At 64.4% G+C, this 112,532-nt stretch carries 111 protein-coding genes and 1 tRNA gene (1 of these 112 cut by a window edge); 63 read left to right on the top strand and 49 right to left on the bottom strand.

The window, feature by feature from the left end; genetic code table 11:
* The 3 genes from BM190_RS20080 to pncA form a co-directional block, all read right to left on the bottom strand.
* Positions 1-1,070: the 5' portion of an NAD(+) synthase gene (locus BM190_RS20080; protein ID WP_092258077.1), read on the bottom strand. Its footprint begins 964 nt before the window's first position; the window shows 1,070 of its 2,034 coding nt (coding positions 1-1,070); the start codon lies at positions 1,068-1,070; its stop codon lies beyond the left edge, outside the window.
* Positions 1,071-1,242: 172 nt separating this feature from the next.
* Complete coding sequence (locus BM190_RS20075; RefSeq protein ID WP_092258619.1) at positions 1,243-2,358, bottom strand: alpha/beta fold hydrolase; 1,116 nt, start codon at positions 2,356-2,358, stop codon at positions 1,243-1,245.
* Positions 2,359-2,374: 16 nt separating this feature from the next.
* Complete coding sequence (pncA, locus tag BM190_RS20070) at positions 2,375-3,013, bottom strand: bifunctional nicotinamidase/pyrazinamidase (protein ID WP_092258074.1); 639 nt, start codon at positions 3,011-3,013, stop codon at positions 2,375-2,377.
* Between the two features lie 247 nt (positions 3,014-3,260).
* Here pncA and glk point away from each other — a divergent pair, with 247 nt between their 5' ends.
* From glk to BM190_RS40535, 3 genes are all read left to right on the top strand, one after another.
* Positions 3,261-4,262 (top strand): glucokinase, encoded by a 1,002-nt coding sequence (gene glk / locus BM190_RS20065; RefSeq protein ID WP_092258615.1) that lies wholly within the window; start codon positions 3,261-3,263, stop codon positions 4,260-4,262.
* A gap of 152 nt (positions 4,263-4,414) precedes the next feature.
* Positions 4,415-4,618 carry a hypothetical protein gene (locus BM190_RS20060; protein WP_018318012.1) on the top strand — a complete coding sequence of 68 codons (204 nt, stop codon included), beginning with the start codon at positions 4,415-4,417 and terminating at the stop codon, positions 4,616-4,618.
* Positions 4,619-4,761: 143 nt separating this feature from the next.
* Positions 4,762-4,917 carry a hypothetical protein gene (locus tag BM190_RS40535; protein ID WP_018318011.1) on the top strand — a complete coding sequence of 52 codons (156 nt, stop codon included), beginning with the start codon at positions 4,762-4,764 and terminating at the stop codon, positions 4,915-4,917.
* 134 nt (positions 4,918-5,051) lie between these two features.
* On the opposite strand, the gene BM190_RS20055 is transcribed toward BM190_RS40535, so the two are convergent.
* A complete protein-coding gene (locus BM190_RS20055) occupies positions 5,052-5,429 on the bottom strand; it encodes a response regulator (RefSeq protein WP_018318010.1) in 378 nt (125 codons plus the stop codon).
* A 111-nt stretch (positions 5,430-5,540) separates the two neighbouring features.
* A complete protein-coding gene (locus BM190_RS20050; RefSeq protein WP_092258070.1) occupies positions 5,541-6,338 on the bottom strand; it encodes a Spy/CpxP family protein refolding chaperone in 798 nt (265 codons plus the stop codon).
* A 468-nt stretch (positions 6,339-6,806) separates the two neighbouring features.
* Here BM190_RS20050 and BM190_RS20045 point away from each other — a divergent pair, with 468 nt between their 5' ends.
* From BM190_RS20045 to BM190_RS40530, 6 genes are all read left to right on the top strand, one after another.
* Positions 6,807-8,147, top strand: a complete 1,341-nt coding sequence (locus BM190_RS20045; RefSeq protein ID WP_018318008.1) for an ABC transporter substrate-binding protein — start codon at positions 6,807-6,809, stop codon at positions 8,145-8,147.
* A gap of 147 nt (positions 8,148-8,294) precedes the next feature.
* Positions 8,295-9,233: a carbohydrate ABC transporter permease gene (locus BM190_RS20040; RefSeq protein ID WP_018318007.1), complete on the top strand. Its 939-nt coding sequence runs from the start codon at positions 8,295-8,297 to the stop codon at positions 9,231-9,233.
* Complete coding sequence (locus tag BM190_RS20035) at positions 9,233-10,144, top strand: carbohydrate ABC transporter permease (RefSeq protein WP_018318006.1); 912 nt, start codon at positions 9,233-9,235, stop codon at positions 10,142-10,144. The genes BM190_RS20040 and BM190_RS20035 overlap by 1 nt, the downstream gene beginning before the upstream one ends.
* A 6-nt stretch (positions 10,145-10,150) precedes the next feature.
* A complete protein-coding gene (locus tag BM190_RS20030) occupies positions 10,151-11,251 on the top strand; it encodes an ABC transporter ATP-binding protein (protein ID WP_018318005.1) in 1,101 nt (366 codons plus the stop codon).
* Between the two features lie 34 nt (positions 11,252-11,285).
* Positions 11,286-12,275 (top strand): hydroxyacid dehydrogenase, encoded by a 990-nt coding sequence (locus BM190_RS20025; protein WP_092258067.1) that lies wholly within the window; start codon positions 11,286-11,288, stop codon positions 12,273-12,275.
* 259 nt (positions 12,276-12,534) lie between these two features.
* A complete protein-coding gene (locus BM190_RS40530; protein ID WP_177237172.1) occupies positions 12,535-13,062 on the top strand; it encodes a hypothetical protein in 528 nt (175 codons plus the stop codon).
* A 64-nt stretch (positions 13,063-13,126) separates the two neighbouring features.
* On the opposite strand, the gene BM190_RS20015 is transcribed toward BM190_RS40530, so the two are convergent.
* Positions 13,127-13,624 (bottom strand): DUF1993 domain-containing protein, encoded by a 498-nt coding sequence (locus tag BM190_RS20015; protein ID WP_177237202.1) that lies wholly within the window; start codon positions 13,622-13,624, stop codon positions 13,127-13,129.
* 126 nt (positions 13,625-13,750) lie between these two features.
* Here BM190_RS20015 and BM190_RS20010 point away from each other — a divergent pair, with 126 nt between their 5' ends.
* The 6 genes from BM190_RS20010 to BM190_RS19985 all read left to right on the top strand — a co-directional run bounded on the left by BM190_RS20010 (position 13,751) and on the right by BM190_RS19985 (position 22,349).
* The gene (locus BM190_RS20010; protein ID WP_092258061.1) at positions 13,751-14,530 is read left to right on the top strand and encodes a transporter substrate-binding domain-containing protein; all 780 of its coding nucleotides are present in this window, start codon (positions 13,751-13,753) and stop codon (positions 14,528-14,530) included.
* 361 nt (positions 14,531-14,891) lie between these two features.
* Entirely contained in the window at positions 14,892-15,737 is an 846-nt protein-coding gene (locus tag BM190_RS20005; RefSeq protein WP_177237171.1) for a DUF2147 domain-containing protein, read from the top strand.
* 458 nt (positions 15,738-16,195) lie between these two features.
* A complete protein-coding gene (locus BM190_RS20000; protein ID WP_177237170.1) occupies positions 16,196-18,988 on the top strand; it encodes a PAS domain-containing protein in 2,793 nt (930 codons plus the stop codon).
* Entirely contained in the window at positions 18,985-20,562 is a 1,578-nt protein-coding gene (locus BM190_RS19995; protein WP_092258052.1) for a CHAT domain-containing protein, read from the top strand. Before BM190_RS20000 ends, BM190_RS19995 begins: the two co-directional genes overlap by 4 nt.
* Before the next feature lie 34 nt (positions 20,563-20,596).
* Positions 20,597-21,835 (top strand): hypothetical protein, encoded by a 1,239-nt coding sequence (locus BM190_RS19990; protein WP_143109062.1) that lies wholly within the window; start codon positions 20,597-20,599, stop codon positions 21,833-21,835.
* Positions 21,836-21,992: 157 nt separating this feature from the next.
* Positions 21,993-22,349 carry a hypothetical protein gene (locus BM190_RS19985; protein WP_092258046.1) on the top strand — a complete coding sequence of 119 codons (357 nt, stop codon included), beginning with the start codon at positions 21,993-21,995 and terminating at the stop codon, positions 22,347-22,349.
* 143 nt (positions 22,350-22,492) lie between these two features.
* On the opposite strand, the gene BM190_RS19980 is transcribed toward BM190_RS19985, so the two are convergent.
* Together BM190_RS19980 and BM190_RS19975 are read right to left on the bottom strand one after the other, a co-directional pair.
* Positions 22,493-22,897 carry a (R)-mandelonitrile lyase gene (locus tag BM190_RS19980; RefSeq protein WP_018317994.1) on the bottom strand — a complete coding sequence of 135 codons (405 nt, stop codon included), beginning with the start codon at positions 22,895-22,897 and terminating at the stop codon, positions 22,493-22,495.
* A 15-nt stretch (positions 22,898-22,912) separates the two neighbouring features.
* Entirely contained in the window at positions 22,913-23,611 is a 699-nt protein-coding gene (locus BM190_RS19975; RefSeq protein WP_018317993.1) for a ribonuclease activity regulator RraA, read from the bottom strand.
* Positions 23,612-23,869: 258 nt separating this feature from the next.
* On the opposite strand from BM190_RS19975, the gene pxpB reads away from it, so the two are divergent.
* The 3 genes from pxpB to BM190_RS19960 are packed head-to-tail and all read left to right on the top strand — an operon-like array spanning position 23,870 to position 26,439.
* Positions 23,870-24,601 carry a 5-oxoprolinase subunit PxpB gene (pxpB, locus tag BM190_RS19970; protein ID WP_092258043.1) on the top strand — a complete coding sequence of 244 codons (732 nt, stop codon included), beginning with the start codon at positions 23,870-23,872 and terminating at the stop codon, positions 24,599-24,601.
* The gene (locus BM190_RS19965; RefSeq protein WP_092258039.1) at positions 24,598-25,635 is read left to right on the top strand and encodes a 5-oxoprolinase subunit C family protein; all 1,038 of its coding nucleotides are present in this window, start codon (positions 24,598-24,600) and stop codon (positions 25,633-25,635) included. Before pxpB ends, BM190_RS19965 begins: the two co-directional genes overlap by 4 nt.
* 33 nt (positions 25,636-25,668) lie before the next feature.
* Positions 25,669-26,439 (top strand): LamB/YcsF family protein, encoded by a 771-nt coding sequence (locus tag BM190_RS19960; RefSeq protein ID WP_018317990.1) that lies wholly within the window; start codon positions 25,669-25,671, stop codon positions 26,437-26,439.
* 127 nt (positions 26,440-26,566) lie between these two features.
* Here the strand turns inward: BM190_RS19960 and BM190_RS19955 are convergent, their stop codons facing one another.
* From BM190_RS19955 to BM190_RS19935, 5 genes are all read right to left on the bottom strand, one after another.
* Complete coding sequence (locus tag BM190_RS19955) at positions 26,567-26,719, bottom strand: hypothetical protein (protein ID WP_165637618.1); 153 nt, start codon at positions 26,717-26,719, stop codon at positions 26,567-26,569.
* A 205-nt stretch (positions 26,720-26,924) separates the two neighbouring features.
* The gene (locus BM190_RS19950) at positions 26,925-28,538 is read right to left on the bottom strand and encodes a sulfite reductase subunit alpha (RefSeq protein ID WP_092258037.1); all 1,614 of its coding nucleotides are present in this window, start codon (positions 28,536-28,538) and stop codon (positions 26,925-26,927) included.
* A complete protein-coding gene (locus BM190_RS19945) occupies positions 28,535-30,322 on the bottom strand; it encodes a NirA family protein (RefSeq protein ID WP_177237169.1) in 1,788 nt (595 codons plus the stop codon). The genes BM190_RS19950 and BM190_RS19945 overlap by 4 nt, the downstream gene beginning before the upstream one ends.
* Before the next feature lie 337 nt (positions 30,323-30,659).
* Positions 30,660-31,823, bottom strand: coding sequence for a CmpA/NrtA family ABC transporter substrate-binding protein (locus BM190_RS19940; RefSeq protein ID WP_092258031.1), 1,164 nt, complete (start codon positions 31,821-31,823; stop codon positions 30,660-30,662).
* Entirely contained in the window at positions 31,820-32,410 is a 591-nt protein-coding gene (locus BM190_RS19935; protein ID WP_008564898.1) for an ANTAR domain-containing response regulator, read from the bottom strand. Before BM190_RS19935 ends, BM190_RS19940 begins: the two co-directional genes overlap by 4 nt.
* A gap of 111 nt (positions 32,411-32,521) precedes the next feature.
* On the opposite strand from BM190_RS19935, the gene rimO reads away from it, so the two are divergent.
* Positions 32,522-33,847, top strand: a complete 1,326-nt coding sequence (gene rimO, locus BM190_RS19930) for a 30S ribosomal protein S12 methylthiotransferase RimO (RefSeq protein WP_092258027.1) — start codon at positions 32,522-32,524, stop codon at positions 33,845-33,847.
* A 171-nt stretch (positions 33,848-34,018) separates the two neighbouring features.
* On the opposite strand, the gene BM190_RS19925 is transcribed toward rimO, so the two are convergent.
* The 3 genes from BM190_RS19925 to BM190_RS19915 all read right to left on the bottom strand — a co-directional run bounded on the left by BM190_RS19925 (position 34,019) and on the right by BM190_RS19915 (position 35,928).
* Positions 34,019-34,438 (bottom strand): carboxymuconolactone decarboxylase family protein, encoded by a 420-nt coding sequence (locus tag BM190_RS19925; RefSeq protein WP_092258024.1) that lies wholly within the window; start codon positions 34,436-34,438, stop codon positions 34,019-34,021.
* Positions 34,371-34,802, bottom strand: a complete 432-nt coding sequence (locus BM190_RS19920) for a MerR family transcriptional regulator (protein WP_091963536.1) — start codon at positions 34,800-34,802, stop codon at positions 34,371-34,373. Before BM190_RS19920 ends, BM190_RS19925 begins: the two co-directional genes overlap by 68 nt.
* 178 nt (positions 34,803-34,980) lie before the next feature.
* The gene (locus tag BM190_RS19915; protein WP_092258021.1) at positions 34,981-35,928 is read right to left on the bottom strand and encodes a hypothetical protein; all 948 of its coding nucleotides are present in this window, start codon (positions 35,926-35,928) and stop codon (positions 34,981-34,983) included.
* A 125-nt stretch (positions 35,929-36,053) separates the two neighbouring features.
* Here BM190_RS19915 and BM190_RS19910 point away from each other — a divergent pair, with 125 nt between their 5' ends.
* The 3 genes from BM190_RS19910 to BM190_RS19900 all read left to right on the top strand — a co-directional run bounded on the left by BM190_RS19910 (position 36,054) and on the right by BM190_RS19900 (position 39,409).
* Positions 36,054-37,211, top strand: coding sequence for a tetratricopeptide repeat protein (locus tag BM190_RS19910; protein ID WP_092258018.1), 1,158 nt, complete (start codon positions 36,054-36,056; stop codon positions 37,209-37,211).
* Positions 37,212-37,307: 96 nt separating this feature from the next.
* Positions 37,308-37,949 (top strand): hypothetical protein, encoded by a 642-nt coding sequence (locus BM190_RS19905; RefSeq protein ID WP_092258015.1) that lies wholly within the window; start codon positions 37,308-37,310, stop codon positions 37,947-37,949.
* A 269-nt stretch (positions 37,950-38,218) separates the two neighbouring features.
* Entirely contained in the window at positions 38,219-39,409 is a 1,191-nt protein-coding gene (locus tag BM190_RS19900; RefSeq protein WP_092258012.1) for an acetylornithine transaminase, read from the top strand.
* A gap of 166 nt (positions 39,410-39,575) precedes the next feature.
* On the opposite strand, the gene BM190_RS19895 is transcribed toward BM190_RS19900, so the two are convergent.
* The 3 genes from BM190_RS19895 to pcsA all read right to left on the bottom strand — a co-directional run bounded on the left by BM190_RS19895 (position 39,576) and on the right by pcsA (position 42,123).
* Positions 39,576-40,550, bottom strand: a complete 975-nt coding sequence (locus BM190_RS19895) for a quinone oxidoreductase family protein (protein WP_018317978.1) — start codon at positions 40,548-40,550, stop codon at positions 39,576-39,578.
* Between the two features lie 74 nt (positions 40,551-40,624).
* Positions 40,625-41,359 (bottom strand): TerC family protein, encoded by a 735-nt coding sequence (locus tag BM190_RS19890; protein ID WP_092258009.1) that lies wholly within the window; start codon positions 41,357-41,359, stop codon positions 40,625-40,627.
* On the bottom strand, positions 41,356-42,123 hold the full coding sequence (gene pcsA / locus BM190_RS19885) for a phosphatidylcholine synthase (RefSeq protein ID WP_092258006.1): 768 nt from the start codon (positions 42,121-42,123) through the stop codon (positions 41,356-41,358). The genes BM190_RS19890 and pcsA overlap by 4 nt, the downstream gene beginning before the upstream one ends.
* An 86-nt stretch (positions 42,124-42,209) precedes the next feature.
* On the opposite strand from pcsA, the gene BM190_RS19880 reads away from it, so the two are divergent.
* Positions 42,210-43,394 carry a UbiH/UbiF family hydroxylase gene (locus tag BM190_RS19880; protein ID WP_092258003.1) on the top strand — a complete coding sequence of 395 codons (1,185 nt, stop codon included), beginning with the start codon at positions 42,210-42,212 and terminating at the stop codon, positions 43,392-43,394.
* A 236-nt stretch (positions 43,395-43,630) separates the two neighbouring features.
* Here the strand turns inward: BM190_RS19880 and BM190_RS19870 are convergent, their stop codons facing one another.
* Positions 43,631-44,584: an AEC family transporter gene (locus BM190_RS19870; protein ID WP_018317974.1), complete on the bottom strand. Its 954-nt coding sequence runs from the start codon at positions 44,582-44,584 to the stop codon at positions 43,631-43,633.
* Between the two features lie 106 nt (positions 44,585-44,690).
* Here BM190_RS19870 and hspQ point away from each other — a divergent pair, with 106 nt between their 5' ends.
* Entirely contained in the window at positions 44,691-45,023 is a 333-nt protein-coding gene (hspQ, locus tag BM190_RS19865; RefSeq protein WP_018317973.1) for a heat shock protein HspQ, read from the top strand.
* Between the two features lie 74 nt (positions 45,024-45,097).
* Here the strand turns inward: hspQ and BM190_RS19860 are convergent, their stop codons facing one another.
* Positions 45,098-45,916, bottom strand: coding sequence for an invasion associated locus B family protein (locus BM190_RS19860; RefSeq protein ID WP_018317972.1), 819 nt, complete (start codon positions 45,914-45,916; stop codon positions 45,098-45,100).
* 261 nt (positions 45,917-46,177) lie between these two features.
* Here BM190_RS19860 and BM190_RS19855 point away from each other — a divergent pair, with 261 nt between their 5' ends.
* The 3 genes from BM190_RS19855 (at position 46,178) to BM190_RS19845 (ending at position 50,838) form a co-directional block, all read left to right on the top strand.
* The gene (locus BM190_RS19855; protein ID WP_177237201.1) at positions 46,178-48,022 is read left to right on the top strand and encodes an extracellular solute-binding protein; all 1,845 of its coding nucleotides are present in this window, start codon (positions 46,178-46,180) and stop codon (positions 48,020-48,022) included.
* Positions 48,023-48,026: 4 nt separating this feature from the next.
* Positions 48,027-49,529, top strand: a complete 1,503-nt coding sequence (locus tag BM190_RS19850; protein WP_092258001.1) for a class I adenylate-forming enzyme family protein — start codon at positions 48,027-48,029, stop codon at positions 49,527-49,529.
* A gap of 85 nt (positions 49,530-49,614) precedes the next feature.
* The gene (locus tag BM190_RS19845) at positions 49,615-50,838 is read left to right on the top strand and encodes a hypothetical protein (protein WP_092257998.1); all 1,224 of its coding nucleotides are present in this window, start codon (positions 49,615-49,617) and stop codon (positions 50,836-50,838) included.
* Between the two features lie 115 nt (positions 50,839-50,953).
* On the opposite strand, the gene mfd is transcribed toward BM190_RS19845, so the two are convergent.
* Together mfd and BM190_RS19835 are read right to left on the bottom strand one after the other, a co-directional pair.
* Complete coding sequence (gene mfd / locus BM190_RS19840) at positions 50,954-54,472, bottom strand: transcription-repair coupling factor (RefSeq protein ID WP_092257995.1); 3,519 nt, start codon at positions 54,470-54,472, stop codon at positions 50,954-50,956.
* Positions 54,469-54,759, bottom strand: coding sequence for an FAD assembly factor SdhE (locus BM190_RS19835; RefSeq protein ID WP_092257992.1), 291 nt, complete (start codon positions 54,757-54,759; stop codon positions 54,469-54,471). Before BM190_RS19835 ends, mfd begins: the two co-directional genes overlap by 4 nt.
* 185 nt (positions 54,760-54,944) lie before the next feature.
* Here BM190_RS19835 and recG point away from each other — a divergent pair, with 185 nt between their 5' ends.
* Positions 54,945-57,053: an ATP-dependent DNA helicase RecG gene (gene recG, locus BM190_RS19830; RefSeq protein WP_092257989.1), complete on the top strand. Its 2,109-nt coding sequence runs from the start codon at positions 54,945-54,947 to the stop codon at positions 57,051-57,053.
* A gap of 110 nt (positions 57,054-57,163) precedes the next feature.
* Here the strand turns inward: recG and BM190_RS19825 are convergent, their stop codons facing one another.
* From BM190_RS19825 to glmS, 3 genes are all read right to left on the bottom strand, one after another.
* Positions 57,164-58,021, bottom strand: a complete 858-nt coding sequence (locus BM190_RS19825) for an NAD(P)-dependent oxidoreductase (RefSeq protein WP_092258606.1) — start codon at positions 58,019-58,021, stop codon at positions 57,164-57,166.
* A gap of 105 nt (positions 58,022-58,126) precedes the next feature.
* A complete protein-coding gene (locus BM190_RS19820; protein ID WP_018317964.1) occupies positions 58,127-58,897 on the bottom strand; it encodes a DUF502 domain-containing protein in 771 nt (256 codons plus the stop codon).
* Positions 58,898-58,981: 84 nt separating this feature from the next.
* Positions 58,982-60,808: a glutamine--fructose-6-phosphate transaminase (isomerizing) gene (glmS, locus tag BM190_RS19815; RefSeq protein WP_092257986.1), complete on the bottom strand. Its 1,827-nt coding sequence runs from the start codon at positions 60,806-60,808 to the stop codon at positions 58,982-58,984.
* A gap of 221 nt (positions 60,809-61,029) precedes the next feature.
* Between glmS and BM190_RS19810 the strand changes: the two genes are divergently transcribed.
* Positions 61,030-61,248: a hypothetical protein gene (locus BM190_RS19810; protein ID WP_092257983.1), complete on the top strand. Its 219-nt coding sequence runs from the start codon at positions 61,030-61,032 to the stop codon at positions 61,246-61,248.
* A 145-nt stretch (positions 61,249-61,393) separates the two neighbouring features.
* On the opposite strand, the gene glmU is transcribed toward BM190_RS19810, so the two are convergent.
* On the bottom strand, positions 61,394-62,749 hold the full coding sequence (gene glmU / locus BM190_RS19805) for a bifunctional UDP-N-acetylglucosamine diphosphorylase/glucosamine-1-phosphate N-acetyltransferase GlmU (RefSeq protein WP_092257980.1): 1,356 nt from the start codon (positions 62,747-62,749) through the stop codon (positions 61,394-61,396).
* A 174-nt stretch (positions 62,750-62,923) separates the two neighbouring features.
* On the opposite strand from glmU, the gene BM190_RS19800 reads away from it, so the two are divergent.
* The 5 genes from BM190_RS19800 to BM190_RS19785 all read left to right on the top strand — a co-directional run bounded on the left by BM190_RS19800 (position 62,924) and on the right by BM190_RS19785 (position 66,115).
* Complete coding sequence (locus tag BM190_RS19800; protein WP_092257976.1) at positions 62,924-64,309, top strand: hypothetical protein; 1,386 nt, start codon at positions 62,924-62,926, stop codon at positions 64,307-64,309.
* Between the two features lie 175 nt (positions 64,310-64,484).
* On the top strand, positions 64,485-64,742 hold the full coding sequence (locus tag BM190_RS19795; RefSeq protein WP_018317959.1) for a hypothetical protein: 258 nt from the start codon (positions 64,485-64,487) through the stop codon (positions 64,740-64,742).
* A gap of 230 nt (positions 64,743-64,972) precedes the next feature.
* Positions 64,973-65,413 (top strand): MgtC/SapB family protein, encoded by a 441-nt coding sequence (locus BM190_RS19790; RefSeq protein ID WP_018317958.1) that lies wholly within the window; start codon positions 64,973-64,975, stop codon positions 65,411-65,413.
* A gap of 74 nt (positions 65,414-65,487) precedes the next feature.
* The gene (locus BM190_RS40525; protein WP_018317957.1) at positions 65,488-65,643 is read left to right on the top strand and encodes a hypothetical protein; all 156 of its coding nucleotides are present in this window, start codon (positions 65,488-65,490) and stop codon (positions 65,641-65,643) included.
* A gap of 91 nt (positions 65,644-65,734) precedes the next feature.
* The gene (locus BM190_RS19785) at positions 65,735-66,115 is read left to right on the top strand and encodes a hypothetical protein (protein WP_018317956.1); all 381 of its coding nucleotides are present in this window, start codon (positions 65,735-65,737) and stop codon (positions 66,113-66,115) included.
* Here the strand turns inward: BM190_RS19785 and BM190_RS19780 are convergent.
* Positions 66,075-67,634 (bottom strand): glycoside hydrolase family 17 protein, encoded by a 1,560-nt coding sequence (locus tag BM190_RS19780; RefSeq protein ID WP_092257973.1) that lies wholly within the window; start codon positions 67,632-67,634, stop codon positions 66,075-66,077. The two genes, BM190_RS19785 and BM190_RS19780, sit on opposite strands and share 41 nt — an antisense overlap.
* 368 nt (positions 67,635-68,002) lie before the next feature.
* Between BM190_RS19780 and BM190_RS19775 the strand changes: the two genes are divergently transcribed.
* The 4 genes from BM190_RS19775 (at position 68,003) to BM190_RS39665 (ending at position 72,119) form a co-directional block, all read left to right on the top strand.
* Positions 68,003-68,593 (top strand): hypothetical protein, encoded by a 591-nt coding sequence (locus BM190_RS19775; RefSeq protein WP_018317955.1) that lies wholly within the window; start codon positions 68,003-68,005, stop codon positions 68,591-68,593.
* Positions 68,594-68,827: 234 nt separating this feature from the next.
* A complete protein-coding gene (locus BM190_RS19770; protein WP_092257970.1) occupies positions 68,828-71,494 on the top strand; it encodes a glycosyltransferase in 2,667 nt (888 codons plus the stop codon).
* A gap of 316 nt (positions 71,495-71,810) precedes the next feature.
* Positions 71,811-71,886, top strand: a tRNA-Lys gene (locus BM190_RS19765).
* Positions 71,887-71,903: 17 nt separating this feature from the next.
* A complete protein-coding gene (locus tag BM190_RS39665; RefSeq protein ID WP_143109061.1) occupies positions 71,904-72,119 on the top strand; it encodes a hypothetical protein in 216 nt (71 codons plus the stop codon).
* A gap of 21 nt (positions 72,120-72,140) precedes the next feature.
* Here BM190_RS39665 and BM190_RS41765 read toward each other — a convergent pair whose 3' ends face one another.
* A complete protein-coding gene (locus BM190_RS41765; protein ID WP_177237168.1) occupies positions 72,141-72,458 on the bottom strand; it encodes a hypothetical protein in 318 nt (105 codons plus the stop codon).
* A 1,437-nt stretch (positions 72,459-73,895) separates the two neighbouring features.
* Positions 73,896-74,135, bottom strand: coding sequence for a hypothetical protein (locus BM190_RS39660; RefSeq protein ID WP_143109060.1), 240 nt, complete (start codon positions 74,133-74,135; stop codon positions 73,896-73,898).
* 381 nt (positions 74,136-74,516) lie between these two features.
* On the opposite strand from BM190_RS39660, the gene BM190_RS19750 reads away from it, so the two are divergent.
* Complete coding sequence (locus tag BM190_RS19750) at positions 74,517-74,711, top strand: hypothetical protein (RefSeq protein WP_018317951.1); 195 nt, start codon at positions 74,517-74,519, stop codon at positions 74,709-74,711.
* 156 nt (positions 74,712-74,867) lie between these two features.
* A complete protein-coding gene (locus BM190_RS40515; protein WP_018317950.1) occupies positions 74,868-75,038 on the top strand; it encodes a hypothetical protein in 171 nt (56 codons plus the stop codon).
* Positions 75,039-75,090: 52 nt separating this feature from the next.
* Here BM190_RS40515 and BM190_RS19745 read toward each other — a convergent pair whose 3' ends face one another.
* Positions 75,091-75,303, bottom strand: a complete 213-nt coding sequence (locus BM190_RS19745) for a hypothetical protein (RefSeq protein ID WP_092257967.1) — start codon at positions 75,301-75,303, stop codon at positions 75,091-75,093.
* Between the two features lie 211 nt (positions 75,304-75,514).
* Here BM190_RS19745 and BM190_RS19740 point away from each other — a divergent pair, with 211 nt between their 5' ends.
* Entirely contained in the window at positions 75,515-75,757 is a 243-nt protein-coding gene (locus BM190_RS19740; RefSeq protein WP_026201940.1) for a hypothetical protein, read from the top strand.
* A 60-nt stretch (positions 75,758-75,817) separates the two neighbouring features.
* Here the strand turns inward: BM190_RS19740 and BM190_RS19735 are convergent, their stop codons facing one another.
* A complete protein-coding gene (locus tag BM190_RS19735) occupies positions 75,818-76,486 on the bottom strand; it encodes a hypothetical protein (RefSeq protein WP_177237167.1) in 669 nt (222 codons plus the stop codon).
* A 1,208-nt stretch (positions 76,487-77,694) separates the two neighbouring features.
* The gene (locus BM190_RS19725; RefSeq protein WP_092257958.1) at positions 77,695-81,024 is read right to left on the bottom strand and encodes a DEAD/DEAH box helicase; all 3,330 of its coding nucleotides are present in this window, start codon (positions 81,022-81,024) and stop codon (positions 77,695-77,697) included.
* A gap of 562 nt (positions 81,025-81,586) precedes the next feature.
* Here BM190_RS19725 and BM190_RS19720 point away from each other — a divergent pair.
* Together BM190_RS19720 and BM190_RS19715 are read left to right on the top strand one after the other, a co-directional pair.
* Positions 81,587-81,826 (top strand): hypothetical protein, encoded by a 240-nt coding sequence (locus BM190_RS19720; protein ID WP_018317945.1) that lies wholly within the window; start codon positions 81,587-81,589, stop codon positions 81,824-81,826.
* Between the two features lie 165 nt (positions 81,827-81,991).
* Positions 81,992-82,276 (top strand): hypothetical protein, encoded by a 285-nt coding sequence (locus BM190_RS19715; protein ID WP_092257955.1) that lies wholly within the window; start codon positions 81,992-81,994, stop codon positions 82,274-82,276.
* 6 nt (positions 82,277-82,282) lie between these two features.
* Here the strand turns inward: BM190_RS19715 and BM190_RS19710 are convergent, their stop codons facing one another.
* Both BM190_RS19710 and BM190_RS19705 read right to left on the bottom strand, forming a co-directional pair.
* Positions 82,283-82,675 carry an NUDIX hydrolase gene (locus tag BM190_RS19710; protein WP_018317944.1) on the bottom strand — a complete coding sequence of 131 codons (393 nt, stop codon included), beginning with the start codon at positions 82,673-82,675 and terminating at the stop codon, positions 82,283-82,285.
* 143 nt (positions 82,676-82,818) lie between these two features.
* A complete protein-coding gene (locus BM190_RS19705; protein ID WP_502687005.1) occupies positions 82,819-83,898 on the bottom strand; it encodes an AI-2E family transporter in 1,080 nt (359 codons plus the stop codon).
* 150 nt (positions 83,899-84,048) lie between these two features.
* On the opposite strand from BM190_RS19705, the gene BM190_RS39655 reads away from it, so the two are divergent.
* The 3 genes from BM190_RS39655 (at position 84,049) to BM190_RS19695 (ending at position 85,061) form a co-directional block, all read left to right on the top strand.
* Positions 84,049-84,261, top strand: coding sequence for a hypothetical protein (locus BM190_RS39655; protein WP_026201938.1), 213 nt, complete (start codon positions 84,049-84,051; stop codon positions 84,259-84,261).
* Positions 84,262-84,393: 132 nt separating this feature from the next.
* On the top strand, positions 84,394-84,621 hold the full coding sequence (locus BM190_RS19700; RefSeq protein WP_018317941.1) for a hypothetical protein: 228 nt from the start codon (positions 84,394-84,396) through the stop codon (positions 84,619-84,621).
* Between the two features lie 137 nt (positions 84,622-84,758).
* Positions 84,759-85,061 (top strand): hypothetical protein, encoded by a 303-nt coding sequence (locus BM190_RS19695; RefSeq protein ID WP_018317940.1) that lies wholly within the window; start codon positions 84,759-84,761, stop codon positions 85,059-85,061.
* Between the two features lie 25 nt (positions 85,062-85,086).
* Here the strand turns inward: BM190_RS19695 and BM190_RS19690 are convergent, their stop codons facing one another.
* The 3 genes from BM190_RS19690 to BM190_RS19680 form a co-directional block, all read right to left on the bottom strand.
* Complete coding sequence (locus BM190_RS19690; protein WP_018317939.1) at positions 85,087-85,521, bottom strand: hypothetical protein; 435 nt, start codon at positions 85,519-85,521, stop codon at positions 85,087-85,089.
* A gap of 162 nt (positions 85,522-85,683) precedes the next feature.
* Positions 85,684-85,902, bottom strand: a complete 219-nt coding sequence (locus BM190_RS19685) for a hypothetical protein (RefSeq protein WP_026201937.1) — start codon at positions 85,900-85,902, stop codon at positions 85,684-85,686.
* A 386-nt stretch (positions 85,903-86,288) separates the two neighbouring features.
* Positions 86,289-86,573, bottom strand: coding sequence for a hypothetical protein (locus BM190_RS19680; RefSeq protein ID WP_092258603.1), 285 nt, complete (start codon positions 86,571-86,573; stop codon positions 86,289-86,291).
* Between the two features lie 186 nt (positions 86,574-86,759).
* On the opposite strand from BM190_RS19680, the gene BM190_RS19675 reads away from it, so the two are divergent.
* The 3 genes from BM190_RS19675 to BM190_RS19665 all read left to right on the top strand — a co-directional run bounded on the left by BM190_RS19675 (position 86,760) and on the right by BM190_RS19665 (position 88,360).
* Positions 86,760-87,347, top strand: coding sequence for a formyltransferase family protein (locus tag BM190_RS19675; RefSeq protein ID WP_018317936.1), 588 nt, complete (start codon positions 86,760-86,762; stop codon positions 87,345-87,347).
* A 172-nt stretch (positions 87,348-87,519) separates the two neighbouring features.
* Positions 87,520-87,870 carry a hypothetical protein gene (locus BM190_RS19670; RefSeq protein WP_026201935.1) on the top strand — a complete coding sequence of 117 codons (351 nt, stop codon included), beginning with the start codon at positions 87,520-87,522 and terminating at the stop codon, positions 87,868-87,870.
* A complete protein-coding gene (locus BM190_RS19665; RefSeq protein WP_177237166.1) occupies positions 87,815-88,360 on the top strand; it encodes a hypothetical protein in 546 nt (181 codons plus the stop codon). Before BM190_RS19670 ends, BM190_RS19665 begins: the two co-directional genes overlap by 56 nt.
* A 53-nt stretch (positions 88,361-88,413) precedes the next feature.
* Here the strand turns inward: BM190_RS19665 and BM190_RS19660 are convergent, their stop codons facing one another.
* Positions 88,414-88,812, bottom strand: a complete 399-nt coding sequence (locus BM190_RS19660; protein WP_092257946.1) for a RidA family protein — start codon at positions 88,810-88,812, stop codon at positions 88,414-88,416.
* A 152-nt stretch (positions 88,813-88,964) separates the two neighbouring features.
* Here BM190_RS19660 and BM190_RS19655 point away from each other — a divergent pair, with 152 nt between their 5' ends.
* Both BM190_RS19655 and BM190_RS19650 read left to right on the top strand, forming a co-directional pair.
* Positions 88,965-89,840, top strand: a complete 876-nt coding sequence (locus BM190_RS19655; protein ID WP_092257943.1) for a DMT family transporter — start codon at positions 88,965-88,967, stop codon at positions 89,838-89,840.
* A 201-nt stretch (positions 89,841-90,041) separates the two neighbouring features.
* The gene (locus BM190_RS19650) at positions 90,042-91,475 is read left to right on the top strand and encodes a caspase family protein (RefSeq protein WP_018317931.1); all 1,434 of its coding nucleotides are present in this window, start codon (positions 90,042-90,044) and stop codon (positions 91,473-91,475) included.
* Between the two features lie 94 nt (positions 91,476-91,569).
* Here the strand turns inward: BM190_RS19650 and BM190_RS19645 are convergent, their stop codons facing one another.
* Positions 91,570-91,812 carry a BrnA antitoxin family protein gene (locus BM190_RS19645; protein WP_092257940.1) on the bottom strand — a complete coding sequence of 81 codons (243 nt, stop codon included), beginning with the start codon at positions 91,810-91,812 and terminating at the stop codon, positions 91,570-91,572.
* Between the two features lie 3 nt (positions 91,813-91,815).
* The gene (gene cysK / locus BM190_RS19640; RefSeq protein WP_018317929.1) at positions 91,816-92,793 is read right to left on the bottom strand and encodes a cysteine synthase A; all 978 of its coding nucleotides are present in this window, start codon (positions 92,791-92,793) and stop codon (positions 91,816-91,818) included.
* 221 nt (positions 92,794-93,014) lie between these two features.
* On the opposite strand from cysK, the gene BM190_RS19635 reads away from it, so the two are divergent.
* Positions 93,015-93,233, top strand: coding sequence for a hypothetical protein (locus tag BM190_RS19635; RefSeq protein WP_018317928.1), 219 nt, complete (start codon positions 93,015-93,017; stop codon positions 93,231-93,233).
* A 10-nt stretch (positions 93,234-93,243) separates the two neighbouring features.
* Here the strand turns inward: BM190_RS19635 and tgt are convergent, their stop codons facing one another.
* Positions 93,244-94,389: a tRNA guanosine(34) transglycosylase Tgt gene (tgt, locus tag BM190_RS19630; RefSeq protein WP_092257937.1), complete on the bottom strand. Its 1,146-nt coding sequence runs from the start codon at positions 94,387-94,389 to the stop codon at positions 93,244-93,246.
* 191 nt (positions 94,390-94,580) lie between these two features.
* On the opposite strand from tgt, the gene BM190_RS19625 reads away from it, so the two are divergent.
* The 4 genes from BM190_RS19625 to BM190_RS19610 all read left to right on the top strand — a co-directional run bounded on the left by BM190_RS19625 (position 94,581) and on the right by BM190_RS19610 (position 98,806).
* A complete protein-coding gene (locus tag BM190_RS19625) occupies positions 94,581-95,789 on the top strand; it encodes a patatin-like phospholipase family protein (RefSeq protein WP_092257934.1) in 1,209 nt (402 codons plus the stop codon).
* Positions 95,790-95,925: 136 nt separating this feature from the next.
* Entirely contained in the window at positions 95,926-96,672 is a 747-nt protein-coding gene (locus BM190_RS19620; RefSeq protein ID WP_177237165.1) for a TetR/AcrR family transcriptional regulator, read from the top strand.
* A gap of 251 nt (positions 96,673-96,923) precedes the next feature.
* Positions 96,924-97,526 carry a PepSY domain-containing protein gene (locus BM190_RS19615; protein WP_177237199.1) on the top strand — a complete coding sequence of 201 codons (603 nt, stop codon included), beginning with the start codon at positions 96,924-96,926 and terminating at the stop codon, positions 97,524-97,526.
* Between the two features lie 242 nt (positions 97,527-97,768).
* Positions 97,769-98,806 (top strand): aspartate-semialdehyde dehydrogenase, encoded by a 1,038-nt coding sequence (locus BM190_RS19610; protein ID WP_092257926.1) that lies wholly within the window; start codon positions 97,769-97,771, stop codon positions 98,804-98,806.
* Between the two features lie 124 nt (positions 98,807-98,930).
* Here BM190_RS19610 and queA read toward each other — a convergent pair whose 3' ends face one another.
* The 5 genes from queA to coaD form a co-directional block, all read right to left on the bottom strand.
* Entirely contained in the window at positions 98,931-100,004 is a 1,074-nt protein-coding gene (queA, locus tag BM190_RS19605) for a tRNA preQ1(34) S-adenosylmethionine ribosyltransferase-isomerase QueA (protein WP_092257923.1), read from the bottom strand.
* Between the two features lie 166 nt (positions 100,005-100,170).
* Positions 100,171-100,635: a peptidylprolyl isomerase gene (locus BM190_RS19600; protein WP_018317921.1), complete on the bottom strand. Its 465-nt coding sequence runs from the start codon at positions 100,633-100,635 to the stop codon at positions 100,171-100,173.
* A complete protein-coding gene (locus BM190_RS19595; RefSeq protein ID WP_092257920.1) occupies positions 100,632-101,054 on the bottom strand; it encodes a UCP034077 family protein in 423 nt (140 codons plus the stop codon). Before BM190_RS19595 ends, BM190_RS19600 begins: the two co-directional genes overlap by 4 nt.
* 9 nt (positions 101,055-101,063) lie before the next feature.
* Entirely contained in the window at positions 101,064-101,627 is a 564-nt protein-coding gene (locus BM190_RS19590; protein ID WP_092257917.1) for a peptidylprolyl isomerase, read from the bottom strand.
* 35 nt (positions 101,628-101,662) lie between these two features.
* Positions 101,663-102,160 (bottom strand): pantetheine-phosphate adenylyltransferase, encoded by a 498-nt coding sequence (gene coaD, locus BM190_RS19585; protein ID WP_018317918.1) that lies wholly within the window; start codon positions 102,158-102,160, stop codon positions 101,663-101,665.
* Between the two features lie 261 nt (positions 102,161-102,421).
* On the opposite strand from coaD, the gene BM190_RS19580 reads away from it, so the two are divergent.
* The 4 genes from BM190_RS19580 (at position 102,422) to BM190_RS19570 (ending at position 105,782) form a co-directional block, all read left to right on the top strand.
* Complete coding sequence (locus tag BM190_RS19580) at positions 102,422-102,679, top strand: hypothetical protein (RefSeq protein WP_092257914.1); 258 nt, start codon at positions 102,422-102,424, stop codon at positions 102,677-102,679.
* 174 nt (positions 102,680-102,853) lie between these two features.
* The gene (locus tag BM190_RS19575; protein WP_092257911.1) at positions 102,854-104,707 is read left to right on the top strand and encodes a potassium transporter Kup; all 1,854 of its coding nucleotides are present in this window, start codon (positions 102,854-102,856) and stop codon (positions 104,705-104,707) included.
* Between the two features lie 110 nt (positions 104,708-104,817).
* On the top strand, positions 104,818-105,132 hold the full coding sequence (locus tag BM190_RS41150) for a hypothetical protein (RefSeq protein WP_244550680.1): 315 nt from the start codon (positions 104,818-104,820) through the stop codon (positions 105,130-105,132).
* 11 nt (positions 105,133-105,143) lie between these two features.
* Complete coding sequence (locus tag BM190_RS19570) at positions 105,144-105,782, top strand: phosphotransferase family protein (RefSeq protein ID WP_244550679.1); 639 nt, start codon at positions 105,144-105,146, stop codon at positions 105,780-105,782.
* A 9-nt stretch (positions 105,783-105,791) separates the two neighbouring features.
* On the opposite strand, the gene gyrA is transcribed toward BM190_RS19570, so the two are convergent.
* Together gyrA and BM190_RS19560 are read right to left on the bottom strand one after the other, a co-directional pair.
* The gene (gene gyrA, locus BM190_RS19565; RefSeq protein ID WP_092257908.1) at positions 105,792-108,530 is read right to left on the bottom strand and encodes a DNA gyrase subunit A; all 2,739 of its coding nucleotides are present in this window, start codon (positions 108,528-108,530) and stop codon (positions 105,792-105,794) included.
* 354 nt (positions 108,531-108,884) lie between these two features.
* Positions 108,885-109,382 carry a single-stranded DNA-binding protein gene (locus BM190_RS19560; protein WP_018317913.1) on the bottom strand — a complete coding sequence of 166 codons (498 nt, stop codon included), beginning with the start codon at positions 109,380-109,382 and terminating at the stop codon, positions 108,885-108,887.
* A 447-nt stretch (positions 109,383-109,829) separates the two neighbouring features.
* Here BM190_RS19560 and BM190_RS19555 point away from each other — a divergent pair, with 447 nt between their 5' ends.
* The 3 genes from BM190_RS19555 to BM190_RS19545 all read left to right on the top strand — a co-directional run bounded on the left by BM190_RS19555 (position 109,830) and on the right by BM190_RS19545 (position 112,458).
* On the top strand, positions 109,830-110,579 hold the full coding sequence (locus BM190_RS19555) for an outer membrane protein (protein ID WP_018317912.1): 750 nt from the start codon (positions 109,830-109,832) through the stop codon (positions 110,577-110,579).
* 235 nt (positions 110,580-110,814) lie between these two features.
* Positions 110,815-111,489 (top strand): outer membrane protein, encoded by a 675-nt coding sequence (locus BM190_RS19550; RefSeq protein WP_018317911.1) that lies wholly within the window; start codon positions 110,815-110,817, stop codon positions 111,487-111,489.
* A 222-nt stretch (positions 111,490-111,711) separates the two neighbouring features.
* The gene (locus BM190_RS19545; protein WP_092258599.1) at positions 111,712-112,458 is read left to right on the top strand and encodes an outer membrane protein; all 747 of its coding nucleotides are present in this window, start codon (positions 111,712-111,714) and stop codon (positions 112,456-112,458) included.
* Positions 112,459-112,532: the final 74 nt, after the last annotated feature.

The raw sequence follows: 112,532 nt of genomic DNA, 5'->3' as shown, positions 1-112,532 counted from the left end.
CCGGTGGCGCGCATGCGCTGCACGAGGCCGGCGACCTGGATGTTGTAGGCCTCGTAGCAATCCTGCTCGAGCAGGCTTTCGTCGCTCGGCACGAACGGAAAGCGCTCGACCTTGCGCAGGAAGCCGATATCGGCGGCCGGCGGCTTCAGCGCGAATGTCACCTTGCGGAAAAACGCCTCGCGCTGGCGGCGGTTGTCGTCGAACGTCCCCATCGAGGCACGTTCCTGCCTGAGCAGATCGAGATCGACGTCAGCCAGCGTGATCTGGCCGCCCTGGCGGAACCGCTCGCCCTCGGCCAGCAGCACGCCGTTCTCATAGATCGAGGTCTGGCCGTCCCAGGAAAGATCAGTGGTGGATTCCCCTGCCCCGGCAGCCGAATAGACGTACGCCGCGAGGCAGCGCGCCGACGTCGATTGGCACAACAACGCGCGCGAGCGCGCCCGGCCGATCGTGATCGGGCTCCCCGAGAGATTGATCAGCACGCTCGCGCCGGCAAGTGCGAGCTCCGAGGCCGGCGTCACCGGGATCCACATGTCCTCGCAGATCTCGACGCCGATTGTGAGGCCCGGAACGTCCTCGGCCGCAAACAAGAGGTCGACGCCGAACGGCGCATGCAGCCCGCCGAACGCGATCGTCTCCCCGGCGATGCCGGCGCCGGAGGCGAAATGCCGGCCTTCGTAGAATTCGCGGTAGGTCGGCAGGTAGGTCTTCGGCACCACGCCGAGGATGTTGCCGCGGTGAATGACGACGGCACAATTGTAGATGCGATGACCAAAGCGTAGCGGCGCCCCGACGATCAGCACCGTCATCAGTCCCGCGGAGGCCTCGACGAGGCCTACGAGGCCGCGCGCGACCGCATCGAGCAGCGGATCCTGCTTGACGAGGTCTTCGATCGCATAGCCGGACAGGCACAGCTCGGGAAACACCGCGACCGCCACCGACTGCTCATGGCAGGCATTGGCCGCCGCCAGCACGGCCTTGGCGTTGGCCGAGGGATCGGCGACATGGGACGTGGTGACACAGGCCGCCACGCGCGCAAATCCGTGGGCGTAGATCGAGTGGAAAGTCATCGAGCGCAGTACCCTTAATCTCTTCGCTGCCGCAGCCGTCGGCTCCAGTCCCTATGTAGCCCATCGACCCGGTCCCGTGCAGGCCATCCGCCGTCATGCATAACGGATTTGCGCCGCGGTCTGCCCGGCGCCGTCTGCCAAGCGCCATGGTCTGCCCGATACCTTGGCGAGCTCAGGCGCTGCGGGCCAGCACACCGGATAGATCGTCGCGCAGCCAGGCGGCGATCCGCGGCCAGGCATGCGCGTGGGTGCGCGCGCCCATGAACAGGCCGAGGTGATTGCTCGGCTCGGAAGCCGCCGCAATGAAGGCCGGCGCCGTGCCGAGGAGACCCGCAGTGGCGAGCGCCTGCGCAGCCGGCACGACCTCGTCGTCGAGCCCGGCCAGCAGGAAGACCGGCGCCTTGACGTCCCTCGGATCGACCGTGCGACCAAGAGCGACGAAACTGCCGCTAGCGATCTGGTTCTCCCGGAAAATCCGGTTGACGATCTCCAGGTAATATTTGCCCGGCAGATCGAGCGTCTCGGCGTTCCAGCGGTCGAACCGCGCGAGCAGCGCCGCGCCCTCCGCGTCCGACAGGTCTCTCTGCAACGCCGTTACGATATCATCGCGGTTCGGCGCCTTGGACCAGAAGCGCAGCATCTCCTCGCCGCGGACATTGCCGCCGCCGCGTACGACGAGCTGGTCGTAGACCATCTCGGGCGCGTTGCGGGTGAGCCGGCACAACGAGGACTCGATCGACAGATCCACGGGAGCGCCGACCAGCACCAGCCGCCGCACCTTGGCCGGAAAGCGCGACGCATAAAGCAGCGACAGCCAGCCGCCCTGGCACAAGCCGACCAGATCGACCGGCGCGCCGATCTCGTCGATGGCGACGTTGAGATCGCCGAGATAACTGTCGATCGAGAGATAGCGCATGTCCGGCGTCGCCGACCGCCAATCGGTGAGATAGACCCGGTCGATGCCGCCGGCTTGCAGCGACTGCACTACACTGTGGCCGGGGGCGAAATCGGCGATCAGGGCCCGATGCAGCGCATAGGGCGCGCAGACCAGCGCCAGCTGGCCGGACCGCGTCTGCGAGCAATCGCGCAGGCGCATGGTCGCGAGCTCGAGCGCGACGGTGCTCGGCGTCGTCCAGGGCAGAGTGCTGTCGCCCTGCTCCGCCGGACCGCGCTCCAGCCACCAGAAGCAGCTGTCCATCGCAAGGCGCGCCGCTGCAAACGGCCACAGCAGCGGGTCGTCTGGGGCAGCCCCCTGTGCGCCGCTCTGTTTGCCGGTCCGCTTCACCATGGCCATCTCACGATCGTCACAGGAACGCCTCGAGGCTCACGATGGAGATGCCGAGGTCGCGAAAACTCCGATGGGCCGCAGCGACCGAGCCGTCGAGATCGATGCCACGGCAGGCGTCCTCGATGACGGCGACCTCGAATCCTGCCTTGCGGGCATCCTCCGCCGAGAAGCGGACGCAGAAATCGAGCGCGAGGCCGACGACGAACACGGTCTTCAGCTCGCGTTCGCGCAAATATCCAAGCAGGCCCGTCGGCGTCCGCTTGTCGTTCTCGAACAGCGCCGAATAGGAATCGATGCCACGGCGAAAGCCCTTGCGCACCACGAGGCTCGCCCTGACGACGTCGAGATCGCGATGGAACTCCGCCCCGGAGGTACCCTGCACGCAGTGCGCCGGCCAGAGCACCTGAGTGCCGTATTCGAGCTCGATGGTCTGGAACGGCTGCTTGCCCGCATGGTTCGGCGCGAACGAGACGTGGTCGCGCGGATGCCAGTCCTGGGTCAGCACCACATTGGCGAATTTTTGGGCGATTCGGTTGATGGCAGGGACGACCTTCTCGCCGCCGGGAACGGCAAGCGCCCCGCCGGTGCAGAAATCGTTCTGCACGTCGATCGCCAGCAGCACGTCGCGGTCGGAAATCTTCATCGCCGGTCTCATTCGATGTGCCCGGCGCGCCGGCACCGGACAAGTCCTCTGAGTGTCGGCCTTCCCGCGCAGCTTCGCAACCGCCCGCGCCGTGCGAATTGGTCGCCAGACGGCCGCCATGATGCAACGGTTTGGCCTCGTCCGTGTTGACTAGGCGCACCCAAGGGCGGATTCTCGCACTGTCCGTGACTGCGCGGACCGGGTCGAAGGACTGGAGGACAGGGTTGTCGTGCCGCAAGGCGGCGGCGGCCACGAAGTCATGAATATCGGCAAGACAGGACAGATACTTCTCGCCGATATCGGCGGCACCAATGCGCGCTTCGCGCTGAGCCGGAGCGAATTGGGCCGCGGCGACCTCGGCAGCGGCGACCAGACCGGACCGATCGATTATGTGAAGGTCGCCGACTTCCCGACCGTCCGGGAAGCCATCGCGGACGTGCTGACGCGCCGATCAGGGGGCGAGCAGCCGCAAAGAGCCGTGCTGGCCGTGGCGGGCCCCGTCACCAACAACCGCTGCGTCATGACCAACAGTCCCTGGGTCATCGACGGCAACGAGCTGCAGCCGGCTCTCGGCTTCGACAGCGTCCATGTGCTCAACGATTTCGAGGTGGTGGCCTGGTCCCTGCCCGCCTTGCAGCCTGCGGATCTGATCCCGCTCGGCGGACAAAATGGCCTCGCCGGAGAGCCGTTGCTGGTGGTTGGCCCCGGAACCGGCTTTGGCGTCTCCTGTCTGGTCGAACGCCACGGCGCGCGCCTCGCCGTCGTCACCGAAGCAGGACATGCGACCCTGCCGGCGGAGAACGAGCGCGAGGAACGTGTGATTGCGTGCTTGCGCGGACGCCTTGGCCACGTCTCCATCGAGCGCGGCGCGCTCTCGGGTTCCGGGCTGCAAAACCTCTACGAGGCCTTGGCTGAGGTTGACGGCGCCCAGGTGCCGCATCGCGACGCTGCCGCCATCACCAAGGCCGCGATGGAAGGCACCTGTCCCGTCAGCCGCGCAACGCTGGAGATGTTTTGTGCCATCCTTGGCTCGGTCGCCGGCAATCTTGCGGTGACGTTCGGTGCCCGCGGCGGTGTCTATGTGGCCGGCGGAATCGTGCCGCGTTTCCCCGAGTTCCTTCTCGCCTCTGCGTTCCGGGCGCGCTTCGAAGCCAAGGGGCGCTTCCAGGACTATCTGCGCAACATTCCGACCAAGCTCGTGACGAAGCCAGACGCGAGCTTCGTCGGCCTGAAGATGTTCGCCGACTCAAATCCAAACTGAAGTTCGGTCGTCCTTCCTGGTCACGGTTCCATTAATGCACAGCTGATTGCCGCGCACGCGCGGTTCCATACATGAACGTGCTTGCCTGCGTGTTCCGGATGAGAAACAATCCTGCCGTGTGTTTGTGTGTGGCGTAGTTGCGGGGGCGTGACATGCGTAAGCAGGATTTTGGTTTCGACTACCACCGCTATCATCGCCTGCTGAGCGAGGCGGATGACGAAGACAAGCGGCTGGCGCTGATCGACCTTCTGATCGAGGAAAAGGCCCGAGACCGGCTGGCCGCCCAGCGCGCTTCCGACCGCGCGGCCATGACGGCCCACACCATTGCCAGGGTGCTGAAGAACGGCCGCAACTGAGACTTGCAATCCGGCCCGCCGCGCCGGAGAATTGCGGAATCCGATTGGGACTCCGTTAAGGATGTCCCCCAATCTGACGTCAAACTTTTTGCCCTAGGGTTCCCTCACCTGATGCAATTCAGGGTCAACAAGGGGGCAATGACATGAGCATGATTTCGATCGCCGCGATGCCGGCCGTCGTCGAAACGCGTTTCGCCGATTCGTCCTTCAAGACCATCTTGCTGTTCTGCTGCACGGGCCTGGTCGCCTCGTTCGGCCTGATGGCGTACGGCATCGACCTCGGCGCCGGCCTGATCTGAGACCACGACAAATCCTGCCGCCAAATGGCCGCCCCTGACGGGCGGCCATTTTCGTTGGGCTATCTCAGTGCGGCGTCTTCGCCGTCACGAGTGCGGCGTCTTCGCCGTCACCAGTGCGGCGCCTTCGCCTTCACTCAGTGCGGCGCTTTGGCCGGGGCTCCCGGAAACATGGAATCGATCATCGCCTTGAGCTGATCCATAGCGATCGGCTTGCGCAGGATCGGCCTGCGTCTGAGCAAGGACGGCAGCAATTCCGGACCGTACCCCGTGGCGAACATGAACGGCTTTCCGCGACGTTCGATCAGGTCGGCGACGGGATCGACGTAAAGGCCCATCAGGTTGATGTCGAGGATGGCCATATCGTATTGCGCGGTCATGGCGAACGCGCTGGCGTCCCGGACATTGTCCGCTTCCGCAACGACGTGGTGGCCGAGTTCCGTCACCATGTCGGCGATCATCATCCGGATCAACGCCTCGTCTTCGACCAGGAAAACGGAGAGTCCGTCCGCCATATCAACCCCGCAGTCAGCTTGCGAAGATAATCATACCTCAACTTTGGAGAGGATTCACGAATTCGTGGCCGGCTCCGTTAATTCAGACGCGCCCGATCCGATTCAACTTGATCAATCCAATCCGCGCTCGTGGCTCAGCCGCACCATCTCCTGAATGAAGACCTGCTTCTGCTTGTCATCGAGGCTCGAAAAGAGCGGCTCGGCGGCGTCGGCGACATTGCGCTGGTCGGCGGCGCGGTCGATCAGGAACTGCGCCTCGTTTCGCATCTGCTCGATAATGTCGTCGGGCGGATCCCGCTTGGCGCGCGCAACCCGCAAGTTGAGCCGCTCTGCACCATTATGCCCAAGGTAGTGCATTGCGCTCGAGAAGCCGTACCAGTGCTTCTCCTGATCAGCCGTAAGATTCAGCTGAGTCTTGATCCGCTCGATATAGGAATCGCTGTTGGCGACGATCTGCTCGGCGGTCTGCTGCGGCGCGCCAGTCTGGGTGAGGACGGTGACATCCTTATTGTCCTTGCCCTGCGGTGCGTTCTTGGCCTCCTTGCTCGCCTTGGCGCCCTTGCCTGCTTTGGCGCCCTTTGCGTCCTTGTCCTTGGCATCCTTGTCCTTGGCGGCGCCCTGCTGCTTGGCATCCTTGCCTGCATCCCTGGCGGCCGGGGCCTGATTGCCGTTGTTATTGCCGACGCCGAGCACGCCGGTGAAAACGCCGACCACGCCGCCGATTGCACCGCCGAGCACGCCACCGACGGGACCTGCCGCCTTGTTTCCGGCCGCCGCGCCGTCCTGAACGCCCTTGACCAGGCCTTGAGCATGGGCCACTGCGGCCGCACCGAGCAGCAGCGTAAGCACGGCCCCCAGTGCGAACCATCGCCGCATGTGAAGCCGCGCAGACGGCGCCGGGTTGATCATTCTCGTCTCCATCGTCGATCTGACTGGCGTGTTGGGGCGGAGTCACCCGCCAGCTGCAACTCTATCGTTTCCGCCGCTTCGCGGTCCAGACGCGGCCGAATGCTGTCCACGCCCGAAAAGTCTTTCGCGCGAAGCGGTTATGCAGGCTTATTCGAAACTGCGGCGTAATTGCGCACGGATCGTTCCAGGCCGGCTCTCGCGACGTGTGCGTCGCAAAACAAGCGATCGCAGCTCACCACCGGCACAGCGCTGCCGCGTTCGAGGACGCAACGTTAGTTCTAGGCGCGAGCCGTTCGGCTTTCTCGACAGACGCGGTCAATCATGATCTGATCGCGCTACCAATTTGCTGCGGCCTGCGTGAATTGTTCACCTGGGCCGACGGCATCAATAAGAAAATCCAACAACAAGAACTCGGAAAAGAAGTCTTAGAGGAAACTCCAACAACAAACACCCAGGCGAGGAAACGAGATGTCACGCAAGACACTGACGCGACGTCAATTTGTGGCTGCCACTGCAATGTCCTCCGCGGCGCTGATCACAGCGCCCTATGTCCGGGGCGCTTACGCCGCCGGCAAACTCTCGATCGGTTTCTGGGACCATTGGGTGCCGGGCGCCAACAAGGCCTCGACCGACCTCGTCAACGAATGGGCCGCGAAGGAGAAGGTCGAAGTCTCCATCGACTACATCACCAGCAACAACAAGAAGATCGAGCTGACCGCTGCGGCGGAAGCCCAGGCGAAGTCTGGTCATGACATCCTGCAGATGCCGAGCTGGTGGCCGCAGGCCTATGCCGAGAATCTCGAGCCGCTCAACGACGTCATGGAGCCGCTTCTCAAGCAGAACGGTGAGGTGAACGGCACGGTCAAATATCTCGGGCAGTCGGGCGGCAAATGGCTCGCAGTGCCCGCGACACCCGGCAGCCAGATCAAGGGTCCCTGCTCCCGCATTGACCTGATGAAGAAGCATGCCGGCATCGACGTGCAGGAGATGTACCCGGTCGGCGGCCCGCCCAAGGTCGAGAACTGGACCATGGAGACCTTCCTGAAGGCAGCCGAGGCTTGCCACAAGGCCGGCGTTCCGTTCGGCATCGGTCTCGGCGAGACCACCGACAGCGTGGACACCGCCGGCGCGATCTTCCAGTCGTTCGGCGCCGAGCTCGTCAACGCCAAGGGCGACATCACGGTGAAGACCGATCAGGTTCGCCAGGCCATGGAGTTCTACAAGAAGCTGATCGCCTTCCTGCCGCCGGATGCGCCGTCCTGGGACGACGCCTCCAACAACAAATGGCTGATCTCCGGCCGCGGCGCGATGATCCTCAATCCGCCGAGCGCCTGGGCCGTCGCCAAGCGCGATGCGCCGCAGGTTGCCGAGCAGTGCTGGACGCACGGATTCCCGTCCGGTCCGAAGGGCCGGTTTGCACCGTACCTGCCCTATTTCTGGGGTGTCTGGAGTTTTGGCAAGAACAAGGAGGCGGCCAAGAGCCTGCTCGTTCACATGTCCTCGCCATCGTCGATCGAGAAGTTCGTCGCGGTGAGCGGCGGCTACGACCTGCCGGCCTACGCCAACATGACCAAGCTCAAGACATGGGAAGAGGAAGGGCCGCCGAAGGGAACGCTCTTCCACTATCCCGACCCCTACAAGCATCAGACGCTGTCGATCGCGGCGTCCCCGGCACCGCCCAAGATCGCGCAGCAGATCTATTTCCAGGCGACGCTGACCAAGATGGCGCTGCGTTTTGCACGCGGCGAGACCATGGATCAGGCCCTCGCCTGGGCCGAGGGCGAGTGCGAAGGCTTCATGCGGAGCTAGGTGGGGTGTGCGGGGCGGTTCACGCCATCTGCGTGAGCCGCCTGCATCCCGTCATCGAATTCGCATGGCCGGGAAGCCGACCCCAATGGCCGGCTTCGCGGTTGGACAAAGAAGTAGATCCAATAGAGCTGATTCAAGGAAGCTGAGATGGCCGATGTCGTCGTCGAGCAAGGTCGCGCCGTCCGTGCAAGGGGCGCGCGGAAGGGATCAAGCCTGCGCAACGCGCTCGGACGGAAATCGACGGTGGCGTTCTTCCTGACGCTTCCGCTGATCCTTCTGATCGTCCTGCTCGTGCTCTACCCCGCCTTCTACTCGGTGTACCTCGCGACGCTGAACAAGGCGATGACGAAGTTCGTCGGCCTCAGCAACTTCACCTTCCTGTTCAAGCGCGAGACGTTCTGGATGGTGGTGCGGCAGTCCTGCATCTTCGCCATCACCGCGGTGGTCTTCAAGGCGCTGATCGGTTTCATCGTCGCGCATTTCGTCCACAACATTCCGGGCAAGAAGCAGCGCAAATGGCGCGGCATGCTGCTGGTGCCCTGGGTGATTCCGCCGGCGATGAGCACGCTGGCCTGGCTGTGGCTGTTCGATCCCTCCTACAGCGCCTTCAACTACACGCTGTCCTTCTTCGGCGTCGGTCCGATCCCCTGGCTCGGCGACACTTTCTGGGCGCGCTTCTCCGTCATCCTGGTCAACGTCTGGTACGGCGCGCCGTTCTTCCTGATCATGTACCTCGCCGCGCTGAAATCCGTGCCCGAACAGCTCTATGAGGCCGCGGCGATCGACGGCGCCAATTGGTGGCAGCGGATCTGGTACGTGACGCTGCCGATGATGCGCAACATCATCGCCATCACGACGCTGTTCTCGCTGATCGTGACCTTCGCCAATTTCGACATCGTGCGCATCCTGACGTCAGGGGGCCCGCTGGATACAACGCATCTGTTCGCCACCTGGGCATTCCAGGTCGGCATCCAGAGCAGCGATATTCCGCTCGGCGCCTGCGTCTCCCTGTTCATGGTGCCGATCCTCGCCGTCGCAGCGATCTTCATCCTGCGCGATGTCAACAAACGCGGGAATGAAGCCTGATGAGCACGCTTGCAATCGACAAGGCCGGCCCCTCCCGCAAGATCAAATACGGCAGCATGAGCCGCGACCGCACCTGGGCGCTGCGCTGGTCTTATTTCTTCCTGGTGCTGTTTGCGATCTTCTTCCTGACGCCGCCGATCTACATGCTGATCACCTCGCTCAAGAGCAGCGCGGAAATATCGGCGGCGACCAATCCCTGGTGGGTGTTCCATCCGACGCTGTCGAACTATGTCGAGCTCCTGAGCTCGAACCAGTTCCTGCGCTTCTTCTGGAATTCGTCGATCGTGTCGATCGTGGTCGTCATCATCACGATGCTGATCAGCATCCCTGCCGCCTTTGCGCTGGCCCGGATGAAGTTCTGGGGCTCCGCGACGCTGGCCACCGGCGTCTTCCTCACCTATTTGATCCCGGACAGTCTTCTGTTCATTCCCCTGTTCAAGGTGCTCGGAATGGTCCAGGACATCACCGGCATCACGCTGCTCAACAGATGGTACGTGCTGCTGTTCATCTATCCGACGCTGACGGTGCCGTTCTGCACCTGGATCATGATCGGCTATTTCGCCTCGATCCCGAAGGAGCTGGACGAGGCCGCGCTGATCGACGGCGCCTCCTGGCTGCAGACCCTGACGCGGATATTCATCCCCGTCGCGCTGCCCGGCCTGATCGCCGCGACCATCTTCGCGTTCACCGTATCCTGGGCGCAGTTCCTCTATCCCCTGGTGTTCACGACCTCGGTGGACCAACTGGTGCTGCCGGTCGGCATCACCACGACGCTGATCAAGGGCGACGTCTTCAACTGGGGACAGATCATGACCGGCGCGCTGCTCGGCGCGGCGCCGCCGCTGATCATCTACGCCTTCCTGATGGACTACTACATTGCCGGCCTGACCGCCGGTGCGACAAAGGGTTGATGTCTCATGGCTGACGTTGCTTTGCGGAAAGTGGTTAAGCGTTACGACGACGTCGAAGCCGTGCGCGGCATCGATCTGGATATCGCCGACCATGAGTTCATCGTGCTGGTCGGCCCCTCCGGCTGCGGCAAGTCGACGACGCTGCGGATGATCGCAGGCCTCGAGGACATCAGCGACGGCGACATCATGATCGGCGGCGACGTCGTCAACGACGTGCCGCCGAAAGACCGCGACATCGCGATGGTGTTCCAGAACTACGCACTCTATCCGCACATGACGGTCGCGGAGAACATGTCGTTCGGGCTGCGCCTGAAGCATTATCCCAAGGCCGAGATCAAGGCGCGGGTCACGGAAGCCGCCCGCCTCCTCGACATCACCGACCTGATCGACCGCAAGCCGAAACAGCTCTCGGGCGGCCAGCGCCAGCGCGTCGCGATGGGCCGGGCCATCGTGCGCAACCCGAAAGTCTTCCTGTTCGACGAGCCGTTGTCCAATCTCGACGCCAAGCTGCGCGTGCAGATGCGGATCGAGATCAAGAAGGTGCACCAGAAGGTCCGCACCACGACCGTGTACGTCACCCACGACCAGGTCGAGGCGATGACCTTGGCCGACCGTGTGGTGGTGATGAACAAGGGCAAGATCGAGCAGATCGGCACCCCGAACGAGCTCTACCACAAGCCGGCCACGCGCTTCGTCGCCGGCTTCATCGGGTCGCCCGCCATGAACTTCATCCCGTGCCGGCTCGAGGACGCCGGCGGCACGCTCCAGATCCGGCTCACCGACCGCATCGCGTTCGCGCTGCCGCCGGCCCGCGCGGCGCGCTACAACGCGCTGCCGCGCACCGACAAGCTGCTGCTCGGCCTGCGGCCCGAGCATCTCACCGAGTCGCATGCGCATCTGGGGCCGGGCGTCGAGACCTTCGAGACCGTGCTCGACGTCACCGAGCCGATGGGAATGGAGACCCTGGTCTATTTCGGGCTCGAGGGCACGCCGATCTGCGGCCGCGTCGATCCCAACGCCGGCGCCAAGGACGGGGCACCCATGCGTTTGGCGATGGACCTCAATAACATGCACCTGCTAAACGAGGCGACCGGCGTCGTGTTGTGACGCCGGTCCAAGAAACTCGCGCAGGCAGGGGACGATGGCGACCAACAAGAAGAAGATTTTCGTTACACAAACTTTGTCGCAAGGGGCACGCGCCCTCCTTACCCAGCGGGACGATATCGAGCTCGTCGAGTTTGCGAACCTGATCTCGGCCAGGGATTTCGAGGCCTTGCTGAAGAGCCATGCGCCGGTCCATGGCGTGGCGCTCGGCGCCACCGCCTTCGGCGAGACCGAGCTCGAGGCGTCCAAGGACATGAAGGTCGTGACCCGCATCGGCGTCGGCTACGACGCCGTCGACGTGCCCGCCCTTTCCCGCCGCAAGGTGCCGCTGATGGTCGCGGGCAGCGCCAACTCGCCCTCGGTCGCCGAGCAGGCGCTGTTCATGATGCTGACGCTGGCCAAGCGCGCGAACGAGTTGCACGCCTGCGTCAAGGACGGCAAATGGGCCGACCGGCTCGGCATGCTGCCGTTCGATCTGTACGGCAAAACCGTGCTGATCATAGGCTTCGGCCGCATCGGCAGCCGTACCGCCAAGCGGTGCCTGGCGATGGAAATGACCGTGCAGGTCTACGATCCCTACAAGCCAGCCGCCGAGATCAAGGCTGCCGGCTGCGAGCCCGTCGCCGACCTCGACGCCGCGCTGCCTCACGCCGATTTCGTCACCATCCACTGCCCGAAGACGCCGGAAACCGTCGGTCTGTTCGATGCAGCGCGGATCGGCCGGATGAAGCCGAAATCCTATCTCATCAACACCGCGCGCGGCGGCATCGTGAAGGAAGCCGCGCTGTACGACGCCCTGGTCTCCGGCAAGCTCGCCGGCGCCGGCATCGACGTGTTCGAGGTGGAGCCGCCGCCGGTCAGCAACGCGCTGTTCGCGCTGCCCAACGTCATCATCGCCCCCCACGTCGCCGGCGTCACGGTGGAGGCGGTCAGCCGCATGAGCGAGCAGACCGCGCGCAACATCCTGAGTGTGCTGGACGGCGATCCCATCCGGCAGAACATCATCAATCAGGACGTGCTGGGCTGAACAAGCCGAATGCGGATGGACAAAGCGCGATGAATCGTCATCGCGCTTTGGTTATTGTTTGAGCATGATCTTTTCGGAAAACCGCTGCGCACTTTTCCGGATCATGCTTGGTCCACCCGCCTTCGGAAGGCCAGAATGCGTCCCATTTTGGTGCAGATCGAGCCCCAACTCAGCCTTAATCAAGCGCGCGTAATGGTGACGGAAGCGCGGCGGCAGCGGGACAGGACTAGCCGGCCGTGCCGAGCTGGAGGATCAACCCTTGTCAGAGATCGACCCGACCGACCACGCGCTGGCAACCATCGCCAGCATCCTGGAGCACCCCGAGCCCGTCCTCGTCATTCGCAAGACCGAGACGGAGATCGTGGTTGCCGGAGAGCGCGAGCACGTGGACCCCGACGAGCATCAGGTCGTCGATGAGTATTCGGCTGTCGACGAGCATCCGTCGGTCGACGAGCATCAGTCAGTCGACGAGCATCCAATGGTCGAAGAGCAGCCGCTGGTGCCGGAGCACACCGACGCCGATGGCTATAGCAAGGTCGGCCCCGGCCCGATGGTCACGATCCGGCTGAAATGGACGGTCCATCGCGGCGATGACGGCCAGTATTACGTCCACGAGACCATCGGCGAACAGTCCACGCCCGTGGTCAGCGGCCCCATGACGAGTGAGGCCGCGGTGCATTTCGTCGACGTCCAGCAGGACGAGGCGAACAGGCGCTTCGAGCAGCTGCGCAGCGAGATCGCCGGCCGCAGCTCGCTCGCCGACTACGAGCGCAAGGGCGAATCCTAGCGCTCCGACCCCAGGTCTCCGTGCACCTCTCCCGAAGGGAGAGGTGCACACCTAGCCTCGGCAACTACTTCCTTCCCAAATAATCCTTCTTCACCAGCTCGACACCTGCATGGCGCAGCAGGTCGTAGGCGGTCGTGACGTGAAAGAAGAACTGCGGGACACTGAACGTCAGCAGCAGCGCTCGCCCGGTGAAGGGCAGCTCGGTCCCGTTCTTCAGCCTGAAGAAGACATTCCGTTCCGCCGCCGCATCGATCTCCGCACGCGGCAGGCTTTCGATGAACTCGATCGAGGTTGCGATCCGCGCCTGAAGTCCGGCCATGTCGTGCTCTAGCGCCGGCAGCGCCACCGGCTCGAGCTCCGCCAGCAAGGCCGGGGCGACCACGGCATGCCGGCAGGCCTCGCCGACCTGCTGCGCCAGATCGTACATGTTCGGGGCCAGCCGCATACCGAGCAGAACGGCCGGATTGAACTTGCGGGCCTCCGCATACGCCACGCCCTTGTCGAGCAGTCCCGACAGGTTGCGCAAATGCGGGACGAAGAGGCCGACAGAGGCCTCGTACATCGAGATCGTCACGTCAAGATTCCCTTCAATTCCATCTCGCCAGCGACTGGCATCTGGTCTAAATCCACCCCTCAAGAGCTGCACAATGACAGCTCGCGCAGGGGTGGAAAAGACATGATCGTTCGGATGGCTGTTCGAATCTTGGCGGCCGCGGCCGTGGCGTTGCTGGCAAACCTTTCGGCCCACGCGCAGCAGGCGCCCTCGCGCCTCGACGAGATCGTCAAGCGCGGCACCTTGCGCGTCGGCATGACCGGCGACTACAAGCCCTTCACCTATCTGGACAAGGCGACGCAAAAATTCAGCGGCTTCGATGTCGATATGGCGGAGGCGCTCGGCAAGGCGCTCGGGGTCAAGGTCGAGTTCGTTCCGACCGCCTGGCCGAAGCTGATGAAGGATTTCGAGGCCGACCAGTTCGACATCGCCATGGGCGGCGTATCGGTCACGTTCGACCGGCAGAAGAAGGGCTTCTTCTCGACGCCGATCATGCGCGAAGGCAAGACGCCGATCGCGCGCTGCGCCGACGTCGGCAAGTACCAGACGCTCCCTGATATCGACAAGAAGGGCACCCGCGTGATCGTCAATCCCGGCGGCACCAACGAGCGCTTTGCCCGTGCCAACATCAAGGACGCCGAGATCACCGTCTTCTCCGACAATACCGTGATCTTCGACGAGATCGCCAAGGGCAACGCCGATCTGATGATGACGGACGCCTCCGAGACGCGCTACCAGCAGAAGCAGCACGCCGGCGTGCTCTGCGCGGTGCATCCCGAAAAACCGTTCGACTTCTCCGAGAAGGCCTATTGGCTCCAGCGCGACATGGCGCTGAAGGCCTTCGTCGACCAATGGCTGCATATCTCGATGGAAGACGGCAGCTACAAGAAGATCTATGCAGCGTGGTTCGACTAGCAATGCGACGGGAATTGGCAATCGCAATCGCGCTCGGGATCGGCGGGGTCCACGGTGCGGTCGCGAAGACGAAGTTCACGCCCGCGACAGGGCCGGCCTGCAAGGACGAGTCGACAAATGAACTCGGCCTGTGGACCTGCCCGGCTTGTCCGCGGAGGTAGACGCGGCGCGCTGAATCTTCGCCGCTCAGGCGCGCCAAATTCGAGCGGGGCCGCCCTGCCCAACTCCGGGCAGAGTTCGGCGTTATTGAACCAAGGTCGGCACGCGCACGACTTATACCGAGGACAGTGATCTAGATCACTTTTGAAGATCGAACCGAGGCGTAAGCGTCGGTCCGGGACTATCTGCTCAGGAGATGGAAATGAGGAAGCTGTTGGCCGCGGCCGCATTCCTGTTGGCGAGTACAGCTGCTCAAGCACAGTACACTTTCGAATATGGCGGACGCACCATCCGGATCGATCCGGACCGCGGCACGGTGCAGATTCCCGGCGTGTACGACAACACCGGCCAGGCCAAGGCCAAGAAGGCCAAGAAGAACGAGCAGGCGCCGCAGCAGGCCACGGTCGATCCGCAGGCACCAGCCGCTCCAGCTCCCGCTCCCGCCGCCCCGCCCGCGGCTGCTGCAGCCGTGGCGCCGCCTCCTGCGCCACCACCGCCGGCGCCTCCGCCGACCACGACCGCCACCAATGCGCCGGCTGACACGGCCGTGCTGCCGCCACCTGCGCCGCCCCCGGCCCCTGCGCCCGCTGAGCAGCAGGCAGCGCCCACCGTGGCGCCACCGCCCGCTCCGACCGTCGCTACTGCGCCATCGGCGCCGCCTCCGCCGCCTGCTCCGGCGCCTGCCGCCGCTCCCGTCCAGGCGGCCGCAGCCACGCCGGCTCCGGCAGCCGCGGCCACACGCGACCTCAGCTCGCCGCTCGGCGTCTGGCTTACCGAGGAAAAGGAAGGCAAGGTCCGCATCGAGCAATGCGGCAGCAATCTCTGCGGCTACTCGGTTGATTCCAAATCGAACCAGAATGGCGAGCAGGTTCTGATCAACATGAAGCCCAGCAAGGACCAGAAATGGTCCGGCCGCATCCTCGATCCGAACTCCGGCTCGACCTACGATTCGACGATCGCGATGAAGGGCACCGATCGCCTGCGCGTGCAGGGCTGCGCCTTCGGCGGCATGTTCTGCGGCGGCCAGACCTGGACGCGGGTGAATTGAGCGGCGCTGATTGCACGTGAGCCAACCTGGCGCAGGTAGGCTGACGTTTTCGTCACACAACCTGCAATCTATGATCCGACTGGCCGGGATAGTCGTCGCTATCCCCGCCCATGCGAGCCGGGGCCTCGTGTCGTAGGACCGCTCGATTCAAATGCCCCCATTGTGAACCATTTCATACTCTGCCCGCCGAAGTTGCTTCTAGTCTGGATTGATCGCCAGACCCTTTGCGACCTGTCTACCGCGCAGTCGGCACCGTTTCGCCGAGATTGAGTAAACCGAAAAAGTCATTTGCCGATCTTCTTTCGGCGCCGATAGTTGCGTAAGCGAGCGAGGTTGTTATGGAGGAACTCCGTGCGACGCCATCGCTAGTCTCAGGTGACTGGGGCCCCGGCTTGTTGATGACGGAGGAAAGCATACGACGCCATGTGATCGGCGCGCTCCGAAGTCGGCAGACAAGCTTGACGACCGCGCTGCAGCCACTGGTCAACGAGCAAGCGCGGATGCTCGTTTCGGAGTTCGGTTTCGACGCTCAGACCGTCGGCAAAATCCTGCAATCGCAAAATACCATGCTGAGCGTATTGTCGGATCGGTATGACGCGCTCGATGAAGCCGCACATTACAGCGAGATTCCCTTCGTCGAACTGGCGAACGACGGCCGCATCGTCTATTCGAATGCGGCATTCGACAAGCTCATTCCCGGCAGGCGCGGCGCTGCTTTCCCCGGGTTGTTTGGATCCCGTGCAGCCGACGTGTGCATGGCCCTCCGGGCAAATCACAACACGAGTTTGCGCGCGGACATCCAGACCGACGAAACGGTTCGTCAGGTCAGAGTCGAGATCGGCCCGTTGCGCGACGAGGATGGAAAGCCGGGCAATTACGCACTCCTGCTCGACCAGAGCGCTGAGCAGAGCCGCCTCGATGCCTTGCAGGATGGCGTGCTCCGCACCGACTTGACAGGCAAGATCCGGTTCGCAAACGAGCGCGCGGTGCAGGTTCTGGGCTTCTCGGAACCGGAACTCAAGGAGATGTCCCTCTCCCTCGTGTTCGGACCCGAGGACGAGGGAACGACGAACCTGTTCGCCGAATGGATCACCAAACAAACGGGCTTCTCGAGCTTCGTCAGGCTCCGCCCGAAAGACGGTCGTTCCGTTCTGGCAAGGGTGAGCGGAACACCTTACATGGAAGCACCGAACAGCTCGGCAGGGCTGTTGGTGCTGTTTGCTCCTCTTGCCGAAGATCGCGCCCGTCGTGAGCTCAAGACGATTCTAGCCGAGCACGATGATCCGCAAGAGATCATCGAGGCAACGCTCCAGGTCATCGGCAAGGTCATCCCGTTCGAAATGAGCACGTTCGGGGTCTACAACGATCTCAGCGATTATTGGCGAGCGGTCACCGTCTTTCCAAGACCCAGCTGGGAGTGGAGCACGCGTTGGTTCAAGGTGCCGCCCGGCGTGATCGATTGGCTCGAGCAGGGCAAGACGTGGGACAACAATTTGGCCGCGTTCGTCGAGCGCCTCAATCCGGAGGAAATGGATAATCCGGTGAGCAAGGCCATCATCGCCGACGAATTCGAGTCGATGATCGTATTGCCGATCCGCAAAGCCGGAGGCCGGTTTGGAAGCTCGCTGGCTCTGCTGTCCCGCAAGCACCAATACACGGCCTCGGATCTGCGCACGCTGCAAAATCTCGGCGTCGAGGAGATATTGCAGGCCGCAGACGCCGCCATGGAACACGCCCAGGCACGCGCCTTGCGCAAACTCAAGGACGATTTGAACAAGGCAGCGAGCGCACGCGCCATCGCTGAGCTGCTGGCCACAGGCACCACGAAATGCCTGGGCTGGGAGTATGTCGGCGTGTTCCGGGTCGATCGCCGCCGCAGCAAGTTCGTGCTAGTCGCCGAGCACGTCAAGAACGACCGAAACCTGCTCGTGAAAGCTCCTGACCGCAGGGCCGAGTACACCCAGGAGCTGTCCAGCGGCATGCTCGGCAGCTGCTTGACCGAGCGGAACATTCTGGTTGTTCCAGACATCAGCGATACCGAGCGGAACTACGGCTTCATCAAAACCGCACCCGATCAGCGATCCGCCATGACCGTCCCCCTGTTCGTGAATGGCAAGATCGAACTGATCCTGGACATGGAATCATCGGAGTTCAACGCGTTCCGGGGGCCTGATCAGGACGCGGCAAGTGGCCTCGCCGCCGACTGCGAACAGATCTTTGCAGCTCGCTGGCACGAAGCGATCGAGCACGCGCTCATGGATAGAATCGAGCAGGCGGCCGTGATCGTGGATGCCGTTGGGACGATCTGCCACATGAATGGTGCAGCCGAGAACATCTTCGGCCAGGCGCGTGACAAGAAGCTCTCGTCATTTGGCGCCCGGAGCGAAGATTCCTTGCAACTGTCGGAATGCGGGATCCAGCACCGTCTTCACATCCACCTGACGATCGGCGACGCACCGCGCACCGAGCTGACGACTCTCGCAAATCGCGAGCCGTTGAATGACGATTATGGTCATCAACTCTGGCTGTTCACCAGCCTTGCCGACCAAAGCCGGGAGAGCGACTGGGGATATCTGGAAGAGACCGTCACGGCCGTTGCACGCGAGACCCGCGCCCCACTGTTGATGGCCGACGGCCTGCTGCGCGGCGCCGCATCGCTCCTGAGCAAACCAGAGCTCATGAGAAATTGCGCCGAGCTGCTCGAGCAGGCCGCCAACCACCTGCTGAGGGCCGACCTGACTTTCGAACGTCTGTCCGATCGTCTGACCGTTCAGCAGACGCCGCAGGAGGCCCCCGAGCAATTCGACGTATTGGAGGTGCTTTATCACGAGGTCGAAGGCCTTCCCGTCGAGGATCGTGCCGCGATCGACCTCGTCGACCAGATTGCGATGCGTCATCCGGTGTTGGTCAAGGGATGGACGAAGAGGTTGAGCTTTGCATTTCGCTCCGCCCTCAGCTCTCTGCTGTTGTTGCGCATCACGCCGAACGACAGGTTGACCGTGACGATCGCGGAACGGCCGCCGCATCGCCTCTCGGTGTCCATGCGCCTGCCCGCGACGATTACCGACGCTCTGGCACCGTCGGCGGCGGACCCGATCGAGCAGAGCCAGCACCGGGCACGGCAGATGGCTAGCATCGCGATCGAGGCGATACGCAAGGCTGCCGAGCAGCACGACGGCACTCTGGTCGAGTTGGACGGCGCGGGACTCGAGTTCAACCTGCCATTGTGCGTGCAGGAGGTACCGGTATGACAGCGAAGATTGCCATAGCCACCGCCGAACCAAGCATGTTCGAAACCCTGCGGGGACATCTGCTCGCGGCCGGAGTGGCCCTGGAGGACTTGTACGACAAGCCTCTGATGACCCCGGACCAGACCAGCGAGTGGCTCATCGCGAATGAGACTGAATTGCTCGTGCTCGACGCCCGGTTGCCGACTGACCCCAGCGCCGTATTCGACACACGCACGACCCTTGGCGCAAAGCACGTGCTCAACACCGTGGTCCTGGCCCAGGACCCCCACACCTCCGTGCTGGTCATCGCACCTTCGTTCGGAACCTGCGCGGACCTGGAGGAAGAGTGCCGAGCAGCAGGCAATGCGTTGATCCTGCCGATGGACGCGCTGCAGCTGCACCGGCATCGGATCTTGCGCCCGTTCATTGCGATGCTCACCGGGCATCCCGATGAGACGGATGCGATTCCGGGCGCGTTCCGCGTGATCGAGATCGAAATCCATAGCGCCAAGGTGGAATGCCGGCTCGGAACGGGTGAAGACGGCTCTCCTATGCTTCGCTGGAACACCATCAGCGATCTCGATGACCTCAAATCTGCCGCTCAGACTTATGCGCGCGACGAGATGCCGCTGAACAACTGGCTCGGCCAAACGCGGGACATCGGAACACGCTTGTTCAAGAGCTTCGTTGTCAAAGCGATCGGCGAACATCTGTTCTCGCAGATCGAGAAGTCCGCGGGCGGGCTGGTGGGACTGTCGTTTCGGTTCGTCATCAGCGATGCCGGCTTTTATCCGGTGCCCTTCGAGGCGAGTGTACGTTATCTCTCGGAGGAAAATGGGCCATTCGTGCTGCTCTATGCGCCGATCGTCCGGCGCATTCCATCCTTTGTCCGCGGAAGGGCCAGTGAGCGGGCGCGGATCAAACCGGGCGCAAAATTGATGTTCGTTCGTTCTCAGATCGGCGAACATCCCGATCTGAAGCTCGACAGCGCGATCTGCGATGGCAAGAAATTCGACAAGCTTGGCAATATCGATACCGAACTGAAGCACGTGACAGAGCTGGGTGCCGCGGGCTGTTTCGATTTGAAGGTCGTCAACTTGTCGGACGCCCCTCCGGGCGAGGCCGCCCCCTATCTGCTGAAGCAGCTCGACGCATTCCGGCCGACCATTCTCCACTACGCCGGTCACGCCTGGAGCGATGGCCAGAAAACCGCAACCCTCGTCCTTCCCGGACTGCAACCGCAGCAAGCGGTCGGCCTGAAGCTCGACAGGGTGGCGGCATCCGACGGGCTTTCAACGACGACACTGGTCTACCTCTCGGCCTGCCGTGGCATCTCGAAGGGCTGCGTTCAGCAACTGGTGATGAACGGAATCCCCTACGCCTTGGGCTTCCGATGGAATGTCGAGGACGAACGCGCGCCGCAGTTCGCCAGGGAGTTCTATGACGAACTCCACAAGACGCGGTCCGTTTGCGTCGCGTTCCGTAAAGCCTGTCGCGCATCGTGGGAAAGCCTGAACTACGACGAAGAAAGTCCGATCTGGCTCTCACCGATCTTGCTGGCGCAGTCGACCGATTGGGCAGCTCGCTGCCAGTGAGCAACGACTGAGCTGCTTGGAGTGGAAGGATGTCATGACAGTCTGGGCCACACTCAAGAACGTCGTGGAGCACTGGGCGAGCCGCGAGTTGCGGCGCCCCTATGTCGGTTACGTCGCGTCGAGCGGTGGCAACGCGATGACCGCGGGACAGACCTTCCTGCCCGAAGCGAGCTATTTCGGCGTGCGCATGGTCGAAATGGGCTTGCGAGAGGGCGGCAAGTTTTTCAGCTCGTTCCTTCCGCTCGGCGTCGTGCTCACCGAGTTCAGCTTCGGCGACGGACGTCAGCGCCGACCCACGATCCTGAGCAACGACGAGATCGCAGCTCAGCTGAAGGCCGCCGGTGCCGCTCCGGGGTATGTCGACTTCAAGAATATCTACGCCGTCAGGCGCGCGCCCATGAAGCAGGACAATTTGTCCCTGTTCGTCGGGCTGTTCCGCCTTCCGTTTCACGACGTCGCGCAACAGGTCCTGCAACTGGCGGCCGACCTGACCACACAGACCGGGCTCGCGCCGGGCGTTTCCGACGGGTTGCGCGTGGCTGAAAAGATCTACGACCGGGTCGCGGGCCTGTTCGGACTCAACATCGTCACGCCCATGTTCTCCTATGCCGACGGCAATGCGCTCGGCCGCAGCGGCTATCTCCTGGTTGCCGGCCCCGACCTGGACGAAGCGGTTGCCAAGCGACTGGTGGTGACGGACGACAAATTGCTGCTGGACGGCCAGCGCGTGTCTGGCCTGGACTATTGCCTTCTGGCCATAGAGTTCACGGCCAGCCTGCTGCCCGAGGGACCTGATACGATCAACCCTCTCACGCAGCTCGGATTTCACCGACACTGGCAGGGTGTTGCAAGCAGCATCATGAAGCGGGAGCTGGAGCATGCAGACGAGCAGATGCTGACTCTGCGCTCCGAGGTGATCACTTCACCTGAGCTCGCCGAAAACGATCGCCTCGTGGCCATCGGCGCCTACCAGACCAGCTACGATAAGCTTGTGGAGCGAGTGACACCCAAGAATGCTCACCGCGGCTGGGAAGAGGCACTCCTGGCCGACCCCAACGACAAGACAATCGCCAAACCGGCCGTGACGGAGCTCCTGAAGGGCATGCAGATCCGCCTGCTCACCGGCATCAAGGACGCCCCTGATGATCCGGACAAGCTCTTTGCGTCCGAGGCGTTCGCATTGCGAAAGACAGTCGGCAAGGCCCCGCTGGTCGATACAAACTCCGCCGTCTCGCTGGCGCGCGTGATCGATCGCACCGCGAAAACAAGGTGATGCTACGAACGCCAGCTTTCACGGCTCTGCCCGGCTGATGCGGCGGCGCTCGGACACGTTCGCGTTGGACCGTCCGACCGCATCCGTGACACCCCTCACATCGGTCCGCCCCATGTCGTGACACGATGCCCCGCAGGTTCAGCCAATGGGGCGTGTCATGCGACATCTTTGCAAGGGTATCTTCGCCGCGATCTGGGCCGCCGCCCTGCTCTGCGGACAGGCAAATGCAGCATCGACCAGCTTCGACGGCGCCTGGAACGTGCGGATCTCGTCCTCGAGCGAGACCTGCGGCAACGGCGCCACCGTCGCGATCGGTATCAACAATGGGCAGATCGCATCGACCAGCGCCGCGGTGACGGCATCGGGCCGCGTGGCGGATGCCGGCAGCATCAATGTCACCTTGAGCACCGGCATCAAGCGCGCCGTCGGCTTCGGCCGGCTCAGCGGCACCTCGGGGTCCGGCACCTGGCGCGGCGCGCTGTGCACGGGCACCTGGACGGCGGAACGGATGTAGGCGCCGTGTCCCGGACAAGCAGCAGCGCGAAGCGTTGCTGCGCCGAGCCGAGACCCAGCTTCCTTGCTCGTTCGGCAGTTCTGAGTCCCGGATCGGCGGCGCATCGCCTTGGGGCGATGCGTCTTGTCCGGGACACAAATGCCTCAGCCCAGCGCCGCGCCGTACTCCGCGTCTGTGACCGGCTCCAGCCAGGTCGAGTAGGTCCCGTCGAGCGCCTCCTGCATGGCGATGTGGCACATGCCGTTGGTCGGCGAAGCGCCGTGCCAGTGCAATTCACCCGGCGGGATCCAGACGGTGTCGCCGGGGCGGATCTCCCTGACAGGACCGCCCTTGGTCTGGACGCGGCCGACGCCGGAGATGACGTAGAGCGTCTGCCCGAGCGGATGGTGATGCCAATTGGTGCGCGCGCCGGGCTCGAAGGCGACGCGCGAGCAGTTCAGCCGTGCCGGCGCGGGCGCCATGATGATGGGGTCTTGCCACACGGTACCGGTGAAGTTTTCCTTGGGCGCGCGGCGGGTCAGCCGCGTGCCGGCAACAGTGATCTCCATGGGGTCCTCGCTTCGTTACTTCTTGCTGGCGGCGTAGCGCGCCTTGGTTTCCGCGTTCATGGGGTAGAGGCCGGGCAGCACCGCGCCGTTGTTCACCTCGTTGACGATCCAGGCCTCCATCCGCTCCTGCTCGACGCCCTCGTTGAGCACGTGCTCGAGCATCGCCTGCGGGATCAGCACGCAGCCGTCCTGGTCGGCGACCACGATGTCGTTCGGAAAAACGGCAACCCCGCCGCAGCCGATCGGCTCGCCCCAGCCGACGAAGGTCAGGCCGGCGACCGAAGGCGGCGCGGCATAGCCGTCGCACCACACCGGCAGGTTGGTGCCGAGCACGCCCTCGACGTCACGCACGACGCCGTCGGTGACGAGCGCGGTGACACCGCGCTTCATCATGCGGGCGCAGAGGATGTCGCCGAAGATGCCGGCATCGGTGATCCCCATGGCATCGACCACGGCGATGCAGCCCTCCGGCATCGCCTCGATCGCGGTGCGGGTCGAGATCGGCGACGACCAGGATTCCGGCGTCGCCAGATCCTCGCGCGCCGGCACGAAGCGCAGCGTGAAGGCCGGCCCCACCAGACGCGGCAGGCCGGGGCGCAGCGGCCGCGCGCCCCGCATCCACACATTGCGCAGGCCCTTTTTCAGCAGGACCGTGGTGATGGTGGCAGTGGTGATGCCGGCGAGGATCTTGCGGGCTTCGGGGGACAGCGACATGGAAACAGACGAGCTCCGGATGGGCGGGAAAGAACGAGCGCATCTTGCGAGCCGGGCGCTTTGCGTCAAGGGCCAAGAGGCTATCAATAATGCAGGGCCGGTGGGCTGTTATGCGACGCGATAACAAAGCCTTATCGTGGCCTCCTGCATTAATTTATTGGACTTGCGGGCGCATTTACGCGAAGCAGGGGTGAGGCGGAACTCAAGGTCGAGCCCGCTCCCGCAAAAGCCCGATTTCGACAGCTCTTCGACAGCTCAATGGCCGCGACGCTCCCCCCGCCCCGCCTTCTGCCCAGTGGCGACAGCGCCGTCACGGTCGAGTTCAGCCGCACCATCGACGACGATGCCAACCAACGCGTGCTGGCGCTGGACAAGGCGCTCGCAGCAAGCCCGATCGATGGCATCACCGAGACTGTGCCGACCTATCGCTCGCTGCTGGTGCACTACGATCCCGGCAAGATCGGTTTCGATGCGCTCGGCGACAAGCTGCTGCCGATTGCCATCCAGCCGCCGCCGCCGGTGACCAAGGCGCGGCGCTGGCGCGTTCCCGTCGCCTATGGCGGCGAGCATGGCATCGACCTCGAGGATGTCGCCAAGGCGCTGAGCACCACGCCCGACGACATCGTCGCCCGGCATGCGGGCGGCGACTACAAGGTCGCCATGATCGGATTCACGCCGGGCTGGTCCTATCTGAGCGGCCTCGACAAATCGCTGCACATGTCGCGCCGGCAAAATCCTCGGCTGCTGACGCCCGCCGGCACGATCTCGATCGGTGGCGTCCAGGCCGGGATCCAGTGCCTCGCCGCCCCGAGCGGCTGGCATCTGCTCGGCCGCACGCCGGTCAGAACCTATCAGCTCCACCGCGATCCAACCTTCCTCACCGAACCCGGTGACCGCGTGACGTTCTTCTCCATCGATCACAAGACCTTCGAGGAGCTGGACCGCGCTGCGGAAGCCGGCGAGATCGTCGCCGAGCAGGTGGACGCATGAGCCGGCTCGTCGTCGCCAGCATCGGCCCGGCTAGCTCCGTGCAGGACGGCGGACGCCACGGCGCACAGCGCTATGGTCTGACGGTCAGCGGCGCCATGGACCGCCTGTCGCTGGCTGCGGCGAACACGCTGGTCGGCAACGAGCCGTTCGCGGCCACTGTAGAGATCGGCCCGTTCGGCGCCGCCTTCACCGCGCGCGATGGCGCCGTCCGTGTTGCAATTTCAGGCGCGCCGCGCAATGCGGACGTCGCCGGGAACCCGGTCGCGATGGACACATCGGTGACGCTGAAGGACGGCGAGACGCTGACGCTGGGCTTTGCCCGCGGCGGTGCGTTCACCTATCTCGCCATCGAAGGCGCCATCAAAGGCGAGATGGTGTTCGGCAGTCTCGCCGTGAATGCCCGCGCGGGCCTCGGCAGCCCCTACCCGCGCCCGCTCCAGGCCGGTGATGAATTTTCGGTCGATGCCGCGAGCGGCGCCCCGGAATTGCGGATCGAGCTGCCAAACCCCGTGAGCGGTCCGATCCGCGTAGTGCTGGGGCCGCAGGACGACGAGTTCGACGACGCCAACAAGGCGCTGTTCCTGGACAGCGAGTGGAAGATCTCGGCGACCTCCGACCGCATGGGCTACCGGCTCGAAGGACCCGCGATCAAGCATCTGCACGGCCATAACATCGTCTCCGACGGCACGGTCAACGGCAGCATCCAGGTGCCCGGCAACGGCTCGCCGATCGCGCTGATGATGGACCGCGGCACCTCCGGCGGCTATCCGAAGATCGCAACGGTCATCACCGCCGACGTCGGCCGCCTCGCCCAGACCTCGGCCGGAACCGCGTTCCGCTTCAGGGCTGTGCGCATGGCCGAGGCGCAGGACGAGGCGAGGAAATTTGCGCAACTGATCCGCAACCTGCCCGATCGCCTGCGCTCTGCCGACACCGTCGCGCTCAACATCGAGGCGCTCAGCGATGCCAACGTCGCGGGCTATGCTGTGAGCGCCGTGGATGCCGGGACCTGGCAGGTGACGGCGGAGCCATAAACGACACGACGACCAGAGGCAGAGAGGCAACCCATGAAGACAATCGATCTCAATTGCGACCTCGGCGAAGGTTTTGGCGCGTGGGAGATGGGCAACGATCCCGCGATGATCGAGCTCGCAAGCTCGGTCAACGTCGCCTGCGGCTTCCATGCCGGCGACCCCGACATCATGCGCCGGACGGTGGAACTGGCGAAGGCGCGCGGCGTCTCGGTCGGCGCCCATCCGGGATATCGCGACCTGCACGGTTTCGGCCGCCATCCGATCGCTGGCCTGAAGGCGTCCGAGATCGAGAACCTCGTCGCCTACCAGATCGGCGCATTGCAGGCGATTGCGACCGCGGCCGGCCACAAGGTCACGCATGTGAAGGCGCATGGCGCGCTCTCCAACGTCGCCTGCGAGGACGACATGACGGCGAAGGCGATCGCCGCCGGCATCCGGGCGGTCGATCCCAGCCTGATCTTCGTCGTGCTCGCCAATTCCAAGCTGGTGAAGGCCGGCGAAGCCGCCAATCTACCGATGGTGCACGAGGTGTTCGCCGACCGCGCCTATGAGGACGACGGCAATCTCGTCTCGCGCAAGAAGCCCGGCGCGGTGCTGCACGACGCCAAGGCGATTGCCGACCGCGTGGTGCGCATGGTGCAGGACGGCGCGGTGGTCTCGGTGACGGGCAAGGTCATCAAGATGCGCACCGACACGGTGTGCATTCATGGCGACACGCACGGCGCCGTCGAGATCGCGCGGACCTTGCGTCAGGCGTTGAAGGATGCAGGGATCGAAGTGGCGCCGTTCAAGCGCGGGGCGTGAGGCACATCAGGTGCCGCGGTGCCGTAGGGTGGGCAAAGGCGCATAGCGCCGTGCCCACGATCTCTGTCTGATTGACACAGGCGGTGGGCACCTTCGCTTGCCCACCCTACGAGACCGAGCAGGATCTTTAGAACGGGTGTATCGACAACGTGCCGAACACGATCGCCGCGATCACGGCAAACGCACTGTAGAGCGCGAAATGATGCATGCTCGCCCCGGTCCGACGCGAGAGCGAGCGCGCGTAGAAGTGCAGCCTGGCTTCCGCCGATAGTTCGCGCATGGTCGATCTCCAACGCCCCATTTGTAGGATTATGAGGGATCAACCAGGGCGGGAGGCAAGATGCCGGAGGAAATAGCGATGCGCCTCCTCCGAAGCGGCCGCATCGCAGACGTAAATTCTCTCCAGGTGCAGGTTCCGAGAATCTTATTCGTTCAAATTCGAGCCGGTTGGAACCGGCTCGGATGACAGTAGCCCGACGATCGCCTTAGTACACGTCAGCCTGGAAGCGGCCGGTCTTCTTGAGCTCGGCGACGAAACTAACGGCTTCGTCGGTCGAACGCGCCCCGAACTGGGCGACGATGTCGACCAGCGCACGCTCGACGTCCTTGGCCATGCGCTTGGCATCGCCGCAGATGTAGAGATGCGCGCCTTCGGCGAGCCAGGTCCACACCTCGCGGCCGACCTCGCGCATACGGTCCTGCACGTAGAACTTCTTCTCGCCGTCGCGCGACCAGGCCAGCGACATGCGCGTCAGCAGACCCGAGGTCTTCATCGCATTGAGCTCCTCCTGGTAGAAGAAGTCGCAATCGCTGCGCTGATGGCCGAAGAACAGCCAGTTCTTGCCGGGCGCGCCGGTCGCCTTGCGATCGAGCAGGAAAGCACGGAACGGCGCGATGCCGGTGCCGGGACCGATCATGATCACGGGCGTCTTCGGGTCCTGCGGCAGGCCGAAACCGTGCGCCTTCTGCACATAGACCTTGAGATTCTCGCCTTCTGTGATGCGCTCGCCGAGGAAGGTCGAGGCGACACCGAGACGCTTGCGCTTGCCGACGACGTAGCGCACGGAATCGACGGTCAGCGACAGCTTTCCGGGCGTCGCATTGTGCGAGGACGAGATCGAGTAGAGCCGCGGCTGCAGCGGCTCCAGCGCCTCGACGAAAGCCTCCGGATGCGGCCGCGTACCCGAAAACTTCTGCAGCGCCGCCATGACGTCGAGCGTGGCGGCATCGCCGTCGGGATCCTCGCCCTGCGCCAGCGCCCGCGCCTTCTCGCGCTGCGCGCCGCCGGTGATGAAGGAGATCAATTCGAACAGCGTGTCGGGTGCCGGCGACAGCGAGACGTCGTCGATCAGCACCTCGCGCAACGTCTTGCCGTTGACCTTGGTGGTGTGGGAGGCGCCGAGCAGCGCGATGATCTGGTCGACGAGGCCGACCTCGTTGCGCGCGAACACGCCAAAACTGTCGCCCACGACGTAGTCGAGCTTGCTCTCGGAGAGATCGAACTCGACGTGATAGGTTTCCTTCTCGGACTTGCCCTTGTTGAGCAGACGGCGCGAGAGGAAGGTCGCGGTCACGGGGTTGTCGCGCGAGCGGCCCGGCTCCGCGATCGTCACGGTCACGGCCGGCGCGGTCACCGCGTCCGTCTTGTCCGCCGCCTTGGCCGCCGGCGCCTTGTCCAGCTCCTCGTACAGCGACTTCAGCATCCGCGCGGTTTCCTTGCCGCCGGGAACACAGAGGTTGAGCCGTGCTTCGCTGCGGCCCGCGATCGCCTCCGAATAGTCGTAGCAATTGTAGCCGCACTGGCCGCAATCCTGCTGCGCCATCGCCGCCATCATCTTGCGGCGGACGGGACGGCCCTCCGCAAGCTTCATCCGGTCGGCGATCGGCATGGTCTGGTCGTGCCAGGGCGCCTCGCCGTCGTCACCGTCGCCGGCTGCGCCCTGCATGACGGCGGCGCCCTGCTCCGCTGACAGCGGCGCGGCGACATCAGGCGACAACAGCCCGGCAAAGAAGCCGTTCAGCCAGGAGCGCTGCGCGTCGGAGAACGGGGCGCTGGCGGGGATGATATCGAGTTTCGGCGGAGGCGTGATCTGGTTCATGCGGACACCTGTGCATCGGCAAGCTTGCGCAGCGTTTCGCCGTCATGGCGGCGCGCAAAGGACAGGAAGGTTTCGTCGGGTGACGAGCGATGGGCGATATAGGCCTTGAGCAGTCCTTCGACCGTCTTCGGTGCGTCCTCGGCCTTGAGGTCGTGATAGACCTCCTGCCCGACATCGGCGTCGGGGCCGAACCCGCCACCCGTGAAGAGGTGATAGCCCTCGACCGTGTCGTCCTCGTTCACCGGCACGCGCGCACCGATCAGGCCGATATCACTGATGTAATGCTGTGCGCATGAATGGTGGCAGCCAGTGACATGGATGTTGACCGGCTTGTCCATGGCGACGCGCGGCTCGCACCAATCACCGATCTCGGCCGCGCTGCGCTTGGTGTTGGACGCCGCGAAACGGCAGCCGGCGTTGCCGGTGCAGGCGATCAGTCCGGCGCGGATGTGCGAAACCTCGACCGCGAGCCCGATCTGCTTGATGGCAGCGATGGCGAGTTCGATGTTCTCGTCGCGCACCCCTGATATCAGCAGGTTCTGCCAGACCGTCAGGCGGATCTCACCGTCGCCGAGGTCGCGCGAGACCTTAGCGAGACCGCGCATCTGATCGCAGCTGAGCTTGCCGAGCGGCAGCGACACGCCGATCCAGTTGAGACCGTCCTGCTTCTGCTTGTGCACGCCGACATGCGCCATGCGGTCCGCCGCGGGCCGAGGCGCGAACGCCTCTTCCGGCACACGCGTGAACGGCGTCTTCAGCCGTTCCTCGACAAGCTTGAGAAAGCCGTCATGGCCCATGGCGTCGAGCACATATTTCAGCCGCGCCTTGTTGCGGTTGGTGCGGTCGCCATGGTCGATGAACACGCGCACGATGGCATCGGCGACGGCCGTCGCCTGCTCCGGCTTGACGATGATGCCGGAATATTTCGCAAAGTCCTTGTGGCCGGTGATGCCGCCGAGGCCGAGGCGGAACCAGATTCCGGGCTCGACGCCAAAACCGTCCTTCACCTCATACGCCGTGAAGGCGATGTCGTTGGTCTCCTCGAGCACCGCGATCTTGCCGGCGCCGTCGAAGGCGACGTTGAACTTGCGCGGCAAGCCGTAGAGCGAGCGATCGTTGAGGATGTGGTAGTGCCATTCGCGCGCATAGGGCCGCGTGTCGATGATCTCCTGCGGATCGATGCCGGCCGTCGGCGTACCCGTGACGTTGCGGATGTTGTCGGCGCCGGAGCCGCGCGAACACAGGCCGAGGTCCTGGATACCCTCGATCAGCTTCACGGCATTCTTCGGCGGAATCTCGCGAAGCTGGAGATTGGCGCGCGTCGTGACGTGGCTGTAGGGACCGCAGAGCTCGTCGGCGAGATCGGCAAGGCCCGACATCTGCCAGTGCTTCATGATGCCGTTCGGAATCCGCAGGCGGCTCATGTAGGAGTCCTGCGTCGGCGCGACATAGAAGATGCCGTAATAGCGCCAGCGGAAATTGTCCGCCGGGCTCGGCGGCGTGTTGTCGAGCGCTTGCTGGCGCAGCCGCGGATAAGCATCGAAGGGATGCTCGTCGCGCTTGAACTTCTCCTGGTCGGCGAGCTTCTTGCCCGACGCGATGACCTTGTCCTGCGCCTTGATGTGCACGGCATCGGGACCAACAGGCTCGGCGTTCGGCTTGCCGGCGCCGCCTCCGCCGCCGAGACCGCGACCGACCCGGCTGATCTGCAGACCGGTCGTAAAACCTTCGAGATAGCGTTTCTGCTCGTCGGTAAAGTCGACTGCGAGCGTATCGATTTTCATGGTCGGTAACGAAGCTCCTGCGGCCACCTGGGTGGCATCGACGGACATTGGCGCGACCCGCGAGGAACTGGGCTGGCCCTTAAGAGCCGGCTTCGTTTCCCGACGGTCCGATCAGCTTCGTTGCTGCGGGACTCGGCTCAGCAGGCACCTGTGACAAGCTGGCCGCACTGCAACATTCAAGTTGCGTGCCAGCTTGGCCAAAATGGAAAATATCGCTATTTCAAATAATTAGGTGCCACCCCGAGAATTCCCGGGCGGCAAGCTTTCACGAAATTCGGGCAGCCGGATCAAACTTTGGGCAATGAAACTTACTGCCTAAAAAATACGCAGGCCCGAATCAAGCCTTCCATCGCCCGACCTCGAAGGCCCTAAGATGCCCCTGGATGTCGTCGGGATTGAACACCGGGCCGGCGAATGCCCCGAACGCGGCGGGAGCCTGCTCGGGCGGCCGGCGGCCGAGGGCCGCATCGTAGAGGTCGGGCCTGAAAACGGCCATCGCCGTCTTGACACCCTCCGGACTGAGCGCCGTCTGCCCCCAACGCACCATCTGCGCATAGAGCCAGGCGGCCTGGACCGGATCGGGCCGCCCCGCCTCTTCCCGCCCCACCAGGAGATAGCGGCCGCTTTCGCGGAACGTGCCGTCAGGGGAGATCTTCAGCCGCCCAGTCAGGGTGCGCTGGATCACTTCGGCATCGACGCCGATCCGCTCGGGCTGCGCCAGAATATGCGCCGCCTCAGCCAGGTTCGCGGGCTGCTCGATGAACTCGGCCCCCTTCACCGCCGCGCGCACCAGGCTGGCGACGACGTCCGGATGCGTGTCGGCCCAGACCTGGCGAACCGCCAGCACCTTCTCCGCCGCGCGCACGAGAATGTCGGAGACGAAATGCAGGATGTGACCGATGCCGAGATCGACGGCGATCGAATTCCAGGGCGCACCGACGCAGAACGCATCGACATGGCCGCTCTTGAGGCTGTCGACCATGTAGGGCGGCGGCAGCACCACGAGGCGGACGTCTTCGTCGGGATCGACCCCGGCCGCGGCCATCCAGAACCGCAGCTGGTAATTGTGGGTCGAGAACGGGAAGGTCATGCCGAAAGTCAGCGGCTCGGCACCCGCCTTGCGCCGCTTGGCAACCACCTTCGCCAGCGCTTTCGCCGTGGCCATCGGATCGAAGCGGTCGCCGTCGATCTCCTCCATCAGCGCCGCATGGAGCGCCGGCGACACCGTAATCGCGTTGCCGTTGATGCCGAGACTGAAGGGCGCGGCGATCGGTACCTTGACGTGACCGAGCCCGAGCGAGGATGCGATCGCCACGGGCGCGAGCAGATGAGCGGCGTCGAACAGGCCGATATTGAGCTTGTCGCGGACGTTGGACCAGGACACCTCGCGCACCAGCTCGACCTCGAGCCCTTCGGCGGCGGCAAATCCCTTGTCGACGGCGACGATCAGCGCTGCGGCATCGACCAGCGGGATGAACCCGATGCGGAGGGGAACGGTCATTTCAGCATCTCCGACGCGGTGATGATCGACTGCGCGATCTCGCCGATTTTCTTCTTCTCGCGCATGGCGGTGGAGCGCAGCAGCACGTAGGCCTCGTCCTCGGTGAGGCCCTTCACCTTCATCAGGATGCCCTTGGCGCGTTCGATGATCTTGCGGTCCTCGAGCTGCGACTTGGTGCGCTCGAGCTCCTCCTGGAGCTTGGCAAAGGCGTTGAAGCGGGACACGCAGAGGTCGAGGATCGGCTTGATGCGCTCCTTCTTCAGCCCGTCGACGATGTAGGCGGATACCCCCGCCTCGACCGAGGCCTGGATCGAGGCTGAATCGCTCTGGTCGACGAACATGGCGATCGGCCGCTTCACGGCGCGGCTGACCTGGAACATCGCCTCCAGCACGTCGCGGCTGGGGTTCTCGAGATCGATCAGGATGATATCGGGGTCGACCGCATAAATACGGGCAAGCAGGCTCTGCATTTCGCGGATATGGACCACTTGCGTGAATCCGGCCTCCCGCAATCCTTCCTCCAGGATCGCAGCGCGGATCGGGCTTTCGTCGACGATCACGATTTTGGGCGACTGTTCGGCGCTCATAGCTCACTCACGGCAGGTGATTCATCCATAGCACGCCGGAACGCCCTGCAAAGGGTTGTAATTGTGGGCAATTGGGACTAGCTCAGGCCGGTCAATCAGGCAGATTTGGATATGGATCAGACGGCTGCGCCCAAGGTCAGCTTCGTGTCGCTCGGGTGTCCCAAGGCATTGGTGGATTCCGAGCGCATCATCACGCGCCTGCGCGCCGAGGGCTATGAGCTCGCCCGCAAGCACGATGGCGCCGATATCGTCATCGTCAACACCTGCGGCTTCCTCGACAGCGCCAAGCAGGAATCGCTGTCGGCGATCGGCGAGGCCATGGCCGAGAACGGCAAGGTGATCGTCACGGGCTGCATGGGCGCGGAACCCGAGCAGATCGAGCAGGCCTATCCCGGCGTGCTCTCGATAACCGGTCCGCAGCAATATGAAAGCGTGCTCGACGCCGTGCACCGCGCGCTGCCGCCGGCCCACAACCCGCATGTGGACTTGGTGCCGCCGCAGGGCATCAAGCTGACGCCGCGCCACTACGCTTACTTGAAGATCTCCGAAGGCTGCAACAACCGCTGCACCTTCTGCATCATTCCGAAGCTGCGCGGCGACCTCGTCTCGCGTCCGGCCAATGACGTGCTGCGCGAGGCCGAACGCCTGGTCGGCGCCGGCGTCAAGGAGCTCTTGGTGATCTCGCAGGACACCTCGGCCTATGGCATCGATCTCAAATATGCCGAGAGCCCGTGGAAGGACCGCCAGGTCCGCGCCAAATTCCTCGACCTCGCGCGCGAGCTCGGCGAGCTCGGCGCATGGGTCCGGCTGCAATATGTCTACCCCTACCCGCATGTCGACGAGGTCATCGCGCTGATGAACGAGGGCAAAGTGCTGCCCTATCTCGACATCCCGTTCCAGCATGCAAGCCCCGAGGTGCTGAAGGCGATGAAGCGCCCGGCGGCACAGGACAAGACGCTGGCGCGGATCAAGCGCTGGCGCGAGGAATGTCCTGATCTTGCCTTGCGCTCGACCTTCATCGTCGGCTTCCCCGGTGAGACCGACGCAGATTTTGCCTATCTGCTCGACTGGCTCGATGAAGCCGAGATCGATCGGCTCGGCTGCTTCAAATACGAGCCGGTTGCGGGCGCGACATCGAACGCGATCGAGAACCCGGTGCCGGAAGAGGTCAAGCAGGAGCGCTACAATGCGCTGATGGCCCGCCAGCAGAAGATCTCCGCGCGCAGGCTGAAGCGCAAGGTCGGCACCCGCCAGCAGATCATCATCGACGAGGTCGGCCCGACGGTGGCCAAGGGCCGCTCCAAGGCCGATGCTCCGGAGATCGACGGCGCGGTGTATCTGACGAGCCGCCGCCCCTTGCGCGTCGGCGAGATCGTCACCGCGAAGATCGAGCGCGCCGACCAGTACGATCTACACGGCAGCGTCGCGGGGTTCTGAGGCTCCAAGACGCCGGCAGTCCTTGCGGTCCCCAGGGGCGAGACCGGCGTGAAACCGTCTCATGGTTTCCCCGGCGATGAGTGCTCGGCGCGGACGGCGCCGGGGCAAGGCACGTGCGGGAAGCTGCTATGCCCAGGCTGCCGAGCAGAAATAGAGCTTAGAGCAGGTTCGTCATGTCGTGTTGCCCGACGGCTCCTGTCCGTGCTGCGCGGCGAACACCTCCTTGGCTGCGAACAGCCCGTTCACTGCCGCAGGGAAGCCAGCATAGACGGCCATCTGCATGATGATCTCCACGATCTCGTCGCGAGAAAGGCCGACGTTCAGCCCCGCCTCGATATGCACTTTGAGCTGAGGCGCGGCATTTCCGAGCGCCGTCAGCGCGGCGATCGTCGCGATCTCTCGATCGCGCAGGCCGAGATCCGGGCGGCAGTAAATGTCGCCGAAGGGAAACTCGATCACGTAGCGTGCGAAATCCGGAGCGATGTCGGCGAGTGAGGCGACGACCTTTTCGCCGGCCTTGCCGTCAATGCGTGACAGGGCCCGCTGGCCGCGATCGAAGCGGCTTTCGGCGTGTGTTTGGGCGTGCGTCATTTTCCTTCGTCCTCTGTTCGTCGCCGGCGTAGCCGGCAATCTTGGTATCAAGGACGAGCAGGCATTCCTGGAGTTCGGCAATCTGCGTGCGAACCTGTTCTCGATGGATTTCCAGCATCTGCCGCCGGGCTGGCCCGGTGGCGTCGCCGTCATCACGAAGCGCCGCGTAACGCAACATGTCCCGGATTGGCATTCCGGTGGTCTTGAGCCGACCGAGGAATTCGATCCATGTGAGGATTGATGCGTCAAAATCACGTTGACCGGAGCGATCCCGGTCAGCGTATGGAAGCAGCCCGATGCGCTCATAGTAGCGCAGCGTGTGAGTCGACAAGCCGGTTCGTCTTGCAAGGTCGCCGATCTTCATGTGTGCCCGTTCTCGTACTGACGCACGTACAGATACCCCTTCGAGCGCGCTCTAAGTCAAGAGGGATCGAAGGTGGCGTCCCCGCGAGGTCAAGCAAGGGCTAGAACGCACTGATGGCGCGACAGCGGAAGGTCTCGGCGCGCCCGGCTGCACGGCAGCCCCGCGGAATTCCGAAGGTTCAGGAGGTCGCCAGCCATTTCGGCACCCAGCGCTCAGGCCGGGGTGCGCGGGCGAGATCGGCCTTCGCCTCGGAGAGCAGCGCCGGCTCGCCGTCGATGGTCGGGCGTAGGTCGTATTCGAAATTCGGCATGACGCGGCCGTCGGCATAGAGCCCAAAATTCATCGCGTACCACAGGCCAAGCTCGGGCTGGGCGCGGCGCATCTCCTCGCGCAGGTCGCGCAGCAGGGATTCGATCGAGGCGGCTTCCTCGAACGGCTGTGGTCCGTGCGAGAGCACGCGCGCCTCGTATTGCCTGCCGACGATCGCGATCTCGAATCTCGTCCGGTCCCAGGGCTTCTTGCCCTTGGGCAGATGGGCGGCCAGCCGCCAGCCGAGCTCGGCCATCAGGCGGTGATTGGCCCAGTAGTCTTCGCGATCCCGGCTCCATTTTTCCATGAAGCCGCGGAAGTCAGGCAGTTCCGACGAATTCTCGTCGGGCGTCGCCGGCTCGCCGAGCGGCCGTCCGGCCAGCCATTGCGCGAGCTCGACCGTCTGCGGCTCGACCTCGTCATGCGGCTTGAGATCGCTCCAGGCATTGTCGAATTGTTGCGATGTCAGTTTGGCGAGCAGGCCGTCGAGGCTCGGCGCCAGCAGCTCGTAGTCGCCCTCCGAGCCCAGTCCCACGATCGGCGGATTGTCGCGGTCGAGACCGGCGCCGTACCAGCCGCCGACGGCCGAGCCGTCCGGCAGCCGCATGAACAGCGAAAACCTGTCCCGCAAGGGGCTGCCGTCGGTGATCGGCGCGTGATCCGAGAACTGGCCCTGCAGCGAGAAACAGCCGACGCTGCCCCAGGGTCGCCCCTTGAGCCAGGTGGCAAAGTCGACCAGCAACGGCGGCGCTTCGATACCCGGCGGAAATGCGCCGCGAATGCTGTCGAGGTCGATGGGATAAGGCGTATCGGACAAGGCTGAAAACTGTCTGGTTGGTCCCGTCCCTCTTGGTCTCGCCCGAATTGCTTCCGGTTCGAACCAAGTCGCGTCCTTCGATCACAAACGCGCTAGAGGCGCAATGGTTTCGATGCGGTACGCAAATGGAATACGACGAAACATCAGGAATTTGGTTCAAGCTGTCGGCCATCGGCCTCACGATGGCCCTGCTCGCGCTGTCCACCCCCGCTGCGGCGCGATCCCCCTCAGCCGCACAGCTGCGCCAATGGTGTTACGAGGACGACGACATGGGCCACGAGGAACGGCGCACCGAGGGCTGCTCGGCCGTGCTCAAGGCCAATCCCAACGATGTGCATGCGCTCGCCAATCGCGGCGAGATGCTTCGGCGCAAGGGCGACGCCGCGCGTGCGCTGGTGGACTTCAACCGTGCGATCGAGCTCAATCCTGGGCATTCCGACCTCTGGTACAACAGGGGAATTGCCCATGACGATCTCGGCGAGAAAGATCACGCCATTGCCGACTACACGCGTGCCATCCGGCTGAACGCCCGCGACCCGCTCTACTACAACAACCGGGGCAACTCCCACATTCACAACAAGGCGTACGAGCGCGCGATGGCCGACTACGATCAGGCCATCAAACTCGATCCGAATTTCGCGCTCGCCTATTTCAATCGCGGCACCGCCTTCAGCAACCACGGCGACGACGCGAGTGCACTTGCGGACTTCGATCTGTCGATCAAGCTCAACCCGAACTACGGGCCGGCCTACGGCAACCGCGCCCGCGTCTATCGCGACCGCGGCGACCGTCCCCGAGCGCTGGCCGATTTCGCCAAATCGATCGATCTCAGTCCGAACAACGACCGCGACTTCTATGCGCGCGCGAACATGTATTTCGATACGCACGACTACACGCTGGCGCTCGACGATTACGACCGCTCCATCAGAGCGAATGCGAGCCGTGCGGACGTGTTCAATTCGCGATGCTTCACCCGCGCGATCGTCGGCCGCCTGCAGGAGGCGCTGGCCGATTGCGAGCAGTCGCTGAAGATGGCTCCCAACGATGCCGACACGCTGGACAGCCGCGCCCTCGTCCATCTCAAGCTCGGCAACCTCGACGCGGCGATTGCCGATTACGATGCCGCGCTGAGCATCAAGCCGGGGCTCGACGGCTCGCTCTACGGCCGCGGATTGGCGAAGCGCAAGAAGGGTGACGGTGAAGGCGCCGAGCGCGACATCGCGGCCGCAAAGGCAATCAATGCCGGCATCGCCGATGTATTCTCGCATTACGGCGTCGAGTAACCGTCACGCAGGAATGTGACACTATAGTGCATTCACGCAGAGGTCACGGACTCGTCCTAGTTCTGCCGCGCCTTTCAACGCGAGCGAGGAATGAGAATGAGCCGTCTCTCGAACATGCTGCGCAGGCAGCGCTTCGACGATTACCGCTTCTACCACCAGAGCACCGTCAACCAGACCCTGCATCTCGTCAGCGCCGTGATCTTTCTCGGCTGCTACGCCTTGCTGTTCAAGGACGCAGCGCTCGCGGGTATCGTCGGCTGGCTTGCGATGCTGACGCGGCAGACCGGGCATTTCTTCTTCGAGCCGAACGGCTATGATACCGTCAACGACGTCAGCAACGACTACAAGGAAGCGGTCAAGGTCGGCTACAACCAGACCCGCAAGATCGTCCTGCTGCTGGTGTGGGGCAGCGCGCCGGTTGCGCTGTACGCGTTCCCTTCCCTGTTCGGGCTGTTCGAGCCGCCCGCCACGCGTCTCGATTTCGTCCGTCACGTCGGCACGCTCTGGCTCGCGATCGGCGTCAGTGGCGGTCTTGCCCGCATGCCCCAGCTCTTCGCCATGCGTGACGTCACGACCGGCCTCGTCTGGGTGTTCAAGGTGCTGACCGACCCCTTCCACAACATCGCTCTGTACTGGAATTCGCCGCCCAAGCTACTGCGCGGTGAGCTGATCGACACCGCGATCGCGGACGCGGATTGGGGCGATGAAGAGGCCGAGGAGGCCGCGCACCCGACGTGACGATGCACGCTCGGCGAGCATCCTGCAAAATGCCTGCTTGACAAGCCCTGCTATTCGGCTGTACGGACGCGCCCCATGATCAATTTCCGGACCCACCTGCGCACCGAAATGCTCCGTCGTCGCTCCCGCGACGATGAGAGGGTGCGCCATGTCCGACGACGCCGCTGAACCACTGAATTCAGCTGAAGTTTTCGAGAAGGCCGCACCCGCAAGGTGCGGCCTTTCTGCTTTTTGCGCCCGTTTTCCACCCGTCTCCAGAGGAGTTCGACATGACCACGCATCCGTACGACGCGCTGATGGACATCACCGCACGGCCCAAGGCCGTGTTCGTCCGCGGCGCGGGCTCCTACCTCTGGGACGACGGCCGCAAGCGCTATCTCGATTTCGTGCAGGGCTGGGCCGTCAACTGCCTCGGCCACTCCCCGCCCGCGGTTGCCGACGCGCTTTCCGCACAGGCCAGGCGGCTGCTGACGCCGAGCCCTGCCTTCTACAACGAGCCGAGCCTCAAGCTGGCTCAAGCGCTGGTCGCGAACAGCGCCTTCGACCAGGTATTCTTTGCCAATTCCGGCGCGGAAGCCAACGAGGGTGCGATCAAGCTCGCGCGCAAATATGGCAGCCTGCACAAAGGCGGCGCGTTCGAGATCATCAGCTTCGAAGGCGGCTTTCACGGCCGAACGCTGGCGACGATGTCGGCCTCGGGCAAGAAGGCGTTCGAGCCGCTGTTCGAGCCGAAAGTATCAGGCTTCAAGAAGGCGAAGCTGAACGACATCGCCTCGGTCGAGAAGCTGATCAACGACAACACCGTCGCGGTGATGCTCGAGCCCATCCAGGGTGAATCAGGCGTCTGGCCGGCGACCGATGCATTCCTTCAGCAGCTACGCGCGCTGACCGATGCGCACGGCCTGCTGCTCATTTTCGACGAGATCCAGACCGGCATCGGCCGGACCGGAAAACTCTTCCACTACGAGCACACCGGGATCGCGCCCGACATCATGACGCTCGGCAAGGGTATCGGCGGCGGCGTACCGCTCGCTGCCCTGCTCGCGACCGAACGCGCCTCGTGCTTCGAGCACGGCGACCAGGGCGGCACGTTCAACGGCAACCCGATCATGTGCGCGGCGGGGCTCGCCGTGCTCGAGGAGGTCAGCAAGTCCGACTTCCTGAAGCAGGTCGCCGAGACTGGCCTCTTGCTCGAGAGCGAGCTGCAGAAGGTCTCGGCCCGGCACGGCCTCGGCGGTGTGCGGGGACGCGGGCTGCTGCTCGCGCTCGACCTCAAGCTGCCGATCGCGCCCGGCATCGTCGCGCAGGCGTTCGAGGAAGGCGTGCTTCTCAACGCGCCGCAGCTCGACACGCTGCGCTTCATGCCGGCGCTGAACGTCGCGAAGGCAGAGATCGCCGAGATGATCGATTGTCTCGATGGGATCTTGACCAAGGCCGGCGCGGCACGGCGCGTGGCGTAGCAACTGTTTCGTTCTCCTGGAGGCAGTGCCGTAGGGTGGGCAAAGCGAAGCGTGCCCACCACTCAGAAAGGGTGGGCACGGCGCTTCGCACCTTTGCCCACCCTACGAGAGCAGCATCCGCGGAGACAGTTCTCGATTTCTTCGCTTCGCTCGCAATGACGGGAGCCTACGGCTTCAAAATCGAAGCTCCCGTGGTCTTGCGGCTTTCGAGATCGATATGCGCCTTCGCGGCATCCTTCAGCGCGTAGGCGTGGTTGATCGGCACGTGCAGCTTGCCGTTGATAACGGCGGCGAACAGCGTGTCGGCGCCTTCGAGCAGCTCCTTGCGCGTGCCGACGTAATCGTTGAGCTTCGGCCGCGTCGCAAACAGCGAGCCGTGATTGTTGAGCTCGGCGATCGCGAACGGCGGCACCGGCCCGGAGGCGTTGCCGAAGGAGACGAACATGCCGCGCGGCTTCAGGCACGACAGCGAGCCCGGGAAGGTCGCCTTGCCGACGCCGTCATAGACGACGTCGCAGCCCTCATTGCGGCTGATCTGCTTGACGCGCGCGACGAAGTCCTCCTCGTTGTAGAGGATGACGTGATCGCAGCCATTGGCCTCGGCGAGCTCGGCCTTCTCGCGCGAGCCGACCGTGCCGATGACGTGGGCCCCGAGCGCCCTCGCCCATTGGCAGGCCAAAAGGCCGATGCCGCCGGCGGCGGCATGGACCAGAACGCGGTGATGCGGCTCGACCTTGAAGGTCTTGTGCAGGAGATACCACACCGTCAGCCCCTTGAGCATCAGCACGGCGCCCTGCTCGTGGGTGATGTGATCGGGCAACTTGACCAGCTTCTCCCAGGGAATGTTGCGCTCGCCAGTATAAGCTCCGAGATTGTGGTAGTAGGCAACGCGATCGCCCGGATGGAAATGCGTCACGCCGGGCCCGACGGCGATGACCTCGCCCGAGGCCTCGTTGCCGGCAATGAAAGGCAGCCCCGGCGCCTTGTAGAGACCGGTACGGTAATAGACGTCGATGAAGTTCAGGCCGACCGCATGCTGGCGGATGCGCACCTCGCCGGGGCCGGGCGCCGGGACATCGACGCTCTCATAGACCAGGGCTTCTGGGCCCCCGACCTTGTGCACACGGACCGCTTTGGTCATCACCTGACCTCCTCTTCTCAAAGGCCAGCGAAAGACATCGCGCCCGCCTTGTCAACTCGATGTAGCTGGAACGCCTAAACCGACGGCGTGCTGGTCTTCCTGCGATTGCGCTTGGCCAGCACGTTGAAGAATTCAACGGCCGCCGAGAACGCAATTGCAAAATAGATGTAGCCCCGCGGAATATGGAATTGGAATCCGTCCGCGACCAGCGCGACGCCGATCAGCACGAGGAACGCCAGCGCCAGCATTTTCGTGGTCGGATGCTCCGCGACGAAGCGCGACACCGGGCCCGACGAAATGTACATGATCAGGCAGGCGATCACGACCGCCGCGATCATGATCTCGACGTCCTGGGCCATGCCGATCGCGGTGATGATCGAATCCAGCGAGAACACGATGTCGATGACGATGATCTGGATGATCACCCAGAAGAAGGCGCTGCCGCCGGGTTTCTGATCGCCCTCGCCGTCATCGGCCTCGAGCTCGGCGTGGATCTCGTGCGTCGCCTTCGCGATCAGGAACAGGCCGCCGCCGATCAGGATGAGGTCGCGCCAGGAGAAGTCCGAACCCTTGAATGAAAAGACCGGCGCGGTCAGGCCGATCAGCCAGACCAGGACGCTGAGCAGCATGATGCGGAAGACCAGCGCGAGAGCGAGCCCGATCTTGCGGGCGCGATCGGCCTGCTGCTGGGGGATACGCGAGACGATCACCGACAGGAAGATGACGTTGTCGATGCCGAGCACGATCTCGAGCGCAGTCAGGGTGAGCAGCGCGGCCCAGGCTTCGGGGCTGGTCAACAGATGCATCATGCGAAGGATCTTACCAGTCGTATCAACGCATCGCTGAAGCTGATCCAGAGCGCGATCGCGCAGAGTGCGACGGTGACGCCGGCGCCGACGCGGAAATCCATCTCCAGCACGTAGAGGGCGAGCAGCGCCCAGATCGCGATCAGCGACATCGTCAGCCAGCGCAGCCGCACGACGCGGACCGGATGCAGCACGTGAAACGGCACGAAGGTCAGCACGACGAGCGCGGCCACCAGCAGCGTCGACCACAGCGGCGGCCAGTGCAGCAGGAACAGATAGAACGCCGCCGCATTCCACAGCGCCGGGAAGCCGCGGAAATGATTGTCGTCCGCCTTCATGCGCAGATCGGCGAAATATAGTGCGCTGGTGACGATGATGACGACGCCGAGCAAGGGCGCCGCGACCGGCAGCAGCAGGCCGCTGGCGACGATCGCGTAGGCCGGCACGAAGACATAGGTGACGAAGTCGACCACGAGATCGAGCACGTCGCCCGACCAGTTCGGCTGCACGTTCTTGACGTCGAGCCGGCGCGCGATCGGCCCGTCGACCGCGTCGATGATCAGGGCGACGCCCAGCCATTGAAACATCGCCGCCCAGTGCTCGCGCACGGCCTCCAGCATCGCCAATAGCGCGATCGCCGCGCCGAACGCGGTGAAGATGTGCACCGAAAAGGCCGCGGCGCGGATCGCCGGTTTCGGCTTCAGGGAATCCTGCTGGGTATCCATGGCTTCTGCTATCAGAATGAGGCCGGTTTGCACATCCGCCATTGCGGCGCCCGGTCGCACGATCCGTCAGAAAATCAGGCGGAATCAGCGGGCTTGAATTTGCCGCCGGGCGTGTCATTTGTCGTTCCATGACAGACGCATCGACACTCCATGACGCCGCCGTGATCGGCGGTGGACCGGCCGGACTTGCCGCAGCGATCGCGCTGGCGCAGGCGGGTGCCCGGACCGCACTGGTGGCGCGGCGCATTCCCTATGCCGACAACCGCACCACCGCGCTGCTCGGCGCCTCCGTCGAACTGCTGGAGACGCTCGACGTCTGGTCCCGCTGCAAGGATAAGGCCGCCGCGCTGGAGGTCATGCGCCTCGTCGACGACACCGGCCGGCTGTTCCGCGCGCCGGAGGTCCGGTTCTCCTGTCACGAAATCGCGCTCGACGCCTTCGGCTACAACATCGACAACCGCTCGCTGATGCTGGCGCTGGAAGCGCGTGCGGCTGAGCTGCCCAATCTCGTCCGTTTCGACGACGAGGCTGAAAGCGTCGTCATCGAAGCCGACGACGTCGCGGTCCGCACGGCCTCCGCGCAATTTCTCTCGGCCCGCCTGGTGGTCGGCGCCGACGGCCGGCATTCGCTGTGCCGGGAAGCTGCCGGCATCGCGGTGACGCGGCGCGAGCTGACGCAGACGGCGCTGACCTTCAACGTCGGTCACACGCGGCCGCATCGCAATGTCTCGACCGAGTTCCACACGCCGCATGGCCCTTGCGTGTTCGTGCCCCTGCCCGGCGACCGCTCCAGCATCGTCTGGGTCTCGGCGCCTGCGGAGGCCGAACGGCTCCGCGGCCTCAGCGATGCCGAGCTGTCGGCCGCGATCGAGAAGCAGTCGCATTCGATCCTCGGGCGCATGACCGTCGAGCCCGGGCGCAACCTGTTCCCCCTCGCGATCGAACGTCCAAAATCCTTCGGCCGCGACCGCATTGCGCTGGTCGGCGAAGCAGCCCATGTGGTTCCGCCGATCGGTGCCCAGGGCCTCAATCTCGGCCTGCGCGATGCCGCCGACATTGCCAGGCTCGCGGGCGAGGTCATTGCAGCCGGCCAGGATCCCGGCGCGCCCGACCTGCTCAAGCGCTACGACCGCGCGCGGCGTCCGGACGTTTTGAGCCGCACCTTTGCGATCGACATCGCCAACCGCTCGCTGCTCAACGATTTCCTGCCGCTCCAGCCGGTCCGCGCCGTCGGCATGCACTTGCTCGGCGCCATCGGCCCGCTCCGGCGATTTGCGATGCGCGAGGGCCTGACGCCGACCTGGCGGCGGTAGTTCTCAGGCGCGATAGCGCGCGATGAATTGGATTAAGTTCGATCGAGCCGCGGGCTCGGTGCAACCTCTCCCGCTTGCGGGGGAGGTCGGCGCGAAGCGCCGGGTGGGGGCTCTCTCCTTTTAGGGATTTTCTCTGCAGACTTCAGACAATCCCAATGTGGAGATATCCCCTCCCCAACCCTCCCCCGCAAGCGGGAGAGGGGGCGCACCGTTCGTATCGCCAGCAGTTCTGGCTCTCACGGAAACACCAGCCGTCCGCTCTGAAGCAGCCACATCACGCTGGTCAGCGTGACCACGGATGCAAAGGTCCCGAGCAGCACCGCGACGGAGGCGGATTCGATCCAGGCATCGTTCTGCCGGGCGATGACGAACACGTTCAGCGCCGGCGGCAGCGAGGCCATCAGCACGGCGGTCGCAGCCCAGGGCTGCGCGAAGGGGCCGAACGCCAGCATCAGGCCGAACGCCGCCAGCGGATGGATCAGGAGCTTGACCGCGATCACGCCCGGCACTTCCCACGGCACCCGGTCGAACGGACGCAGCGCCACGGTCACGCCGAGCACGAACAGAGCGGTCGGAGCGGCGGCGTTCTGGAGGAAGGTGATGGTGCGATCGAGCGCGACCGGCATCTCGATATGCAGCGCCGCGACCGCGGCACCGAAGCAGGCCGACATGATCAGCGGGTTGAGCACGATCTGCTTCAGCACGACGCCGAAGGCATGCACGATCGAGGGATGGTCGCGGTCGGAGAGCTCGATCAGGAGCGGCACGATCGTGAACAGGAAGATGCTGTCGCAGCAGAAGATCAGCGCGGTCGGCGCCGCAGCCTTGGTCCCGAGCACAGCGAGCGCCAGGCCAGGACCCATATAGCCGATATTGCCGTAGCCGCCGGAGAGACCTGCGAGCGTCGCCTCGCGCAATGTCAGCCGTCCCAGAACCTTGCCGACCACCAGCGCCAGGGTGAATGCCGCAACCGTCGACAGCGTGGTCGCGACCAGGAACGGCGGGTTGTTCAATTCCGCAAACGGCGTCTTCGACATGATCGCAAACAGCAGCGCCGGCAGCGACACGTAGAGCAGGAAGAAGTTCATCCAGGCGAGGCCCGATTCCGGCAGGGACTTGGCCTTGCCGCAGGCAAAACCGACGAAGATCAAACCGAAATAAGGTAGCGCCAGATTGAGGATATCGACCATCGGTGAAGTATTTTCTGAAGACTTGGGGGCTATCTGCCCCTGAAGTGAACGTTAATTCCAGATGAGGCCACTAGCATCGGCCACAATCCTGGTCTATCGACGGGGAATGATTAAAGCGCGGACCGCCAAATTCCAGATCGGACAGGTCGTACGCCACCGGATCTTCTCGTTCCGGGGCGTGATCTTCGACATCGATCCGGAATTCAACAACACCGAGGAGTGGTGGCTGTCGATCCCCGAGGAGGTGCGGCCCCACAAGGACCAGCCGTTCTACCACCTGCTCGCGGAGAACGCGGAATCCGAATACGTCGCCTACGTGTCCGAGCAGAACCTGTTGCCGGACGAATCCGGCGAGCCGATCCGGCACTCGCAGGTGGCCGAGATCTTCATCAAGAACAAGGATGGCGGCTACCGCCCGCGCAATCCCTCGCTGAACTGAATTTCACTGGCAGAGGGCTAGCAAAAAAGGCGCTCGTGAGAGCGCCTTTTTCATGTCCAGGACCCTGGTCCCGATTACTTCTGGCCGGCCGGAGCGGCCCCTGGGGCAGCACCGCTCTGCTCGAGCTTCTTGCGCTGCTCATCAGCCTTCTTCTGAAGCTCTTCCTGGAGCTTCTTCTGATTTTCCTCGAACACCTTCGGATCGGTCGGCGGACCGTCATAGGCCTTCTGGAATTCGCCGGCGAGCGGCAACGGCAGGGTCAGCGGCGCGCCGTTGGCATTGATCGCCTGGACAACGAGATTCTGGCCCTTCTTCATGCTGTTGATGAGCTCGGGCGTCGCCTCGTAATCGGACATGCAGCCGTTCTGGAAACAGATCACATAGGGCTGCTGCAGCGGCGCGTTGCTGTCGACGATGATGCGGGTGCCGTGCACGAGCTGCATGCCGAGCGGCAGCGTCACGCGCAGGATCTTCTTGGGCTCGCCTTCCGGCTCGATGATGACGGCGGCGATGACCGGCTGGCCCGATTCGATGCGGCCGTCCTTGCCGGTGAAGCAGACCTGCTTGGCGTTGGCGTCCTGGCCCTTCAGGCAGAACTTGGTCCAGGGGGCGTAGATCAGCTGGATCTGCTGATCGGCGGGCTGAGCCGCGCCCTGCTGCGCCGGAGCGCCTGCAGCGGGGGCCTGCTGGGCGGGGGCCTGAGCGGCCGGTGCCGGAGCCTTCGGGGCGGCCTTGGGAGGCGCTTTCGGGGCCGGAGTCGCCTTGGGCGCACCCGGGGCCGGCGCCGGGGTCTGGGCCTCGGCGGCAAACGGAACGGCCAACGCCGTCGCCGTCAACAGGGCGAGAAGTCGCCCACGCGGCCGGACGGACGCGGCCAAGTAACGGAAATTCATTGCGGAAAACCCTTTCTGAACGGGAAGCGCCCGAACCGCTCCGAAGCGCCGAACCAAGCCGCCTTGGGCGCGGCTCTCTTCCCGTCAATTGAGGCAGATAAGTGACGGGCTCGGCGCTCTTGCGCGATTGCCCGCCTTCTTAACGTGGCCGACGAAAAGATCAATGCCGACAACCGTCTTTGGCCACATCCGCGGCTGCGCCCGGTGAAATTCCCTGTGATAGGATTCGAGGCTAGCCGGTCCTCGAATCAACGTGTGCCGATGTTCAAGTTCCAGCGCCTTTTCGAGGGCCCCGGTCTCCGCCTTTGCGTCCTTGGCTCTATGCTCGCGGTCGGGCTGTCCGCTGGCGGCGCGCGGGCCGAGGAAGCCCACGCCATCGCCATGCACGGCAAGCCGGCGATGCCGGCCGATTTCACCCACATGCCCTATGCCAATCCCGATGCCCCCAAAGGCGGCCGCTTGACCTGGGGTGTTCTCGGAACCTTCGACAGCCTCAATCCCTTCATCGTGAGGGGATTGGCCGTGCAGCAGATGCGGAGCTACGTGGTCGAGAGCCTGCTCGCGCGCGGCAATGACGAACCGTTCACGCTCTATGGCCTGCTCGCCAGGAGCGTCGAAACCGACGACGAGCGAAGCTTCATCACGTTCCACCTCGATCCGCGCGCCCGTTTCTCCGACGGCAAGCAGGTCACGGCCGAAGACGTGCTGTTCTCCTGGCAGCTGCTGCGCGATCATGGCCGTCCCAACCATCGGCAGTACTACGCCAAAGTCGCCAAGGCCGAGGCGACCGATTCCCTCACCGTCCGCTTCGACCTCGCAGGCGCCAACGACCGCGAGCTGCCGCTGATCCTCGGCCTGATGCCGATCCTGTCGAAGCAAGCGGTCGACGTCGCGACCTTCGAGGAGACGACGCTGGCGAGCCCGATTGGCTCCGGACCCTATCGCGTCACGGCCGTGAAGCCCGGCGCCAGCGTGACGCTGACCCGCAATCCCGACTATTGGGGCCGCGACCTTGCCATCAACCGCGGGCTCTACAATTTCGACGAAATCCGGCTCGACTATTTTCGCGAGGCCAACGGCCAGTTCGAAGCCTTCAAGCGCGGCCTTTATGATTTCCGCGTCGAGCACGAGCCGCTGCGCTGGCACGACGGCTACGATTTTCCGGCCGCAAAAAGCGGCGAGGTGATCCGTGACACCGTCAAGCCGGGCCTGCCGCAACCCTCCGAATTCCTGGTGTTCAACACCCGCCGTCCGATCTTCGCCGACATCCGCGTGCGCCAGGCGCTGACGCTTCTGTTCGATTTCGAGCTGGTCAACCGCAACTACTTTTTCGGACTTTATTCGCGCGTGGCCGGCTATTTCGCCGGCTCGGACCTGTCGGCCTATGGCCGGCCTGCGGACGCGCGCGAGCGCGAGCTGCTCAAACCCTTCGCCGCGCAAATTCGGCCCGACATCATGGACGGCAGCTACCGCCTTCCCGTGACCGACGGATCGGGACGCGATCGCACCACGCTGCGCGCGGCGCTGAAGCTGCTGTCGGACGCCGGCTACGAGCTCGACGGCACGGTGCTGCGCAACCGCGCGACCAAGGCGCCCTTCACCTTCGAGATCCTGGTCACGACCCGCGATCAGGAGCGTATCGCGCTCGCGTTCCAGCGCGACCTCAAGCGCGCCGGCATCGAGCCGAGCGTGCGAACCGTCGATCCCGTGCAGTTCGACCAGCGCCGGCTCGCTTACGAATTCGACATGATCCAGAACCGCTGGGACCAGTCGCTGTCGCCCGGCAACGAGCAATATTTCTATTGGGGCAGCGCTGCCGCGGACAATCCGGGGACGCGCAACTACATGGGCGCCAGGGATGGCGCGGTCGATGCCATGATCGCCGCCCTGCTCGAGGCCCGTGAACATACGGATTTCGTCTCGTCGGTGCGGGCGCTCGACCGCGCCCTGATCGCGGGCTTCTACACAATCCCCCTGTTTAACGTATCCGAGCAATGGATCGCGCGCTGGAATCGGATAGAACGGCCCAAGGCCACCTCACTCTCAGGCTATCTGCCGGAGACCTGGTGGTCGAAGGGGCAGCCGCAAGCTCATCAAGCAAAGTGACGCCGTGAACCAGCCAGCAATATCGCCGACGCTCGACACGTTGTTTCAGCGCACGCTGATGCGGCAGCCGCACGCGCCCGCCCTGCTCGACCCGCTGAACAAGGCCCGCGTGACCGGGCACCAGCCGCGGCGGATGACCTATGCCGAGGCCGACACGGCCATCGAGGCGCTGTCGGCCTATTTCGTCGAATCGGGCCTGCCGGCCAATTCCGTCATCGCCATCCAGCTGCCCAATACGGTCGAGTTCGTGCTGACGGTGCTCGCCGCCCATCGCGCCGGCCTCGTCGTCGCCGTGCTGCCGCTGCTCTGGCGGCACGCGGAACTCACCGCCGCGCTCAACCGCACCGCGGCGCGCGCCATCGTTACCATGAGCACGGTCGACGGCGTCAGCTATGCCGATCTGGCGATGCATGCCGCCGCCGAAGCCTTCTCGATCCGTCACGTCTGCGGGTTCGGAGGCGACCTGCCCGAAGGCATGGCTTCGCTCGACGACGTGTTGGCCCGCCCGCCGGGCACCACGCGCGCCGTGATCCAGGACGGCCGCAAGGCGGCGATGATCTCCTTCGACGTCACCGCGGAAGGCTTTCGCCCGGTACCGCGACCGCATTTCAGCGTGATCGCCGGTGGCCTTGCGATGTCGCTGGAAGCCGACATCCGGCAGGGCGCGACCGTGATGGCGGCATTCACACCGATGTCGTTCGCAGGGCTCGCCTCCTCGCTCGCGGTGTGGCTGCTCTCCGGCGGCGCGCTGGCGCTACATCATCCGTTCGAGAACGATGTGCTGGAGCAGCAGATCAACGAGCATGGATGCGAGGTGCTGATCGCGCCGGCGCAGCTTGCCTTGCGGCTCGGCGATGCCGATCTGGCGGCGCGGATGCCGACCTTGCGCAACGTCGTCGGCCTGTGGCGCGCGCCCGAGCAGGTGGCGGCGAGCGATGCCTGGATCGCGCCACATGCCCCGCTGACCGACGTCTACCTGTTCGGCGAGGCCGGGCTGTTCGGCGCCCGCCGCGGCGAGGACGGCATGCCCGTTGCGGTGATGCCCGGGCCGCATGGCGCTCCGCGCGAGCAATCCGGCTCGTCCATTGCCGGCGAGATCCTGCTGACGCCGAAGGGGACGCTCGGCCTGCGCGGCGCGATGGTGCCGATCGCGGCCTATGCCCCGCCGCAGCCGGTCGGCGACACGCTGATCGCGCAGCCGCCGCGAGACTATGTCGACACCGGCTATGCCGCCCGGCTCGACCGTCCGAGCGGCGCAATCTGCATCACCGCGCCCCCCTCCGGTATCATGGCCGTCGGCGGCTACCGCTTCCTCTCCAACGACCTCCAGGAATGGGCACGCCGGCTCGGCCAGGGCGCCCTGCTCACCGCGCTGCCCGATCGGCTGTCCGGCCACCGGCTGGCCGGACGCGCCCAGGACAATACCCGAGCCCGCGAGGCGCTCAGCGAGCTCGGGCTTAACCCCCTGATGGTCGAAGCTTTTCGCGACCGTTCCGGCCCGGTCTAGCCGCAGTTTCGCCTGGTGCGTTGACGCTGCATTAAGGCGGCCAAACTAGATTGCGGGGCATCTGTCGCGTGATCAGAGTTTGCGAATGTCCCAGGCGGGCCCGATCCTGTTTGTGTCCAATGCCGAGCGGCCGCCCTTCATTGCGGCGCTGGACGAGGCCCGGCTCTTTCCCGTCGTCGACACCGACTGGGCCAGCGCAGCGCACGCGGTCGAGCAGGTCCAGCCGGCCGCGGTTCTCGCCCAGATGTCCGGCGGTCACGAGCCGCATATTGCGCCGCTCGCCAAGAAGATCGCCGACCAGCCGCTTTACCTTCCCTTCGTGGCCCTCGATGCGATGGGCATGCTGCCTCACAACGCCCTGCCGTTCTCTTCGCGCGGCGGCAATTCCGACCGCCTGATCGCGCGGCTTCGCGCCGCTTTGCGCGTGCGCACTCTGCATGCCACGGTGCTGCGCCGGCTGCCGGAAGTGAAGGTCGCGTTGCCGGAAGGCGATCCGGCCCGCGATGCCACCGTGCTCCTGATCGGCCGCGGCTCGGCCTATCCCGCGCTCTCCGTCGCGCTCGGCGAACGCGCCGGCGTGGTCGGCGCGCTCTCGATCGAGGCCGCCGCGAAACACCTCAACACCCGCGACCTCGACGGCGTCGTGCTCGCCGAAGGTTTTACCGCGCGCGTCACCGACGCCTTTCTCACGGTGCTTGCCGAGGACACCCGCTTCCGCAGCCTGCCCGTCGTCGTCACCGCGCACCAGCTGACGCAGACTTACGACCTGCCCAATCTCGAGCTGATCCCGGGCGAGCCGGCGAAGGTCGCGGCCAATGCACTGCCCCTGATCCGCCAGCATGCGATGGAAGCACAATTGAGCCGCACGCTGCGCTCGATCGATGCCGGCGGCTGGCTCGATCCGCGCAGCGGCCTGCTGACGGTCGAAGCCTTCGCCCGCGATTTCGCCAAGGCGGTCGAGCAGACGCTGGCCCGCGGCGGCGGTCTCTCCGTCGCACGCTTCGCCTTCGACCCCGGCAATTCCCGCGCCCAGCTCGATGCTGCCCGCATCCTCAGCCGCCTGATGCGGCAGATGGATTTCGGCGCGGCGCAGAAGGACGGCTCGGTCATCGTCGTGTTCGCGGAAACCGACTTCCGTACCGCTCACATGATCGCCCGCCGCCTCTCGGCGGTGATGCGGCATACCTCCAACGGCAAGCACGAGATGCGCAGCGAGCCCGTCGTCAGCGTGGATTCGCTGTCGCCGTCGGATACGGCAAGGTCGTTGCTGGGGCGGCTGTCCGCGGATGCGTCGCGAGCGGCGTCGTAATTACAACCTCGCTGTCGTAGGGTGGGCAAAGCGAAGCGTGCCCACGATATCCCTCGTCTTTGAAAGATGGTGGGCACGCTTCGCTTCGCCCACCCTACGATATCTCGCCCGATCCTCACGCCGCCTTCTTGCTCTCCGCGAGCTGCGCCAGCTGCCGCAGGATCTCCGTCGTCCCAACGAGCCGCTCTTCCGGCGTTTCCCAATCCTGCAGGAACACCACCTTCATGTCGGGCCGCACCTTGGCGGCCTGGCCGTAGCTGCGGATGAACGACACCAGGCGGTCGGGATAGGCGAAGGAATTGTCGCGGAAGGCGATGACGGCACCCTTCGGGCCGGCGTCGATCTTGCCGACATTGGCGCGGCGGCAGAACGCCTTGATCGCGGCGACCTTGAAGAGGTAGCGCACCTCGTCCGGCAGCACGCCGAAGCGATCGCGCATCTCCGCGCCAAAATTCTCGATCTCCTCCTCGGTGTCGAGATCGGCCAGACGCCGGTACAGCGACAGCCGCACCGAGAGATCGCCGACGTAATCCTCCGGGATGAGCACGGGCATGCCGATGGTGATCGACGGCGACCAGCGGTCCGCCGCAGGCTCGGAGACGCCGGCCTTGAGGTTGACGATCGCCTCCTCCAGCATCGACTGATAGAGCTCGAAGCCGACCTCCTTGATGTGGCCGGACTGCTCCTCGCCGAGCAGATTGCCGGCGCCGCGAATGTCGAGATCGTGCGAGGCGAGCTGGAAGCCTGCCCCCAGCGTCTCCAGCGATTGCAGCACCGTGAGCCGGCGTTCGGCCTGCGCCGTGATCTTCTGCTGCGCCGGCAGTGTGAACAGCGCATAGGCGCGCAGCTTGGAACGGCCGACGCGGCCGCGCAGCTGATAGAGCTGGGCCAGACCGAACATGTCGGCACGGTGCACGATCAGCGTGTTGGCGTTGGGAATGTCGAGGCCGGACTCGACGATCGTGGTGGACAGCAGGATGTCGAACTTGCCGTCGTAGAACGCGGTCATGATGTCTTCAATCACCGCGGGCGGCATCTGGCCGTGCGCGACCGCGACCTTCATCTCCGGCACGTTCTTGTCGAGGAAATCCTTGACCTCGGCGAGGTCGTCGATGCGCGGCACCACGTAGAACGCCTGGCCGCCGCGATAGCGCTCACGCAGCAGCGCCTCGCGGATCATCAGCGGATCATGCGGGGCGACGAAGGTGCGCACCGCGAGGCGATCGACCGGGGGCGAGGCAATGATCGAGAGCTCGCGAACGCCGGTCAGCGCCAGTTGCAGCGTGCGCGGGATCGGCGTCGCCGACAGCGTCAGCACGTGCACCTCGGAGCGCAGCGCCTTCAGCCGCTCCTTGTGAGTGACGCCAAAATGCTGCTCCTCGTCGACGATGACGAGGCCGAGGTCGCGGAACTTGATGGCCTTGCCGAGCAACGCGTGGGTGCCGACGACAATGTCGACCGAACCGTCGGCGATGCCCTTCTTGACCAGATTGAGCTCCTTGGTCGCGACCAGGCGCGAGGCCTGCGCCACGTTGACCGGAAAGCCCTTGAAGCGCTCGGTGAAGGTCTTTGCGTGCTGGCGCGCCAGCAGTGTGGTCGGCACCACGACGGCGACCTGCTTGCCTTCGAGGGCCACGGCAAAGGCCGCGCGCAACGCCACCTCGGTCTTGCCGAAGCCGACGTCGCCGCAGATCAGCCGGTCCATGGGACGGCCAAGTTCGAGATCCTTCAGCGTGGATTCGATCGCGCCTAGCTGGTCCTCGGTCTCGTCATAGGGGAAGCGCGCGCAAAACTCGTCATAGAGGCCCTGCTGCACCGGCAGCTTGGGCGCTTCGTGCAGATGGCGCGCGGCGGCGATCTTGATCAGCTCGCCCGCGATCTCGCGGATGCGGTTCTTGAGCTTGGCCTTGCGGGTCTGCCAGCCACCGCCACCGAGGCGATCGAGCTCGACCGTGGTCTGGTCCGAGCCGTAGCGTGACAATAGCTCGATGTTCTCGACCGGCAGGAACAGTTTTGTTTCGGCGGCATAATGCAGCTCGAGACAGTCATGCGGCGCACCCGCGACATCGAGGGTCTGGAGGCCGATGAAACGGCCGATGCCGTGATCGACGTGGACGACGATGTCGCCCGCGGCAAGGCTCGTCACCTCCGAGATGAAATTGTCGAGCTTGCGGCTGGCCTTGCGCGGCCGCACCAGGCGATCGCCAAGGATGTCCTGCTCGCTGATGAGCGCGATCTCGTCGGTCTCGAAGCCGCTTTCGAGGCCGAGCACGGCGAGCATGGTCTCGTTGCGCGGGGTCGCCTGCACCGTTCGCCAGGAGTTGACGCTGGTGGTGTGGGCCAACTTGTGGTCGCGCAACATCGAATTCATGCGGTCGCGCGAGCCTTCGCTCCAGAGCGCGATCACGACCTTCTTGCGCTGGGCGTGCAGCGCCATGACATGGCTGACCACGGATTCGAACACGTTGACCGTCGTGTCGTTGCGCTCCGGCGCGAAATCGCGGCCCTTGCGGGCACCGGCGTCGACGACACTGGTCCCGTCAGCCGGAACCGAGAACTGCGTCAGCCGCAGCAGCGGCATGTCGCTCTCGCGCTGGGTCCATTCCTCGCCGGTCAGATAAAGCCGGTCTGGCGGCAGCGGCTTGTAAATGGCGCCGCCGCCAGGATGCTCCATGGCGTCGCGGCGGGCCTCGTAATAGTCCTGGATCTGCTTGAAGCGCTCGCGGACGGCGTCCTCGGCCTGCGGCTCGATCGCGATGGGCGCGCCTTGCAGATAGTCGAACAGCGTGTCCATCCGATCCTGGAACAGCGGCAGCCAGTGCTCCATGCCGGGATGGCGGCGGCCCTCGCTGACTGCCTCATACAGCGCATCGTCGCGTTCGGGCGCGCCGAACTCGGCGACATAGCCCATGCGGAATCGGCGGATGGTGTCGGTGACGAGCTGAAATTCCGAGATCGGCACCAGGTCGAGCGAGCGCATGTCGAGCAGCGTGCGCTGGGTCTCGGCGTCGAAGGAGCGGATCGATTCCAGGCTGTCGCCGAAGAAGTCGAAGCGGACAGGCTGATCGAGGCCGGCCGGAAACAGATCGAGGATGCCGCCGCGCACGGCGTATTCACCGGGCTCGCGCACGGTCGAGGAGCGGTTGTAACCGTTGTGCTCGAGCCAGGCGACGATAGTGTCCATCGGCACCACGTTGCCGGGAGCAACCGACAGTGCCTGCGCCGCGACGAGCTCGCGCGCGGGCACGCGCTGCACCACCGCGTTCACCGTGGTCAGCACGATCAGCGGCTTGTCGCTGCCGGTGAGCGAGGCCAGCCGTGCCAGCGTGGTCAGGCGTTGTGCCAAGATGCCGCCATGCGGCGAGACGCGATCATAGGGCTGGCAGTCCCAGGCCGGGAAAGTCAGCACCGGCAGATCGGGCGCGAAGAATTGCAGCGCGCGTTCGAGCTGCTGCATGCGCGGGCCGTCCCGGCAGACCACGGCAAGGCTGACGGCCGGCTTCTTCGGCCGCGCCGCGATGGCGCGGGCGAGATCGGAGACGACAAGGCCTTCGGCGCCTTCCGCGACATTGGCGAGCGTCAGCACACGGCCGGGCGCAAGCAGCTCGGCCGGAGATTTCATTGCCTGCTTCATGCGTCGCGGTCCGCGATCGGATAGGCCTTGATGCGGGCAAACAGCGCGCCGGTGACATCGGCCGGCAGCACCTTGTCACCGGTGATGGCAGCATAGAGATCGGGATCGTTGACCTCGAGCAGCGTCTCGAGCTCATCGAGCTCGGCGTCGGACAGATTGCCGATCTCGGCATCCGCGAAGCGGCCGAGGATCAGGTCCATCTCGCGCGTGCCGCGGTGCCAGCAGCGGAACAAAAGCCGCTTGCGGCGGTCGTCCAGCCCGCTGCTCGATCGTGTCGTTCCCGTCATGTCTCAAATCCAGTCAAACGCAGAAAGCCCGGACGTGCCGGGCGGGGCTGATATAGCCATTCGGGGTGGCCGTGTCAGCCCTCGATTTGGCAAGCCTGCCGCCCGGGTTGCGGCCGCGAAAAAAGCCGTGGATGCCCGGCATAAAGCCGGGCATGACGGGCCGAAACGATCCTAGATTCGCATCCATGCGCCCCAGCCTGCTCAATCCACTGTTTGCCCCCGTGACCAGCCTGCCCGGCGTCGGTCCGAAGCAGGACAAGCTGCTGCAGTACCTGCTCAGCCGCAACGAGACGCCGCGGCTGGTCGATCTGCTCCTGCACCTTCCGAGCCAGGTGATCGACCGCCGGGCGCGGCCAAAAATCCGCGACGCGGCGGTCGGAACCATGGTGACGCTGGAGGTCACCGTCGACCGCCACCGCCCGCCTCCGCCGCGCAACGCGCGCGCGCCCTATCTCGTCTATGCCAGCGACGACACCGGCGACGTCGTGCTGACCTTCTTCCGCGCCAAGCCCGGCTATGTCGAAAAACTGCTGCCAACGGGCGAGAAGCGCTACGTCTCCGGCACGCTGCAGATGTATGAAGGCATCCCGCAGATCGTGCATCCCGACCGCGTGCTGGACGAGGAAGCGATCTCGAAACTCTCAGGGATCGATCCGGTCTATCCGCTGACGGAAGGCCTGGCGCTCGGCTCGCTCCGCCGCGCGATCGCGCAGGCGCTGCAGAAGCTGCCTTCGTTGCCGGAATGGATCAGCCCGGAGGTGATGCGCCGCTGCAGTTTCCCGCCGATCTCTGAAGCGCTCAACCGCGTGCATCAGCCGGTCGAGCTGACGGACATCCTGCCCGACCAGCCGTTCTGGTCGCGCCTTGCCTTTGACGAGCTCCTGGCCGGCCAGCTCGCGCTCGCCCTGATCCGCGCGCAACTCCGCCGCCCGGCCGGCGTCCGCAACGCCGGTGACGGTCACCTGCGCAACAAGATCATCGACGCCCTGCCCTATGCGCTGACGCCCTCTCAGCGCAGCGCAGCGGCCGCGATCGCCGAGGACCTGCAACAGCCGGTGCGCATGCTGCGTCTGTTGCAGGGCGACGTCGGCTCCGGCAAGACCGTGGTCGCGCTTCTCGCGGCCGCAGCCGTCGCCGAAGTGGGAAAGCAGGCGGCGCTGATGGCCCCGACCGAAATTCTGGCGCGGCAGCACATCAAGACCATCGCGCCGCTCGCCGAGCGCGCGGGCATGCGGGTCGCGATCCTCACCGGCCGTGAAAAGGGCAAGGAGCGGCGCGAGCTGCTGGCGCAGCTCGAAGCCGGCGAGATCGACCTCGTCGTCGGCACCCACGCCCTGATCCAGGACGACGTGATCTTTCACGATCTCGCCCTCGCCATCGTCGACGAGCAGCACCGCTTCGGCGTGCGCGAACGCCTCGCGCTCACGTCCAAGGGCGAAGCGGTCGACGTGCTGGTGCTGAGCGCGACGCCGATCCCGCGCACGCTGGTGCTGACCTATTTCGGCGACATGGACATTTCCGAGCTGCGCGAAAAGCCGGCCGGCCGCCAGCCGATCGAAACCCGCACCATATCGATCAGCCGCCTCGCCGAAGTCACTGACAGCATCGGCCGCGCGCTGCAGGCCGGCAAGCTGGTTTACTGGATTTGCCCGCTGGTCGAGGAGTCCGAGGCCGAAGGCACCGAACACCTCACCAACGCGACGAAACGTTTCGAGAGCCTGCAGAAGCGTTTTGGCGAGCGCGTCGGCCTCGTCCACGGCCAGATGAAGGGTGCCGAGAAGGACCGCGTGATGGGCCAGTTCGCCGCCCACGAGATCGGCCTTCTGGTCGCGACCACCGTGGTCGAGGTCGGCGTCGACGTGCCGGCGGCGACCATCATGGTGATCGAGAATGCCGAGCGTTTTGGCCTTGCCCAGCTGCACCAGCTGCGCGGCCGCATCGGGCGCGGCTCGGAGGCCTCGACCTGCCTGCTGCTTTATTCGGAGCCGCTCGGCGAGATGTCGAAGGCGCGGCTGAAGGTGATCCGCGAGACCACCGACGGTTTTCGCATCGCCGAGGAAGACCTCAAGCTGCGCGGCGAAGGCGACGTGCTGGGCGTGCGCCAGAGCGGCCTGCCCGGCTACCGCATCGCGCGCTCGGAGGTCCACGGCCAGCTCATCACCCAGGCCAGAGACGAGGCGCTGCGCATCCTCAAGGACGATCCAAAGCTGAAGGGCGAGCGCGGCGAAGCTCTGCGCTGCCTCTTGTATCTGTATGAGCGCGATGAGGCGATCCCGCTGATTGGGGCGGGTTGAGGTTCAGGCGCGACGTCTCCTCCTCGTCATTGCGAGCGCAGCGAAGCAATGACGCATGGACACAGACCCGCGCACTTCGACCAAACTGCCGGAGCGATGGTGCGGGGCCACTAGGCCTTCTTCCGCGCGATCCCCGCGGCAAACGCCTTCATCAGCGCCGCATCCGCCGCCTCGCCTTTCGCGTCCTCGGCGAGATGCTCGAACCAGCGCGCAAACCCCTCGTAGATCTGGCTCGCCGGATGATCCGGGCCGAGAAAGCCGGAAATCTCCCGCATCTCGGCAACCCAGCGATAGGCCTTGGGGATCATGTCGGGCAGCGCGACTTCGAGCCGCGTCAGGACCGCGGGCTGGCTCAGCGCCAGTTCGTCGCGCAGCGCATCCGCAGCGCCCGCTTTCGTCGCCGCGACCACCATGGCCGAGCCGATGCCGGCGAGGCCCTTGACGATGCCGGCGTAGGACATCTTTAGAGCCGACGCCGCGCCGACCGGGCCCTCGACGATTCGCACATCGAGGCCAAAATCCTTCAGCACCGCGACGTCCTTCGCGTGCTCGCCGCACACATAAAAGGCCGGGCTCTTGCCGCCCGGCTGCGGCGGAAAACCGATGATGCCGCCATCGACGAACGGCGCCTGCGCCGAGCCGATGATCTCCTCAATTCTCTGCACGGTATCGACGTTGACGGCGTTGCAATCGACCACGATTGGCTTCTTGTCGCGCCTGACGATCAGCGCGGCCAGCCGTTCAGCCAGCGCGACGGCTTCGCCCGGCGGCACGATCGAGAGGATGATGTCGGCGCCCGCAATTTGATTGTCATCGGCACCGACCATGCCGGCTTCCGCCGCGCGTTTCCGCGTCGCCTCGCTCCGCCCGTCCAAAGACGTCAGCACGCGCGCGCCATGCTCAACGAGGCGGCGGGCGACGGCGCCGCCCATGGCGCCGGGTGCGAGAATCGCAATGGTCTTGGACATCATGTACTCCAGATCGAATTCCGAGCGAGGCGCTCAGGCGAACCGGAGACTATCAGAGGATGCGAACGCGCGCGTGACCGACGGCCATCCCGCAGCGGAATGGCCCTACTCCACCTTCGCAGGCTCGGGCTGAAGCGCGGACGCGTTGGCGATGCGCGCGGCATTCGCCATGCCCGCGAGTGCTGCAGCCTTTTTCGGATCGGGTGCCGAGCCCGGCTGCACCACGCCGGCCGACATGATCAGCGTCGCCGCGTCCTCGGCGGTGAGGTCGACCTCGATGATCTTGCTCTTCGGGACATAGAAGAAGAAGCCGGTGGTTGGGTTCGGCGAGCACGGCAGGAACACCGAGACGTGCTCCTCCTGCCCCGGCAGGTTGCGCGCGATGTCCTCGTTCGGCGATTGCGAGATCAGTACGATCGACCACATGCCCGGCGAGGGAAACTCGACCAGTCCGACCTTGCGGAAGCTCGAGCCCTTGCCCGAGAACAGCGTCTCGAACACTTGTTTCAGGCCGCGATAGATGGCGCGCACCGCCGGGATCCGGCCGAGGAACGTTTCGCCGACATCGACGAGCGTCCGGCCGATCAGATTGGCCGCGAGGAAACCGACCAGCGTCAGCGTGAAAAATGCGACAACCAGTCCCCAGCCGGGAACGACATACGGCAGATAGGTTTCCGGCCGATAGGCCAGCGGCACGAACGGCCGCACCACGCCGTCGACCCAGGTGACGAACCACCAGACCAGATACAGGGTGATGGCGATCGGCCCCGTCACCACGAGGCCAGTCAGAAAATAGTTGCGGAAGCGGCCCATCAGGCCGGTATGCGGTTCCGGGAGCGGATCAAGAGGCGCAGGCGCGTCGTCGCGGGGGGTCATTCGGGTTCCAGGTCGGTCGCAGCACACAAGCTAGGGTCTTCTAGCAGGTTTTGGAAGACCGCGACCGCCTGATATCCCTTCCGCCTATTCCACGGTCACCGATTTCGCGAGATTGCGAGGCTGGTCGACGTCGGTCCCCATGACGACAGCCGTGTGATAGGCGAGCAGCTGGACGGGGACGGCATAGACCATCGGAGTGAAGGCCGCCGCCATGTCGGGCATGACGATGGTGACGAGGGACTCGACAGTCGCCTCTTCCGCACCCTTCGCGTCCGTCATCAGGATGATGTTGCCGCCGCGGGCGGCGACCTCCTGCATGTTTGACACCGTCTTTTCGAACACCCGGTCGTGCGGCGCGATGACGACGACAGGCATGGTCTCGTCGATCAGCGCGATCGGCCCGTGCTTGAGCTCGCCGGCGGCATAGCCCTCGGCGTGGATGTAGGAGATCTCCTTCAGCTTTAGCGCGCCTTCGAGCGCAAGCGGGAAGCTGGTGCCTCGGCCGAGATAGAGCACATCGCGGGACTTGGCGATCCGGTGCGCGAGCTTTTCGATCTGCAGCTCGGTGGTGAGCGCATCCGCCATCAGGCGCGGGACTTCGACGAGGCCGTGAACCAGCTTGGTTTCGTCCTCATCGGACAATTCGCCTCTGGCCTTGCCGGCCGCGATCGCAAGGTTTGCCAGCACCATGAGCTGGCAGGTGAAGGCCTTGGTCGAGGCGACGCCGATCTCGGGGCCCGCGAGCGTCTGCAGCACGGTCTCGCTCTCGCGCGCGATCGTCGAGGTCGGGACGTTGACGACGGCGACCGTATGCACGCCCTCGGCCTTGGCATAGCGCAGTGCCGCAAGCGTGTCGGCGGTCTCGCCCGACTGCGAAATGAAGATGGCGAGATCGCCCTTGCGCAAGGGCGCCTCGCGGTAGCGGAATTCGGAGGCGACGTCGACCTCGACCGGCACGCGCGCAAAGCGCTCGAACCAGTATTTTGCGACGTAGCCGGCATAGCTCGCGGTGCCGCACGCCGTAATGTTGATGCGCTGGATGTTCTTGAAGTTGAACGGCAGCTTGACCGGCAGCGCGACACGTTCGGTCGCCATGTCGACGTATCGCGCCAGCGTATGGCCGACCACTTCCGGCTGCTCGTGGATCTCCTTCGCCATGAAGTGGCGATAGTTCGCCTTGTCGACCAGCGAGGTCGAGGCGGCATGCTTGATCTTGTCGCGCTGGACGGCATTGCCGTCCTTGTCGAAGATCGACGCGCTTTTGCGCGTCAACACGACCCAGTCGCCGTCCTCGAGATAGCTGATCGTGTCGGTGAACGGGCCGAGCGCGATGGCATCGGAGCCGAGATACATCTCGCCGTCGCCATAGCCGATCGCCAGCGGCGGCCCGTTGCGGGCGCCGATCATCAGGTCGCCATCGCCGGCGAAGATGAAGCCAAGCGCGAAGGCGCCGCGGAGCCGCCCCAGCGCCAGCTTGACGGCTTCGACCGGCGTGTTGCCGCGCGTGAGCAAATCGTCGACCAGATGCAGCACGATCTCGGTGTCGGTCTCGGTGTGGAACACCGTGCCCTTTTTCTCGAGCTCCTCGCGCAGCTCGCGGAAATTCTCGATGATGCCGTTGTGGACCACGGCGACGCGATCGGTCGCGTGCGGATGGGCGTTGTTGACGGTGGGCTTGCCGTGGGTGGCCCAGCGGGTGTGGCCGATGCCGGTGGTGCCCAGGAGCGGCTCGGCTTCCAGCCGCTTCTCCAGGTTCTTAAGCTTGCCCTCGGCGCGCCGGCGCTCGAGGTGCTTGCCTTCGAGCGTGGCGACGCCCGCCGAGTCATAGCCGCGATATTCAAGACGTTTGAGCGAATCCACCAGCTGCTCTGCAACCGGCTCGCGCCCGAGAATGCCGACAATCCCGCACATGCGGATCACTATCCCCCAAATCGTCGAAAAATCGCCTAAACGACGCACTCGGTTTTTAGCGAAAATCCCAGGGAACGATATACTCAATATTTATTGCGGATTGAGACAGCATGGACCGCAACCTGAGCTTCGCCTGCGTCGAATTGGCCGGCCTTAGACCGCGCACGTTAACTTGTTGTCAATATGTTTGACCAACGATTCCGGTGCAGGAGAGCAAAGCCATGAAAGGCTCGTCCGACCGCAAAGGTCTGTCATCGACGTACTTACGCGCCAGCGAAACCACGGGCACGCACCTGGCGCATTGGCCGCCGCCCCAGCGCGGCAAGGAGAGCAAGCCGGTCTTCCTGAAGCACGCTCAAGGCGAGCCGGCCAAACGCGCCAAGCCGCGCGGCTGGCGCCTGACCCGCGCGATCTTCTCCGAATTCGCCGACGACGAGTAAGACCACGTAAGAAGCCCCTCATGGTGAGAAGCGCGTCTCGAACCATGAAGGCCCGCATCTCGCCCGCGGCCGTCCTTCGAGACGCCCGCTTCCAGCGGGCCCTCAGGATCAGGGCGGAGTGCGCTGCGACACAACAGAATAGTGCCTATTTCTCCGGTTTCTTCCCGCCCGTCTTCAGCTCGCGATAGCGCGCCGCGCCGCCTTCCCGGATGGTCTGCTGGTTGCGCTCCAGCGCCATGGCGTCGTCGGGCACGTCGCGGGTGATGACCGAGCCGGAGCCGATATAGGCGCCATTGCCGATTTTCACCGGGGCAACCAGCGACGAATTGGTGCCGACGAAGGCGCCCTGCCCGATGGTCGTCTTATGCTTTTTGAAGCCGTCGTAGTTGCAGGTGATGGTGCCGGCGCCGATGTTGGAATTGGCGCCGACGGTGGCGTCACCGATATAGGAGAGATGATTGACCTTGACGCCGGCCTCCAGCGTCGCTGCCTTGGTCTCCACGAAATTGCCGATGCGCGCGCCGTCGCCGAGCGAGGTGCCGGGCCTCAAGCGCGCATAGGGGCCGATCGAAACGTTCTTGCCCAGCGTCGTCTGCACGATATGCGAGAAGGAATGGATCACGGTGCCGTCGGCGATCGACACGCCGGGGCCGATCACCACGAAGGGCTCGATCGTCACGTCCTTGCCGAACACTGTGTCGGCGGCGAGATAAACCGTCTCCGGCGCGATCAGCGTGACGCCGGCTTCCATCGCCGCTTTGCGCAAGCGCGCCTGCATCACGCCTTCTGCTTCCGCAAGCTGTGCCTTGGTGTTGATGCCGCGCACCTGGTCCTCGCTGGTCTCGATCACCACAGACTCCCATCCCTGTTCGCGGACGATGCCGACGGCGTCGGTCAGATAATATTCGCCCTTGGAATTCGCATTGCCGATTTTGTCCAGGATCGCGAGCGCCCGGCGACCGTCGATCGCCATCACGCCGGCATTGCACAGATCGATCTTGCGCTCCTCAGCGCTCGCATCGGCCTGCTCGCGGATCGCGACCAGGCGTTCGCCCTCGACGATGAAGCGGCCATAGCCGGTGGGATCGACGGCACGAAAGCCGAGCGCGGCAATCGCGGCGCCCCTGGCGAGCGGCGCACGCAGCCGCGCAAAGGTTTCGGCCGAAATCAGCGGCGTATCGCCAAAGGCGATCAGGAGATCATCGACGCCGCGCGCGATCGCCTCGCGCGCCGCCAGCACAGCATGCGCGGTGCCGAGCCGCTCGGCTTGCACGAAGGTGAGCGCGTCGGGCCTGATGCGCTTTGCCTCGTCCGCGACGGCCTGGTGGTCGGGACCAATCACGACCGCGAGCGAGGTGCCGGTTCCCTTGGGTGCGGCGGCGAGCACGTGGGCGAGCAAGGTCTGGTGGGCTACCGGATGCAGCACTTTCGGCAGGCTCGATCGCATGCGGGTGCCTTCGCCGGCGGCGAGCACGATCGTGAGGCTGGAACGGGCGGTCATCGAAATCCTGTCAGATAAGGCCGAATCAATTGGCGCGACGGGCGGGCAGCCGTCCTCAAAAGCTATTGCCTTGCTACCCCCGCAAACGCCCGGAATTCAAGTGCGACACGCTTTTCCTGTTAATGTTCCCTGATTGATTCGGGGAAGCCGGACAGGGCTGGGTACTTAACGTTCATGGCAAAGGATTCCGACCCACTGGCGGATGCCTTCGGCACCAAGGAGACCGGCGGGCTGTTCTCCGGACTTGTAGCCGAGGAAAGCGCGTTCGACCGCCGCATGATGTGGCGGCTGGGCTCTTGGGGTGTTGCGGCGGTAGGCGCCGTCGTCATCGCCGTAATGGCCAACCAGGCTCAGCTCGGATGGCGGCGCGACCAGGTCGCGTCCGCCGATCTCGCGCGCCAGGCGGAGCGGCTCCAGGCGCTGGCCAAGGAGAGCCAGAACGAGGCCCGCCGGCTCGCGGCCGCCATCGAGACACTGAACACAGATCGCGACCGGCTCTATTCGCGCGTCACTGTGGTCGAGCAAGGGCTCGATTCCGTCACCGGCGCCATCGCCAAGCAGCCCACCACCCCGCCGCAGGCCGGCAAGCCGCAGGATGCCGCGCCCACGGCCCCCAGCGTCGCGCCCGTCGCCTCGACCCCCGCCTCCGCCGGCGACAAGCCGCGGACCGAGGCCGCCAAGGACACGCCCAAGGATACCCCGAAGGAAACGGTCAAGGATACGCTCAAGGAAGTTTCAAAGGAGCCGTCGAGCCTGCCACCGCAGACTGCCGCCGCCGCCTCGCTCGTGCAGCAGCCGCTGGCAACGACTTCGGCGCTGCCGACCATACCGCTGGTGCCGTCCAAGTCGATCATGGCGCCGCCCGATCCGGCGGCGTCGAAATTGATTCAGCCCGAGTCAAACGAGAAGGCCGCTGAAAAGAAGGTCGAGCCGGCGCCCGCCCCGACCGAGGTCGTCGCGACAGCCGCGAAGGCGCCTGAGGCCGCCGAGAACGAATCCCCCGCCATCGCGGTCCAGCAGACGCGTTTTGCGATCGACCTCGGCGGCGCAAATTCGATCGACGGCCTGCGCGCGCTCTGGCGCGGCCTGAGCAAATCCAATCCGGAGATCGCAGCGCTGCGACCGATCATCATGATCAAGGAAGGCAACACCGGCCTCGGCATGCAACTCCGCCTGGGTGCCGGCCCGCTGGTCAACGCTGCTGCCGCCGCAAAATTCTGCGCGAGCCTCGCCGAGAACGATCGTCACTGCGAGACCACCGTCTTCGACGGCCAGCGCCTGTCGATGCGCGGCGGTTCGGAGAAGGGACAAGAGAAGTCCCAGGACAGAGTTCAAGAGAAGAACTCCGAGAAGAGCCAGGACGCGGTCCCGCAAGCCGAAACCGCGCCCGCGCCGAGCGCAAAGCCCGAGAAGCCGCAACGCCGCCGCAGCTACTCCTCCAAGCGCTCGTCGAAGCGCGAGGAGCCCGCGCCCCCGCCTGCGGCACAGCCGGCTCCGGCGAAGCCGGAGACTGCGTCTGCGTCCGCGGGATCGACGCTGTCGTCGTTCTTCAGGCGATAAACATTGCACCTGAACGCGCGGTGAACGCCGGCTTGCTTTTCCACGCGCCGATGAACCTAAATTTCGGTCCGAAAAGAGAAACCACCTGCCGATTGCCAAGTTGTCCCGGTCGTGAACCGGAGCGGCCGACATGTGAAATCGTTCGCGCTCGTCTCCATGACCAAGGGAGAAACACGTGAAGACATTGATCATCGCAACGGCCGCGCTTCTGGCGGCAGCTCCGGCGCTCGCGCAAACGACGAAATCGCCGGGCGCGTCGAGCAACGCGCCGGGTCAGCAAATGCACAACACCAAGAAGCCTTCGACGGGACCCGGCGCGTCCGAATACGCCCCTGGTCACCAGACCAATACCACCGCAGGACCGGGCCACTCGGAAAGCGCGCCGGGACAGAAGATGCAGAACACCACGGGCTCGAACACCAGCAAGAAGTGACGGTGCGCGGTCGCGTTCAGCTCTGACAGATGGCGCCGACCGGACTGGTCGGCGCCATCGCCTTGTCGAACGGCGGCTCTCCGCCTGATCGTCGATGATCGCTCGGAGTTGCGCGAGCATGCGACCATCGGACGCTCGGATCTCAGCGGCTCTTTCTCACCAAGCGGGCGTTTAGTCTCGATCTGCCGGGCGCATGCCAAGCGTCCGTCTCCCGAAACGCGCGAGCATCGATGAACGAGCTGGATGATGTGCTGAGGCTTCTGGTCGCGGCGGGAACAGGGCTGCTGATCGGCATCGACCGCGACATGAACGACAAGCCGGTCGGAATGCGCACCCTGGCCCTGGTCGCTCTCGGCTCCGCGCTGGTCTCGATCTCCGTGATCGAGTTCCAGAATCTGCGCGACCATCCGGACGCGATCTCCCGGGTCATTCAGGGCGTCGTTGCCGGTGTGCTGACCGGCGTCGGCTTCATCGGCGCCGGCGTCATCCTGCACGACGCCAAGGCGAAGACCGTGCACGGCCTCACGACCGCAGCGACTGTCTGGATTGCGGCGGGCCTTGGAATTGCCTGCGCGCTCGGAGCCTGGCTGCTGGTCGCCGCAGCGATCGCCGTCACGCTGCTCGTGCTGTTCGTTCTCGGCTGGGTCGAGCGCCGGCTCGGATTGAAATAGCGCACATACCAAATGATACGGAAGAGGCCCGCGTAAGACGGCAGTATCCGCGACGGATTTGATTCGGAGCGGAGATGACGGACGGGAAGTTTCTGGAGGAGCAACTCGCGTTGATCCGCGAGCTGGCCGAGCAGGCGGATCCCTACATCAGGAAACGCCTGCTCGCATTGGCTGAGAAATACGAGCGACGGCTCGCGGACCAGAAACGGGCGACGCAAGGCCGGCTTTGACGGCCCCTCGCGCACGCCTTGGGCGAGCCGGATCAACAGAAACATCGCCTGCCCTGTTGCCTGCCCGCGCCATCACGACCATATTGCCGCCATGACAAAAAAGCCCTTCCGCCTCTCGCCCTACCAGGTGCAGTTCCTGATCGTCGTCGGCTTCGCGTCCGTCGGCTATGCGCTCTATCTGCGCTACCTCGCGATCGAGCTGTCGCAGGTCGCTCTCGCCTGCGACGCCGGGCTGCAGACGATGATCTGCAAGGCGCGGTCGGTCTCGACGGTGCTGTTCAAGAATTCGGTGTTCGGCATCGTCGCGCTGGTGGTTGCGACGCTGAACCTGATGCGGCCGTCGATCGTGCTGCTCACCGTCGGCATCATCGCCGCCGGCCTCGGCATCGTGCTCTACAATGTCGTGCTGTCGGGCCTGGCGATCGGCCTGTTCATTCTTGGATTTGCTCGGCCCGCGCCCGCCACAGCGTAAGCGCGAACAACAGATAGATCGTGCAGGTCCACAGCGACTGCCAATTGTCGCGGCCCTCGTTGAAGAGCACGAAGACTGCCGACAGCGCCAGCACGCCCGCGAACACCGATTCCGCGATCGGACGCTGGCCGATCTGCGGCCGGTTCAGCATCAAAAGCGCGAACGGCACCACCGCCATCGTCAGCGCGGCGTAGGGGAAATCCTTGTAGCGCGGGTCGAACACGAAGCCGAGCGCGGTCGCCGCCGCGATCACCGCGGTCACCGCCAGCGTCAGGCCGAGCACGGCGGTGAGCTTCGACCATTTCCGCCCCTCGCGCGGACCGAGCAGGTCGAGGAAGGTCGGAAGGCTGCGGCCGATCACCATCGCCTGCGCACAGAAGATCGGCGACAGGATGCCGGCCGCGAGCAGCGCGCCCCAGAGCAGCCAGCCGCCGATGCCGTAGCTCTCATAATAAAGCTTGTCGGCGCCGATCCCGAGCAGGCTGCCCGCCGTCGTCGCCGAGATGGCGACGCCGAGCCAGGCCGAGAAGCGCGGCGTCCACGGCCGCCGGCGCAGCGTGATGAGCGCGACCGCGAATACCAGCACGGACAGGCCCATGCCCGCGCCCATGTACCATTTCCAGTACGGGAAATTGCTGATCGGCTCGCCCGGCGGATATTTCAGGCTCCGGCGCACCGAATCGTACAGGCCCCAATAGCCGCCGACGGTGCCCTCGAGCTTGCGCTTCCACGGCTGGTCGTAGGACTCGATCAGGTTGACGCGAAACTTCTGCGCCTTCGCCAAGCTGAGGATTTCCGAGACCACCCGCGCCTGGTTGGTGCGTGAGGGCAGCGCGCCGTCGCGCATGCGCCCTTCGCTCGGCCAGCCGGTCTCGCCGATCAGGATTTCCTTGCCCGGAAACGCCACCGCCATGCGCTCGCGGATCGCCTCGACATGGGCGGCGGCGAATTTCGCCTTCACCGGCATATCCTCCCAATAAGGCAGGATGTGAATGGTGACGAAGTCGACGGCGTCATAGACCTCGCGGTTCTTCAGCCAGAATTCCCAGACGTCGGCATAGGTGACGGGCACGCTGACCTGCGTCTTCACCAGGCGGATGATCGAGACGAGGTCCGCCGTCGTCATCTCACCGCGCAGCAGCACCTCGTTGCCGACGATGACCGCGGTGATGATGGCTGGGAATTCCTTGGTGAGGCGAATGGCGAGGGCGGCCTGCTCAAAATTCTTGCTGCGGTTGCTGGAGAGCCAGATGCCTTGCAGCACTTTCAGCCCGCCGACCTTGGCGGCGATCGCCGGCACCTGGTCGAGCCCGTTCTCCATCGAATAGATGCGGACGCAGTCGGTGATTTCCTTGAGCTGGCGCAGATCCTGCTCGATCTGCTCGGCGTCGATATGGGTCCACGCGTTCAGCGGCGTCTGCTCGCCGCGGAACGGCGCGTAGGAGACGCATTGGACCTTCTCGGCGGGATCGATCGGGGCGCGTGCAAGCGTGATCGGCGTCGCCAACCACCACCACACGGCAGCAATCGCACCCAGTGAAACGAGCAGAAGCGCCAGTGGCGTACGAAGAGAAATCGGTTCCGTCCTCCGCGAAGGGTCCGTCGATTACCTGCTTGCACGCCATCTGCCAAGGGGGTGCCCAAAGCGGGTGTCCAAGCGGGGGTCCAAATGCCGATCCACACTCAAGGATCCGCGCCTGCCCCAAAGGAATTGGGCTGCGGCCCTTCGACCGGGGCCTAGCATCGTGACTTTGCTGGACAAAATTCCAAATACAGGTCATGGACTCGGAAAGACTTTTCCGCCGCATTGGAGACCCATTTGGACGCCATCACCGGCGCGTCCGCGGGATCCTGACGCGGACGGCCAGCGGATACATTGGGGAATTCATGCGGCAACGGGTGTTCGAGTCACGAAATGCGGTCCTGCGGCAGTTCGCCGCCACCTTGGCCGTCTCCTGCCTTCTCGTTCTCGCCGGTCTCGGTGGCGCTTCCGCCCAGAGCGGCACGCCCGCACCGGACCAGGGCAAGGCTGCCGCCCAGCCCGCCGACGCCGCCAAGGATGCGGCCCAGAACCAGCGCCGCACCGACGAATTCGCCGAAGCGGCCCAGGTCATCAACGGCCCGGCCGGCAATCCCGAATGCGTCTGGCTCGGCCGCCGCGTGGTGCGCCTGATGTGGCGGGATGACCTCGATACCGCGTTCCGCCATCTCGACCTCTACGACCGTTTCGGCTGCCCCGGCGGTCACATCCAGGCCGCTTTCCGCTGCCTGACCCGGTTCGGCGGCCAGATCGATCCCAAGGTCGCCGAGACCCTGGACAGCCGCGTGCACGCCTGCTGGATCAACCCGGCGGCCCAGCCGCAGCAGGCGGCGGCCGCAGCGGCACAGCCGGCCGCTCCCGCTGCCAACAATGCGCAGCCGCAGCCGACCGCCAGCCCATCGCCCGCGGCAAGCCCGACGCCGGCGCCCCAGAAATAGCCCAAGGTCTTAAATAGACTTGGCCGTTTCAGCTGTCGTTCAGGAACGATCGGCCATAGGCGCGGTTGGCACTGCCGCGCGTCGTTCGAAAAAGGCCATGCCCTCATAAGGACATGAGGCCATGACAGTTGTGAAACCGTGCGGCGGAGATATGCTCCCTTTGCCGCGGACTTGGTCGGATCTCGGGGTCGGATCCGCTTCCCTGCCCCCTCAGCCCCTTCAGGTTTAGCCGCGATGCGCGTTGTCGCCGCCGTTCTGTTGCTCGTCTCCGCGCTTCACGCTGGGCTGTGGGGAGTCTTGCGCGACAAGGAACCCGCGCCCGATTTCAAGGGCCTGTTGCCGAGCGTCTCCTACGCGCCGTTCGAAGGCTCGGCTCACCCCGATATCGACAACATCCCGACGGTCGAGAAAATCCGCGCAGACCTGAAGACGCTGTCGACCATGACGCGCGCGATCCGCCTCTACTCGTCCACCGGCGGCGTGGAACTGGTGCCGCCGATCGCGGCCGAGTTCGGCCTCAAGGTCACCGTCGGCGCCTGGATCGACAAGGACAAGGATCGCAACGAGCGCGAGATCAAGGCCGCCATCGAACTCGCCCGCAAGAACAGCAACGTCGTCGGCGTCGTCGTCGGCAACGAGGTGATCTACCGCGGCGAGCAGAAGGTCGAAGACCTCATCGACATGATCAAGAAGGTGAAGGGCTCGGTCCGCGTGCCCGTCACCACCGGCGAGATCTGGAACATCTGGCGCGACAATCCCGACCTCGGCTCCAGCGTCGATTTCATCGCCGCCCACGTGCTGCCCTACTGGGAAAACTTCCGCTCGGACCAGGCGGTCGACCAGGCCGTCGACCGCTACAATCTCTTGCGCAACCTGTTCCCCGGCAAGCGCATCGTGATCGCCGAGTTCGGCTGGCCGAGCCAGGGCTACAATCTGCGCAACGCCGATCCGGGCCCGTTCCAGCAGGCTCTGATCCTGCGCAACTTCGTCAGCCGCGCCGAAGCCATCGGCATGGAATACAACATCGTCGAGGCCATCGATCAGCCCTGGAAATTCTTCGAAGGCGGCGTCGGTCCGTATTGGGGCATCCTCAACGCCAGCCGCGAGCCGAAATTCGCTTGGACCGGTCCGGTCGAGAACCCCGACTATTGGAAGCTGATGGGCATCGCGCTCCTGGTCGGCATCCTGCTGTCGCTGCCGATCCTGCGGATCGAAAAGCCGACCGCGAAGCAGGCCTTCCTGCTGTCGGCGACGGCCAACGGCGTCGGCGCCTGGGCCGCGACCGTGTTCGCGTTCTGGAACAGCCATTACTTCATCTTCGGCTCCGCCTTCGCGCTGACGCTCGGCATGATCCTGCTCGTTCCGCTGGTCCTCATCGCGATGGCGCGCATCGACGAGGTCGCAGCGGTCGCCTTCGGCCGGTCGCCGCAGCGACTGCTCAGCAAGGGCAAGCCGGTCGAGAATGTTCCCGAGAATTACTGCCCAAAGGTCTCGATCCACATTCCCGCTTATTTCGAGCCGGTCGAGATGCTCAAGCAGACGCTGGATGCGCTGTCGCGGCTGAACTATCCGAACTACGAATGCGTGGTCATCATCAACAACACGCCGGATCCCGCGTTCTGGCAGCCGATCCAGGACCATTGCCGCGCGCTTGGTGAACGCTTCAAATTCATCAACGCCGAGAAGGTGCAGGGTTTCAAGGCCGGCGCTCTTCGGATTGCGATGGACTGCACCGCCGCCGATGCCGAGATCATCGGCATCCTCGACGCCGACTATGCCGTCGATCCCGACTGGCTGAAGGACCTCGTGCCTGCCTTCGCCGATGCGCGTGTCGGCCTCGTGCAGGCTCCGCAGGAGCATCGCGACGGCGATCTGTCGATCATGCACTACATCATGAACGGCGAATATGCCGGCTTCTTCGACATCGGCATGGTCCAGCGCAACGAGGCCAACGCCATCATCGTGCACGGCACGATGTGCCTGATCCGCCGCGCGGCGATGGACATGGCCGGCGGCTGGTCGTCCGATACGATCTGCGAGGATTCGGATCTCGGCCTTGCGATCCAGGAGCTCGGCTGGACAACCCACTACACCAACCACCGCTACGGCCAGGGCCTCCTGCCCGACACCTACGAGGCCTTCAAGAAGCAGCGTCACCGCTGGGCCTATGGCGGCCTCCAGATCGTGAAGAAGCACTGGCGCTACTTCCTGCCCGGCAAGAGCCGGCTGACGCCCGACCAGAAGCGCGAATATGGCCTGGGCTGGCTGAACTGGCTCGGCGCCGAAAGTCTCGGCGTGGTCGTGGCGCTGCTCAACCTCGTCTGGGTGCCGATCGTCGCCTTCGCCGACATCGCCATTCCCGACAAGATCCTGACGCTGCCGATCATCGGCGCCTTCATCGTCTCGCTGGCGCACTTCCTGTCGATGTACCGCGCCCGCGTCGCGATCAAGCCCGGCCAGATGCTCGGCGCCATGATCGCCGCGATGAGCGTGCAGTGGACGGTGTCGCGCGCAGTGGCGCAGGGCCTCATCACCGAGCACATCGCCTTCGCCCGCACCTCCAAGGGTGGCCTGTCCAGGATGTCGATCGAGTTCCAGGCGTTCTGGGAGGCCGTGATCGGCACCCTGCTCGTGATCGGCGCCGGCGTACTGATCGCCTCCAACAGCTACCGCCAGATCACCGAGATCTACATCTTCGCCGGCGTGCTGGTGCTGCAGAGCCTGCCGTTCCTGGCGGCCGTCGCCATCGCCATCCTCGAGCTGAGCCGCATCAACTCGTTCCAGTTCTGGCGCGACAGCGCGATCCGCACCGCCGAGCTGATCGGGCTGCGTCCGGTCGCGCTGCCGGCCCCCGGCACGCCGCAGCCCGTGCCGAACGAGGTGCGGCGGGAGACCCAGTGATTGAGGCTCCGCGCTAGCCTTTGGACCTCGTGATTAAAAGACGCGTGGTCTTCGGCGTGGATGACGGCCCGCCAATCGGGTTGAGCTTTCCGCCTTAAGCGGCGGAAACCGCGAGCAAATCCCCGCTCCTGCCGCGACTTTCAGCAACCACCCAAGCTATTGACCTCAGCGCCCCATCCCCCTACACAGCGCGGGCCGAAAGCATGATCCGGAAACAGCCGGTTTTCCCCGCGACGCCCTTAAGCGCAGCGGCAAGACATGCTTCTCGAATGTCCGACCACGATGGCGATCTCTGACGTGCCATCAGCGGCCATGGGAGCGCGTAGCTCAGCCGGTAGAGCACGTGACTTTTAATCACGGGGTCCTGGGTTCGAGCCCCAGCGCGCTCACCAAAAGCCGGATCAATAGCTTGGCCAACAAGACCAGCCGAACCGAAAAACTCTGCGTGGGCCCCGTGTTGGCGAATCGATTGCGCGTGAACATGAAGAACATTCCTGCGGAGTTTGAGGACATACTCGCGACGGAACTGGTTGCGCGTTATCTCGATCGCGTGGGCGCAATCATCACGAAGGCCAGGGTGAAATTTTCCAAGGGCGACCAGCCCCGGGGTAGATCGTCACAGTGATCTTTGCACACCTACGGGGCGCTAACTCGGGCGCATTCCGAAGCCCAAGTAATTGATAACTCGACTCCGGCTTGCGGCGCGCTTCGATAGCGGCATGCCCGGCTCTGCTCGACACCACACGCCCACGCCCACGCCCACGCACGCGGACGGCCGACCGGTGAAGATCACGTTCGGCAAGATGCGCGAGATGGCTTGCAGGGCGTTGTGTTCTACCGCCATTGCGGCCATCACGTAGCGTTGCGCGCCGATCGCTGTCCTGATGTTGTCCGCCTGTCTGATATCGAGCCGCGCTTTGTCTACGCTGCCTGTGGCAACCGCTGAGCCGATGAGGCCCGGCAAGGCCGATGGCCCGCCTATCGCGGATGACGCGCAATCCCCGGCAAAGGATCGCTTCGCGTTGTCCAGGCTCCGCGATCATCCCACCACTGATCTGGTTAAGATTGTTCATTCTCTTGCAGGGGAAAATTTGCCTGTGTGCGCCTTGATGTGGCTCGCCGTCAGGAGGCCATGGAGGCGTATAGCGATGGGACAAACGACCCGAATTTTGAAGCGGGCAAATGTCCTGCCCGATCTCCTGAAAATGCTTCAGGAACTCGAGGAGCTCAGAGAAAGGGTTCGGCTCGCCGAGGCCGCGCGCGTGTTGCACTAGGCCCACGCGAAAAGTCCCCATCCCTTTCGGGGGGCGCTTTGGCGCGTCAGTCCCGCAAGCCCGAGGACGCGGTCTCCGAGCGAAGTGTCGTTCCATCTCGACATGCGCTGACGTCTAGCGACAGCGGGTTCTAAAAATCGCACTTTTCTGTCGCTGGTCCGTACTTGCCGCTGTAGAAGCGCGCCCGACCGAGGACTTTTGACCTGCCAATTGAGCTTGAGCAGAGCCCGAGAAGCTCCTCCCGCTGCGACCTCGTCGCGCGCGAACTTCGGAAGGTAGCGCGGCGTAAGGCTAAAAACGCAATCGACGTCTCCGGAATGAGGAATGTACAATTCGGTGACAGCCGGTCGCGATTTCGACGTCGACATGGTTCGCACTCGAGTTCATGCGCAATAGAGCTCTGGTAGCTCGTCGCCGCAAACGAGTGCCAGATTCCGATAAACCCCAGTAGTCGCCCCGAGATGAACTCCCCGCAGCATGCGCCTATTGTGCCCTACCCCTCCAGGCATTTTGGCGATGGTTTGCGTAGCGAAAGACAGCCCGCCCGTTCTGATCTGCTCCAAGTGCGGACGGCCGATGACGTTTTTGGCCACGCTTCCCGCCATCCTCAATCTGCCTGCAGTCCATGCTTTCCAGTGCCGCCCCTGTCTGCGCGTCGACACCATTCCGCTGGCATAGCACTCGCGCGTAAGTCGGTTTGAGCTCTTGCAAAAACCCATCACTCGTTTGCGGTCAGCGCCGCTGCGATCCGCGATCGTATCGGAGCAATCCTCAAAAGCCCGCGAAGTGACCGACCGACTTGCCAGCGATGGGTTTCGCAAGTGCTCAACGCGCTAATCTGAATCTCACGAAGCTCAAGCCGTGCAACGCGAAGATCGGATCCCCGACCCTAGAAGGCTGGAACGGCACCATCTCTGCCAAGTTATTCCGCTACCGGAGGTAACTGGAGGAGGTAGACATGCCGGTATTCATACTCTGGGCCGTCCCTACGGTGCTCGTCATCGGCGGCGTCGGCTACTATTTTCTTCGCGTAGTTCACTAGTTGAGTATTTCAGCCGCGCTCGAATGCTGATGACGGTTGCCAAAGTCTAGCCGGCATTGGCATTGCCGGAAGCCTGGCGTCGAGATCATTGCCCGGCGCCGGGCGGCCGCGCCAGGCGCCTCTTTGGCCGATCGGATTTTGCCGACGATGATTTGAGTTTAGCAGTCCGGTGGATTGGTGCGGCCGGTTTGCGATCGGCGCTACGCATCTTTTGCATTTGCTCGGCCGCGATCACGCGGGAGCGCAAATTCTCTAACTCGGAAAGCCCGGAAGCAAGCTCGTCGAAACGCTGTTTCAGCACAGCGGTGTGATCACCAGTGCCCATTGTACGCCCCCTGGACCACTCGAAGACCGACCGAGACAACCGGGAAACTACGCAATTGGAAATGCGGTGGCGAGGGGACTGTTCCCATTGAAAGTGCCGCGCATCGTCGCAGCGCGTGCGCCGCAAAATGGCTCAAGGCCTCCATATCGCGAACGCGGAGAAGATCAACTTCCCGGGATACGATCGATCGGTCGGGCTATCGCCAGTGACGGCCCCGGCGGTGGGGGGCTTCTGGGGTGGGGAGGCCGGGGCCGCTGGAGGTGCTTGGACCTTTGGGAAGGCCAAGCCACCGTAGACTAGGAAAAAGCGGCAATCACTTCTGTTCGCTTTCGTACATTGCCTGTACCATTTCATTTGCGGGGAACGGAGAGCAATTGCCCAATGAAGGACTATCTGGCCCAGATCGAGAAACTTCGGAAAGATGCTGCCGAATGCGCCCTGATCCGCGATTTGGCAACCGATCCAGGCAAGCGCGAAGTGTTCGACCGTCTTGCAAGCCACCTCACGGTCCTGGCTGATCAAGTTGAAATGGCCATGCTTGAGCGGAAGACCGCGACTGCTCCCACTCGGCCCTAGAAAGGCGCGCCGCTTATTGAAAGACGCGCCTGCGGGAGGCCGCGCCTGCCGATGCTGCGAGATTTTCTGAGCTTGCCGCTCGCCCAGCCCCACCCAAAAAAGCCGCGAGACAAGTCCCCCGAAACGTGTAGGATTCACCAAAACCGGAGGAACGGCATGTTTGAAATCAACGGTTTCGACACGGCGGGCGTCGTCAGTCTCAAGCGGCTGTCACTCGCCGCCGCCCTCAAGAAAGCCAAAGAGCTTACAGAGGACGGGTGCTGGGACGTTCAGGTCGTTGATCCCGCCGGCCGGGTCTACACCTCGTTCGAGGAGCAGGCCGCCTAGCCGCCCCGCCCTTCCGGGCCATTCGAACCATCATCAGCGCCCGTTTCCGCGGCTATCCGCCTCGGCCGACGTTTGACGAGGCGTTGTTCAGCCAGCGCAGCGTTGCATCGTCGCTCCAGCCAGGGACGGCAAAGCGCGCCGCCGGAATTGCATTCGCGCGGGGCCGGTCCACCGCAGGATGGCGTGCGCGAGGGTGATGCACCGGCGCGGCATTCGCGGAGGCGCACAGCGCCAGCAACAGACCCATGGCAAGAAGAGCGCGCATCGCATCAACTCCAATCGAGCTATCGCCCGCTGTCATCTCATGCGCCGATCGGCTCACCACAACCGATTGCGGCTTCACAAGCAGGAGAGAAGCGCGGGCACCTGCGCTGGTGCAGGCAGCTCGCGACTGCCGCGCACCATGCCATTGCCAGTCAACTCGTTTGGGAGCAGGCTCTCTCGAGGCGCTCAAGACGCCGCACAGGGAGCGAACCATGAAGGAACACGGCCTGGATGGCCGCCACCGTGACAAGGATGGCGCGATCAGCAAGAAGCACGGCAACACGCTGGTCGGCACGTTGCGCAAGATTTACGGAAGAGGTTTTGCGGCCGGCTATCCCGATACGACTGAACTCAGCGAGGTCCTGCTGCAGCTGAACGAGACATCGCTGAGCCAGTTGCGTCGCGATCACGACACCGGGCATCTGCAGCACAAGATCGACCACGTCGCGAAGTGACGGACTGTCAGGCCTGACGGTCAATCCGGGCGACCTCGGTCAATCCCGAAGTTGCAGTCGTCAGCTTTCCGGAGCCGCCGTCGCAGCCGGCACAGTCAACGGCGCGCCTCCGACCGAAACGGGACCGAGGGGCTTTGCTTCGCGAACCATCCGCTTGCGCATCGCGGCGGATAGTCCGTAGCGCGCATGCGCTCTTCGGATGGACGAGGTGACGTCCGACGTCATCGCATTTTGCAGCGTATCGATCTTCGCGATCAGCGTGGACAGCTGCGACGATATCTTCTTCACGTCGACCCGTTCGTCCGTGATGCTCTGTCGCAGCGACAGCAGCACCATTGAATCCTGCTGCAGCAAAACCGAGTTCTGGTCCGTTGCCTGATTGGTCTGTTGCAGCAACGCGGTGTGTTGCTGCTGGGCCGACTGAATGTCCTTCAAGACCGCGACGACCGGATCAGGCTTTGGCACGGATGCTTCCAGGCGCGGAAGCGGTTCAGCCAGGCTGCCGACATTCAGCGACCGAAAATCGGACGGCGAGGTGTAGATGGCCGCCGCGCCGTTGATGGCCAAGGCACACACCGACAGGGCCAGGACCGATTTCCGGCTGGACTGCTTGATCGGAACCGGGGCTTCCTGGACCGCGGGTTCCTGCTCCGCTGCGGCGGCTGCAAGTGCTACTGCGTCGAGTTCTTGGGCGAAGCTTTGCATTTCGAAGGTCGTGGTCATTTGCATTGACCCCAGTGAGCGAGCAACAGGAAACCGCCCCTGGACCGCCCGCGCGACGACCCCTTGTACGCAGCACCCTTACACAACTGCCTAAAATTGTGAGCATTTTGGATTAATTCCACGTTAGCGGCCGACTACGCCGCCCCCGGCCGATTACGGGGAACGTGCGAAGACCAGAGGCGCTACGCTGACAGCTGCCGTAGGGTGGGCAAAGGCGTTCTCTGCGCCTTTGCCCACCATGCTTCTGCTGCAATGAAAGAAGACGTGGCACGGCGCTCTGCGCCTTTGCCCACCCTACGGCAGCCGTTCCTAGGTCAGCATCTGACCAGGCCTTTCCGAATTTGGCAGAATGCCTCTGTTTTGCCCGACGGAGCAAACGAGCCTTGCCGCCGGATTCAAAACACCTTGTGCCAGCAGCACTTAGCTACTGTGCATGGGGTTGTTTTCGCATTTTGATGCGCTCTCGCCTCATCCAGCACTCCGAACAGCTCCTCCACTCGCAGATTACAAACCTGGTCCTATCGGGCTCGTACCGCGTTTGCGCGACACAGTCGTTCGCCGCTCGACCTGGGCCTTGGCATCCAGCACCTTGTCTCCAGCTCGTGCGGCTCGCTGGTCTGAAAGGCTCGAGCCTCTGCCTGCCAGAGCATCCGAGCCAACGCCGGTGTTTCCCTGAGCCTGTGTTGCCGGCCGTAATCTGTTTTGGGAGGACGCCGAACCAGTGGCCTTTTGATCCTCATTGCTCGTGCCGCTTCCAATCGCGCCGATCGGCAGGCCATTTTGAGCGTGACCAACCCCGGCATTTCTCGCAGCCTGAGTTGCCGCCCGCGACCTCGCGGGCGTGGCGGGCTGAACGTTCGGATTGGTCGGTTGGCTGTTGGTGCCCAGATCTCCGCCGGCGGCGGTGTCCTTCGTCCCCATCCCCGCGGGTGCGGAAGGACCTGCATTGCCCGCTCCCGTCCCCATTCCAGAAGGCGCCGAGCCGCCAGCGCTACCCGGCCCCGTTCCCATGCCCGCTCCTGCCGACCCGGCATTTGCGCCGCCTGCTTGCACCAGGGTCAACAGACACGAGCTTGCGACAATCGCGACAATGATCGGAGGAATGGCATGTGACATCGGACAATCTCCTTCGCCACGCCCCGATTAACTATAATGGTGGAACAGGGACTCCGCTACGAATTCGCAGTTGTTCGCGCTGACGAACGCGCGAGCCCTCACCCCTCGTCCAGCAGCTCGAACAGCTCCTCCACCCGCTCGAGCGGCGCGTCCTGCATCTTGGCGTGATGGACCACGCGGTCGCCGTCGCGTTGCAGCGATCTTCCCTTCGACTTCCGCAGGCGTCCGGGCAGGAACGTTGCGGCCGCAGCTTCAGGGCCGACGTCGAGGCGGATGATGCCTCTGCGCTTGCATTCCAGCCTGAGCCTGGCTGCGGCGAAGAAGTCGCGCGCGACCTTCGGCAGCGGGCCGAAGCGGCGGGAGGTTTCCTCCTCGAGGTCTTCGAGGTCGTCCTCGTCGGTGCATCTTGCGGCGCGCGCATAGAGCTCGAGCCGCACCGGCTCGGACTGCACATAGGTCTCGGGCAGCATGTCCGCGACCGGCAGGTTCAGGTCGGGCACCCACACCGCCTGCCCCTCGTCGAGCTTCTCCGAAGCCATCTTCAGGAGGTGGCTGTAGAGCACCGGCCCGAACACCTGGACGTGGCCGGATTGCTGCTCCGAGAACAGATCGCCTGCGCCTCGCAGATCGAGGTCGCGCTCGCTGATGGCAAAGCCCGCGCCGGGCCGGCTGAACTCTTCGAGCACAGCCAACCGCTTCTCGGATTGTCCGGACTGCGTCTCGGTCAACAGATGGGAGAAGGCGCGGATGCCGCCGCGGCCGACGCGCCCGCGCAGCTGATGCAGCTGGGCGAGGCCGAACTTTTCCGGCCAGCACACCACGATGGTGTTGGCGCGGGGAATGTCGAGGCCGCTCTCGACGATGTTGGTCGCGAGCAGGACGTCGGCCCTGCCCTCAACGAAACTCATCATGCGGTCGTCGATCTCGTCGGCCGCCAACCTGCCGTGCAGGCAGACAATGCTTAAGTCCGGCGCCACCGCCTGCACACGCGCCAGCATGGGATCGAGATCCTGGATGCGCGGACAGATCAGGAAACTCTGGCCGTGGCGGCGCTGCTCGCGCAGCAGCGCGGAGGCGATCGCCGCATCCGACAGCGGCGCGATCCTGGTCGCGACCGGCAGCCGGTGCACCGGGGGCGAAGCGATCACGCTGAGGTTGCGGAAGCCAGCCAGGCCCGCGGCAAGCGTACGCGGGATCGGCGTCGCGCTCATCATCAGCACATGGACGTTCTTGGCGAGGCCGGACAGCTTGGCCTTCTCGGCCGCACCAAAATGCTGCTCCTCGTCGATGATGACCAGGCCGAGATCGTCAAACTTGACGTCCTTGCCACCGAGCGCCTGCGTGCCGATCACGACCTTGATCCGGCCGCTGCGCAGTCCCTCCTTGGTCTCGCGCAGCTCCGCGCCCGAGGTTGCCCGCGACAGGTTTCCGACCTCGATGCCGAACGGCGCAAATCGCTTCTGAAACGTTGCGACATGCTGCCGAGCCAGCACCGTCGTCGGCACTGCGATCGCCACCTGCTTGCCGGACAGCACGACGGCGGCCGCCGCACGCAGCGCCACCTCGGTCTTGCCAAATCCGACGTCGCCGCAGATCACCCGGTCCATCGGGTGGCCGGAGGCAAGATCGTCCAGCACGTCGGCGATCGCCTTGGCCTGGTCGGTCGTCGTGAAGTAAGGAAAACGCGCGACGAACTTCTCATAGGCCGATCCCGGCGGAACCAGCTTTTCGCCGCGCCGCTTGCGGCGCTGGCTGATGTGCTGGGCGAGCGCCTTGCCGGCGACCTGGATTTCGCGCTCGGCCTCACCGCGGCGGGCCCACCATGTGCTGCCGTCCGCCTTGTCGAGCGAGAGCTTGCCGAGCTCGGCCGCGTAAGGCCACATCAGGGCCAGATCGGGCGGCGGCACCAGCACCGCATTGTCGCCGGCGAACTTCAGGCGGATCATCTCCCGCATTGCGCCGCCGCCGGTGTTCACGGTCTGCAGGCCGTCGAGCACGCCAAGGCCGCGCTGGAGATGGACGACCACCGTGCCCTGCTCGGGCACGTCGGCATGATCGAAGGCCGCGCTCCAGGCGCGCGCCATCGGCTGCGGATGATGCGCCCGGCTGCCGAGCACGTCGGACGCCGTCACGACGACGAGAGGCTTCTTGCCCGGCATCACGAAGCCTGCATCGAGATCGGCCAGCAGCGCCGCCTCACCGCTCCGCCCCCGCGTCGCGTCGTCCCAATCTTCGCAACGCTGCGCCTTGAGGCCGCTCATCCGCTCTATCACGCGCAGATCGTCTTCATGCGCTGCGGCGAGGATCAGTCGCGATCCGGCCCGGCGCGTCTCCTCGACGAAGGCACGCAGCGCTTTCCTGGAGGAAGTCAGTTTCGAAAACTCCGGGACGGTCTGGAAGGACGACGCGCGCGGCAACACCTTCATGCCCCGGGAGAGCTGCTTCCAGTCCCGCCGTCCGAGATATTCGCGCTCACGCTCCGCACGCGGCGCGGCCTCCTCGATCGTGTCGAACCAGCCGTCGGCATGCACCGGCACGCCCGCATCGGCGATCCATTTGGCGCGTCCGCAATAGTCGAACAGGCTCGCGCGCTTGCCGCGTTTGCCGGCAAGGCCAAGCCGCTCCGACATGGGATCGACGACAAGCTCCCTGGTCTCGAAGATGATCCTGTGCTCGTTCGGATCGAACGCCACGATCCGCCTGATCGCGCGATCCGAATGCTCGATCCGGAACGGCCCCAGCGCGCCGGCCGGAAATATCTCGAAGGTCTGGCCGTGGAACAGCGCCCCGCCCGGATAATCCGGCTCGTCGTCGAGATCGTATCCGAGCGCTTCGAGGTGCGCCTCCAGATCCTGTTCGGAGAACGTGCCGCCCACCTTCAGGCTCACGCTCAGGCGCGACAGGCTCGCCGGCGGCGGCAGTCGCTCCATCACGGCTTCGGCGGTCGAGACGAGAAAGAGTGGCTTCTTGGATTTCGCGAGGCGCCTCAGGACGGAGGCTCTGCGCCCTGCGAGCTCGTGCGACGGCTCGAGCTGATCGAACGGCAGAGTGTTCAATCGCGGAAATACCAAGACCTCACAGGAGGGGTCGAGCGCGTGAATGACACTGCCGAGCCGCTCCGCCCTGTTCTCGTTCTCGGCGAGAAAGACGATGCCGCTGCGTCCGGACTGCGTCCATTGGGCAAGCAGATGGAGCGCCAGCATGCCGAGCGGCGACGAGGACGAGATCGCAGCGCGCTGCGCCGCTTTGCTCTTCCTTGGCGACGTCTTGGTTGGCAGCGCCTTGCGTGGCGACGTCTTGCTCGGTGACGTCTTGTGCGGTGACGCCTTCTTCGGCGGCGTCTTGGCCACCCGCGCCTTTTTGGTAAGCCTCACTTGAATCCGTTTCTGGTCGTAAGCCGTCGTCAACTGAACGCCAGCCGCCCTCATTCCGATTCGGCGACTTCTCGCCTTGCATATGGGATTTGCCCGGTGAACGCACGCCTGGTGGCAACGTTCGGCGCGGCGCCGCGATCCCGACAATTTGGCTGTTGATCGAGCTCGGGCCGGAACTAGCGCGGCGCGAGATCTGCGTCTGTCGATGCGACGCTTGGCGCGATTGTAAACATTCTGCGCCCGGAGAGAAACGAAAAACCCCAGCGCTTGGAGCCACGCTGGGGCGTTTCGAGCAAAATGAACTGGTCAAGCAATGACGTCTTCATAGCAGCGATTTCACCTCGCGCTTGTGAACTGGTTCACACACGCCAAACAAACGACCTCGGTGAGACCGAGGTCGCCAACCTTTGTGGGGAAGGTTTACTCCCGGCCTGGGGGTTTTGGGGCTTGGGGATGGGCCGGGAGCCAGGATTCGACGTTTGCCGTGCCAAGTCGTTCCAAAGTCGCCGGCGGAGGTTCGCCCGCGCGGCAAAGCACGCCGGAACGGAGTACCGCATTCCCCGGTTTGAGCGCGCACCCGTCGCGCGCTAGGATGCCTCATTTTACGGAGGCTCATTTGAAACCAGTCATTTTCATCGCCGCCATTGCACTGCTTGCGACGGCTCCCGCACGCTCTCAGCCGCTGGTCGATCCCAACAAGGTTGCTCCCGAATTCCGCGAGGCGGCCGAGAAGCGCCGGGCCGAGCAGTTGCGCCAGCGCGAATGCGCGCTGAAGGCGGACCTCGAGAAAGTGCTGCCGAGGGATCGCACCGCCTTTCTCAACCAGTGCCTGGACACGATGGCGGCCAAGCAATAGCGACTGCCCGGCTGTTCCAAGCGGCCTCTTCCACCGCCGGCCACGGCCGGCCGATGGCGCTTGCCCGCGCGGTCTGCGAGCATTCCGCCACCAAGGCATTCAAGCTTTCTTCAGACATTTGGGATCAGCTGACGATCCATCTCCCAAAGTCATTGTTGTGCGCGCATGAGTTCAGTCCAGATTCAGTGCACGCGGTGCAAGAACGTGTTTCGCGATCGCGCCGGGCGGTTGCAGGACGGCTATTCGAGGCAATGTCCGAGCTGCGAAGTGGTGCTGTTCTTCGCCGAGGATTCCCAACATCCTTTCGTCAAGCGCGCGATGCGCGATGCGCGCAAGGTCCGCAAGGAGATGCGCGAGGCCGAGGCCGCGAAGCTTGCTGCGCCCGAACCGCAGGGGGCGCAGTCGAGGAGGTTCGCCGGACGAACGCGATCGGCGGGACGCGAGGACTAGCCTAGCTCACCGCCGCCTCTGCTTCCTCGGAAACAGGCGGTCGCGGATATAGCGCGAGGTCGGCGTCAGACGGATGCCGCGCGGCTTCTGCCAGGCGGCGCGGTCGATCTCCTTCTTGTCGCCGATCGCCAGCCTGCCTTTGGCGGTCTTGGCAATGAAGATCGCGTCGCTCATCTTGCGACCGGAACGCTTGTTTCTCGCCGTCACTTCCTTCCAGAGGCTGATCCTACCAAGCTTCAGCTTGGGCAGCTCTTCCCTGATCTCACGCCGCAGGCAATCCTTGTCGGACTCGCGCGCGCGCTTGCGACCGCCCGGGAACATCCACAGGCCGTCCGACCGGCGTCTGACCAACAAGACCTTGCCGCGCCGGGCGGCAACCAGTTTGGAAGACTTCGCCATTGCTGCCGTCATTGAAACCAGAATCGTCCCGATCGTAACTTGTCTAGTCGAACAGACAAGTTCCCGGCACGTTTTGATCACAGGCCGCGATCCCTCGGGTCCTGGCGCGACACGGCGGAAGGATCGCGCCGTTCGAGGCGAGATCAGCCCTCGGACGCCCCTGCCCGATCCTCCGTCCTGATCCAGGCCATCATCACCTCCCAGGCCACCGACAGGATGATCGGCCCGATAAACAGGCCGACGATGCCATGGGCCAGCGTGCCGCCGATGACGCCGACGAAGATCACGATGGTCGGCGTGGTCAGGCCGCGTCCCATCACGAGCGGCTTCAACATGGTGTCGAGGAAGCCGACGACGACGAGAAACACGGTGAGCAGCAGCGCCGTGGTGACGTCCTTGGCGGTCCAGATCCAGATGATGACAGGCAGCAGCACGAGGAAGGCGCCGATCTGCACGATCGAGAGCAACAGCACGATGAAGGCGAGAAGGCCGGCGCTCGGCACCGCCGCGAGCTTGAAACCGATGCCGGCGAGCAGCGCCTGCACGATCGCGACGCCGATCACGCCCTGCGCCACGGCGCGGATGGTCGCACCCGCGAGCGACAGGAAATGCTCGGTCTGCTCGGGCACGATGCGAAACAGGAAACCGCGGCTGGCCGCGACCAGCCGCGGCCCATGTGGAAACAAGAAGCCCGCCACGAACACCGACACCAGGAACTGGAGCGTGCCGACGCCGGCATCGCCGGCGAGCGAAAGCAGCGGTCCCGCCAGCGGCTGCAGATACGGCGCCACCTCGCGTACCACCGCGCGGACGTTGGTGTAGGCCTGGTCCCAGAGTTCGTAGAGCAAGGGGCCGACCAGCGGCCACGATTTGAGCTGTTCGGGCGCGGCCTGAAGCGCCAGATCGCCGGTGCCGAGCTGATGCGCCAGCTCACGCACGCCGTCCACCGCGCTGATGCCGAGCCAGGTCGCCGGGCCGATGACGATGCCGAGCGTGATCAGGGTCAGGATCACTGCTGCCGTCTTGGGCCGGCCGCCGAGGATTTTGGCGACCCAACTGAAGGCCGGATAGAACGCGACCGCGAGCACGCCGCTCCAGGCCAGGATCGGCACGAACGGGCGGATGATCAGGAAGGTCCAGATGATCAGCAGGGCGAGCAGGCCGAGCCGGATCACGAGCTGGATGACATCCTCTCCCGTCAGGAGCTGACGGAGACTTTTCACGGGCACTGCTTTCCTTGCGGCATGAACGCAACTTCCGGTGCTTGCGAGGTCTAGCGGTTATTGCCAGCAACGCATCCGCCGTCAAGGCGACTGGAACTGCCGGGGCCCACGATTAGGAACACATCGGGGCCATCCCGCATTCGAAAGACGATGACAGACCCTCCCGGCGAATCCGATGCACGCGCGGGAATGCACCGCGGTATCCGCTATTCCCTGAGGCCGAACGCCGCGCCGGGCTATTGGCAATATGCCTATGCGATCGGCGGCAGGGTCCGCTCCGGACGGGTGCAAGGCAGGCTGCGGCAGCTCGCAATCAGGCGGGTGCAGATGCGCATCGACCGGGACATGCGAAACGGCAGCTGATCCGGCTGCGCAGCCCGCGACGGCGGCCGGGCTTGGCTAACGCCCGTTAACCGAATTTCCCTGCCCCGGTTTACGCCGTTGCAAACGCCCGTGACTACCTTGGGTCGAGGTCAACAAAAAGCATTCCATCAAATGGCCAACAGCATCTGGACGATCGAAGAATTCTCCTGTGCAGGTTGCGGCATGAATTACACCGCGACCAGGGAAGAGCACAGCGAAGCCCACACCGGCAGCTTCAAATGCAGCATCTGTAGCGGCGTGGTGCATGCCTGGTCCGGCAAGCATCATTTCTTCGGCTGGCAAGCCGTGAAGACACGGCCGCCCGTGTTCGGCAAGCGCTGGGCCGACGTCGAGTGGTAGGCTGTCCAACCTCTGATTGCGCCGTGCCACTCATCCTGGACGGACCGGAGGATCGGCCGAATTGCACCGGTACCGTTTGGACTCCGTTCACCGATCGTCGCTAGATCAGGACGGATCCTTCGCGCCGAACAGCAGACATGGCCGACCTCAACGCCGTCCTTACCAGGCTCAACGACCGCCTGCTCCGTCTCGAGGGCGAGCTGTTCGTGCTGCGCTCATTGGCGCGCGCGACGCTGACGGCGGGCGACGACCATGCGGCGCGCATGCGCAAGCTTGTCGAAGCCGCAAAGATCGCGCTCGACGACGAGGCCAAGCGCCCTCTCGACAAGCCGACACGCAAATATGTCGATGCAGCCACCGCGCTGGTGGAGGAATTGCTGGTCGAGCCGACCCCGGCTCGGCCGCTATTCACGGTGATCGACGGCGGCCGGCGCGACTGAGCGCCCGCCTCAGGACGGCGATCGATTACCGCCCGTACATGCCGGGCGCACGTGCGCGGTTCGGATAGCACTGTCCGCTCGAATAGTTGTAATCGTAGCCGTCCGGGCAGAGTCCGCCGCGTCGTCCGCCGTAGGCTTCGGGACGCCCGTAAGCGCCGGGCCCGTGCGCCCCGTTCGGATAGCAGCTGCCGTTCGAGTAATTGTAGTCGTAGCCGTGCGGACAGAGGCCGCCGCCGCGTCGTCGTCCGTAGTATTCGCCTGGCCCTGGATCCCGGGTATAGACACCCGGCGAATGATAGTCGTTGGGATAGCAGCGGCCGTTCGAGTGGTTGTAATCATAGCCGTGCGGACATTGTCCGCCCGGACCACCCCTGAACTGAACTTGCTGCACCATGGGCTCCGGCGATGCCGCAGGCACGGTTGCGAATGCAAGCAGGCCGGCCAGCGCAAGCTCGATCATGACGTCTCCTCCAAATCACGGGGACAAGCCTAGCAGGATTCGTGTCCCACGAAACAACCCGGGGATTGAGACATGGCCGGCCTGAACCATGCATGAACCGGTTTTCGGCCTGCGACGATGCGTCGTCCCCACTCCGCGCGGGAGCCCGCCTCGCCGCCCCCGCTAGACCGGGTTGGAATTTTCCGCCTTGAGCCGGCCAAGGCCGGCCTCGATGATCGCGATCTCCTCGTCGATCTGGCCGATCGGCAGGCTGAAATCATAGCCGGACCTGCTCTTCAGATCGACCGCGAGCCGCTGTCTGTGCATCATCAGCTGATCGAGCCCGCGCCGGTTCTTCAGCCGCACATAGCTGTCGACAATCTGCTCAATTGCGCTCGGCATGAAATCTGTCCCGGCGAAAAAGGCCCGCGCGGCGCACAAAGGCCGGCGGGACATTTTCGGTGTCGCGGTACGCAATACAAATCCGCGACGGATTCGTCGATACGCCAGGCTGGTTGAGATCGTGTTACCATTCGATGATTTCGTGATGCGTGGCACGAAAAGGCCGCTGGCGATTATGCCAGCGGCCAAAGCCGGGTTCGAAAACGGATGCGGGTTGAAATGTCGCCAGCCCCGGTAGGCGCAGGTCTAGCAGCCGGCCGCAAATACCTCTGTTAAAAACGAAACATAGGAACCGGTTTTATCGCCCGCATGCAGACCCGTCGTGGCCGTGCGGCAACGCCAAAACATGCTCCGGAAAAGTGCGCAGCGGTTCTCCGGATCACGCTTTAATCCGTGACGCAGAAATAGGTGCGCGGATATCTGCGATAGGCGCCGTAGCGATAGTACGGCCGGTAAGCATAGCCGCGATAGAGCGCCGGCGGCTCCTCACCGTAATAGGCACCGTGATAGAAATTGGTGACCGGCCCTCCGGCGCAACGATAGGCGTCCCAAGTCGGCCCCACGAACGGCGCGACACCCGTCTCCGGCGGCACAGCAGGGTACGGCCCGCCGGCATGGGCCGGAGGGGCTACGATCAGCATCCCGAAAAGGAAAAGCCAGGCGCCTCGCATGCACTCGCTCCCGAGCCGTGCAATGCAGCTATGGAGCACCGGAACGGTCGCCTGCGCAATCGCGAAATCCGTCGCGCCCCGCCGGCACATTGTTGATAACCGGCGCAAACGCCGCGCGGGGGGTGACAGGGCGTCCGGACGTGTTATCGGGAGGATGACGCAGTTGCGAGACCGGATCGGACACTCATGCGCATTACCCTCGTCGGCTCCCGCCATTTCGGCGTGACCACCCTGAACATGCTCCGGGAGCATGGCGTCTCGGTCGTCCGGGTCGTCGTCGCCGATGCCGAGGATCGGCTGGCCGCGTCCGCCAAGGCGGCCGGCATCGAGGTCGCGGTCCAAGCCAATCCGAAGCTGGTGGTGGCCTCCGAGATTGCCCCCGATACCGACCTGATCATCACGGCGCACAGCCACGCCCGGATCGGCAGGGACGCGCTCGCCGCCGCCAAGTTCGGCGGGATCGGCTACCACCCCTCGCTGCTGCCACGCCATCGCGGCAAGGCCGCCGTGGAATGGACCATCAAGGAAGGCGATCCGATTGCCGGCGGCACGATCTATCATCTCGCCGACCGCATGGACGCTGGCGCCATCGCCGCCCAGGATTGGTGCTTCGTCAAGAAGGGCGAGACCGCCCGCGAGCTCTGGGAGCGCGCGCTCGCTCCGCTCGGCCTCAAATTGCTCGCCGACGTGATCGATTATGCCAAGGTCCACAAGGCGCTGCCGTCGAAGACTCAGGACGAGCAGTTCGCGACCTCTGCACCGAGTCTCTCCTGACGTTTACCCTTAACGTGAAGGGGCCTTGATTCCGCTTCGAAAATTGGAGCCGGGACCGCAAATAAACCATTGTTTCCACAGGAACAATTTTCGATTTGGCATTGCAACAAATTTCCGTCACATTTCGTCCGAATAAGCGTCAGCATATCAGACAAATTCAAGGACGGAATTCATGCGTTTTGGTCGCATCGCGGCGTTCTGTGCCGCTGCAGTTTTGACCGGCACCCTCGCCGCTCCCGCCCTCGCCCAGAGCCCCTATGACGGCAACTGGCAGGTCATCATCGTCACCAAGAGCGGCACCTGCGAGCCCACCGCAAGCTCCATGCTGACGGTTGCCGACGGCCGGATCACCGCGCCCGGCGCTAACGTTTCCGGCACCATCGGCAGCGGGGGACTTGTGAAAGTTTCGATCAATGGTGCATATGCCAACGGTCAACTCAGCGGCAACGCCGGATCGGGGAAGTGGAATGGAGCATCTGCAGGCATACCGTGCAGCGGGCGGTGGGAAGCATCGCGCCAATAAACCAATTGAGGCTCGCGCCCGGAACCGGCGGCTGCTGATTGCGGCCGCCGTTTTGTTTGCGGCAGGGATCGCCAACACCGAAAGCATGGCCCAGTCGGGCCCCTTCGCCCCGCTGGCGGGTACCTGGAGCGGCGGCGGCGTCGTCACCCTGGACGACGGCTCGACCGAGCGGATCCGCTGCCGGGCCAGATACGCCCCGATCGGACCGACCATGGAGATGTCGCTGACCTGCGCCAGCGACGCCTACAAGTTCAACCTCGGAGCCAACGTCAAGGCTGAAGGCGGCGCGATCGCCGGCAGCTGGTCAGAGGCCAGCCGCAACATCTCTGGCTCGCTTCAGGGCCGCGGTGCCGGCGGAAACTACGAGCTGGTCGCCTCGGCCGCCGGTTTCAATGCCAACCTCTCGCTGAAGACGTCCGGCAACAAGCAGAACGTCTCGATCCGCGCGGATAGCCAATTCCGCGGCGCCAACATCTCGCTGTCGAAGTAAGACCGTAAAGCGACACGGCAGTCGATCCGGCGAGCGCGCCGGGTCGACTTTTTTTATGCGCCGGGCACGAACGCCGTGACCTCGATCTCGACCTTGGCCCGCTCGTCCACGAGGCCACCGATATAGAGCAGCGTCGAAGGCGGGAAATTGCGTCCGAGCGTTTCCTTCCAGGCGGCGCCGATGCCGGCACCGGCTGTTTCATATTCGCTGCGGCTGGTCAGGTACCAGGTCAGGCGGACGATGTGCTCGGGGCCGGCGCCGGCCTCGGCCAGAAGCTTGATGATCCGCTTCAGCGCGGCTCCGACCTGCGCGGCCATGTCGGGCGTGTAATTGCCGGCCTCGTCGCCGCCGGTCTGGCCGGCCAAAACCACCCAGCGGCCAGGGCCTTCCGCCACAATGCCGTGAGAGAAGCCGCGCGGTTTTTTCCATTCGGCCGGCTGCAAGATCTGCATGAGCGGATTTCTCCCATTTTCTGTCGTTGTTCGTTGATGCCTTAGCACGTCGCCCTGCATCGCTGCATCCGCAGATTTGGCCGTTGCAAACGGTGGCGATGTCGTCGATACCGGCCGTCCTTTCACATTCCATCCACCAGCACCCTGCCCCAATGAGCTCGACACCGTCCAAAACGATGGCTGCATTGTGGATGGCCGGCTGGCTGTCGCTGATGCTGGTCATGGCGGTTGCCGGGCGCGAGACCACGCGGGAGCTCAACGTCTTCCAGATCATGGAAGTGCGTTCGGTGATCGGTCTCACGCTGCTCCTGCCGCTCATCTACCGCGCCGGCGGCTTCAAGGCGGTCGCGACCAAACGCCTGCCGCAGCACCTTGCACGCAATGGGGTCCATTATTTCGCGCAGCTCGGCTGGTTCTACGCACTGACGCTGATCGGAATCGGGCAGGTGGTGGCGATCGAGTTCACCATGCCGATCTGGACTGCGGTGCTGGCCGCAACGTTCCTGTCTGAACGCATGACGATCTGGAAGATCGCCGCCGTCGTGCTCGGCATCGTCGGCGTCGTCATGATCGTGCGACCCGCCACCAGCGAGATCAATCCGGGCCAACTGATCGCGCTCGGGGCTGCAATCGGCTTCAGCGTCTCGATGATCCTGGCGAAATCGCTGACTCGGACCGAGAGCGCCTTGTCGATCCTGTTCTGGATGATCATCGTGCAGATGGTCGTGGGCCTGGTGCCGACATTCGCCGTCTGGACCTGGCCGTCAGCCTACCTTTGGGGATGGCTCTTCGTCATCGGTGTCTGCGGCACTTTCTCGCATTATTGCCTTGCCAGCGCGCTCCGACATGCCGATGCGACAATCGTGGTTCCCATGGACTTCCTCCGGGTTCCACTGACTGCGACGGCCGGCTGGCTGCTGTATTCCGAGCGGCTCGACGCCTGGACCGTGCTCGGCGCTGTGCTGATCCTCTGTGGCAATCTGCTGAATTTGAAGCCGGCCTCAGCGGTTCCCGCCCGCGCGCCGTGAACCTCGCGCTGCCTCGCGCGACAAAACAAAGTGGCCGTGTGATTTGGATCACGTTGGGAATCATTTCCATCGTGCACATTCGGCCACACAGCAGCGGGTTGCACGCAACGGACCGCCGTTTCGGTGGCGCGAAGTCGGGCACTTCGTGTAGGTTTGTTGCCAATTCGTTGCTGCCTGCAATTCGATTCTGGGGATTTCAGAATGCGCTATCTCACGCTCCTCGCTTCGCTCATGTGCGTGGCACTGTCGGTCAGTGCCGCGAAGGCGGACCGTCGTGTCGCCTTCGTCGTCGGCAACGGCTCCTACAAGAACGTCGCACAATTGCCGAACCCGCCGATCGATGCCAAGGCGATGGCGGCGACGCTGCGCAATGTCGGCTTCGAGGTGATCGAAGGCTCCAATCTCAGCCGCGACCAGATGACGGAGAAGCTGCTCGACTTCGGGCGCAAGGCGCAGGGCTCCGACATCGCGCTGTTCTATTATGCCGGCCACGGCATCGCCGTCAGCGGCACCAATTACCTGCTGCCGGTCGACGCCGACATCAAGTCGGAGATGGACGTCAAGCTGGGCGCCGCCATCAACATCGATCTGACGCTCGAGCAGACCATGGGCGATGCCAAGGTCAAGCTCGTCTTCCTGGATGCCTGCCGCGACAATCCGTTCGCCGCCAAGATCAAGTCGAACTCCGCGACGCGCAGCGTCAACGTACAGAGCGGTCTTGCCGAGATGAAATCCGGTGAAGGCACTCTCATCGCGTTCGCCACCGGCCCCGGCCAGACCGCGCTCGACGGTCAGGAGGGCAACAACAGCCCGTTCACCCGTGCGCTGATCGACAACATCACCAAGCCCGGCATCGAGATCCAGCAGGCGATGACGTCGGTGCGCGCCCAAGTCAATGAAGAGACCCGCAAGGGTCAGCTGCCCTGGGGCCACACCAACTTGACCGGCTCGGTCTATCTCAACCAGGCTCCGACAACCCAGGTCGCCAACGCGGCGCCGACCGCTTCTGGCATCGTGCCGGCGGCGAGCGGCAGCTCGGACGGCGTCGAGCTCGAATATTGGCGCTCGGTGAAAGAGTCCAACAAGCCGGAAGAGCTCAACGCCTATCTCTCCGCCTATCCGAACGGTCAGTTCAAGGCGCTGGCGCTGGCACGCCTCGCGGCCATCAAGAGCGGCCCGTCGACCGCGACGCGCACCCTCAACGCCGGCGTCGATCCGGCGACCTTTACCGACGAGGCCACCCAGCTCACCGAGGATCAGATCGGCCTCGACAAGACCCAGCGCCGCGACGTGCAGCGTCGCCTCACCGGGCTCGGCTTCGACACCAAGCAGACCGGCGTGTTCAGTGATGAGACCCGGACCGTGCTCAAGCGCTGGCAGGCCGCGCGCGGCTATCCCTCATCGGGTTACCTCAACAAGCACCAGCACAAGGCCCTGATCTCGGAGGTCCAGGCCGCCCCGCCGACCGCGAGCGACAACAGCCAGAAGGCGGCCCGCCGTGCCGCCGCGCCCGCAGGCAGCAGCGCACCGGCACCGGCACCGGCTCCCCAGCGCAGCAATCCCGGCGATGCCGCCGGCGCGGCGTTCGTGGGCGGCGTCGTCGGTGGCATGATGGGCGGCATGTTCCGCCGCTGAGATGCGGTAAGCTTGAAAACACAAAAGCCCGGCTCGCGCCGGGCCTTTTCTTTGGTGCGACGGTGTCGCAGCATGCCCGCCATTGCGAGGTTAGCTACTTCCCCGCGGCCTTGCGCAACGCCTCGTTGATGCGGTCCTGCCAACCCGGTCCGCCCTCCTGGAAAAACTCCAGCACGTCCTGATCGATGCGCAGCGTCACCTGCTCCCTGATTCCCGGCGCCACGTTCGGCTTCGGCGGGGCCGCGGCGACCTTGGCTGTCACCTTCTTGAATGCCGCCTCGGCCTCGGTCCTGGCATCTCCGAGTGTGCGCGGCCGCCTCGGGGGTTGATCCGCCATGTCCTAGATTCCCTCAAACAGCGCTGTCGAAAGATACCGCTCCGAGAAGGACGGCACGATCGCCAGGATGGTCTTTCCCGCCGCTTCCGGCCGCTTGCCGATCTGGATCGCCGCAGCGATCGCCGCGCCCGAGGAGATGCCGCCTGGAATGCCCTCATGCCGCGCCAGCGCGCGCGAGGTCTCGATCGCCGTCGTCGAGTTGATCTTCACGATCTCGTCGATCACGGCGCGGTCGAGGATGTCGGGAACGAAGCCGGCGCCGATGCCCTGGATCTTGTGCGGCGTATGCTGTCCGCCTGACAGCACCGGGCTTTCCTCCGGCTCGACCGCGACGACGCGAAGTGAGGCCTTGCGCGGCTTGAGCACCTGGCCGACGCCGGTGATCGTGCCGCCGGTGCCAACCCCGGCCACGAAGAAATCGATATTGCCGCCGGTGTCGTTCCAGATCTCCTCTGCGGTGGTGCGGCGGTGCACCTCGGGATTGGCGAGGTTCTTGAACTGCTGCGGCATCACCGAGTTCGGCGTCGTCTTCAACAGCTCCTCGGCGGCGGCGATCGCGCCTTTCATGCCCTGCGCCGCCGGCGTCAGCACCAGCTCGGCACCGAGAAAAGCCAGCATCTTGCGCCGCTCGATCGACATCGATTCCGGCATCACCAGCTTGAGGCGGTAGCCGCGTGAAGCCGCCACGAAGGCGAGCGCGATGCCGGTATTGCCGGAGGTCGGCTCGATCAGCACGGTGTCGGGCTTGACGATGCCCGCTTTCTCCATCGCGATGATCATGGCCGCGCCGATGCGGTCCTTCACGCTCGCGGCCGGATTGAAATATTCAAGTTTTGCCAAAATCGTGGCATTCACATCGTGCATGCCGGGCAGCCGGCGCAAGCGCACGGTCGGCGTATTGCCGAAGGCGTCGACGATCGAGTCATAGATCCGGCCCCGGCCGGGTTGGTGCGCTGCACCCGTGGTGGACGATGCGTCCATGATGAACTCCCTGTGACGACACTTGCGCTTCTTACGCAGCTCATGCGCAGTTACGGATAGCCTGCGACGACACGCAAGCGAGAATGCGGCACATGTTAAATACGCTGCATCGCAAAATCGCGTGAGCTTCAATTAGCAGAAAACCAACGCATTTGTGTTGCGACCTCGTCAACTGATTCTGCTTATGTTAGACTTAGGTCTCAAAGCAGGGAGGTCACACGATGTCAGCAGTTGCTGAAGTGATGCCGACCGTAGCGCTAAGGCGTGATCCGCGTTGCAGCGAGTTGCCGACCTGTCCCGTGTGCGCCGACTCCATGGTCGCCGCCGAAGCATCTGCGTATGTGTCGGACCATTTCATCAGCTATCTCTGGACCTGCGACAATTGCGGCTATGGCTTTGTCACCAAGCACGCCGTCAAGCAGCGGATCGTGTGCAACTAGCGTTATTTCCCTAGCGCGGGGCGATATCGCCCCTCGCCCAGTCCGCGCGCGTACGCTGATAGAACTCATCGAATTTTCCATGTGCGATCGCGTCCCGGATGCCCTGCATCAGGAACTGGTAGTAAGCGATATTGATTTCAGACAGCAGCATCGCCCCCAGCGTCTCGCCCGCCTTGACGAGGTGATGCAGATAGGCGCGCGCGCAGTTGCGCGCCGACGGCCATGAGCTCTCCTCATCCAGCGGACGCGGATCGTCGGCGTGGCGGGCATTGCGCAAATTCACCTGGCCGAAGCGGGTGAAGGCGACGCCGTGCCGGCCATTGCGCGTCGGCATCACGCAATCGAACATGTCGATGCCGCGTTTGACGGCTTCGAGGATGTCGTCGGGCGTGCCGACGCCCATCAGATAGCGCGGGCGCTCTTTCGGCAGCAATGGTGCGGTCTCGTCGATCATCGCCAGCATCACCGCCTGCGGCTCGCCGACGGCAAGGCCGCCGATCGCATAGCCGTGGAAACCGGTCGCCACGAGACCTTGCACGCTCTCGTGGCGAAGCTGCGGGACGTCGCCGCCCTGCACGATGCCGAACAGCATGTAGCCGTCGGGCGCGCTCTCGAAGGCGCGCTTGCTTCGCTCGGCCCAGCGCAGCGACAATTGCATCGCACGCTCAATGTCGGCGCGCTCGGCCGGCAGCCGCACGCACTCGTCCATCTGCATGGCGATATCGGAGCCAAGCAAGCGCTGCACTTCGATCGAGCGCTCCGGCGACAGTTCGACCTTGGCACCGTCGATATGCGAACGGAAGGTGACGGCGTTCTCGGTGACCTTCCGCAGGTCCGACAGCGACATCACCTGGAAGCCGCCGGAATCCGTCAGCATCGGCCCGTTCCAGCCGGTGAACTGCTGCAAGCCGCCAAGGGCTGCGATCCGCTCGGCGCTCGGACGCAGCATCAGGTGATAGGTGTTGCCAAGCACGATGTCGGCGCCGGCATCGCGCACCTCGCGCCAGTGCATACCCTTCATGGCGCCAGCGGTGCCGACCGGCATGAAGGCGGGCGTGCGCACCACGCCATGAGGCGTGGTCAGGCGCCCGGTCCGCGCGGCACCATCAGTGCCGAGCAATTCAAAGTGATTGGGAAGATCATGGTCCGGATTCATGGCCGTGCTTATTGCGTGTCGGAGGAAGCCGATCAACCCGCCCAACCCACACAGTGGCCGGTCAGTGCCTCGGACTGGGACATAATCGACGCGAAAACTCGTACCGCCACCCTTGTTAAACAAAACGATACAGTGTAGTTTTATCCTGGGGGCTGGACGAGATGCCGCGGCGAATTTGCCGGCGGCGGTAAATGCGTGATCGCCAGCCACCGACAATGCCCTTCGCTTCCTGCTCGACTGACGTCGCCGGCCGCTCGCATGACTGGATCAGGCAGACAGGCGGCCGCCTGGCCGGATTTCTGGTCCTGGCGTGCAGCCTGGTGCTCGGCACCTGCACCTCGCTGCCCCGGACACCTTATACGGCCGCAGAAGCCAGCACATCGCGCGTGCTCGAGATCGATGGCCTCAGGCGCTACGCCGACGAGCCCATCACGAAATTCAGCTTCGAGAAGGACACCAGCACCGCGACGAAGTCCTATCTGGCGCTCTCCGGCGGCGGCGCCGATGGCGCCTACGGCGTCGGCGTGCTCAACGGCTGGACCGCGGCCAGAACCCGGCCCACCTTCTCCGTCGTCTCGGGCGTGAGCACCGGCGGCCTGATCGCACCGTTTGCATTTCTGGGCTCGCAATACGACGACACGCTGAAGGAGGTCTATACCAGCGGCATCGCCGAGACCCTGTTGAACGATCCCAGCATCATGCGCGTGCTGTTCGGATCCGGCCTGTTCGGCAACACGAGGCTGCGCGAGCTCGTCGCCCGCTATGTCGGGCCGGAGGTCATGGCGCAAGTCGCGCGCGAGAATGCCAAGGGCCGAAAGCTGTTGGTGGTGACGACCGATCTCGACACCCAGCGCACCGCGATCTGGGACATGGGCAAGATCGCCGCGGTCGGCACGCCCGAGGCGCTCAAACTTTTTCGCGACGTGATGGCGGCCTCCGCCAGCATCCCCCTTGTGTTTCCGCCGATCATGATCGACGCCGAGGGTCAGGGCCGCAAGTTTCAGGAGATGCATGTCGACGGCGGCGTGACCGCGCCGGTGCTGACGCTGCCGGAAGCCCTGCTTTTCCAGGGCAACCGCCTGCCCGGCAACGCGAAGATGGACATCTACATCCTCGTCAACAAGAAGATCGAACGCAATTTCGAGCTGGTCTCCAACGGCACCATCGATGTCGCCTCGCGCAGCCTGTCGGCGATCACCCAGTCGCAGACGCGCTCGATCATCTTCTCGACCTATGATTTCGCCAAGCGCAACCGTCTCGGCTTCCACCTCTCCTACATCGCGCGCGAGTATCCGGCGCCGCCTTCGGAAGGGTTCGACACCGCCTATATGCGGGCGCTCTACCAATACGGATATGACAAGGCCGCTGCCGGTCAGGCCTGGAGCTCGACGGTGCCATGAGCTTCCGGAGACGGAACGAGGCCCTGCCGAAACCGTTGACGATACGGCCAATTCGGCCAGATTCGCGATGACGCCTCCCCTCCTGCGCGATATAGAGCGAATGACGACTGTCAGAAGCGCGCAGGAATCATTGGGCATGGGATTGACTGCGACCAGGACGAGACCAGCAGCGCCGCGGCGCGAGGTGCCGAAATCCCGCGGCGGCCGGCCGACGAAGACCGCCGCCATCGAGCGCGACCAGCGGCTGATCGAGGTCGCCACCCGCCTGTTCCTGGACCGCGGCTTCGACGCCACCTCGCTCGACGCGGTCGCGGAAGCGGCCCGGGTCAGCAAGCCCACCGTCTATTCCCGCTACGGAGACAAGCGCGGCCTGTTTGCCGCCGTGCTGAGGCGCGAGATTGCGCGCTGGCTTGCGCCATTGTCGGCCGCCGCCGAGACGCAGCTCTCCAGCGCCTCCGACATCTCGGTCGAGCAGCGCCTGGTGGAGATCGGGCGCGAGATGCTGACATTCACCTGCGGACCCGACGCCGTCGCCTTCAGCCGCATGATGACGTCGCAGGCCATCAACTTCCCCGACGTTGCCAAGCTCGGCAAGGAGGAAGGCTGGATGAAAGCCGTCGCCACCACGGCGCGCTTCTTCGACCGTCTGGTGGCGCAAGGCGCGCTCGACGTCGAGGACACCAACATTGCAGCCGAGGTGTTTCTCGACGTGGTCGTCGGTCACACCCACCGCATGGCGACCTTCGGAACCGCCCTCGAGATGAAGGCCGCCGAAAAGCGCATGCGCGCGGCCATCAAGCTGTTCCTGGCCGGCGCGCTGGGGCCTGCCGACCGCGCCCAGGAGACCAAGGGCAGCACACAGCGCCGCCGCCCCTCCCGCTGACAATTCCGTGAGCGCGCGATCTATCCCCATGGGGGTGAGGCCGACGGCATTGACCAAAATAAAACGATACGGTATGGTTTAGTTATAAGGCGATACGGACCGCTTTTTCACCAGCCCCAAAGAGGTCCGTATCGCTTCGATCGCCGCGGCGGGTACAGCCCGTCACGACGCTCCGCGGCCGACCGATGCCCAAGGTCGGCCGCGTCTTCTTTCGGATGATCAGGCCCGCTCGCCGGCCAGAGGTTTCGAGCATGAAGACAGCTGAACGACATATCTCGCGATTGCTTGCGATCGCCTTCTCCGCACTCCTCCTCGCCGCGCCTGCGCGGGCGATCGTGACCGCGGGTACGCCGACCGCCCTTCACAGCGACACAGATGGTGATGCCGAGGCCGACCGCCAAGCCGTCAGCCGCGAGATCGAGCGCTTCCGCAGCTCGTCGATCTCGATCAGCCAGGCCATGTCGATCGCCGAAGCCCGGCACGCCGGCGCCACCACGGCGGATGTGAGTTTCGACGGGGCCGCCCGCGTGCCGGTGTATCGGGTGAAGACCCTGCACAACGACCGGATCTGGCGCCATACCATCAATGCATCGACCGGCGAGCTCGTCGGCGGCGAAGCCGCCCTCCCCCTCACTGAGCTCGACCACGAGGACCGCGACAACCTCGCAGCGCTCGGTGCGATCAGGCACCGCCTCGCCGATGCCGTCCGCGTCGCCGAACGCGCCGCCTCGGGCAAGGCGATCAGCGGCGGCTTGGTGCGCGAACGCGGCCGACTGAACTTTTCGATCGTCGTCGTCAGCGGCGACGACCTCAAGGAGGTCACCCTTGAGCCGCCGGGCGCCAGGGCGAAATAGCGGGAGTCCGGCCCCGGGCATCGACCGGGGTGAAAAGCCATTGACGGGCGCAAAACTCTCCCGCATAAGTCGCCGCCATGTTCACGACCACCAAACGCACGACCAAAACCACCACGGCCTCAGGGGCCCGGGGAGGCGTGCGCGCGTAGTCGTCGACTAAAACGCATCAGCTCTACGGCAAGCCCCGCCCTCGTTGGTCCGGGGCTTTTTTGTTGCCTAAGTCTCAGCTCAACCGAAATGCAATGGAGGACAAAGTGAGTAACGATCCCGTCGTCGCGATTGTCGGCGTCACCGGTGCAGTGGGCGCCGAATTCATCGCCACCATGGACAAGCGCGGCTTTCGCGTCGGCAAGCTCAAGGCGCTGGCCAGTGCCCGCTCGGCCGGCAAGACAGTGTCGTTCCGCGGCCAGCCGGTCGTGATCGAGGAGCTGACCGAGCGCTCCTTCGAAGGGGTCGATATCGCCCTGTTCTCCGCTGGCGGCAGCATCTCCAAGAAGTTTGCGCCGATCGCAGTGAAGTCCGGCGCGGTCGTGGTCGACAACTCCTCCGCCTTCCGCATGGATCCGAACGTGCCGCTCGTGATCCCCGAGATCAACGCGAACCGCATCCGCGACCACAAGGGCATTATCGCGAACCCGAACTGCGCCGCGATCACCGCGCTGGTGCCGCTGTGGCCGATCCACCAGAAGAACCGCATCAAGCGCGTCATCATCTCGACGTACCAGGCCGCCAGCGGCGCCGGCGCGGCCGCGATGGAGGAACTGGTCGAATCCACCCGCGCCAATCTCAACGGGCAGGTCTATACGCCGAAGGTGATGCCGCACCCCTACGCGTTCAACCTCTTCAACCACAACACTGCCGTCGACCCTGACACCGGCTACAACGACGAAGAGACCAAGGTCATCAAGGAGACCCGCAAGATCTTCGAGGACGAGAGGATCGCGATCGGCGTCACCTGCGTGCGCGTGCCGGTGCTGCGCGCGCATTGCGAGGCCATCACCTTCGAATGCGAGAAGGAGATCACCGAGGACCAGGTCCGCGCCATCATGGCCCGGGCGCCCGGCGTGAAGGTCGTCGACGACCGCGTCAAGAACTACTTCCCGATGCCGATCGACGCCTCGGGTCAGGACGACGTCCTGGTCGGCCGCATCCGCAAGGACCTCAGCGATCCCTCCGGGCATTCGATCTCGATGTTCGTGGCGGCGGATCAGCTCTTGAAGGGTGCGGCGCTCAACGCGGTGCAGATTGCGGAGCTGCTGCCGCAGCGGGTGATGGCGTAACCGGTGTCGTAGGGTAGGTATCGTAGGGTGGGCAAAGGCGCGCAAGCGTCGTGCCCACCGTTCTTCTCCGCATTCAAGAAAGACGTGGGCACGCTTCGCTTTGCCCACCCTACAGCGCCAGCGCTTAGCCGCGCGACCTGAAGAGCAAGCACGCATCGCCATACGAATAGAACCGATACCCGCTCGCAATCGCATGCGCGTAGGCCTGCTTCATCGTCTCCAGCCCCGAAAACGCCGACACCAGCATGAACAGCGTCGATTTCGGCAAATGGAAATTGGTCATCAGGATATCGACCGCGCGAAAGCGATAGCCGGGGGTGATGAAGATCGAGGTCTCGGCCGCGAACGGCTGGATGGTGCCGTCTTCGCTCGCGGCGCTCTCGAGCAAGCGCAATGACGTGGTGCCGACGGCTATGATACGGCCGCCGTTCTTTCGTGCCGCGTTGAGCTGCTCCGCCGTCTCGGCGGAGATCGTGCCCCACTCCGCGTGCATCTTGTGGCCTTCGGTGTCGTCCACCTTCACCGGCAAAAACGTCCCTGCCCCGACATGCAGCGTGACCTGGTTGATGCCGACGCCGCGCGCGCGCAGCGCCTGCTCCAGCGCCGGGGTGAAGTGCAGTCCCGCGGTGGGCGCTGCGACCGCGCCTTCGTTTACAGCGAACATGGTCTGGTAGTCGGCGAGATCCTGATCGTCGGTCGTGCGCTTGGAGGCGATGTAGGGCGGCAGCGGCGGACTGCCGAGATCGGCGATGGCCTGATCCAGCGCCGGGCCGTGGAACGAGAACGACAACGTGACCTCGCCTTCGAGGCCCTTGGCCTCGACCTCGGCATCGAGATGGCCGAGCAGGCAGACCTTGCCTTCATTGCCGAAGCGGATGCGGTCGCCGGCGACAAGCTTCTTCGCGGGCTTTACCAGCGCCTGCCAGCGCGAGCCGTCGAGCCGCTTGATCAGCGTCGCCTCGATTCTGGGCTCGGTCTCGCGGCCGATGCGGCGGCCCTTCAATTGCGCCGCGATCACCTTGGTGTCGTTGACGACGAGCTGGTCGCCCGGTTTCAGCCATTGTGCGAGATCGGCGATGGTCTGGTCGCGCAGCGCGCCGTTCTCGACGACCAGCATCTTCGCGGAGTCGCGCGGGCTCGCCGGGCGCAACGCGATGCGCTCGGCGGGCAGGTCGAAATCGAACAGGTCGGTGCGCATGTCGGGCTCAGCGCCGTGCAGTCACTCCTCATCCTGAGGAGCGCGGAACGCGCGTCTCGAAGGATGAAGGCCCGGCTGCATCAGCTCGGCCTTCATGATTCGCTCGGCGATGCAAAGCATCGTCCGTAGACGGCGCTTCGCGCCTCCTCACCATGAGGGGGAACGCTTACTCAGCGTCAGCCGCCATCCGCGCCTTGACGATCTTGTCGGGGTTCTGCACCGGCTCGCCGCGCTTGATCTTGTCGACGTTCTCCATGCCCTCGGTGACCTTGCCCCACACCGTGTACTGGTTGTCGAGGAAGCGGGCGTCGTCGAAGCAGATGAAGAACTGGCTGTCGCCGGAATCCGGGTTGGCGGCGCGCGCCATCGAGGTGGTGCCGCGCACATGCGGCTCCTTGTTGAACTCGGCCTTCAGCTTCTTGCCCGAGCCGCCGGTGCCGGTGCCCTGCGGGCAGCCGGTCTGCGCCATGAAGCCGTCGATCACGCGGTGGAACACGATTCCGTCGTAGAAGCCCTCCCGGACCAGCTCCTTGATGCGCGCGACATGGCCGGGCGCGAGGTCGGGCCGCATCTCGATGGTGACCGGGCCCTGGGTGGTCTCGAGGATCAGGGTGTTTTCGGTGGCGCTCATGCTCGTCTCTCTTGCGTTGGGGGTGAAGTCTTGTCAGGCGTTTTGCGGCTGCGGAACTGGATCGCGAATGGACGTCCCGCGGCGGCACCGGCCATTGCCTCGGTAAATGGCATCGGCGTGCAGCGTTGCAACGCCTCCATCACCGCGATCCGGTATTGCAGCCGGTCATTGTCGGAGGCCTCCGCGGATTCATAGGAGATCCTCGGATGGCCCAGAATGTCGCCGGACCGGTTAAAGCTCACGACGACGGTGATGTCGAGTGGCCTGGCCTTGGCGGCCGGCGGCGGTTTCCAGCAGGTGCGCAGGTGCCGGAAGATATCCTGGATGGTATTGACCTGCCTATCCTCGGCGGCCGCACTGGACACGCCGAGCAACAGCACCGCAGCAACCAGCAGGAGCCTGTCGCCACAGCGTGCCATCGCCTTCTCCTATTTGATGTCGGAGGCGACCTGCACCTTCACCATCTTGTCGGGATCGGTCACGGCGCCGCCGGGGGAGCCGGGAGGAGCCTTCTTCAGCTTGTCGACGACGTCCATGCCCTGCACGACCTCGCCGATCACGGTGTACTGGTTATCGAGGCTGCCGCCGTCGGCGAACATGATGAAGAACTGCGAGTTGGCACTGTCGACGCTGTCGCCGCGCCGGGCCATGCCGACGATGCCGCGGGCGAAATGCACCTTGGAAAATTCCTGCTTCAGGTTCGGATATTTCGATCCGCCGGTACCGTTGAAGTTCTGGCCGTCGCCGGTCTGCGCCATGAAGCCGTCCATGACACGATGGAACGGCACGTTGTTGTAATAGCCCTCGCGCGCGAGCTGCTTGATGCGCTCGGCATGCTGGGGCGCGATATCGGTGCGCAGCTTGATGACGATGCGGCCCTTGGTGGTATCGATGACGATGGCGTTGGCCTTGTCGAGATTGGCCGGCAATTGCTGCGCCACCGCCGGTACCGCGAACAGAAGCGCGGCAAGAACTGCGAGAATTCGGATCATGACAACTCCGGATCAGAGAGAAAGGAAGCGCGCCGTTATGCGGCGAATTTTGCCTTGAGCTGGGCCGCAACCTGCGGCGGGACGAAGGCCGAGACGTCCCCGCCCATGCCGGCGATCTGGCGCACCAAAGTGGCGGTGATCGGGCGAACCATGGGAGAGGCCGGCAGGAAGACCGTATGCACCTCCGGCGCCATCGCCTCGTTCATGCCGGCGAGCTGCATCTCGTAGTCGAGATCGCTGCCGTCACGCAGGCCCCGAATCATGATCGTCGCACCGTGCTTGCGCGCCGCCGTGACCGACAAATCATCAAACGTCACAGCTTCGAGCACGCAGCCGGCCTTGGCGGCCAGCGGCCCGCAGACGTCATGGAGCATCTGCAGCCGCTCCTCGGTCGAGAACAGCGGCTTCTTGCCGGGGTGGACCCCGATCGCAACCACGAGCCGGTCGCACAGGGAGACGCTGTGCCGGACCACGTCCAGATGGCCGTTGGTGATGGGGTCGAAGGAACCGGGATAGAAGGCAATGCGCGGCATAGTCCCCTCCTACCGCGCCCGGCCCGGCCCGGCAAGCCGGGCCGGTTCCCCAGCCATTTTCCGGCGAAATATCCCGCCGGCCCTGTCGGCGATGGCCGGTTTGTTTCGTCCTGAGTGCGACCACGAAACAAAGCGGCGCGGATACGAAACCATTTCCCGTGCCGGCGAAGACGTCCGGAAACTGGCCATGGTTACTAATCCGGCCAACGAATGACGGGCCGCACACTGGGCGTAGGCGGCCGCATCACAGGGGACTGTCAAATGATCAAGACTCTTTCAGCGATCGCTCTGTCTGCGTGTGTCGCCGCCGCCCTGACCCTCCTGCCCGGCTTTGCCCCGAGCGTCGAGGCCAGCGTGCCGCAGCCGCTGGCCAAGAGCGACCGGCTCGATATCCGCGCCATCGGCAAGGACTGCTCGCAGCAGGCCTGGCCGAATTTCGAGGCCTCCTGCCTGCGCAAGGCCGGCACCAAGGCGAATGTCCGCGAGGCTCGCCTCGTGACCGCCAACCGCACCCCGTAGGCCTGTCAGCTTCACGTCACATAATCCCGATGGAGTTTTGCGACGTCTCGTCGCAGACTGCGTTGCTCGCGCCCGCCGGAATGGCCCGTCGGGCGCGATCCTATCGGGGGGTTGCCATTGTCCAGTACGCCCGCTGTCGTTTCCGGCCACCATCCTGATCCGCTACCGCTTGCCATGACCATGGGCGCCCTCGGGGTGGTCTATGGCGATATCGGTACCAGCCCGCTCTATGCCCTGAAGGAAGCCGCCAAGGCGGCTGCCCATGGCGGCACACTCAGTCACGATGCTGTCCTGGGGATTGCCTCGCTGATCCTCTGGGCCCTGCTGCTGATCATCTCCCTGAAATATGCGCTGCTGATCCTGCGCGCGGACAATCGCGGCGAAGGCGGCATTGTCGCCCTGCTGGCGCTGCTGCATGCCCGCCACGCCCAGCCAGGCACATGGCGCGCCCATCTCCTGGTGGTCGGGCTCGTCGGCGCTGCGCTGCTCTATGGCGACGGCGCGATCACGCCGGCCATCTCGGTGCTCTCAGCCATCGAGGGCCTCAAGGTCGACGCCCCCTCGCTTGCGCCGGCCGTGGTGCCCGTGACCGTCGCCATCCTGATCGGCCTGTTCATGATGCAGAAGCAGGGCACCGGCTTCATCGGCCGCATCTTCGGGCCGGTGATGCTGGCCTGGTTCGTCGTGCTCGCGGCGCTCGGCATCCACGGCATCGTCAAGGCGCCGGCGGTGCTGGTGGCGCTCAGCCCGCTCTACGCCTTCGACTTCCTGATCCACCAGGATTTCCACATCTCGTTCGGAATTCTCGGCGCGGCCTTTCTCGCGGTGACCGGCGGTGAGGCCATGTATGCCGACATGGGACATTTCGGCCGCCTGCCGATCCGCCTCGCCTGGTTCGCCATCTGCCTGCCCGCGCTGGTGCTGAATTATTTCGGCCAGGCTGCTCTCTTGATCACCGATCCCACGATGATCGAAAATCCGTTCTTCCAGCTCTGCCCCGACGCCCTGCACTATCTGCTGGTCGCATTCTCGACGGTCGCGACCGTGATCGCCTCGCAGGCGATCATCTCCGGCGTGTTCTCGCTGACCCAGCAGTCGATCCAGCTCGGCTTCCTGCCGCGCATGCTGATCCGTCACACCACGAGCCACGCGATCGGCCAGATCTACGTGCCGCTGGTGAACTGGCTGCTTGCAGCTGCGACGCTCGGGGCAGTCCTGAGCTTCGGCACGTCGGACGCGCTTGCCGGCGCCTACGGCATCGCGGTGTCGCTGCTGATGGCGATCACGACGCTGCTCGCCGCGCTGGTCGCGATCCAGTGGGGCTATTCGCCCTGGCTCGTGGTGGCCGTGAACGGCGCCTTCTTCGTCATCGACGTGATCTTCTTCTCGGCCAACTCGATCAAGCTGTTCGAGGGCGGCTGGTTTCCGCTGCTGCTCGCCGGCCTCGTCGCCTTCCTGATGCTGACCTGGCGCGCCGGCGTGAAGCTGGTCGAGGCCGCGAGGGGCCGGCTGCGGCAGCCCGAGGAAGATCTGATCGAGACCGCCGTGAACAAGTGCAGCGCAAGGCTGCCCGGCACCGCCGTGTTCCTGGCCTCCGCACCGCGCGGCGTGCCGCTCGCGCTCACCCAGTTCGTCAGGCACAACCGCGTGCTGCACGAACGCGTGCTGCTGGTCACCGTGCTGATCGAGGAGCTGCCGCACATCGCGGACGAGGACCGCGCCGAGGTGATCGAGATCATTCCCGGCATCACCCGCGTGATCCTGCATTACGGCTTCATGCAGAACCCGACGATCTATGAAGGCCTGAATCTCGTCTGCCGCCAGAGCAAGCTGCCCGGCATCGACCTCTCCGACATCACCTATTATGTCGGCCGCGAGACCATCATTCCCAGCGAGGACATTCCGGGCATGTGGGTCTGGCGCGAAGGCGTGTTCGCCTTCCTCCAGCGCAACGCCGAACGATCGGCCGCGTTCTTCGGCGTGCCGACCAAGCAGGTGGTGGAGTTCGGCACGGAGCTGGAGATTTAGGGCATGGCGCGTAGCCCGGATGGAGCGCAGCGCAATCCGGGACTTTTGAACCTTGCGAGAACCCGGATTTCGCTTTGCTCCATCCAGGATACAAGCCTGACCTTGAAGCCATGACAACCAGTGACGCTCCTTCCTTGAAGCTGAAGCCACGCCTGCCGGTCTCGGCCGATCAGGTGCAAGCGATCATCCGCCGGATATACCCGCAGGCATCGCTGCTCGGCATCACAGAGCTACATGGCGGGGAGATCAGCACCGTGCTCGAGATCGCGCTGGCGGATGCGCGCCCCTGCATCCTCAAGGTCTATCCGGAATCGCTGCAATGGAAGATGGCCAAGGAGGTTTACGTCCTGGGGCTCCTGCGAGACCTCGGCACGTCCATTCCCAAAATCCTGCTTGCCGACGACACGCGATCGGTATCGAGCTGAACTATGTGCTCATGACCAAGTTGGAGGGCGTCGTGCTTGGCCGACGCGCGGCAACGCTGTCGGAGACCGAGCTGTTTGCGATCTACGCCGAGATGGGCGCGACGCTGCGCCGGATCAACGACATCACGCTCGACAGCTTCGGCTATATCGGCCCCAACGGGGTCTGGACGGCCCATCCGAGCAACCAAGCCTACATGTCGGCGCAGTTCGACCGAAAGCTCAGGGAGTTTCTCACACGCGGCGGCGATCCAGCTTTAGCCGCGCGTCTTCGCGACAGCGTCACGGCACGACAGCAACTGTTCGAGGCAGCAATCACCCCTCGACTGTGCCACTACGATTTCCATGCCGGCAATGTGCTGGTGACGTCGCAGGGCGCACCACGCCTGACGGGCATCGTCGACTTCGAGAACGCGACATCGGGCGATCCGTTGATGGATATCGCGAAGGCGCTGTACTATTTCACGCCGAAGGATGCGCCAAAGCGCGACGGATTGCTCGCCGGCTGTGGTCAGATGGGGCGCCCCGACTGGCAGGAGACGCTCGGTCTCTATCGGCTGTACTGCACGCTGGAGCTCTGGTGCTGGATGGCACAGATCGGCAAGCGAGAGGCGCTTGCCGACCTCACGAGCGAGCTTGCGAACGGCGTGTAGAACGGGGCATCACGCCCCGTTCCCGTTCTCGCCATTCCCGCTCTCGGCCTCTTCCGTGATGTGCTCGACCGAGACGACATGCTCGTCCTCGGCGGTGTCGAACACGATCACGCCTTGCGTCGAGCGGCCGGCGATGCGGATGCCTTCGACCGGGCAGCGGATCAGCTGGCCCTTGTCGGTGACCAGCATGATCTGGTCGGCATCTTCCACCGGGAAGGACGCGACCAGATTGCCGTTGCGGTTGTTGACGCTCATGGCGACGATGCCTTTGCCGCCGCGGCCGGTGGTGCGGTACTCGTAGGACAATGTCCGCTTGCCATAACCGTTGACGGAGACGGTGAGCACGACCTGCTCCTGCGCCGACATCTCGGCGTAACGCTCCTGCGCGAGCTGGAAGCTGCCGGAGGTCTCCTCGGCCTCGGCGTCCGCGGCGGCATCTTCGGCCACAGCTTCGCCGGCGACGGCGCGGCGCATCTTCAGGTAGGCCGAGCGCTCGTCCGAGGTGGTCTCGACATGGCGCAGGATCGCCAGCGAGATCACCTTGTCGCCTTCGCCGAGCGCGATTCCGCGCACGCCCATCGAGGTGCGCCCGGTGAACACGCGCACATCGGGGACCGGGAAGCGGATACACTGGCCGCCGGCGGCGGTCAGCAGCACGTCGTCGCGCTCGGTGCAGATCTGCACGTCGACGATCGACTCGCCGTCGTCCAACTTCATGGCGATGATGCCGGAGCGGCGGACGTCGACGAAGTCGGACAGCTTGTTGCGGCGGACATTGCCGCCTGTCGTGGCGAACATCACGTCGAGCTCGCCCCAGGTGGATTCGTCCTCCGGCAGCGGCATGATGGTGGTGATGCGCTCGCCCTGCTCCAGCGGCAGGATGTTAATCAGCGCCTTGCCGCGCGCGTTCGGCGCGGCCATCGGCAGACGCCAGACCTTCTCCTTGTAGACCTGGCCGCGCGAGGAGAAGAACAGAACCGGCGTGTGCGTGGAGGCCACGAACAGGCGCGAGACGAAATCCTCGTCGCGGGTCTGCATGCCGGCGCGGCCCTTGCCGCCGCGGCGCTGCGCCCGGTAGGCCGACAGCGGCACACGCTTGACGTAGCCGGCGTGGGACACCGTGACGACCATGTCCTCGCGCTGGATCAGGTCCTCGTCCTCGACCTCGCCTTCCTGCTCGATGATGACGGTGCGCCGCGGGGTGGCGAACTCGGCCTTCACCTCGGCAAGCTCGGTCTTGATGATGCCCAGCACGCGCTCGCGCGAGCGCAGGATGTCGAGATAATCGGCAATCTCGCCGGCAAGCTTGTCGAGCTCGTCGCGGATTTCGTCGCGGCCGAGTGCGGTGAGGCGCTGAAGGCGCAGGTCGAGAATGGCCCTCGCCTGCTCCATCGACAGCCGGATCGTGCCGTCCGCGCTGATGCGGTGACGGGGATCGTCGATCAGGGTCAGCATGTCCTCGACGTCCCGGGCCGGCCAGTCGCGCGACATCAGCGTGTCGCGCGCGGTGGTCGGGTCCGGCGAGGTCCGGATCACGCGGATCATCTCGTCGATATTGGCAACCGCGATCGCCAGACCGACCAAAATATGGGCGCGGTCGCGCGCCTTGGCGAGCAGGTACTTGGTGCGCCGCGTGACGACCCGCTCACGGAAGTCGACGAAGATCGCGAGCAGGTCCTTCAGATGCATGATCCGCGGACGGCCGCTGTCGAGCGCCACCATGTTGACGCCGAAGCTGGTCTGCAGCGGCGTGAAACGGTACAGCTGGTTCAGCACCACATCCGGCACGGCGTCGCGCTTCAATTCGATGACGACGCGGTAGCCTTCGCGATCCGATTCATCGCGCAGGTCGCCGATGCCCTCGATCTTCTTTTCCTTCACCAGCTCGGCGATGCGCTCGACCATCGTCGCCTTGTTCACCTGGTAGGGAATCTCGGTGATGATGAGCGCCTCACGCTCCTTGCGGATGGTCTCGATCGCGACCTTGCCGCGCATGACGATCGAGCCGCGGCCGAGGTGATAGGCGGAGCGGATGCCCTGCCGTCCGAGAATGACGCCGCCGGTCGGGAAATCCGGTCCGGGCACGATGTTGATGAGCTCGTCGATGGTGAGCGCGGGGTTGTCGATCAGCGCGACGCAGGCGTCGATGACCTCGCCTAGATTGTGCGGCGGGATATTGGTCGCCATGCCGACCGCGATGCCGCCGGCGCCGTTGACGAGAAGGTTCGGGAACTTGGCCGGCAAGACCGACGGCTCGGTCTCGTTGTTGTCGTAGTTCGGCTGGAAGTCGACAGTGTCCTTGTCGATGTCGGCCAGCAGGGCCAGCGCGGCCTTGGTCAGGCGCGCTTCGGTGTAACGATAGGCAGCCGGGGGATCGCCGTCGACCGAGCCGAAATTGCCCTGGCCGTCGATCAACGGCACGCGCATCGAGAAGTCCTGCGCCATGCGGACCATGGCGTCGTAAATCGACTGGTCGCCGTGCGGGTGATACTTACCGATGACGTCACCGACCACGCGGGCGGATTTGACGTACTTCTTGTCGGGCGTGTGCCCCTGCTCGTTCATCGAGAACAGGATGCGGCGGTGCACCGGCTTCAGACCGTCCCGGGCATCAGGCAGCGCCCGCGCCACGATCACGCTCATGGCGTAGTCGAGATAGGACTTCTTCATCTCCTCGAAGATGGAGACGGGGCGAATATCCGAGGGTTGCCCCGGCTGGTCGCCGGGCTTGTCGTCGTCGTCAGCCAAGGGGAAATCCGGTGAGGTTTTATCTGGGAATCATATAGCGCATCGAGACCCTGATAACCACCCTCGCAGGCTTCAGGGAAGCGCTTTTTCCGCTTATTTTTCCAATAACTTACGGCCTTAAGGGGAGCGTCTCGGAGGGACCGGGAACAGGCCTTCCGAAATCGCCTCTGGGACCCCTGTCGATCGCGCGTCAACGCGCCCTTCGACGCGATTGCGCTGGGCAATCCGAGTTCAACCCAAACATGAAGCGGGCCCGGAAAACCCGAGCCCTTCCTGCCGATTAGTAAGGTTTGCTGACACGAAATGAGAAGGCGCCGCTCAGCCGGCAGCGCCCCCTGATCGTCCGGTCCGTTCTCAGAACGGGATGTCGTCGTCCATGTCGCTGTTGCGGCCACCGCCGCCGGCGGCGACGGGACGGCGCGGCGCGCTGCTGACTGGACCGGAGGAGCCGAAATCGCCGCCCGGCTCGTCGCCGAAGCTGCCGCCTCCTCCGCCGCCGCCACGGCCATCGAGCATCGTGAGCGTCGAATTGAAGCCCTGGAGCACGACCTCGGTCGAGTACTTCTCGACGCCGCTCTGGTCGGTCCATTTGCGGGTCTGGAGCGCGCCCTCGATGTAAACCTTCGCGCCCTTCTTCAGGTATTGCTCGGCGACCTTGCAGAGCCCTTCATTGAAGATCACGACGCGATGCCACTCGGTCTTTTCCTTGCGCTCGCCGCTGTTCTTGTCGCGCCAGGTCTCGGAGGTGGCGATGCTCAGATTCGCGATCGGCCGCCCGTCCTGGGTGCGGCGGATTTCAGGATCCTTGCCGAGATTTCCAACCAGAATGACCTTGTTGACGCTTCCCGCCATCGCCGCTCTCCACTCCGAATGCCACTGAATTTCCTAAGGCCGAGCGCGCTGCCCGCGTTCCTCTGCGCCCTGTTAAGGCGACCCTATACGCTTGCAGGGGCTGATCAGCCCATCACCCCCGAGGTTATCCCCACATATAGCACCGACCGGCGATCTGTTCCAGATTTGTTCCTCCAGAAATCGCCGCCAATGTGGAGACGCGATGGCATCCAGATGGCGCTGCGATGGCAATCGGGATGGAACCAAATCGGGTTCCCGTGAACGCCAAAAACTACTTAACATTCATTAAGTTAGAGGTAGGTCGATTACATCCAACTGTTGCACTCCGGGCACGGACTCTGCCGCAGAATCGAGCTATCGTCGTGCCTGGAATTGATGCAATGGGCCTCGCGCCTGATCGTCCGCCTTGGGGAACTCAGAGAGGCGGACACGACTGGGGAGATTACAGTGAAGAAGATTTTGTTTGGCTTCGCCGGCGCGGTTGCGCTGACCCTCTCGGCTCCGGCCGGTGCTGCGGATCTCGCAGCGCGTCCCTATACAAAGGCGCCGGTCGCGCCCCCCGCTCCGATCTATACCTGGACCGGCTTCTACCTCGGTGTGCAGGGCGGCGGTGCCTGGGGCCGCAGCGACGAAACCTTCTTTGGCGGTCCGAATACGGCGCTCTTTGCGGGAAGTCAGAACTACGACACCACCGGCGGCTTTGTCGGTGGCGTGGTCGGCTACAACTGGCAGGCGGCCAACTGGGTGTTCGGCATCGAGGGCGACTATCATTGGGCTGACATCAACGGTCGTTCGGCCGAGATCAATGCCGGCCTCGGCGACACCTATTTCACGAGAATCCGCGGCTTCGGCGACATCAAGGGCCGTCTCGGCTACTCGACCGGCCCCGCTCTCTTCTTCGTCAGCGGCGGCGCTGCGGTCGGCGACATTCAGCATCGCTACGATGGCGTCCCCGGAAACGTCTTCATCCAGAACAACACCCGCTGGGGTTGGACCGTCGGCGCCGGCGCGGAATACATGTTCGCTCCGAACTGGTCGGCCAAGGTCGAATACAACTATATCGACTTCGGCAAGAGCACGATTCAGTACAGCCCCGTCGTGACCAACCGGTCCGAGTGGACCGATACCGTCCACACGGTCAAGGCAGGCGTGAACTATCACTTCAACTGGGGTGCGCAGGGCGTCGCGCGGTACTGATATCCCTCTGACATCATTGACGTCTAAGGCCGGCCTCGCGCCGGCCTTTTTCGTTTGGCGCGACGTGAAACGGAAGCAATAAGTCAGTAACCATCACCTTTTCGACTGCTGTGGCTTTTCGGAGACACAACTTGCGGCTTTAGTGGTGTAAGCACGGCATTAGTTGGGCCGTTGAGTCCGCTGCCCTTCCGGTCAGGAAGGCAACAACAGAAACTGGGACTGGGATTAGTTGAAAATGAAGAAGGTTTTGTTGGCTTCGGCCTGTTTGTTCGCTCTCGCTGCGCCCGCTTCGGCGGCCGACCTCGCAGCCCGCCCCTACACCAAGGCTCCGATCGCTCCGGCGGCTGCCGTCTACAACTGGACCGGCTTCTATCTCGGTATCGTCGGTGGCGGCGCCTGGGAAAACGCTTCCGGCGACCCGAAGATGAAGGGTGGCTTCGTCGGCGGCACCGCCGGCTACAACTGGCAGGCCGGCAACGTCGTGTTCGGCATCGAGGCCGATGGTTCCTGGGCTGACGTCAGCGCCTCGGCGACTGCTCTCGGCATCACCGTGTCGTCCAAGACCGACGCGCTCGGCACCGTCCGCGGCCGCATCGGCTGGGCCGTCAACAACGTGCTGTTCTACGGCACCGGTGGTTACGCCTGGATCGACAACAAGGTCAGCGTCAGCGCGCTCGGCGTGACCGTCTCCGACAGCAAGTTCCACTCGGGCTGGACCGTCGGCGCCGGCGTCGAGGCGTTCTTCGCTCCGCAGTGGTCGGTCAAGGGCGAGTACCTCTATCGCAGCCTCGGCGGCGAGACCTACTTCTCCGGTCTCGGCGCTCCGGTCACCACCGGCACGCTCAACTTCCACACCGTGCAGGTCGGCGTGAACTATCACTTCGGCGCCCCCGTGGTCGCCAAGTACTAAGCTACACTTCAACGCCTCGCGTTGCGAAAGGCCGGCCTCGCGCCGGCCTTTTTGTTTTTTGCGCGCCAACCGGCCCGCTCGCGTTTTCGCAGAGATGTGGCCCCCGGGTGACACAACCTTTGGCTTTAATGGTGTAAAGCAATGACATTAATCGGGTCATAGGTCCGCTGGCTCTTCCGCTTTTCGGAAGGTCAGAAAGAGAAACGGAACTGGGGAATGGATATGAAGAAGCTTTTGCTGGCTTCGGCCAGCTTGTTCGCACTTTGCGCGTTGGCACCCGCCTCGGCGGCCGATTTGGCGGCCCGCCCCTACACCAAGGCTCCGGTCGCGCCGATCGCGGTGTACAATTGGAGCGGTTTCTACATCGGTATCAACGGCGGCGGCGCCTCGAGCCGCAACTGCTGGGACGTCAACAATATCTTCGGCATTGCCGGTCCGGACACGGCTGAAGGCTGTCACAATGCGACCGGCGGCGTCGTCGGCGGCCAGGTCGGCTATCGCTGGCAGTCGGCCAACTGGGTGTTCGGCCTCGAAGCTCAGGGCGACTGGGCCAACCTGAAGGGCTCGAATACGAGCTTGGTGCTTGGCCCGCTGGTCAACCAGACCAAGATCGACGCAATTGGCCTGTTCACCGGCCAGGTCGGCTATGCCTGGAACAACGTGCTCTGGTACGTGAAGGGTGGCGCGGCCGTCACGCACGCCAAATATAACGGTCTGCTGGGTGGCGTCGTCCTCGACAGCGCGAGCGAGACCCGCTGGGGTGGCGCGGTCGGCACCGGCATCGAATTCGGCTTCGCACCGAACTGGTCTGTTGCGATCGAATACGACCACCTGTTCATGGGCAAGCGCAACAACTCGTTCACGATCCTCGGCGTCAACGACCGCATCGACCGGATCAAGCAGGACGTCGACATGGGCACAGTCCGCCTCAACTACACCTTCGGCGGCCCCGTGGTCGCCCGGTATTGATCTGAAGTCCTGATCGCTACCGACGTCCCATCGTCACGAAAGGCCGGCCTTGCGCCGGCCTTTTTGTTTTCGCG

This window comes from Bradyrhizobium sp. Rc3b, from assembly GCF_900114915.1.
GTDB lineage: Bacteria > Pseudomonadota > Alphaproteobacteria > Rhizobiales > Xanthobacteraceae > Bradyrhizobium.
This window is presented reverse-complemented; position numbering and strand designations above follow the sequence as displayed.

Coding starts and splice junctions, on each gene's coding strand:
- BM190_RS20055 (WP_018318010.1), bottom strand. CDS start 5,429: ATGGCGGACGGACTCTCCGTTTTCCTGGTCGAAGACGAGGCGTTGATC.
- BM190_RS40535 (WP_018318011.1), top strand. CDS start 4,762: ATGAGCATGATTTCGATCGCCGCGATGCCGGCCGTCGTCGAAACGCGT.
- BM190_RS19655 (WP_092257943.1), top strand. CDS start 88,965: ATGAGCTCGACACCGTCCAAAACGATGGCTGCATTGTGGATGGCCGGC.
- BM190_RS19575 (WP_092257911.1), top strand. CDS start 102,854: ATGACCATGGGCGCCCTCGGGGTGGTCTATGGCGATATCGGTACCAGC.
- BM190_RS19825 (WP_092258606.1), bottom strand. CDS start 58,021: ATGTCCAAGACCATTGCGATTCTCGCACCCGGCGCCATGGGCGGCGCC.
- BM190_RS19835 (WP_092257992.1), bottom strand. CDS start 54,759: ATGACGGGAACGACACGATCGAGCAGCGGGCTGGACGACCGCCGCAAG.
- BM190_RS19735 (WP_177237167.1), bottom strand. CDS start 76,486: ATGCAAATGACCACGACCTTCGAAATGCAAAGCTTCGCCCAAGAACTC.
- BM190_RS19775 (WP_018317955.1), top strand. CDS start 68,003: ATGCGGCAACGGGTGTTCGAGTCACGAAATGCGGTCCTGCGGCAGTTC.
- BM190_RS19715 (WP_092257955.1), top strand. CDS start 81,992: ATGAGTTCAGTCCAGATTCAGTGCACGCGGTGCAAGAACGTGTTTCGC.
- BM190_RS19945 (WP_177237169.1), bottom strand. CDS start 30,322: ATGAAAATCGATACGCTCGCAGTCGACTTTACCGACGAGCAGAAACGC.
- BM190_RS19660 (WP_092257946.1), bottom strand. CDS start 88,812: ATGCAGATCTTGCAGCCGGCCGAATGGAAAAAACCGCGCGGCTTCTCT.
- BM190_RS39660 (WP_143109060.1), bottom strand. CDS start 74,135: ATGGGCACTGGTGATCACACCGCTGTGCTGAAACAGCGTTTCGACGAG.
- BM190_RS19545 (WP_092258599.1), top strand. CDS start 111,712: ATGAAGAAGCTTTTGCTGGCTTCGGCCAGCTTGTTCGCACTTTGCGCG.
- BM190_RS19845 (WP_092257998.1), top strand. CDS start 49,615: ATGTCCCAGGCGGGCCCGATCCTGTTTGTGTCCAATGCCGAGCGGCCG.
- BM190_RS40525 (WP_018317957.1), top strand. CDS start 65,488: ATGACGGACGGGAAGTTTCTGGAGGAGCAACTCGCGTTGATCCGCGAG.
- BM190_RS19905 (WP_092258015.1), top strand. CDS start 37,308: ATGAGCCGTCTCTCGAACATGCTGCGCAGGCAGCGCTTCGACGATTAC.
- BM190_RS19725 (WP_092257958.1), bottom strand. CDS start 81,024: ATGAGGGCGGCTGGCGTTCAGTTGACGACGGCTTACGACCAGAAACGG.
- rimO (WP_092258027.1), top strand. CDS start 32,522: ATGGATCAGACGGCTGCGCCCAAGGTCAGCTTCGTGTCGCTCGGGTGT.
- BM190_RS20010 (WP_092258061.1), top strand. CDS start 13,751: ATGGCTGTTCGAATCTTGGCGGCCGCGGCCGTGGCGTTGCTGGCAAAC.
- BM190_RS19625 (WP_092257934.1), top strand. CDS start 94,581: ATGCGTGATCGCCAGCCACCGACAATGCCCTTCGCTTCCTGCTCGACT.
- hspQ (WP_018317973.1), top strand. CDS start 44,691: ATGATTAAAGCGCGGACCGCCAAATTCCAGATCGGACAGGTCGTACGC.
- BM190_RS19635 (WP_018317928.1), top strand. CDS start 93,015: ATGTCAGCAGTTGCTGAAGTGATGCCGACCGTAGCGCTAAGGCGTGAT.
- BM190_RS19910 (WP_092258018.1), top strand. CDS start 36,054: ATGGAATACGACGAAACATCAGGAATTTGGTTCAAGCTGTCGGCCATC.
- BM190_RS19785 (WP_018317956.1), top strand. CDS start 65,735: ATGACAAAAAAGCCCTTCCGCCTCTCGCCCTACCAGGTGCAGTTCCTG.
- BM190_RS19925 (WP_092258024.1), bottom strand. CDS start 34,438: ATGACGCACGCCCAAACACACGCCGAAAGCCGCTTCGATCGCGGCCAG.
- BM190_RS20005 (WP_177237171.1), top strand. CDS start 14,892: ATGAGGAAGCTGTTGGCCGCGGCCGCATTCCTGTTGGCGAGTACAGCT.
- BM190_RS19950 (WP_092258037.1), bottom strand. CDS start 28,538: ATGAACCAGATCACGCCTCCGCCGAAACTCGATATCATCCCCGCCAGC.
- BM190_RS19820 (WP_018317964.1), bottom strand. CDS start 58,897: ATGACCCCCCGCGACGACGCGCCTGCGCCTCTTGATCCGCTCCCGGAA.
- BM190_RS20040 (WP_018318007.1), top strand. CDS start 8,295: ATGGCCGATGTCGTCGTCGAGCAAGGTCGCGCCGTCCGTGCAAGGGGC.
- BM190_RS19900 (WP_092258012.1), top strand. CDS start 38,219: ATGACCACGCATCCGTACGACGCGCTGATGGACATCACCGCACGGCCC.
- BM190_RS39655 (WP_026201938.1), top strand. CDS start 84,049: ATGACAGACCCTCCCGGCGAATCCGATGCACGCGCGGGAATGCACCGC.
- BM190_RS41150 (WP_244550680.1), top strand. CDS start 104,818: ATGACAACCAGTGACGCTCCTTCCTTGAAGCTGAAGCCACGCCTGCCG.
- BM190_RS19560 (WP_018317913.1), bottom strand. CDS start 109,382: ATGGCGGGAAGCGTCAACAAGGTCATTCTGGTTGGAAATCTCGGCAAG.
- BM190_RS19880 (WP_092258003.1), top strand. CDS start 42,210: ATGACAGACGCATCGACACTCCATGACGCCGCCGTGATCGGCGGTGGA.
- BM190_RS19855 (WP_177237201.1), top strand. CDS start 46,178: ATGTTCAAGTTCCAGCGCCTTTTCGAGGGCCCCGGTCTCCGCCTTTGC.
- coaD (WP_018317918.1), bottom strand. CDS start 102,160: ATGCCGCGCATTGCCTTCTATCCCGGTTCCTTCGACCCCATCACCAAC.
- BM190_RS20030 (WP_018318005.1), top strand. CDS start 10,151: ATGGCTGACGTTGCTTTGCGGAAAGTGGTTAAGCGTTACGACGACGTC.
- BM190_RS19600 (WP_018317921.1), bottom strand. CDS start 100,635: ATGAGCGCCACCGAAAACACCCTGATCCTCGAGACCACCCAGGGCCCG.
- BM190_RS19745 (WP_092257967.1), bottom strand. CDS start 75,303: ATGCGCGCTCTTCTTGCCATGGGTCTGTTGCTGGCGCTGTGCGCCTCC.
- BM190_RS19590 (WP_092257917.1), bottom strand. CDS start 101,627: ATGATCCGAATTCTCGCAGTTCTTGCCGCGCTTCTGTTCGCGGTACCG.
- pxpB (WP_092258043.1), top strand. CDS start 23,870: ATGGCCGCGACGCTCCCCCCGCCCCGCCTTCTGCCCAGTGGCGACAGC.
- BM190_RS19810 (WP_092257983.1), top strand. CDS start 61,030: ATGAAAGGCTCGTCCGACCGCAAAGGTCTGTCATCGACGTACTTACGC.
- BM190_RS19985 (WP_092258046.1), top strand. CDS start 21,993: ATGCGACATCTTTGCAAGGGTATCTTCGCCGCGATCTGGGCCGCCGCC.
- tgt (WP_092257937.1), bottom strand. CDS start 94,389: ATGAATCCGGACCATGATCTTCCCAATCACTTTGAATTGCTCGGCACT.
- BM190_RS19610 (WP_092257926.1), top strand. CDS start 97,769: ATGGAGGACAAAGTGAGTAACGATCCCGTCGTCGCGATTGTCGGCGTC.
- BM190_RS19860 (WP_018317972.1), bottom strand. CDS start 45,916: ATGAATTTCCGTTACTTGGCCGCGTCCGTCCGGCCGCGTGGGCGACTT.
- BM190_RS19940 (WP_092258031.1), bottom strand. CDS start 31,823: ATGACCGTTCCCCTCCGCATCGGGTTCATCCCGCTGGTCGATGCCGCA.
- BM190_RS19615 (WP_177237199.1), top strand. CDS start 96,924: ATGAAGACAGCTGAACGACATATCTCGCGATTGCTTGCGATCGCCTTC.
- glk (WP_092258615.1), top strand. CDS start 3,261: ATGAATATCGGCAAGACAGGACAGATACTTCTCGCCGATATCGGCGGC.
- BM190_RS19920 (WP_091963536.1), bottom strand. CDS start 34,802: ATGAAGATCGGCGACCTTGCAAGACGAACCGGCTTGTCGACTCACACG.
- BM190_RS19790 (WP_018317958.1), top strand. CDS start 64,973: ATGAACGAGCTGGATGATGTGCTGAGGCTTCTGGTCGCGGCGGGAACA.
- BM190_RS20075 (WP_092258619.1), bottom strand. CDS start 2,358: ATGGTGAAGCGGACCGGCAAACAGAGCGGCGCACAGGGGGCTGCCCCA.
- BM190_RS20015 (WP_177237202.1), bottom strand. CDS start 13,624: ATGTACGAGGCCTCTGTCGGCCTCTTCGTCCCGCATTTGCGCAACCTG.
- BM190_RS19870 (WP_018317974.1), bottom strand. CDS start 44,584: ATGGTCGATATCCTCAATCTGGCGCTACCTTATTTCGGTTTGATCTTC.
- BM190_RS20025 (WP_092258067.1), top strand. CDS start 11,286: ATGGCGACCAACAAGAAGAAGATTTTCGTTACACAAACTTTGTCGCAA.
- BM190_RS19980 (WP_018317994.1), bottom strand. CDS start 22,897: ATGGAGATCACTGTTGCCGGCACGCGGCTGACCCGCCGCGCGCCCAAG.
- BM190_RS19975 (WP_018317993.1), bottom strand. CDS start 23,611: ATGTCGCTGTCCCCCGAAGCCCGCAAGATCCTCGCCGGCATCACCACT.
- recG (WP_092257989.1), top strand. CDS start 54,945: ATGCGCCCCAGCCTGCTCAATCCACTGTTTGCCCCCGTGACCAGCCTG.
- BM190_RS19770 (WP_092257970.1), top strand. CDS start 68,828: ATGCGCGTTGTCGCCGCCGTTCTGTTGCTCGTCTCCGCGCTTCACGCT.
- BM190_RS20035 (WP_018318006.1), top strand. CDS start 9,233: ATGAGCACGCTTGCAATCGACAAGGCCGGCCCCTCCCGCAAGATCAAA.
- BM190_RS19935 (WP_008564898.1), bottom strand. CDS start 32,410: ATGAGCGCCGAACAGTCGCCCAAAATCGTGATCGTCGACGAAAGCCCG.
- BM190_RS19595 (WP_092257920.1), bottom strand. CDS start 101,054: ATGGCACGCTGTGGCGACAGGCTCCTGCTGGTTGCTGCGGTGCTGTTG.
- cysK (WP_018317929.1), bottom strand. CDS start 92,793: ATGGACGCATCGTCCACCACGGGTGCAGCGCACCAACCCGGCCGGGGC.
- BM190_RS19800 (WP_092257976.1), top strand. CDS start 62,924: ATGGCAAAGGATTCCGACCCACTGGCGGATGCCTTCGGCACCAAGGAG.
- pncA (WP_092258074.1), bottom strand. CDS start 3,013: ATGAGACCGGCGATGAAGATTTCCGACCGCGACGTGCTGCTGGCGATC.
- mfd (WP_092257995.1), bottom strand. CDS start 54,472: ATGAAGCAGGCAATGAAATCTCCGGCCGAGCTGCTTGCGCCCGGCCGT.
- BM190_RS19990 (WP_143109062.1), top strand. CDS start 20,597: ATGACAGTCTGGGCCACACTCAAGAACGTCGTGGAGCACTGGGCGAGC.
- BM190_RS19620 (WP_177237165.1), top strand. CDS start 95,926: ATGGGATTGACTGCGACCAGGACGAGACCAGCAGCGCCGCGGCGCGAG.
- BM190_RS19960 (WP_018317990.1), top strand. CDS start 25,669: ATGAAGACAATCGATCTCAATTGCGACCTCGGCGAAGGTTTTGGCGCG.
- BM190_RS19700 (WP_018317941.1), top strand. CDS start 84,394: ATGGCCAACAGCATCTGGACGATCGAAGAATTCTCCTGTGCAGGTTGC.
- BM190_RS20050 (WP_092258070.1), bottom strand. CDS start 6,338: ATGATCAACCCGGCGCCGTCTGCGCGGCTTCACATGCGGCGATGGTTC.
- BM190_RS19890 (WP_092258009.1), bottom strand. CDS start 41,359: ATGATGCATCTGTTGACCAGCCCCGAAGCCTGGGCCGCGCTGCTCACC.
- BM190_RS19670 (WP_026201935.1), top strand. CDS start 87,520: ATGCGTTTTGGTCGCATCGCGGCGTTCTGTGCCGCTGCAGTTTTGACC.
- BM190_RS40515 (WP_018317950.1), top strand. CDS start 74,868: ATGTTTGAAATCAACGGTTTCGACACGGCGGGCGTCGTCAGTCTCAAG.
- BM190_RS19895 (WP_018317978.1), bottom strand. CDS start 40,550: ATGACCAAAGCGGTCCGTGTGCACAAGGTCGGGGGCCCAGAAGCCCTG.
- BM190_RS19695 (WP_018317940.1), top strand. CDS start 84,759: ATGGCCGACCTCAACGCCGTCCTTACCAGGCTCAACGACCGCCTGCTC.
- BM190_RS20060 (WP_018318012.1), top strand. CDS start 4,415: ATGCGTAAGCAGGATTTTGGTTTCGACTACCACCGCTATCATCGCCTG.
- BM190_RS19955 (WP_165637618.1), bottom strand. CDS start 26,719: ATGCGCGAACTATCGGCGGAAGCCAGGCTGCACTTCTACGCGCGCTCG.
- BM190_RS19995 (WP_092258052.1), top strand. CDS start 18,985: ATGACAGCGAAGATTGCCATAGCCACCGCCGAACCAAGCATGTTCGAA.
- pcsA (WP_092258006.1), bottom strand. CDS start 42,123: ATGGCGGATGTGCAAACCGGCCTCATTCTGATAGCAGAAGCCATGGAT.
- BM190_RS19580 (WP_092257914.1), top strand. CDS start 102,422: ATGATCAAGACTCTTTCAGCGATCGCTCTGTCTGCGTGTGTCGCCGCC.
- BM190_RS19740 (WP_026201940.1), top strand. CDS start 75,515: ATGAAGGAACACGGCCTGGATGGCCGCCACCGTGACAAGGATGGCGCG.
- glmS (WP_092257986.1), bottom strand. CDS start 60,808: ATGTGCGGGATTGTCGGCATTCTCGGGCGCGAGCCGGTTGCAGAGCAG.
- BM190_RS20045 (WP_018318008.1), top strand. CDS start 6,807: ATGTCACGCAAGACACTGACGCGACGTCAATTTGTGGCTGCCACTGCA.
- BM190_RS19965 (WP_092258039.1), top strand. CDS start 24,598: ATGAGCCGGCTCGTCGTCGCCAGCATCGGCCCGGCTAGCTCCGTGCAG.
- BM190_RS19690 (WP_018317939.1), bottom strand. CDS start 85,521: ATGATCGAGCTTGCGCTGGCCGGCCTGCTTGCATTCGCAACCGTGCCT.
- BM190_RS19680 (WP_092258603.1), bottom strand. CDS start 86,573: ATGCGAGGCGCCTGGCTTTTCCTTTTCGGGATGCTGATCGTAGCCCCT.
- BM190_RS19675 (WP_018317936.1), top strand. CDS start 86,760: ATGCGCATTACCCTCGTCGGCTCCCGCCATTTCGGCGTGACCACCCTG.
- BM190_RS19550 (WP_018317911.1), top strand. CDS start 110,815: ATGAAGAAGGTTTTGTTGGCTTCGGCCTGTTTGTTCGCTCTCGCTGCG.
- BM190_RS19570 (WP_244550679.1), top strand. CDS start 105,144: ATGACCAAGTTGGAGGGCGTCGTGCTTGGCCGACGCGCGGCAACGCTG.
- BM190_RS19710 (WP_018317944.1), bottom strand. CDS start 82,675: ATGGCGAAGTCTTCCAAACTGGTTGCCGCCCGGCGCGGCAAGGTCTTG.
- BM190_RS19750 (WP_018317951.1), top strand. CDS start 74,517: ATGAAGGACTATCTGGCCCAGATCGAGAAACTTCGGAAAGATGCTGCC.
- BM190_RS19645 (WP_092257940.1), bottom strand. CDS start 91,812: ATGGCGGATCAACCCCCGAGGCGGCCGCGCACACTCGGAGATGCCAGG.
- BM190_RS19650 (WP_018317931.1), top strand. CDS start 90,042: ATGCGCTATCTCACGCTCCTCGCTTCGCTCATGTGCGTGGCACTGTCG.
- glmU (WP_092257980.1), bottom strand. CDS start 62,749: ATGACCGCCCGTTCCAGCCTCACGATCGTGCTCGCCGCCGGCGAAGGC.
- queA (WP_092257923.1), bottom strand. CDS start 100,004: ATGCGCACCGACCTGTTCGATTTCGACCTGCCCGCCGAGCGCATCGCG.
- BM190_RS19665 (WP_177237166.1), top strand. CDS start 87,815: ATGGAGCATCTGCAGGCATACCGTGCAGCGGGCGGTGGGAAGCATCGC.
- BM190_RS19685 (WP_026201937.1), bottom strand. CDS start 85,902: ATGCCGAGCGCAATTGAGCAGATTGTCGACAGCTATGTGCGGCTGAAG.